We start from the raw sequence: 99,008 nt of genomic DNA, 5'->3' as shown, positions 1-99,008 counted from the left end.
GATAAGGAGCTTAGAATGATCCAAGACCGTTTAAACAACCGACCTAGAAAACGATTAGGATTTAAAACCCCCAATGAAGTATTTATGCAGTCCTTAAACCGTGTTGCACTTCGTGTTTGAATCTACGCCTTTTATTAATAACCCTCATCACCAAAAATAGGAAGCATCATGACTCCTCTAATCACAGCTAACCAGTTAGAAGAAATCATTAATAGTGGTGAAAATGTATTGCTCTGTGACTGTCGCTTTGATTTAGTCGACCCACTGATCGGCAAAAAATCCTACGAAGAAAGTCATATTCCTGGTGCCATTTATGTAGACCTCGATAAAGATCTCTCAGGAAACAAGACTGGCACGAACGGCAGACATCCCCTGCCCAGTCCAGAAGCCTGGGCTAAAACTAAAACGCGCTTGGGCATTAACCCCAATACCTTAGTAGTTACCTATGACAAACAAGGCTCAGTGTATGCCAGCCGTTTGTGGTGGATGCTTAAAGCCACAGGGCATGCCAATGTTCAAGTTCTGGATGGCGGCTTAGATTCTTGGAATGGTCCCATGGGTTCTATTCCAAGAGCGTCCACCCCTTGCACCGAAGCCATTGGAGTGATGCCTTATGCGGGACTGGTTTTAGTCGATGAAGTGGTGGCTAATCTAGAGACAAAGAAAAACAAAATCATCGATGCACGCACTGAAGATCGCTTTCATGGTCAAAATGAAACGCTTGATCCAGTTGGTGGCCATATTCCGGGAGCGATGAATCGCTTCTTTAAAAATAATCTCAATGCGACTGCATTCAAAACTCCTGAGCAATTATTCAAAGAATTTTCAGAATTCCTCGGGACCACTAAAGCCTCTGCAGTGATTCATCAATGTGGATCTGGCGTCACCGCTTGTCATAATCTTCTAGCGATGGAGCTTGCTGGCTTTAAAGGCTCGCGCCTGTATGCAGGTAGCTGGAGCGAATGGTGCGCAGACCCCAAAAGGCCTGTTGAGCTTTAAAGCTTGTTAGTGCAATAAGGACAATAGGATCACAAACCCTACACCACAAGCAATCAAGACCGTCTGACGTAAAGACTCGACCCAGTGAGGGCGACGGTGCATTTGCGGGATGAGATCACTCACTGCAATATAAATAAAACTACTAGAAGCAATCACCAATAAATATGGCATCGCTGCATGCGCTTTTTCTAAGAAGAAATAAGCCAATACGCCACCCACTACTGCTGATAAACCGCAGATAAGGTTGTACAACAAGGCTCGTGCACGGGAAAAGCCAGCATTTAACATGACAATGAAATCACCGATCTCTTGCGGGATTTCATGGGCAATGATCGCAATGGCCGTAAAAATGCCCACTTGATGGTCGGCCATAAAGGCTGCAGCAATCAAGATGCCATCTACGAAGTTATGAATACCATCGCCAACCAAAATCATCCAGCCACTACGCCCAGCATTTTCTGCATCATGGCCATGGTGATGGTGGTGCCCATCACCTTCGTGATGGTGGTCGTGTCGCAATAATGCGATCTTCTCAAGCAAGAAGAAACCCAATAACCCAGCAAGCAAAGTAGCAAATAAGAACTGAGGTTTTGCACCTTCCATGCTAAATGCTTCAGGCAAGGAGTGGAGTAAAGCGGTTGCTAGCAATATGCCGACCGATAGGCTCACCATATTGTTGACCATCTTGGAGAGCATGGCCAAAGAACAGCTTGCGGCCACCAAGACGCTAGCAGTTCCCGCTAACGCAGTCACCAGGAGAATACTTTGTAAAACAGTCATCGAGCTTATGCCACTCCGTTTTTCTGAAACCAGGCTAGGCACTTTTCCCAACCATCTTTCGCAGGACCTTCACGATAGCTTGCGCGGTAATCAGCATGGAATGCATGGGGGGTATCTGGATAAACTACAAATTCACAAGCCTTGGCGACAGGATTCTTGGGGGCGGCCTCTGCCAAAGCTGCGCGCATTTGATCAATACTCTCCAAAGAAATTCCGGTATCAGCGGCGCCATACAAGCCGAGCACTGGCGCCTTTAAATCAGCAGCAATATCTATAGGATGGCGAGGATTGCCCTCAGTCTTCTCGCCGATCAGACGACCGTACCAAGCTACACCGGCACGCACCTGCGGCAAGGTTGCGGACAACCAAGTAATACGACCACCCCAACAGAAGCCAGTAACACCGACGCGCTTTAAGTCACCGCCATTTTTGCCAGCCCACACTAAAGCAGCTTGTAGATCATTTAAAACCTGAGCATCAGGAGTCTTGGCCACAATATTAGTCATAATTTCAGCAATAGTGCCGTAAGTATTAGGGTCGCCTGCGCGCGTAAAAAACTCTGGGGCAATCGCAAGATATCCCAACTTTGCAAAACGTCTGGTGACATCAGCAATGTATTCGTGCACACCAAAAATCTCGCTCGCCACAATAATGATGGGCAAAGAGCCTTTCGCTTTTTCAGGTCGAGAGACATACGCTGGTAACTGAAAGCTACCAACGGGGATCATCTGCTCACCAGCTTTAATGCCTTTGAAATCCGTTTCAATAGCCGCAGCCATGACAGGCTCGGATGCCCCTACAAATCCAACCCCAATAGCAGTCACGCCAATTGCAGATGTTTTCATAAAATTGCGTCGACTATTTTGAATGTCTTTACTCATTACCTTATCTCCTGGCCTGCATTTCTCATTGAATACTTAGTGCGCCTCTTCCCAATTATCGCCAATCCCAATACTAACCACCAAAGGCACCTTTAACTGAGCGACATTGCACATCAAACCGGGTAATTTGGCCTGTACTACTTCAAGCTCATCAAAAGGCACATCTAGGACCAACTCATCATGAACCTGTAGTAGTAGCTTGGTTTTGAGCTGCTCTTTTTCGAGCCAATCCTCAACTGCGATCATGGCCAATTTGATTAAGTCAGCTGCGGTGCCTTGCATAGGGGCATTAATTGCTGCCCGCTCAGCACCTTGGCGTCGCGGACCATTGGAGCCCTTGATCTCTGGCAACCAAAGACGTCGCCCAAAGACCGTCTCTACATAACCATTCTCTCTTGCTTCGAGACGTGTACGCTCCATATATTGAGCCACCCCTGGATAACGATCGAAGTATTTGGCTATATAGTTTTGCGCAGCAGAACGCTCAATACCTAAGTTGCCAGCTAACCCAAAAGCGCTCATACCGTAAATCAGGCCAAAGTTAATTACCTTGGCGTAACGACGTTGCTCAGAGTTGACATCATCCAATGGAACACCAAAAATCTCTGCTGCAGTGGCTTGGTGAACGTCCTTACCCTCTTTAAATGCCGTTAAGAGATTTTCATCTTCGGCGATATGTGCCATGATGCGCAACTCAATTTGGGAATAATCTGCCGACAACAATTTACATCCGTCTGCTGGAACAAAGGCCTCACGAATACGACGCCCCTCTTCTGTTCGCACTGGAATATTTTGCAAGTTTGGATCGCTTGATGCTAGGCGACCTGTGACTGCAGTAGCTTGAGAAAAGTTCGTGTGAACGCGGCCCGTCTTGGGATCGGCCATGCGAGGAAGCTTCTCAATATAGGTAGACATTAGCTTCGCCAAACTGCGGTAATCCAAAATGCGCGCAGGCAAGGGATAGTCTTCCGCTAACTTCTGCAACACTTCCTCATCGGTAGAGGGTGCACCTGAAGGCGTCTTTTTAATTACCGGAAGCTCAAGTTGTCCAAATAAAATTTCTGCGATCTGCTTAGGTGACTGAATATTAAAAGGCTGACCTGCTAGCTTGTGAATTTCGCCTTCTAACTCAAGCAAACGTTTGCCCACCTGCTGGCCTTGTTTGGCCAATAATCCTGAATCAATCCGAATGCCGTTACGCTCCATGATGCCGAGCACACGCATAGCGGGCATTTCTACCTTTTCGTAGATATAGAGCAAGCCTGAGTTTTCTTGAATCTGTGGCCATAATTCCAAATGCAGACGCAAAGTAATGTCGGCATCTTCTGCCGCATAGTCTGTCGCAATTTGGAGGTCGACTTGGTCAAAGCCAATCTGGTGAACGCCTTTGCCGCAGACCTCTTCATAGCGAATGGTTTTCATGCCCAGATGGCGTTCGGCCAAGCTGTCCATATTGTGGGGCATGTGCGACTCGAGCACATATGACTCTAGCAAGGTATCGAATGCAACACCCTTTAAGGTAATGCCATAGTTTGCAAAAATATGGGCGTCGTACTTTAAATTTTGACCTACTTTTAAATTCGTTACGCTTTCCAACCAAGGCTTCATACGCGCAAGCACTAGGTCACGATCAAGTTGTACTTCACCGTTGCGGTGAGCAACTGGAATGTAACAAGCTTCACCCGGCTTTACTGATAAAGAAATTCCAACAAGTTCTGCCGCAAGCGCATCAAGACTAGTAGTTTCCGTATCAACTGCTGTTAATTCAGATGCCTCAATCTTCGTTAGCCACCTCTCTAAACTCGCTTCATCCACCACGCATTCGTAGTGACGCTCAACTGCATCTTGCGAGTCTCGAGTTGCTTGTGATAAATCCTTGGTCGGCGAGCTGGCAATCACGCGGGTCTTTTTTTCCTCATCAGTACCTGTGCCAGAAGAAGAAATTGGACTGCCTGCTAAATCAAATTCGGCCATCTCACCTTTATTCTCTGGGCTTGTAAGCTTCTTTTCAACGTCACGCAACCAAGTCTTAAATGCATAGCGCTCAAATAATTCACGTAATAAAGGCGCGTCTTCAGACTTGGCATGCAAGTCATCTAAGCTTGGTAAATGGGGCGATAAATCACAATCGGTTTTTACCGTAATGAGTTGACGAGCTTGCGGCAGCCAAGGAAGCGTAGCGCGCAAGTTTTCACCAACTACGCCTTTAACTTGATCGGCATTTGCCATCAAGTTATCGAGATTACCAAATTCCGCTAGCCATTTATTGGCCGTCTTTGGTCCCGCCTTCGGAACACCTGGCACGTTATCGACGGTATCGCCGATGATAGATAAATAATCCACAATCAATTCTGGTGGTACGCCAAACTTTTCTTTGACACCTTCGATATCTAGCTTTTCATTTGTCATCGTATTGATGAGGGTGACTGAAGGATTTACCAGTTGCGCCAAATCTTTATCGCCCGTGGAGATGATGGTTTCCCAACCCGCTTGCGTAGCTTGGCAAGCCAACGTCCCAATGACATCGTCCGCCTCAACACCGGAGACCATCAATACGGGCCATCCTAAAGCCTTCACCATGGCATGAATTGGCTCAATCTGTTTAACCAAATCCTCAGGCATGGGGGAGCGATGCGCCTTGTATTCTGAGTACATTTCGTCGCGGAAGGTCTTCCCTTTAGCATCAAAAACACAGGCAATATGGTCGGCCTTAAGCTCAGATCGGGCCCGGCGCATCATATTCACCATGCCATAAATAGCCCCAGTAGGCTCTCCAGCCCCATTTCTGAGGTCTGGCATGGCGTGGAAGGCGCGATAGAGGTAGCTAGAACCGTCTACCAACAAGAGTCTATGTTTAGTCATACCGCAATCGTACAATCTAGTTGTGAATTGCCTACAGGTCTGGTTAGGGAACCGACCGAGAGTAGGCTTGAAAAGGTGAAAAAATGCATTATTTAACGAACTTAATTAGCCGCTCAATGAGTCAAAGCCTAACCCTAATGAGTTTTTTGGTGGTTTTTGGACTTTTTGGCACCACTTCAGCCCACGCTCAGAATAACAGCCAGGCACTGAGCCCATCGGAATTAAACCGTATCAATAGTCAGCCACTCGCACCCGCTGTGAGCGCAAGTGGCGCGACATCCAACCCTGAGCAACGCAAGCCAAACTATCAATACCGAGACAAAAACGGCACCACTGTAACCGAATACAAAGATGTCAATTCTCCAACGCAGGTAGATGTAAAAACGCCCTATACCAGTTATGAAATGGCGCCGCCTACAACAGTAATGCCAGGACCCCCAAAAGATACTGATCTGATCAGCGTTCCTAGCGTCAGCATTCCCTTTTAACTTAAAAAGCATTTATTGATTTATGGCTGTATTTACCCCGATCGAGCTTGAGGATATTTCTCAATGGATTGCTCAAGACTTTGATATCGGCCAAGCCACTGAAATTCGTGGCATTCATGGTGGTATTGAAAACTCTAATTTTTTCTTAGATACCACTAAAGATGGCAAGAAGCAGGAATATGTTTTAACAATCTTTGAAAGATTATCTGCGGAACAACTTCCTTTCTACTTAGAGTTAATGCGCCACCTAGCAAACAAAGGTGTGCCTGTACCCAAGCCGATCGAGAATAAACAGGGCAACATTCTTTTTGCCCTCAAAGGCAAGCCGGCAGCCATTGTTACCAAGCTACCAGGCCTTTCCAGACTCCAACCAGAAGCCAATCATTGCGCTCTTGTTGGCGAGATGCTAGCGAAGATGCATTTGGCTGGAAAAGATTTTCCAAAGTCCCAAGAGAATCTTCGTAGCGTTGCTTGGTGGCAGAAAACAATACCTTCGGTATTACCAAACTTAAGCACGCCCCAGAAAGAGCTCATTACTCATGAGTTACAAACTCAAGAGGAATTTTTTGCCTCAGGCACCTATGATGGATTGCCGCAAGGGGCGAGTCATTGCGATCTCTTTCGCGACAATGTTTTATTTGATCCCAAAGGATCTGATATCTCTCAAGATCATTTGGGTGGCTTCTTTGATTTTTACTTTGCTGGCACTGATAAATGGCTATTTGATATCGCCGTCACTGCCAATGATTGGTGTCTTGCAGATAACAAGCAAGATTTAGATCCTGCTCGCTTAGACGCGTTCATGAAAGCCTATCAGTCAGTTCGCCCTCTCACCAAAGAAGAGCAAGCTAGCTGGCCACTCATGTTGCGTGCAGCAGCTTTACGCTTCTGGGTTTCAAGACTCTGGGACTTCTATTTGCCGCGTGATGCGCAGATGCTAACCCCGCATGACCCTACGCACTTTGAACGCATTCTTTTAAGTCGCCGCTCACTATGAAACTGAATTCCGTAGCACCCAAAGAAGGCTACACCTGGATTAGACAAGGCATTTGGCTCTTTAAACAAAATCCCTTGGGCTTTTTAATGCTGGTCTTTATGTACGTCTTTGCAGCGCAACTAGCAGTCGTCATTCCAGTGATTGGCGTCTTTGCAGTTCTTCTGCTCACGCCAACTCTTTCTGTTGGATTCATGACCGCTTGCCGCCAAGGCATTCAAAAGGAGCGCATTAGGCCGATGGTCTATTTGATCGCCCTGCGGTCAAGTCTTATTGTGCGAAAGAGAATTCTGCAATTAGGCCTGGTATATGCCGGCATGATTTTGTTGCTCAGTTTTATCTTGAGTCTCTTGGTTGACTTTGAATTACTCTTGCCATTAATGACTAGCGATAAACCCATCACACCCGAGGCTTTACGTCAGGTTTACTTGGTGCTTTTATTTGGCGCCATACTGTACATACCAGTAGCAATGTTGATGTGGTTTTCACCAGTCTTAGTTGCATGGGCCGATATGTCTGTGCCACAAGCACTCTTCTCTAGCGCATTAGCGTGCTGGGCCAATAAAGCCGCGTTCTTTCTGTATTTAGCTATTTGGAGCGCCATTCTGATTGCCATTCCGCTAACAGTGGGAATGATTTTTGATGCGCTTGATCTGGGGCAGGCAGCCTCGTTCATCATCGCCCCGATTTCTATGGCGGGCTTGACGATAATGCACTGCTCTTTTTATGCGACTTGGAAAGCTTGCTTCACAGAAGATGAAGTGGTGTTGCCTGTTTAATTGATTTATCAGTCAATCGCAGCAAGCTTTGCAATACTCAGCTGTAACCACTTGATGCCATGACGCTTGAAATTAACCTGCGCCCTTGCATCGGCATCCACACCCTCTAAACCAGTCACGCGTCCTTCACCGAACTTCGTATGAAACACATTCTGCCCAATGGTGAACGGGTAATTTCCGCGAGGCGGAGAGGCCAGTCTTTTCACTTCCATCGAAGCTGAACCAACTCGCTTCGCCGGTCTTTGACGTTCAGAGCCTGAATCAAAAAAATCATTCGACTCATATTCGCGTTGACGGGTATAGCCATCTTGCCACGTGGATCCCGATCTTGAGCTGCCACCACCCCAGCGAGCATCTCTTGCTTTAGGGGTGAGCCATTTCAATGAATCGGATGGAAGCTCTTCTAGGAAGCGGGAAGGCATGTTGTAGCGTACCTGGCCATGCAACATCCGTGATTGAGTGTGTGAGAGATACAGACGCTCCTTGGCACGTGTAATCGCCACATACATCAAACGTCGTTCTTCCTCCAAGCCGTTTTGCTCATTCACACTGTTCTCATGGGGAAATAAACCCTCTTCAAGACCGGTAATGAACACTGAAGTGAACTCTAAACCCTTGGCTGAGTGCACCGTCATTAACTGCACAGCATCTTGTCCGGCTTGGGCTTGATTATCGCCAGCCTCTAATGAGGCGTGGGATAGGAAAGCGGCCAAAGGTGAAACCTCGACAACGCCGGGAGCATTTTCCTCCGGCAACATTGCGGCGGCTGCATCTTGACCGTAACCTTCCTCAGCAATAAAGGCAGTGGCAGCGTTAATCAATTCCTGCAAGTTCTCGACGCGATCTTGTCCTTCACGCTCAGAGAGGTAGTGCTGAATCAAGCCACTATGCTGAATTACAAATTCGACTGTTTCTGGCAAAGTGTTGTGACGGGTGGCTTCACGCATGTGGTCTACTAAACGCACAAATCCACTTAGCGCAGCACCGGCTTTACCTTCTAAAGTAGAGGCAGCTAGGTATAAAGAACATTGTTGTGCCCTGGCAGCATCTTGCAAGGCTTCAATTGATCTCGCCCCAATTCCGCGGGTTGGAAAATTCACTACTCGAGAGAATGAAGTGTCGTCATTTGGATTCTCGAGCAAGCGTAAGTAGGCGAGCGCATGTTTAATTTCAGCGCGCTCGAAGAACCGCAAACCGCCGTACACACGATACGGAATACCCGCAGAAAATAATGCGTGCTCAATAATGCGTGACTGTGCATTGCTGCGATAGAGTAAAGCTACTTCAGTGCGCTTGATGCCACTATTGACTAAAGCCTTGATCTCGTCCACCAGCCAAGCTGCCTCGGCATGATCACTAGGCGCCTCATAAATACGGACTGGCTCGCCATGACCAGCATCGGTTCGCAGGTTTTTACCAAGGCGCTCGGAGTTATTCGCAATGAGGTGATTAGCTGTATCTAGAATATGGCCGTGTGAGCGATAGTTCTGCTCTAACTTCACCATCAATGGGTGGTATTGCTTTTCATAGAGACGCATGTTTTCAACGTCGGCGCCACGGAATGCATAAATACTTTGATCATCATCGCCCACCGCAAAAACGGAACTACTACCCATGCCACTGACATTGATGCGACTTACGTCATGACCAGACAATAATTTAAGCCATGCATACTGCAAGGCGTTGGTATCTTGAAACTCATCAATCAAAATATGACGGAAGCGCTCTTGATAGTGAGTCCGAATCGCTTCGCTATGTTTGAGTAATTCATAACTGCGTAATAAGAGTTCAGCAAAATCCACCACACCTTCGCGTTGGCATTGCTCATCGTAAGCCGCATACAGTTGCGCCATCTTGGCTTGGAAATCATCACCAAGCGCTAAATCTTTTGCGCGTTGACCGCGCTCCTTGGCGTGGGCAATAAAGTATTGCAACTGCTTTGCAGGATATTTTTCATCATCGACTTTTAAACCCTTTAAAAGGCGCTTAATTGCCGATAGTTGATCTTGGGTATCTAAGATTTGGAAAGTCGACGGTAAACCCGCTTCCTTGTGATGAGCGCGCAATAAACGATTACAAAGACCATGAAAGGTACCAATCCACATCCCCCGCGTATTGATTGGCAGCATGGCACTGAGACGAAGCATCATCTCTTTGGCAGCCTTATTGGTGAAGGTCACCGCTAGGACGCCAATAGGGGATACCTGGCCGGTCTGAATCAACCAGGCTATACGGGTGGTGAGGACGCGGGTCTTGCCGCTCCCTGCCCCAGCCAAAATCAAGGCTGATTGGGCTTGGCCATTTTCGTGGACGGGCGGGAGGGTCACTGCCTCGCGCTGTTCTGGATTGAGGTTCGCGAGCAAGTCTGAGTACATCAGCCCAATTATAATTTGCCTCTTATGCCAAATGCCTCAAATACCCCTAATTCACCAGCGGCTAGCTCAGCGGACGAGCTCGCTAAATCCTACGAACCCGCCCCGATAGAGGCCTACTGGGGTCCAGAGTGGGAACGCCGAGGTATCGCCGACTCCACCATGGATGAGGGCAAGGGGGACTTTTCTATTCAGCTGCCCCCACCTAATGTGACCGGCACTCTGCATATGGGTCACGCATTCAATCAAACCATCATGGATGGCCTGGTTCGTCATGCTCGTATGACAGGCAAAAATACTTTATGGGTACCGGGCACAGATCATGCCGGTATTGCGACTCAAATTGTTGTGGAGCGTCAACTCGATGCTCAAAAAGTTTCTCGTCATGATTTAGGTCGTGAAAAGTTTTTAGAAAAAGTTTGGGAGTGGAAAGAAACTTCCGGCAACACGATTACCCGTCAAATTCGTCGCCTAGGCGCTTCGATTGATTGGGGCAAAGAATATTTCACGATGGACAGCAAGATGTCCAAGGCAGTTGTCGAAGTCTTTGTTCGCCTACATGAACAAGGTTTGATTTACCGCGGCAAGCGCTTGGTGAACTGGGATCCTGTTTTAGGTACGGCAGTTTCTGATTTAGAAGTAGTGAGCGAAGAAGAAGATGGATCAATGTGGCATATCCGCTATCCATTGACCGATGGCTCTGGCCACCTCACTGTTGCCACTACCCGCCCAGAAACACTATTGGGTGACGTTGCCGTCATGGTGAACCCAGAAGACGAGCGCTATAAACATCTCATCGGCAAGTCAGTGGGTTTGCCTTTGTGCGATCGCCAAATCCCCGTGATTGCTGATGACTATGTGGATTTGAATTTTGGTACTGGCGTTGTAAAAGTCACTCCTGCGCATGACTTTAATGACTATGCAGTAGGTCAACGCCATCAGTTACCAATGATCAACATCCTCACTTTGGATGCCAAGATCAATGAGAATGCTCCGGCTGCGTATCAAGGTATGGAAAGATTCGCAGCACGCAAGCAAGTCGTTTCTGATTTAGAGGCTGCTGGCTTATTGGAAAAAGTTCAGCCCCATAAATTAATGGTGCCACGCGGTGATCGCACCCAAACCATTATTGAACCCATGCTCACTGACCAATGGTTTGTGGCGATGTCCAAACCTAGTCCCGATAACAAGTATCAACCCGGCTCCTCGATTGCTGGCGCCGCCTTAGATGCAGTAACCAAGGGCGATATCAAGCTGGTTCCAGAAAACTGGATTAACACCTATACCCAGTGGTTAGAGAATATTCAAGACTGGTGCATCTCCCGTCAACTCTGGTGGGGCCATCAAATCCCCGCTTGGTATGGCGATGATGGGCAAATTTTTGTGGGGCGCTCCGAGGAAGAGGCTAAAGCGAAAGCTGCTGCGGCTGGTTACACCGGCAAACTCAACCGTGACCCTGACGTTCTGGATACTTGGTTCAGCTCTGCGCTCGTACCATTTAGCTCTTTAGGTTGGCCAGAAGAAACGCCTGCCTTAAATCACTTCTTGCCTTCATCTGTTTTGGTGACTGGCTTTGACATCATCTTTTTCTGGGTAGCACGCATGGTCATGATGACCTGCCACTTCACCGGAAAAGTACCTTTTCATACCGTCTATGTTCATGGCCTGGTTCGGGATGCTGAGGGTCAGAAGATGAGCAAATCTAAAGGTAACACTTTGGATCCAATTGATTTGATTGACGGCATCAAGATTGAAGAACTAGTAGGCAAGAGAACTACTGGCCTCATGAATCCAAAACAAGCCGAGAGTATTAGCAAGAAAACAAAGAAAGAGTTTCCGGATGGTATTCCTGCGTTTGGCACTGATGCCCTGCGCTTTACTTTTGCCTCCCTAGCATCGCTTGGTCGCAATATTAACTTTGATCAAAAGCGTTGCGAAGGCTATCGCAATTTCTGTAACAAACTTTGGAATGCCACTCGCTTTGTGCTCATGAATTGCCCTGGTGACGATGAAGACAATGGCTTTGCGCCTTGTGACAACCAATGCGGTCCTGATGGCTATTTGGATTTTTCACCAGCCGATCGTTGGATCGTTTCTCAACTACAAAGGACTGAAGCCGAGGTAGCTAAAGGCTTTGAGGCTTATCGCTTTGACAATATTGCCAGCAGCATTTACCAATTTGTTTGGGATGAGTATTGCGATTGGTATCTAGAGCTTGCTAAAGTGCAATTGCAGACTGGTACACCAGCACAACAACGTGCAACCCGCCGCACCCTCTTGCGCGTTTTGGAAACTATTTTGCGCATGGCGCATCCTTTAATTCCATTTATTACCGAAACGCTTTGGCAAACTGTTGGCCCTAAATCTGGAAAAGTTTTAGCCCAGCAAGAAAAACAAACCATTGCGCTCCAACCTTATCCTGTTGCTCAGCCTGAAAAGATTGATGAGCAGAGTGAAGCCTGGGTTACGCAGATCAAAGCAATTGTGGATGCCTGCAGAAATCTTCGTGGCGAGATGCAGGTGCCTCCCGGTCAAAAAGTACCCCTCTGGATTTGTGGTCCAAAAGAGTTCCTCGAAAAAGCGACCCCTTATCTCATGGCGCTTGCTAAATTAACTGAGGTCAAAATCTACAGCGATGAATCTGTTTTAGAGAAAGATGCCCCGGGCGCCCCAATTGCTTTGGTGGGCAATATCAAGCTCCTCCTCAAGATTGAAGTAGATGTTGCTGCTGAGCGTATTCGTCTTGGCAAAGAAATTGAGCGTCTAGCTAATGAAATCAATAAAGCCAAGGGCAAATTAACCAACGAAAGCTTCGTGGCACGTGCGCCAGCCGAGGTTGTTGCCCAAGAAAAACAACGTCTAGCAGGCTTTGAGCAAAATCATGAGAAGCTTGTTGCACAATTAGAGCGTCTCAAATAAAAGCAGCTAAATAAAGCGATTGGAAGTTATATGCCATTAAAAACTAAAGCAGTCACCAAAGCAGTTTTTCCAGTCGCAGGCTTAGGCACACGCTTTTTGCCAGCTACGAAGGCGAGCCCAAAAGAGATGCTTAATGTGGTTGATAAACCACTCATTCAATATGCTGTTGAGGAGGCTATTGCTGCAGGCATCACTGAAATGATTTTTGTTACTGGTCGCAGCAAACGCGCTATTGAAGATCACTTTGATAAAGCGTATGAACTTGAAGCGGAGTTAGAGGCTAAAAATAAGCAAGCCCTGCTTGACATCGTTCGCAGCGTTAAACCCAGTCACGTGGATTGCATATATGTGCGTCAACCTGAAGCGCTTGGCTTAGGTCACGCAGTATTGTGCGCAGAAAAATTGGTACGCGATGAGCCATTCGCCGTGATCTTGGCTGATGACCTATTGGATGGAAAACCTCCAGTTCTTAAGCAAATGCTAAAGGTATTTGAGGAGCAAAATGGCTCTGTACTTGCGGTGGAAAAAATTGATCCCGCAAAGAGCAGCTCTTATGGAATTGTTTCTGGATCTGAAGTAATTAAAGGCATCTATCGCCTAGATGGCATAGTAGAAAAGCCTCAACCAAAAGATGCGCCATCTAATTTGGCGGTGGTTGGCCGTTACGTTCTCTCCTCAGACATCTTCACCCATATTCGCAATCTCAAACCAGGTGCGGGCGGAGAAATCCAACTCACCGATGCAATTGCCGCATTACTCAAAGAAGAGCCGGTATTCGCTTACGAATACGATGGCGTGCGCTATGACTGCGGTAGCAAATTGGGCTACCTCAAGGCCTCCGTGGAGTTTGCCCTGCGTCACCCAGAGGTTTCAGCAGACTTTGCCGCTTATCTAAAGAGCCGCTCTTTAATGTAATCGTTTTTGAGTTTGAATAAAAAAGGCAGAGATTTTTCTCTGCCTTTTTGTTTGATCCCTTACCAAGAGGTATGAGCGTCAGAATTTTTCTTATCTGCGCTTCATAAAGAAAACCAGTACATCACCTTCTGTAGTGCTTGCAAGCAACTCATTACCAGTTTGCTTGGCAAATGCAGGGAAGTCATGAGCGGCGCCCGCATCGGTTGCCTTAATCTTTAAGACTTCACCGGACTGCATCGTTGCCAAGGCTTTTTTAGTACGCAAGATAGGCAATGGGCAGTTCATACCAATTGCATCTACCTCTGCATTAAAAGCAATATTCACTGGTTCACTCATTTGCTTGCTATCCAGTCTTTAACGCCCTCTAAAGCAGCGCCCAGCTTACTAGGATCAGTTCCGCCGGCCATCGCCATTTCTGGTTTACCGCCGCCTTTACCGCCCACTTGTTGGGCAACAAAGTTCACGAGATCGCCTGCCTTTACTTTGCCAATCGAATCAGCCGTTACACCAGCAATCAAACTCACCTTATCGCCCTGAACCGAAGCCAACACAATAGCAGCGGTTTTGAGCTTAGCTTTGAGAGCATCCATCGTTTCACGAAGCACGCTAGCATCAGCACCATCAAGTCGAGCAGCAAGGACTTTAATGCCATTCACATCAATGGCTTGACCCGCCAACTCATCACCCTGGCTGGCAGCCAACTTAGAGTTCACTTTTTCTAAATCGCGCTCCGCTTGACGCAGGCTTTCTTGAAGTTGCGCAACGCGATTAACCAAATCACCAGGGTGGGTTTTGAGAATCGCCGCAGCTTCATTAATCTTGTCTTCTAAACCTTGCAAGAAATGCAGCGCGTTATTACCAGTAACAGCCTCAACACGGCGGATGCCGGCTGCAACACCGCCCTCCGAAACAATCTTCAAGCTGCCGATATCACCAGTACGTCCTACGTGAGTACCGCCACAAAGTTCTTTAGAAGAACCTATCTCCAGTACTCGCACTTCTTCGCCGTACTTCTCGCCAAACAACATCATGGCTCCAGTCTTTTGCGCATCATCCAAAGACATGACTTTGCCTGAAGTGGCTGTGTTTTCCAGAATCTCTTGATTAACAATATTTTCAATGCGACGAATTTGCTCAGCGGTAATCGGTGCGTTGTGAGTAAAGTCGAAACGGGTCTTAGTGGCATCTACCAATGACCCTTTTTGTTGCACATGATCGCCCAGCACTTCACGTAAGGCTTTGTGCAAGATATGAGTAGCGCTGTGGTTACGCATCGTGTCGGTTCTTTGCTGATTGTCTACTAACGCATTAATAGCATCACCCACCTTAAGCTCACCCTCAAGCACTTCACCTTGATGACCAAATACATCAGCTTGAATCTTGAAGGTATCTTCAACTGCAAAACGAATACTGTCGTTGCGCAGCTCGCCTTTGTCCCCTACTTGACCCCCAGATTCAGCATAAAAAGGGGTGTTATCCAAAACAATCACGGCAGCATCGCCCGCTTTAACAGAGGGGACGGCAGAACCATCTACATACAAGGCGGTTACTTTGGCGCCCTCATGCTTTAAGGTGTCATAACCATGAAATTGCGTAGGCTTGCCTTTGTAATCCAGACCCTGAGCTACCTTGAATTTGCCTGCGGCTCTTGCTTGATCACGTTGCTTCTGCATCGCTACTTCAAAACCATCTGCATCAACAGTAACGCCACGTTCGCGACAAACGTCAGCCGTTAAATCCAATGGGAAACCAAAAGTGTCATGCAAACGGAAAGCAGTTTCTCCATCGACTACTTTTGCGCCGCCAGCTAAAGCACCATCCAAAATTTCCATGCCATTGGCAATCGTTTGGAAGAAGCGCTCTTCTTCTTGCTTAATAACTTCGCTGACTTTATCTTGTGCGGCGCGCAACTCCGGATAGGCTTCGCCCATCTCTTTAACGAGCGCAGGAACCAACTGATAGAAGAATGGTTTACGTGCACCCAGCTTATAACCATGACGAATCGCGCGACGTGCAATGCGGCGTAATACATAACCACGACCAGCATTACCTGGAATGACACCATCAACGACAATAAAGCTACATGCGCGAATATGATCTGCAATCACTTTGAGTGATGGGCTTTGTGCGTCACAATTCTCGCCACCAGCAGCATCTACAGCCCCCTTGGAAGCTTTGAGGAGATTGACAAAGAGGTCAATTTCATAATTGGAGTGAACATGCTGCAAGACTGCTGCAATACGCTCAAGACCCATGCCTGTATCAACACTAGGCTTAGGTAGCGGATGCATTACACCGGCCTCGTCACGGTTGTACTGCATGAATACGTTATTCCAAATTTCGATGAAGCGGTCACCATCTTCATTAGGACTTCCAGGAGGACCTCCAGGAATATGTTCGCCGTGATCGTAGAATATTTCAGTGCAAGGTCCGCAAGGACCTGTATCACCCATCATCCAAAAATTATCCGATGCGTAACGCGCGCCCTTGTTATCTCCAATGCGAATAATGCGATCGGCGGGCACACCAATTTGCTTATTCCAAATGTCATAAGCCTCGTCATCTTCAGCATAGACAGTGACTAGGAGTTTTTCTTTTGGCAACTGGAAAACTTGGGTCAATAAATCCCAGGCAAATTGAATAGCGTCCTTCTTGAAATAATCTCCAAAAGAGAAATTACCCAACATTTCAAAAAAGGTATGGTGACGCGCGGTGTATCCGACGTTATCCAAGTCATTGTGCTTTCCACCGGCTCGGATGCACTTCTGAGCAGTCGTCGCGCGGTTATATGGGCGCTTATCGAAGCCCAAAAACACATCCTTAAATTGGTTCATGCCTGCATTAGTAAATAGCAGGGTTGGGTCATCCCCTGGCACTACTGGGCTGGAAGGGACGATTTGGTGACCTTTTTGGGCAAAGAAGTCCAGATAGGCCTGGCGAATTTGGGAGACTTTCATGGCAATAATTATCGCATTGGCACCTGTCTAGGGCAAACCCTAGACAAGATCCCCGTATCCTGCCTTACAATCGCTCAACATCAATAAATCGACAAATAAGTCGGTAATTAAGGAGCGCAACTTGGAAATCCGTAATCAAAAAGATTTTGGGGCCGGCCTAATGTATATGGTCATTGGTCTCTTTTTTACCTTCATGGCTACCCAGTACCCAATGGGAACTCCCGCCAAAATGGGGCCTGGATACTTCCCCTTCTGGCTTGGCCTAGTTATGACAGCCCTGGGCTTAATAATCCTAGTGAAGTCACTCAGTGCCAAAGCAGCGATTGAAAAAATCCCTCCTTTCAACTGGAAGGTCATTGGCCTCATTACTGGATCCGTCATTGCATACGGCGCCCTCCTACCAACGATGGGCTTTATCGTAGCGGTCTTCGTTTTGGTATTTATGTCAGCCAGCGCAAGTCATGAATTTCATTGGAAAGGCACTTTAATCAATGCCACATTTCTAATTGTTTTCACTTATTCGGTATTCGTTTTGGGTCTGAAATTGCAGTTCCCATTACTGCCTTTCTTTCTTCAATAACGTACCGGGATACTGAAAATGGACTTATTTGCTAATTTAGCTCTCGGTTTTGATACCGCGTTTACATTACAAAATCTTCTTTACTGTCTGATCGGCTGTGTATTGGGAACCCTGATTGGCGTGTTGCCAGGCTTGGGTCCAATCGCCACGATTGCCATGTTATTGCCAGCTACTTATGCCTTGCCTCCAATCGCTGCATTGATTATGTTGGCTGGTATTTACTACGGCTCACAGTACGGTGGCTCTACAACAGCGATTCTGTTGAACATCCCAGGAGAAACATCCTCGGTGGTGACGGCGATCGATGGCTACCAAATGGCCAGAAATGGTCGAGCTGGTGTTGCATTGTTCACTGCCGGCATGGGTTCATTCTTTGCGGGTTGCGTGGCAACTTTAGTGTTGGCCGCTTTTGCTGCACCCCTCTCACAGTTGGCATTTAAATTTGGGCCCGCTGAATATTTCTCTCTCATGGTCTTGGGTTTGATTGGTGCAGTGGTCTTAGCATCCGGCTCTCTGATCAAAGCGATCGGCATGATCGTCTTGGGTCTTCTAATGGGCTTGATCGGCACCGACGTTAACTCGGGTGTATCGCGTTATGCGTTTGATATTCCTGAATTAAGTGACGGTATTGGTTTCGTAGCTGTTGCTATGGGTGTATTCGGTTTCGCAGAAATCATGGGCAACCTTGAGAAGACCGATGAGGACGAAGGCTTCCTCAATAAGATGACCACCATGATTCCTACCAAGGAAGACGTCAAACGCATGATTCCGTCTATCTTGCGTGGTACTTTTATTGGCTCAATTTTAGGCATCCTGCCAGGCGGAGGAGCAGCCTTGGCATCTTTCGGCGCCTACTCTGTCGAGAAGAAATCCTCCAAATACAGCCATGAGTTTGGTAAAGGTGCGATTGAGGGTGTAGCTGGTCCAGAGTCAGCCAACAATGCTGCTGCTCAAACATCATTTATTCCTTTACTTACCTTAGGTATCCCACCAAACGCAGTGATGGCATTAATGGTTGGCGCGATGACTATTCATAATATTCAGCCTGGCCCACAAGTCATGACCAGCAACCCTGCTTTGTTCTGGGGTCTGATCGCTTCCATGTGGATTGGTAACGTGATGTTGATTCTCTTGAACTTGCCCTTGATTGGTATCTGGGTAAAGTTACTGAAGATTCCTTATCGCTTCATGTACCCAGCCATTCTGGTTTTCTGCTGTATCGGCGTCTATACCGTAAACAACACTGTGTTTGACGTATACGTGACCGCTGCCTTCGGCATCATTGGTTACCTCTTCTTCAAACTGGGTTGCGAACCGCCTCCTTTGCTTTTGGGCTTCGTACTTGGACCAATGATGGAAGAGAACTTCCGCCGCGCATTATTGTTATCCCGTGGCGATTTCACTACCTTCTTGACTCGTCCACTTTCCTTGGGATTACTGATTGCATCAGCACTCTTGGTGGTCATGGTTACCTTGCCGGCAGTCAAGAAGACTCGCGAAGAGGCGTTTGTCGAAGACTGATTGTCTTAGACCTACCGGAAACGAGCCCGCAGCTGTTTGCGGGCTTTTTCTTTATGGGCCGGGGTTTTCTCTACAATGTGGCTATGTCCCAAGATAGCAAACCCTCCAAAGCAAATGCCGGCGCTGTAGCCGAATCGTCTAATTTCTTGCGTCAGATCATCGATCATGATTTGGCAAGCGGGGCTTTTGCACAGCGCACCAATCTTGCTGGGGAATCTATCCCATCGATCATCACCCGCTTTCCACCAGAACCTAATGGCTACTTACATATTGGTCACGCTAAAAGCATTTGTCTGAACTTTGGATTAGCTGCTGATTACAACAATCAAGCTGGGGGTGCGCGCTGCAATATGCGTCTAGATGACACCAACCCAGTTAAAGAGGATGTGGAATACGCCGACAGCATTTTGGATGCAGTGAAGTGGCTAGGTTTTGATTGGGGAACCCATCTTTATCACGCAAGCGACTACTTTGACAAACTCTATGAGTTTGCTGAAATCTTGATTCAGAATGGCAAAGCGTATGTCGATAGCCAAAGTGCTGATGACATTCATACCAATCGAGGTAACTTTGGCCAAGCTGGAAAAAATAGTCCTTACCGCGATCGCAGCCCAGAAGAGAATCTCTCCTTGTTCCGCGAAATGCGTGATGGGAAGTTCAAGGATGGCGAGCATGTATTGCGCCTGAAAATTGACATGACGCATCCCAACATTGTGATGCGTGATCCCGTGGTTTACCGCATCCGCCATACCGATCACCACCGCACTGGCAGCAAATGGTGCATTTACCCTTTATATGACTTCACACATTGCATCTCTGACGCATTAGAGAATGTCTCCCACTCCATCTGCACACTAGAGTTCGAGAACAACCGCCCCTTGTACGATTGGATTGTGAATTCATTAAAAGAATTGGGTGTCTTTAAGGACCCGGTGCCACATCAATATGAGTTCGCACGCCTCAACCTGACTTACACCATCACCAGCAAACGTAAGTTACTGCAGCTTGTAGAAGAAAAGCATGTTGAGGGTTGGGATGATCCTCGAATGCCAACCATCGTAGGCATTCGTCGCCGTGGTTACACTCCTGAAAGTATTCGCTTATTTTGCGAGCGCATTGGTGTCTCTAAAGCTGATAGCTGGATTGATATGAGCACCCTTGATCAAGCATTACGCGATGATCTAGAAGTCAGGGCTCCACGCGCTACTGCGGTACTCAAACCACTCAAGCTCGTAGTGGAAAACTTTGATGCCTCAGTAAAAGAAGCATGCTCTGCTCCACGCCATCCGAATCAACCCGAGTGGGGCAATCGTGAATTTCATTTCACGCGCGAACTGTGGATTGAAGCAGACGACTTTATGAAGGAACCCATCAAGGGATTCTTCAGACTTTATCCACCGATTGGAGATCAGCCTGGTAGCCGTGTTCGCTTACGCCATGGCTTTGTAGTGGAATGCACTGGTTTTGAAACCGACGCACAAGGGAATGTCACCCAAGTCAACGTGACACACTTTCCCGATAGCAAGAGCGGCACCGCTGGCTCTAATAACTACAAGGTCAAGGGCAATATTCACTGGATTAGCGCGGCTGAAGCGATTCCTGCAGAAGTGCGTCTATACGATCACCTGTTTAGCGACCCCCACCCAGATAGTGGTGACAAGAATTTCTTAGAATCGATCAATCCAAATTCAAAGCAAACAATTGCCGCTTACTTAGAACCCTGCATGAAAGATGCCAAAGCAGAAGATCAATTCCAGTTCGAGCGTCACGGCTACTTTGTTGCAGACAAGAATGACTCCAAACCTGGCAAACCAGTATTCAACCGTTCGGTTGGCCTCAAGGATTCCTGGAAATAGTTTTTAGAAAATGTCCTACGCTGGGATAGCGTAGCGGTGTTTTTAATTCCGGTAGGCGCTGATTGGTAACCCTGCGTGACTCGCGCATAAAGGACCAAAGCATCGGACTAACAATTTTTTGCAACTCGCCGCCAGGCAATCTGGCTGGCCTTTCCAGACCAAAAGCATCCGCCACTTCATCAAAGTAATCACCCATTTTGGTCTCGCCACCATCACAGGCATTAATGATGCGCTGGGGTTTGCCGTGATAAACCGCTGCACACACTAACCTTGCCAAATCATCGCTGTGAATATGATTGGAATAAGCATCTTCCTCTGGCAGCAATGCGGGTGTTTGCGCCTGAAGCCTCTCAATCGGCAAGCGGTCTGCCGCATAAATTCCCGGGACGCGCAAAATAGTCAAAGTCACTCCATGGGCGGGCGCCCATAAACGGAGAATTCTCTCGGCATCCACCCTTCTTTGCGCACGCTCACTTTGGGGGCTTACTGGGGTAGCCTCACTCACCTTTCCACCCCTATGATCACCGTAAACACCCGTGGTGCTGATATAAATCAGGCGCCTGACGGCATTGGAGCCTTGGGCTAAAATTCGGAGAAGGTTGCGGGTTCGGCAATCACGATTTCCACCATTTTGCGGTGGCGCTAGATGAATGACGGTTTGAGCTAAACCGCTAAGGCGCCATAAAGACTCTGGATGATCCAGATTACCCAAAATAGGAATCGCGCCAACCGCCCTCAACTCCTGAAAGCGATTTTGTTGAGAAGTGAGCGCAAAGACACGGTGGCTTCGCGAAAGTTGTTTGGCTACCCGAAGACCGATGTCTCCGCAGCCAATAATCAGGATTGAAGGCTTACCAAAAGATTGCATAAGTGACATCGTAACGATTTATTGAAAGGAATGAGAGTGTCTTATCAGGTCACGCTCAAAACGAGCGGCAAACAATTTACTGTCAATTCAGATGAAAATCTTCTGGAGGCCGCTCTTCGTCAAGGTATCAACCTGCCCTATGGCTGCAAAAATGGTGCCTGTGGCTCTTGCAAAGGTAAAGTTTTAGAAGGTCAAGTCACTCATGGCCAGCATAGTGAAAGCGCTCTGAGCAAGGCCGATGAGACTGCGGGTGGCATTCTGTTTTGCTGCTCCCATCCCCAATCAGACCTGCTGATTGAAGCTCGTGAAGTCCAAGGAGCGGGCGATATTGCGATTCGTAAGGTGCCTTGCCGAGTCAACGCGATTACCAAACCTAGTGGTGATGTCGCCATTCTCAAGCTTCAATTACCTGCTGCAGAACGCTTTCAGTTCTTAGCTGGGCAGTATTTGGAGTTTCTCCTTAAGGATGGCCAACGCCGTGCTTACTCAATCGCCATCGCGCCTGAGCAAGAAGGTCCGCTTGAGTTGCATATTCGTCATTTGCCAGGCGGCCTCTTTACTGACTTTGTGTTTGGTGCCATCACGCCCGCATTAAAAGAAAAAGATATTCTTCGTTTTGAAGGTCCCTTGGGGAGCTTTTTCTTAAGAGAAGATTCTAAGAAACCAATTATTTTTGTTGCAGCTGGCACGGGCTTTGCCCCAATCAAATCCATCATCGAACAAATGCGGGCGAAAAAGATTCATCGACCCATTCATTTGTATTGGGGTGGCCGTCGCCCTAGTGATCTGTATTTAGATGATTTGTGCAAAGCCTGGGAAAAAGAAATTGCTGACTTTAAATACATCCCAGTGATTTCAGATGCCTTTGCAGAGGATGGCTGGCAAGGTCGCACTGGCTTTGTGCATCAAGCTGTGATGACTGACCATCCTGATATGAAGGGCTTCCAGGTCTATGCCTGTGGCGCCCCAGTCATGGTCAATGCCGCCAGAAATGACTTCTCATCCAAGTGTCAATTACCAGAGGAGGAGTTCTTTGCTGACTCCTTCACCAGCGCGGCTGATGTAGCCACCGCATAAGTCCTGCGCCATAAAACCCATTCGGTTAGATAATAGAAACTTCATTTCACCCTGTCACCCTCACCCCTTAAATCAGCATGAATAAGCCAACCCAGACGATCGATACCCACTCAGTCATGTTTATTACACCGCGCCCTGATGTGATCATGGTCGAAGGTAAGGGTTCATGGCTCACTGATAACAATGGGAAACGCTATTTGGATTTCTTGCAAGGCTGGGCCGTTAATTGCCTAGGTCACTGCAACCCAGGAATGATTGAGGCGCTCAATAAACAAGCGAAGACGCTCATTAATCCTAGTCCGGCATTCTTTAACGAACCGATGATTGGCTTATCGAATCTACTGACTCAGAACAGCTGCTTTGATAAAGTCTTCTTTGCCAATAGCGGAGCTGAAGCCAATGAAGGTGCAATCAAGTTAGCGCGCAAATGGGGTCAACTCAATAAATCTGGTGCCTTTGAAATTATTACCTTTGATCACAGCTTTCATGGTCGCACATTAGCCACAATGAGCGCTTCTGGAAAGCCAAACTGGGATACGATGTTTGCTCCGCAAGTAGCGGGCTTTCCGAAGGCGGATTTAAATGATTTGGAATCCGTTAAGAAACTCGTGACCGACAAAACCGTTGCAGTCATGCTTGAACCTGTGCAAGGCGAGGGTGGCGTGATTCCAACGACTCAAGAATTTATGCGTGAACTACGTAAGTTCACTAAAGAAAATAATATTCTGTTAATTGCCGATGAAGTACAGGCTGGTTGCGGCCGTACCGGTGCGCTCTTTGCTTACCAAAACTACGGCATCGAGCCAGACATCATGACTTTGGGCAAAGGTATTGGTGGAGGCGTTCCGCTAGCAGCCCTATTGGCAACAGATGCGGTAGCTTGCTTTGTACCTGGCGATCAAGGTGGAACCTATAACGGCAACCCCCTCATGACTGCTGTTGGAATTAGCGTCATTGAGCAACTGTTAGCCCCAGGTTTTTTAGATAGCGTCAAAGCTAAAGGTGAATTACTCAAGTCTGAATTACTCAAGCTTTGTGCAGAATTTAATCTTGAAGGCGAGCGTGGCGAAGGATTACTGCGCGCATTGATGCTTGGAAAAGATATTGGCCCAAAACTGGTTGATCTTGCCAGAGATCGTGGCCCAGAAGGTTTGTTGATTAATTCACCAAGACCAAACTTGTTACGCTTTATGCCTGCTTTAAATGTATCTGATGATGAAATTCGTCAGATGTGTAATATGCTGCGTGAGCTACTAAAGCAGGTCGACTAAACTCTACCCAACTAGGTTTTTGGGTAGAGAGAAAGTTACTTCCTCTATCACTCCATCAAGTGCCCGAACCTGTCTTGGGCCAAACTCCTGAATGCGACTCACAATCGATTGCGCCAAGCTCTCTGGCGCCGATGCGCCCGCAGTTAAACCAACCCGTTTTTTTCCAGCGAACCATTCTGACTTCAGCTGATCTGGTGAATCCACCATGTAAGACGGAACACCGAGCTTTTCAGAAAGCTCACGCAAGCGATTAGAGTTCGAGCTTGTCGCGCTCCCCACCACAATAACCACCTCAACCTGAGGCGCCATGAATTTCACAGCATCTTGGCGATTCTGGGTAGCGTAACAAATATCTTGCTTACGGGGCTGAACAATATTGGGAAACTTCATCGTTAGCGCATCGACAATTTCTTTTGTCTCATCTACTGAGAGTGTTGTCTGGGTAACAAATGCAATCTTTTCATCGGGCGGGAAAGGCAAAGAACCCACATCGCCAACTTTCTCAATTAAGAAAACACCTTCCTTAACTTGCCCCATCGTTCCTTCAACTTCAGGGTGACCCGCATGACCAATCATCAATACCGTGAAGCCATCTTTGCACATCTTGACAACCTCAAGGTGAACCTTGGTAACCAAGGGGCATGTAGCGTCATATACCTGCAAACCCCGCGCCTCAGCATCCTTGCGCACTTCCTGAGAAACGCCATGAGCACTAAATACAACAATGCCCCCTTTGGGAACCTCATGCAATTCTTCTACGAATACCGCGCCCTTCTCGCGCAACTCATTGACTACATAAGCGTTGTGCACAATTTCATGTCGCACATATATTGGTGCGCCAAAGCGAATGAGTGCCTCATTGACGATATTAATAGCACGATCTACACCCGCGCAAAACCCCCGCGGCTGAGCCATCAAAATTTCTGGGTTATTAAAGTCGCTCATGGTTTACAAAATCGCCACAATCTCTGCTTCAAAAGTCACCGGTCTGCCCGCCAGAGGATGATTGAAGTCAAACCAAGCTCCCTCTTCATTAATCGATTGCAGTACACCCGCGTATTGAGCGCCGCCTGGTGCATTGAACTCAATCACATCACCAGGATTAAATTCCACATCGTCATCGCGACCTTCTTTAAGCGCCTTCAAAGATACCCATTGCACTAAATCTTCTTTGCGCTCACCAAAACTTTCTTCCGGCGCAAGCAGCGCACTTTTTTTCTCGCCTACACCCAAGCCTAGCAATACATTCTCAAAGCAAGGAGCAAATTGTCCAGACCCCATCAAAACCGTCGCAGGACGATCGACAAAAGTGTTGATGTAATCCTCCCCACTGGGCAAAGTGAGCCGATAGTTGAGGGTCAGATAGGAATTAGGCAAAACAGTAAGCTTAGTCATAAGGTGATTGTATCTAGGCCTGCGCTGGCCGTGCATTCCCCCATTACGGGCTGGCCAAAAAATGAGCAGCCTCGAGAAAAACTGCGTTTAAATGGCGCAGCGGCACTTTCCGATGCAGAGCTACTTGCCATCTTTTTACGAGTTGGGGTTAAGGGAAAAAGTGCTGTCGCCTTAGCTAAGGATCTACTGCATCACTTTGGGAGTCTCCCCCGACTATTAGCCAGCACTCCCGAAGAATTCACGCGCCTCCATGGCATGGGGCTTTCTAAATGGTCTCAAATTCAGGCGGCATATGAGCTAGTTAAGCGAAGCCTAGAGGATGGCTTGACCCATGACCCTATCTTTTCATCGCCTAACCACGTCAGAGAGTTCTTGCAGGCCAAAATTGGCCACCTCCCCCATGAGGTCTTTCTGTGTCTCTACTTGGACTCCCGGCTTCACTTGATTGAGTGTGATGAGCTTTTTAGGGGGTCTATTGCCCAAACAGCCATCTACCCCCGTGAAATCCTAAAAGAGGCCCTTGCTAAAAATGCTAGCGCCCTCATCGTGGCCCACAACCACCCCAGCGGCAATCCATTACCGAGCGAAGCAGATCAAAAACTCACCAAAGTACTAGCAAATGCCTTGCAACTGGTAGATATTCAGCTCTTGGATCACTGTATTGTGAGTGGCAGCGGTTTTTTCTCTTTTTCTGACTCTGGGCTTATGGATATTGGTCTTAAATGATAGTAAATGCTAACTTGATAGGTAATTTTCTACCTAGATACCCCCTTTATGCTCAATTCCCCCTAAACAAAGCCATTTAGGGCTAGCCGAAAATAGGCTGAGACTGATACAATCTTCTTTTTTCGCAATTAATGGAGTTATGTCATGGCAAAAGTTTGCCAAGTCACTGGGAAGAAGCCGATGGTTGGCAACAATGTATCCCATGCAAACAATAAAACGAAGCGTCGCTTTTTGCCGAATTTGCAAAATCGTCGTTTCTGGGTTGAATCTGAAAACCGTTGGATTAGCTTGCGCTTAACCAATGCTGGTTTGCGCGTTATCGACAAGAACGGCATCGATGCTGTGTTGTCTGATCTTCGTGCACGTGGCGAAATTTAAGGAGCGCACAAATGGCTAAAGGCGGCAGAGAAAAAATCAAGTTAGAGTCATCAGCAGGTACTGGTCACTTCTACACAACTTCAAAAAACAAGCGTACAAAGCCTGAGAAAATGGAGATCATGAAGTTTGATCCAACCATTCGCAAGCACGTTGCTTACAAAGAAACAAAGCTGAAGTAATTACTTCTTTCAACAAATAAAAAACCCGCTACTTCAGCGGGTTTTTTATTGTCTAGAAATTCTTCCAAGCACTTGGCTTGAAATTTTTCCTTTAGGCGTAACGACGTAATCTCAACGAGAACTCACGTAGGCTTGTTAAGCCACTTTCTTCGGCGCGCTGACACCAAGAGTGCAACTGAGAGAGTAACTGCTCTTTAGTGGCATTAGAGCGACCCCAGATAGCCTGTAGATCACGACGCATCTCAATCATCTTGCGTAGCTGAGCATTACTCGCCATGAGCTCCTCAAGCTTTACTTTCTCTTGCTCAGTTAAACGAGTTTCATCTTTGGCCAGCCAAGTACGCGCATCAGTTAAATGCGTAGCTAAGACCTGCATATGCTGCACTTCATTACTAAAGAAGTTGCGCAATGTCTTGCTGTAGCGCGCCATAATTTCATAGCGGTTTGCAATGATGGCTTCTAAAGTGCTCTGGTCAGCAGGACGCAAATCACTCAGCACCGGCTTAGGTGGTGTCTTCTTCACAGTAGCCAAGCCAACTGCACTCATGATCTGGATATACATCCAACCAATATCAAACTCATACCATTTGTTTGACAGCTTTGCGCTCGTTGCAAAGGTGTGATGATTATTGTGTAACTCTTCACCACCAATCAAAATACCCCAAGGCACAATATTTCGGGAAGCATCTTCGTAATCAAAATTACGATAGCCCCAATAGTGGCCGATACCGTTAATAATGCCGGCCGCAGTAATCGGAATCCAGAGCATTTGTACTGCCCAAACTGTTAAGCCAATCGCGCCAAACAAAAATACATCGATGATGAGCATGATGGCAACGCCCTGCCAAGAAAACTTAGAGTAGATGTTGTGCTCGATCCAGTCATCTGGAGTGCCGTGACCAAACTTATCTAAGGTCTCTTGATTAGCCGCTTCTTTTTTATAGAGCTCAGCGCCACGAGAGAGTACTGTATTAATACCCAAAACCTGTGGGCTATGAGGATCATCAACAGTTTCACATTTAGCGTGATGTTTGCGATGGATGGCCGCCCACTCTTTGGTAACCATGCCGGTTGTTAGCCAAAGCCACAAACGGAAGAAGTGAGAAACAATGGGATGCAGATCCAAAGCCCGGTGGGCTTGGCAGCGGTGCAAGAAAATCGTTACCGCAGCAATCGTGATGTGCGTAACGATTAAGGTGAAAACAACTATCTTCCACCAAGACCAATCCAAATATCCATTAGCAAGCCAATGGAGGAACAAATCAAAACCTGAAGCTGTATTCAAAAGGGAATCCCTAAAGAGGTCTAAAACTTTATTTTAGTTCTTTAGGGGCCTTCTTGTTTTTGACCTTAGTCTCTTTTTGAGGGTCTTTTTCTGACTCGACAACTGGGGCAGCAGCTTTTTTCTGGAATACAGCCCCAAAAAAGCCATCGGTTCCATGAATATGGGGCCATAACTGCCACCAAGGATTATCCGAGCTACAACCTACTGGTAATTTATCCTTAGGAAACAACGGCTTAAGAACTTCAGCTGCCGGAACAGCCTCAAATTGAGGATGTTTTGCCAGAAAATCTTCGGCAATAGCTTGATTCTCCTGGGGTAACAGGCTGCAGGTGGCATAAACCAAGCGTCCGCCTGGTTTTAGCAAGCGCGCAGCTGAGGCCAAGATATTCATCTGCTTCTGATTGAGCTCCAAGACTCCAGCGGGGGTCTGGCGCCATTTCAGGTCGGGATTACGTCGTAAGGTACCCATGCCACTACAAGGGGCATCTACTAGGACACGATCAATCTTGCCGGCCAAGCGTTTGATCTTGGCGTCATTCTCACTATCAATCCACACTGGATGCACATTAGAAAGGCCACTACGTGCCTGCCTTGGCTTCAAATTCGCTAAACGACGCTCTGATGTATCTAAAGCATACAAACGCCCTGTAGAGCGCATGATCGCCCCAATGGCCAAAGTCTTGCCGCCAGCTCCAGCGCAAAAGTCAACAACCATCTCACCACGTTTAGGTGCGAGTAAGTAAGCCAAAAGCTGACTACCTTCATCTTGAACTTCAAACATGCCGGCTTTAAAACCAGCAGTATTTTGCAGAGCAGGTTTGCCCATAATGCGCACGCCATCAGGCGCATAAGGAGTTGGAATTGCTTGATAGCGACCACCCAATGCATTCATCTGCACAAGCAGTTCTTCACGATTGGTTTTCATGGTGTTCGCACGTAAATCTAACAGTGCTGGATGCATTAATGACTTAGCTAACTCTTCACGAGCTTCTTCACCAGGATATTTTCCAAATGCATCCCATAACCACTCTGGCAAATTGTTGCGCACGAGAGGATTTAATGCCGCAGGATCAACCGTTGCAAAACGTTGCAGCCACTCATATTCACCGGGCTTAAGAACGTGCGCCAAGTCGGCGATAGCGCTCTCTGCACGATTAGCAGAACCCAATCCACCTTCAGAAAGCGCGGACAGCAAACCCAATAGGGCTAAGCGTCTAGGCTGAGAGCCTTCGCCGCTCGAAGCAAATTGAGAGAACTCATTTTTACGACGCAAAATGGCGAACGCACTCTCAGCAATCAAAGCACGATCGCGATTTCCGAGTTGTTTTTCTTCTCTGAAATAACGACTAACCACTCGGTCAGCTGGCTGTTCAAAACTCAGCAATTCGGGAAGTAAACGCTCCAGATGAATTGCATGCTGCGGTAATGCTTTCGCATTGGAAAAATTCTTTTGGCCTTCTGGCGCAATTAAATTACCACTGGCATTACGACGCTCGGGACGACGCAATGGATCTTTCGATTTAGTCGCGTAACTTTTGTGTGGGGCTAGTCTGCTGCCAGATCTGCGGGGTGGACGTTCTGCACTCATAATTTAAAAAATTGCGACTCCGGGGGTTGTAACTTCACTTGATTACCTTCTATGCGCAATCGTCCATCAAGGAACCATTTTACGGCCCGCGGATAAATTTGATGCTCGGCAGCCAAAACACGGTCAGCCAAGGTGTCCGCGTCATCACTTTCCAGCACTGGAACGGAGGCCTGACAAATAATCGGACCCTCATCCACACCCTCATTCACGAAGTGCACGGTGGCACCATGCTCCTTCACACCAGCCTCCAGAGCCCGCTCGTGGGTATGTAAACCGGGGAAGGCGGGCAACAAGGCTGGATGGATATTGATCAAGCGACCCTCAAAATGGCGAATAAAGCCTGGAGTCAAAATTCTCATAAAGCCTGCAAGAACCACCAAATCAGCCCCTAAGGCATCAATCTGCGCAATTAAGGCAGCATCAAAGGATTCTCGGGTTACATGCTCTTTATGCTCAATGGTAAAGGCCGGAATACCCTGCGAGCGAGCAAAATCAAGGCCCTTAGCCGCCGAGTGATTCGCTATAACCCCAGCAAAAGTGACTGGCCATTGCTCTTTTTGAGCCATTTTGACGATGGCCTCGAAATTAGATCCGCGGCCGGAGATTAAGGTGACGATAGAAGGCATGCCCACAATATAATTGATGGCTACCCTGAAAGCGATTTTGTGAACGTATTCCGTGGCCCCACCCAGTTTTCTGCAGGACCTGCTTGTGCCCTAACCATCGGTAATTTCGATGGCGTGCACAGGGGTCATCGCGCCCTGCTCAAGGAGTTGGTTGATGGCGCCAAGGATCAAGGTCTGGTCAGTTGCGTAATGACCTTTGAGCCACATCCAAAAGAATTCTTTGCACCAGAACAAGCCCCGCCCCGCATTCTGAATTTGCGTGACAAATTAGCCGCACTTGCCGAGCTTGGAATGGATCGTGTTGTTGTAGAGCACTTCAACTCTGCTTTTGCCAAACTGTCGCCCGAAGAATTTGTTTCAGAAATTATTGTCAAACGACTGAACGCTAAATGGATTTTGATTGGAGATGATTTTTGCTATGGTGCAAAACGTGCAGGCAACTTTGCCAGCCTGAAAGCTGCCGGTGAAAAATATGGCTTTGAAGTATCTAGCATCCAAACCATTCAAGAAAATGGTGAGCGTATTTCTAGTTCTGCACTTCGTACTGCGCTAGCTTCTGGTGACATGCAGTTAGCTGAAAAATTATTAGGGCGTCCTTACGGAATATCTGGGCACGTGCTTCATGGTCAGAAACTAGGACGTCAACTTGGGTTCCCCACTTTGAATTTAGCAGTTGCCAATCATCTCCACCATCGCAAACCGGCAACAACCGGAATCTTTACTGCGCAGGTTTTAGGTCTAACAGATAAACCCCTTCCCGCAGTAGCTAGCTTGGGTGTTAGACCAACAGTAGAAGATGAAGGCAGAGTATTGCTAGAAACCCACATCTTTGATTACAACGCGGATGTTTACGGAAAAATTATTACCGTAGAGCTATTAGAAAAAATCCGTGATGAGGCGAAGTACCCAGACCTCGAAACCCTTACACAGGCGATTGCAGCAGATGCAACGCATGCCAGAAATTATTTCCAGAAAAAAGCTTATGTCTGAAAAAGAAAACACTTACCCCGTCAATCTACTAGACACTTCTTTCCCAATGCGAGGAGATCTAGCTAAGCGCGAACCACAATGGGTGGCTGGCTGGCAAAAAAACAAGCTCTACGAAAAGATTCGTGCGGCCCATGCCAATCAACCAAAATTCATTCTGCACGATGGCCCTCCTTATGCAAATGGCGATATTCATATCGGACACGCAGTAAACAAGATTTTGAAAGACATGATCGTCAAATCACGCTGGCTCATGGGCTTTGACTCTGTTTATGTACCCGGCTGGGATTGTCATGGCATGCCGATTGAAATTCAGATTGAAAAAGAATTTGGCAAGAATTTACCAACTGCCGAAGTGCAATCCAAAGCACGTGCCTATGCTCATGTTCAAGTGGAAAAACAGAAGAAAGATTTTGAACGCTTAGGTGTATTAGGCGATTGGAATAACCCCTACCTCACTATGAACTTCCGCAATGAGGCTGATGAAATTCGCGCCCTTGGGAAAATCTGGGAAAAAGGATATGTCTTCCGCGGATTGAAACCGGTGAACTGGTGCTTTGATTGTGGCTCCGCGCTAGCTGAAGCGGAAGTGGAATACCAAGATAAAACTGACCCAACGGTGGATGTTGGCTTTGCCTTTGATGATGCACAGCGCCCACAGCTAGCAAAAGCATTTGGACTTGCCGAGCTATCAAATAAACCAGGTCAAATTGTCATCTGGACAACAACCCCTTGGACCATTCCCGCCAACCAAGCAATGAATGTCCACCCAGAACTAACTTACGCTTTAGTAGATGTTGGAAACAAGTTATTAATTCTGGCAAAGGACCGAGTTGAGATTTGTTTGCAAGACTATGGCCTAGAGGGCGAAGTGATTGCCACTTGCCAGGGTGCTCAATTGGCAAACATTTCTTTTTGGCATCCGCTAGCACCGTTACACGAAGGCTATAAAAGACTCTCACCAATTTATCCCGCAGAGTACGTTACGCTCGATACGGGTACCGGCATTGTTCACTCAGCGCCCGCCTATGGTGAGGAAGACTTTAAATCCTGCAAAGCCAATAAGCTTGCCGATAAAGACATTCTCAATCCAGTGATGGGTAATGGGGTGTACGCATCATGGTTGCCACTCTTCGCTAATGAATACATCTGGAAAGCAAATCCCAAGATTGTTGAAGCGATGCGCGAAGCAGGTAGCTTGTTACGCGATAAAACTTACACTCACTCATACATGCATTGCTGGCGTCACAAGTCGCCTATTATTTATCGCGCAACCTCACAATGGTTTGCCAGCATGGACAAGAAACCATCCGATGGCAAAGCAAGCTTGCGTGAGACTGCATTAGCGGGCATCGATAACACTGAGTTCTTCCCGGCATGGGGCAAACAACGTCTTAACAGCATGATTGCCAATCGCCCTGACTGGACTTTGTCACGTCAGCGCCAATGGGGCGTGCCAATGGCGTTCTTTGTACATAAGGAAAGTGGTGAGCCACATCCACGTACTGTTGAACTACTCGAAGAAATCGCTAAGCGTGTAGAAAAAGAAGGTATTGAAGCCTGGCAAAAATTGGAAGTTGCCGAGCTACTGGGCGAAGAAGCTGCCCAGTATGAAAAGAACCGTGACACCTTGGATGTCTGGTTTGATTCTGGAACAACCCATTGGCATGTCATTCGTGGATCACACCGTAACGAACTACTCACTGCAGATGCAGAAACGCCCAATGGTCGCTTGGCCGATTTATATCTCGAGGGATCAGACCAGCACCGTGGTTGGTTCCACTCCTCATTGCTAACTGGCGCCATGCTCGATGGCAAGCCGCCATATAAGGCACTCCTTACGCATGGCTTTACCGTCGATGGTCAAGGCCGCAAGATGAGTAAATCTGTCGGCAATGTGATTGCGCCTCAACAAGTTGCCGACAAACTCGGTGCTGAGATCATTCGCCTCTGGGTTGCCTCTACCGACTACTCAGGTGAAATGACGATCTCAGACGAGATTCTCAAACGCGTTACTGAGAGCTATCGTCGTATTCGTAATACTTTGCGCTTCTTGCTAGCCAACCTATCAGATTTTGATCCTAGCAAGCACACGATGCCTGCTGAGCAGTGGCTTGAGATTGATCGCTACGCAGTTGCTCTTGCTAATCAATTGCAGAGTGATACTGAGGCGCATTACAAAGCATATGAATTCCAACCAGCAGTAGCTCGCATGCTGTCTTTCTGCTCCGAGGACTTGGGCGGCTTCTATTTGGATATTCTGAAGGATCGCCTCTACACGAGCGCACCCGACTCTCCTGACCGTCGCACTGCTCAGAACGCCCTATTCCATATCACCCGAAACCTCTTAAAGTGGCTATCGCCATTCCTCTCCTTCACCGCAGAGGAAGCCTGGAAAGACTTCCCCCATGGCTCAGGCAGCAAGCCTGCAGAATCGATCTTTATGGAAGAGTTCGGCAAGTTCCCTAAGATTGCTCATGCTGAGGAATTGCTGGCTAAATGGAATCGTATTCGTGAAATTCGTTCTGAAGTGACTAAAGCAATTGAGGTTGAGCGCGAAGCAGGTAACGTAGGCTCATCGCTGCAAGCTGAACTCACGATCAAAGTCGGTGATGTTGATTTCGCCATCCTCCACTCATTAGAAGATGATTTACGCTTTGTAACCATCACCTCTAGCGCCAATATTGAACTCAGTAATGAGGGGTTAGAAGTTTTGGTACGCGGCAGCCAATATAAAAAATGTGGTCGCTGCTGGCATCACACCAAAGATGTAGGAAGCAATGCCGACCATCCAGAATTATGTGGTCGCTGTATTAGCAACTTGTTTGGTGATGGTGACCATCGCCTCTTCGCTTGAGTAGCAGCCATATGAAAAGTCTTGCTCTACCTCGTTATCTAGCAATTGCTGTCGTCGTGTTATTGCTAGATCAACTTAGCAAGTGGTCGGCGCTCAGTAATTTGCAAATGGGTGTGCCTGAACCCGTTTTGCCTTTTATGAACTGGTTACTTCTCTTTAATCCTGGCGCAGCATTTTCATTTCTGGCGCAAGGCTCTGGTTGGCAGCGCTGGTTCTTCACCATTCTTGGGCTAGCGGCATCCGTTTACATTATTTGGATGCTATATAAAAACCAAAGCGATAAGCTACTCTGCACAGCCTTGAGCCTCATTCTAGGCGGCGCACTGGGCAACGTCTTGGATCGCGTGATGTATGGCGCTGTAGTTGACTTCGTTGACTTACATTACGGTCTTTGGCATTGGCCTGCCTTTAATGTGGCTGATAGCGCCATCTGCATTGGTGCCGCCCTTATTATTTGGGGTGAATTACGCAAGTCATTTGGCAAATCTGCCCAATCCCATTAAGCTGGCGCCATGCAATCACTTATTAATAAGAAGATCGTTCTCGGAATCTCTGGTGGGATAGCGGCCTATAAAGCCCCTGAGCTTGCACGTCAACTCATGCAAGAAGGCGCATCCGTACAAGTAGTGATGACCGAGGCTGCACAGCAATTTGTGACCCCTGTAACTATGCAAGCCCTCACTGGTAATCCGGTTTACTTGAGTCAATGGGATAGCACCATTCCAAACAATATGGCGCACATTGAGTTATCACGTTCTGCAGATGTGATTCTGATTGCGCCAGCAAGTGCAGATCTCATGGCCAAGCTTTCTCTGGGCTTAGCTGATGACTTACTGACTACCTTATGTCTTGCAAGAGATTGCCCTCTATTACTCACGCCGGCCATGAACAAGCAGATGTGGGAACATGCGGCTACCCAAAGAAGCGTTAAAAGACTTGCAGACGATGGCGTTACCCTTCTTGGGCCTGCCAGCGGCTTCCAAGCTTGTGGCGAAGTGGGCATGGGCAGAATGCTCGAGCCTGCTGAAATCACTGAGCAAGTCATTGCCTTCTTTCAGAAAAAAGTATTGGCCGGTAAAAAAGTATTAATTACTGCAGGCCCCACATTTGAAGCAATTGATCCAGTGCGCGGCATTACCAATCACAGCTCGGGCAAGATGGGTTTTGCAATCGCAAGAGCTGCGGTTGAGGCTGGCGCCCAAGTCCATTTAATTGCTGGGCCTTGCGATCTCAATACTCCGCTTGAAGCTACCGGAAAAATTACCCGCACCAATGTCGTTAGCGCCAAAGAAATGCATGCAGCAACCCTGAACGCAGCTGACTGCGATATTTTCTTTGCAGTCGCCGCCGTTGCTGACTGGGGTATTGCCAAGCCTGCCAAAGAGAAGATGAAACGCCAAGGTAACCAAGCACCTCATTTAGAGTTTTCAGCTAACCCAGACATTCTGCTTGATGTTGCTAAGACAGTGAAAACTAAAGGCGGTAAGCCGCACCCCTATTGCGTAGGCTTTGCAGCAGAGTCAACTGATCTAGAAAAACATACTGATGAGAAGCGTCAGCGCAAAGGCATTCCGATGATTGTTGGCAACATTGGTCCCGATACATTCGGCAGCGACCTCAATCAATTGCTCGTGATTGACACCAGCGGCAGCAAAAAAATTGCTAAAGCAGAAAAGCTTCAGCTTGCACGTCAACTCATTGCGCTAGTTGCTAAGAAAATTTAAATCCCCGTTTTAGGAACATCATGCAATCCCTCCAAGTCAAAATTCTCGATGAACGTATGCGCGATCAGTTGCCAAGCTATGGCACCCCTGGCAGCGCTGGATTAGATCTGCGTGCCTGTATTGACGAAGCGATTGAAATTGCCCCTGGTCAAACGGTGCTTGTGCCTACTGGATTGGCGATCTATGTTGAAGATCCAGGCTATGCGGCCTTTATTCTGCCGCGTTCTGGCCTAGGCCATAAGCACGGCATTGTGCTCGGTAACTTAGTTGGCTTAATTGACTCTGACTATCAAGGCCAGCTGATGGTGAGCACTTGGAATCGCGGCTCCACCACATTCAAGCTCGAGCCGATGGAGCGTTTGGCTCAGTTGGTTGTCATGCCGGTACAACAAGTAGAGCTCAAGGTAGTTGACGAGTTCACCGAGAGTAGTCGTGGCGCCGGTGGCTTTGGCAGCACAGGACGCGCCTAATTAAAATACTCTAACGAGTGGTAGCGAGCGCTCTTTTGCGACTAAACGCTAAGGGCAGAAAACCTAGAAGCAAACCTCCAACTCCCATCATGATGGTAAATGCATCAAAAGTGGGGATGCTGTAAATAGCAACGAATACCATGAATGCGCCTGAGAACCCAGGCCATATGACATATGCCATGGCTGATCCGAAGCCGGCATTGAGTTTTTTTCTGTAATGCCATGCACAAGCAAAGCCAGTCAAACTCATATAAAAACAAATCTGAAATCCAATTGCCAAAATGGAGCTGGTCAAGATTGCTTTCACTGAAGGCATAAAGGATGAGGAAAAAAGTAACACCACACCTAAAAACCAAATAACAAAAGTAGCCACCCAAGGGGTCTTATATTGGTCATGCACTTTTGCGTAGACGGGATGCAACATACCATCTCGCGCCATTGCAAACATGCTGCGACTGAACTGCAAAATTTGAGTCTCTATCGTTCCGACCGTGCTAAATATGGTGCAAAAGACTGCAAGATAACTCCAGGGTGCCGGGAATAATTTATTGGCAATTGCAAAAAGGACATTGGTACCAGAGTCGGCAATTTCACGATCAGTTAAGACCATTAAAACCACAACCATCATCAGCACAAAGAAAAGCATCATATTCAGTACTGACCAAAATGCCCCCTTGCCTGCAGCCCCACCTGCGTTTTTTTGCCCACCCTTACTCTCCTCGCTTAAGTTCATGGTGACATCCCAGCCCCAGAAGAAAAAGATGGCCGTAAGCGCACCCGTAGCAAATAGTTGCGGAGAAAATGAGAGCGGAGAAATCCATACAAAGGAAGGTGGGTGTGCCGGATTTGACCAGTAACTCATCAGTCCACCAGCAATCAGGATGAATAAAATAACAGACTCAAAAAGAGTGAGCGCGATTTGCATAAAACTGGAATGCTTTATGCCCCGCCCAACAATTAATGAAACCACCGTCAACCAGACGGCAGCTATTGCGGAAATGAGTTGGGTGTTTTCAGCTTGATCAGGAGCGATGAGCAGCAAGGTGGAACTAGCCGCAGGAATGGTTGCCGAAACCATGAAAAAAATAGAGGCAATCAATAAACCCCAGCCAGCAAAGAATCCCCAAGCAGGTCCAAAAACATGACCCACCCAAGCATAAGCAGCACCAGCGTTAGGCTGAATCTTGCTCAAATGAATGAAAGCTAAGGTGATCCCAAACATGATGAGACCACAATACAAAATGCTCCCTACAGATAAAACACCGACCGAGGCAACAATAGCGGCACTAGTTACGGCAACACTAAAGGCGGGTGCGGTCCCCGCAATACCCATAATGATTGACTCAAATACGCCTAGTGAATTTTTTGCCAAACCATCGGATGAGCTCATATATAGAAATATTGCTTAAATTGCCTAAAGAAGAGATTCTATTCTTAAATAACCTGAGCAACTAACTTCAGCACATTGCTTGCAACCAAGCAATAAAAAAGCCACCCAAAGGTGGCTCTTCTTAGATTACAAATTACTTACTTGCGAATATGGGCCTTACGAGCCGCATCTTGTGACATGCCTGCACCAGCGCCTTCACGAGATTCTTTTGCAGCAGTAATTTCTTTTCGGCGCTCTTTGCAAGAACCAGCAATCTCCTGCAAAGCCTTACGAGCGCGTGCTGCAGAAGCTTTAATACCTTTGCCTTGAAACTTTTCATTCTCAGCTTTGTAATTTTCAAAAGCTTCTAGTAATTTATCGTGATGAGACATATCTTCCTTTTTTGGGTGGTTTTTATTTAAAAAATGAGTGAATTAAATTTCTTCAGCAGGTGCTACATCAGCTTTAGAACGTTTTCCTGGCAATACTGGAGCATCAAAGTTCAATAGGACTTTGCCATCAGCATCAATATCAACATCCACATGACCGCCTTGAGCTAACTTACCAAACAGTAGCTCATCAGCAAGTGCTTTACGCACAGTGTCTTGAATGATGCGTTGCATCGGGCGAGCGCCCATTAAAGGATCGAAGCCATGCTTAGCCAAATGGGCTCGCAAGGCAGGACTAAACGTGGCATCCACTTTCTTCTCATGGAGTTGCTCCTCTAACTGCATCAAGAACTTATCAACCACGCGCATGATGATCGACTCATCAAGAGCTTTGAAGGAAACAATGGCATCCAAGCGATTGCGGAACTCTGGCGTAAAGAACTTCTTGATATCAGCCATCTCATCACCAGACTCACGGGCATTGGTAAAGCCAATGGTTGATTTCTGCATTGCCTCAGCACCGGCATTAGTAGTCATGATGATGATCACGTTACGGAAATCAGTCTTACGACCATTGTTATCCGTCAAAGTGCCATGATCCATCACCTGCAAGAGAATATTGAAAATATCCGGGTGGGCTTTTTCAATTTCATCAAGCAAAAGCACGCAATGCGGTTTCTTATTTACGGCCTCAGTGAGTAAACCGCCCTGATCAAATCCTACATAACCTGGAGGCGCACCAATCAAGCGACTCACTGCATGACGCTCCATGTACTCGGACATATCAAAACGGAGCAACTCAATACCCAGAATGTAGGCAAGCTGTTTAGCAACTTCAGTCTTACCAACACCAGTTGGTCCGGAGAACAAGAATGAACCGATTGGACGATCGATCTTGCCTAGACCAGCACGAGTCATTTTGATAGCGCTAGCCAAGGCCTCGATCGCAGGATCTTGACCGAAGACCACGCTCTTAATGTCGCGATCCAGTGTTTGCAACTTACTACGGTCATCGACTGTGACTGATTGTGGCGGTATGCGCGCAATCTTTGCCACAATTTCTTCAATCTCTGGGCGACCAATAGTTTTCTTCTGCTTGGACTTGGGCAAAATACGTTGAGCGGCACCGGCTTCATCGATGACGTCAATCGCCTTATCTGGCAAATGACGATCATTGATATAGCGAGCAGAAAGTTCTGCAGCAGCGACTAAAGCGCCAGCCGCATACTTCACACTGTGATGCTCTTCAAAGCGAGACTTTAAGCCACGTAAGATTTGCACTGTTTGATCTACGGTTGGCTCCACAACATCCACCTTCTGGAAACGACGTGATAAAGCTGCATCCTTTTCAAAGATGCCACGGTATTCCGTAAAGGTGGTTGCGCCAATACATTTCAGTTGGCCGTTAGACAAAGCAGGCTTCAATAAATTGCTTGCATCCAATGTGCCACCAGAAGCTGCGCCCGCTCCAATCAGCGTATGAATCTCATCAATAAATAAAACGCCATGAGTGTGATCTTTGAGTGACTTGAGAACACTCTTCAAGCGTTGCTCAAAATCACCGCGGTATTTAGTGCCCGCTAAAAGAGCACCCATGTCTAAAGAGTAAACAGTAGCGTTAGCCAAAATATCTGGCACATCGCCCTTCACAATTCTCCAAGCTAAGCCCTCAGCAATCGCTGTCTTACCTACCCCAGCCTCGCCCACCAATAACGGATTATTTTTGCGACGACGGCAGAGCACTTGAATCACCCGCTCTACCTCGCTCTCGCGCCCAATTAATGGGTCAATCTTGCCTTGACGGGCCATCACATTAAGGTTCTGGGTGTATTGCTCAAGAGGACTTTCTTTACCAGAAGAGGCAGATTCTTCAGCCTCCTGCGAAGGCTCAACGGGCTTTACATGCTCGGACTGATCTTTACGCACACCATGACTGATGAAGTTCACGACATCTAAGCGTGTTACACCCTGCTGCTGCAAGAAATAAACCGCATGCGAATCTTTTTCACCGAAGATGGCGACCAGCACATTTGCGCCTGTCACTTCTTTCTTGCCATTTGATGTTGACTGCACATGCATGATGGCGCGCTGAATCACACGCTGAAATCCCAGCGTGGGCTGCGTATCAACCTCATCATTCCCCGGTACAACAGGTGTGTTGTCATTAATAAAGTTTTTGAGTTGAGCGCGTAGCTCTGCGATATTGACTGCGCAAGCCTTTAAGACCTCTACCGCAGTAGCGTTGTCTAATAAGGCTGCGAGTAAATGCTCGACCGTAATGAACTCATGTCGCGATGCCCTTGCGTCAACAAACGCCATGTGCAAACTCACTTCTAATTCTTGGGCAATCATGCTTCCTCCATAGTGCACTGTAGTGGGTGACCCGCTTCACGGGAGAGTTCGATAACTTGATGCACTTTCGTAGCGGCAACATCGCGGGTAAATACTCCGCAAACACCCTTGCCAACTAAATGTACTTGCAACATGATGCGTGTAGCTGTTTCATGATCCTTATTAAAATACTCCTGAATCACCATCACCACAAATTCCATTGGCGTGTAATCGTCATTCATTAATAAAACTTTATACATCGAAGGCGCCTTAACTTGCTCGATTTGCTTTTCGAGCAGAAGGGTATCTTCAACGTACGGATTGCTGGGGTTGCCAGTGGTGGGATTTTTGGGAGCGCGACTCATGAGAAACATTCTAAACACAGATATCCAAACTTTAATTTACAGGGGTCATGTTGCGAAAAACACGCAAAAACCCCTCTTAAACCCATATTGGGGCATTTTTCGATAAAAAAAGGGGTAATTACTAGGGGGTAGGGGCATATAACTCCTTGACACCCCTCCAAAAAGGGCAAACAATCGGGGGGTAGGCTTCAAGAGAGGTTCTATTTAGGCGTGTTGTGGATTGAGACTGATTAAAAAGTATTTACCCTCATCACGGTTGTTTTAAGTTTATGTAATGGAGTTCGCATGGCGACCGGAATTGTTAAGTGGTTCAATGATGCAAAAGGTTTTGGCTTTATCAAACCTGATGATGGTGAAGAAGAGTTGTTCGCGCATTTCAGCGCAATTACTATGCCTGGGTTCAAAACCCTCAAGGAAAACCAAAAGGTAACGTTTGACATTACCCAAGGTCCTAAAGGCAAGCAAGCTACCAATATCCAAGCGGCTTAATAGTCCTTAGATCATTATTAAAAACCCAGGATTCGTTCCTGGGTTTTTTTTCGTCTGGAATTTCCCTCACTTAAAATACAAAGCATGTCTATATCAATCCCCAGCACCTCACAATTATTGCACCAAGTATTTTCTACTGCGCTCTTTATTTACTCCACCCTAACGCTCGCCCAAGTTAACGTCGGTCTACCCACTATTGAATTAAAGGCCGGCATCTACCGTATTCAGGCTGAGCTTGCCGATACACCTAAGGCTAGAGAGGTTGGTCTCATGAACCGCGCAAGCATGCCAAACAATTCTGGAATGTTATTTATATTCGAACAAAAAGCTGGTCACTGCTTTTGGATGAATAACACTAAGATTCCACTCTCGATTGCGTTCATTGCGGATGATGGCAAGATTGTGAACATTGAAGAGATGCAGGCTGAAACTACCAATAATCACTGCCCTAAAGCAGCTGTGCGCTATGCACTGGAAATGAACAAGCAGTGGTTCTCTGAGCGTGTAATCATCCCGGGGACAGTTGTTACGGGCTTGCCGAGAAATTAATTCAACATCATTCAAATTTATTGATGTTGAGTCGATAAAAAACGCAGGCCTCGGCCTGCGTTTTGTTTGAGCACCTTTGATTTATTCAAAGTGGCAAACGTAGTGCACTGGTTGCTCAGCACGAATAATGAAGTAACCACCCTTTTCCACTTCCCAGCTTTGACCGGCCTTGAACTCTTGCTCAGGGGCACCATTGATGCTGACGAAAGCATTGCCATCAACCACTTCCATAATCTCACTAGTGCTTAAGTCAAAACGCAAGGTGCTTGGCAGCACCACACCGACTGACTTACGCACGCCATTAGGCAATGTCACAGTATGAGAAACACACTTGCCATCAAAAAATACATTGGCTTTTTTACCTACGGAAACTTGATCAAATTGCATCTTGGTTCTTTCTAAACTAGTTGGTTTTGATTATTTCTTTGCGCGCTTACGTCTAGCAGTTTCAGCAATGCGCATGCGCAAAGCATTAAGCTTAATAAAGCCGCCAGCATCTGCTTGGTTGTATGCGCCACCATCATCATCAAAGGTTGCAATATTTTGATCAAACAAAGTATTTGCTGAATCACGTGAAATCACGGAGACGGAACCTTTGTAGAGCTTGAGGCGAACAACACCGTTAACAGCCTGCTGCGTATGGTCAATCAAGGTTTGGAGTGCGAGACGCTCTGGCGCCCACCACAAACCGTTGTAGATCAAGCTGGCATAACGAGGCATCAAATCATCCTTTAAGTGGGCTACTTCACGGTCCAAGGTGATACTTTCGATACCACGATGAGCCTTTAGAAGAATGGTGCCGCCTGGCGTTTCATAACAGCCACGGCTCTTCATGCCAACAAAGCGGTTTTCCACTAAGTCGAGACGGCCAATGCCATGTTTGCCGCCAAGACGATTTAATTCAGCCAATAACTCGTGTGGCTTATAGGCTTTTCCATCAATTGCTACTGGGTCGCCAGCCTTGAATTCGATTTCGATAATTTCTGGGGCATCTGGAGCCTTTTCAGGAGAAACGGTCCAACGCCACATAGACTCTTCTGCCTCTGCGTTTGGATTCTCGAGGTGACGACCTTCATAGCTAATGTGCAAGAGGTTCGCATCCATTGAGTACGGTGAACCACCTTGCTTATGCTTCATCTCAACCGGAATGCCATGCTTTTCTGCGTAAGCCATCAACTTCTCACGTGAGAGAAGGTCCCATTCACGCCAAGGAGCGATCACCTTGATACCTGGTTCAAGGGCGTAGTAACCTAATTCAAAGCGAACCTGGTCATTTCCTTTGCCGGTCGCGCCGTGCGATACAGAGTCAGCACCAGTTAAGCGAGCAATTTCAATTTGACGCTTAGCGATTAATGGGCGCGCAATAGAAGTGCCCAACAAATATTCACCCTCGTAAATCGTATTCGCACGGAACATCGGGAATACGAAGTCACGTACAAACTCTTCGCGCAAGTCATCAATAAAAATGTTTTCAGGCTTGATGCCAAATTGCAAAGCCTTGGCGCGCGCTGGTTCCAGCTCTTCGCCCTGACCTAAGTCAGCGGTGAAGGTCACGATCTCACAGCCATAAGTATCTTGAAGCCACTTCAAGATCACGCTGGTATCTAGACCGCCGGAATACGCCAAGACTGCTTTTTTAATATCGGACATGTTTTTCTTATTCAATCAAAATTAATGAAAACGAATTGCTTATTACTTACTGATTATTTTATTGCTGAAGTTTTATTACTTAATCCAAACGACCACAGAGTAAATACTCCATCAGGGCCTTTTGGACATGCAAACGATTTTCCGCCTCTTCCCAAACAATACTTTGTGGCCCGTCAATAACTTCTGCTGAAACTTCTTCACCACGGTGTGCCGGTAAGCAGTGCATAAATAGCGCATTAGGCTTAGCCAAAGCCATTAACTCTTCATCCACCATCCAATCTTGGAAAGCATTCATACGTAAGGTATTTTCATCCTCATAGCCCATGCTGGTCCAGACGTCGGTAGTCACTAGATCAGCACCTTTGCAAGCTTCTTTGGGGTCAGCGCAAATGGTTAAATGCTTGGCGGATTTTGGTGACAAACGCGTTGCATCTAACTGATAACCCTCTGGCGCTGAGAAGCGCAACTGAAAATCGAGGCATTCAGCAGCCTGCAACCAGGTATAGGCCATATTGTTGGCATCGCCTACCCAAGCTACCGTCTTTCCTTGAATCGGACCACGGGCCTCAACAAACGTAAAGATATCGGCCAATACTTGGCAAGGGTGGAATTCGTTTGTTAGGCCATTGATTACCGGCACCCGTGAATTAGCAGCAAAACGCTCAATAATGTCTTGGCCAAAGGTGCGAATCATGATGATGTCTGTCATCCTTGAAATCACCTGAGCAGCATCCTCTACAGGCTCGCCACGACCCAATTGGGTATCTCGGGTGTTCAGGTATACCGCATGACCACCAAGCTGATGGATGCCTGCCTCGAAGGAGAGGCGAGTACGAGTGGAGTGCTTCTCAAAAATCATGGCCAAAGTGCGGTCATGCAGTGGGTGCCAAGTTTCATAGCTCTTGAATTTGGCCTTAAGCCACGCCGAACGCTTGAGTAAATAGTCATACTCTTCACGAGTCAGATCAGAAAACTGCAGGTAGTGCTTTACCTTACCGGGCGCTTGAGGCTTTGCCAGCGATGTCATAGTTGAGCTTTCTACTAAAGTTTTGGCTTGCATTTTTTTCTTCAAACATTCGGCTGCACGAAAATAGACCCTAAAGCCATCTTACGGCCAACTTGGGCTGTTAAGCTAGAGGACTTAGTAATACTATTTCTTACAACCATCATTACGCGAACTTGAACCACAAAAAGCTTTTCATTCAAGGCATTACCACTTCTGGCAAACCATTTCGACCCAGCGATTGGGCGGAGCGTCTGTGCGGGGTGATGGCTACTTTTCGCCCTCCCGGTGATTCCGGGGACCCTCGCTTCACTTATTCGCCCTATGTCAGACCAGTGCTTATTGCAAAAGTGAAATGCGTTGTTATTGATACTCGACTGAGGGACCTAGATCCTCGAGCGCTAGACTTTGTCATGAACTTTGCCAAAGACAATAGCCTACCAATCGAAGAGGCGTGTGAGTTCAACCCAACAACCCCAGCCCAGCCTTAAAAACAAAAACCCGCTCTGATGAGGAGCGGGCTTAGGTCGAAACTACTTCGACCAGCCTAAAACTAAAACTGTATTACGCTGCCATCGCTTTGATAGCTGCAGACAAACGTGACTTCTGACGAGCTGCAGTGTTTTTGTGAGCAATCTTTTTGTCAGCAATCTTGTCGATTGTTGCTTGAGTTGCCGCGAAAACTTTCGCTGCAGAAGCTTTATCACCAGTTTCAATCGCTTTACGAACTGCCTTAATGGAAGTGCGGAGCTTTGAACGCAAACTGGAGTTATGTTCGTTTTGTTTTACTGCTTGGCGTGCACGCTTGCGCGCTTGTGCTGTATTGGCCATCTTTAAACCTTGCCTCTATAAAATGCAAAATGCGATTAGTTAAAAATCTTGCGGACTTGCCAGAATCATAAGCAAGCTCGCCAAAACCCAAGATTTTACCTTAAAGGGGCAAAAAAGCCCAGCCGACCGATAAATAGGTGAAAATCGCCTCATGAATCTGCTTTCTGCCGCTGCCAAGGTCAGCTCCCTAACCATGCTGTCCCGTATTACGGGCCTGCTCCGGGAGACCCTGATTGCCCGTAGTTTTGGGGCCTCCGAGTGGACAGATGCCTTTAATGTTGCTTTTAGGCTACCCAATTTGCTACGTCGGCTATTTGCCGAAGGAGCCTTTTCTCAAGCTTTTGTGCCGATTTTGGGCGAAATTGCCACAAACGAAGACCAAACTAAGGCCAAAATCCTCATAAATGCAGTCGCCACGCTCTTATTTTGGGCTTTGCTGCTCACGGTACTGCTAGGAGTCATTGGTGCCCCAGTACTCATTCTGGTGATTGCTACCGGGTTTAAAGGTGGTCCAGCCTATGACGCCAGCGTCGTTATGACCCAAATCATGTTCCCCTATATTGGACTGATTTCTATGGTCTCTCTCTCAGCAGGGATCTTGAACACTTATCACCGCTTTGCAATTCCGGCATTTACGCCTGTCTTGCTCAACCTTGCTTTAATCGGTAGCGCCATCTTTTTGGCTCCCCACTTAGAGCAGCCAATTTATGCCTTAAGCATTGGTGTTTTGCTTGGCGGAATACTCCAGCTTGCCCTTCAAGTTCCAACGCTTGCTCGACTCGGCCTATTGCCTCGTATTGGCTTGTTACCTGGCGCCATTAAATCAGCCGTCACCAACCCGGAAGCTAGGCGCGTCATGAAATTAATGGGCCCAGCAGTTTTTGCAGTCTCTGTTGCGCAAATCTCTCTGATCATTAATACGAATATTGCTTCGCGTCTGCAGGCAGGAAGTGTGTCATGGTTATCTTACGCAGATCGCTTGATGGAATTTCCAACAGCATTACTGGGTGTTGCCTTGGGAACCGTTCTTTTACCAAGTCTCAGTAAGGCCAACGCCAAAAATGATTTAGTACATGCTGGTGAGTTACTCATCTGGGGATTGCAGCTCACCTTCCTGCTAGCTGCACCTTGCGCAATTGCACTCTTTATCTTTGGCGAGCCTTTAGCGGCGGTCTTGTATCACTACGGCAAATTCAGTGCGCTTGATGTCTTGATGACGCAACGTGCATTAGCGGCTTATGGGGTTGGCCTCATTGGTTTGATTCTGGTGAAAATTTTGGCGCCTGGATTTTATTCACGTCAAGATATCCGCACACCCGTGAAGATTGGGCTACTCGTTTTAGTAGCCACTCAGTTAGCCAATCTAGTATTCGTACCTTGGCTTGGTCATGCTGGCCTTGCCCTTTCAGTTGGCACTGGTGCTTGTCTGAATGCCGCCTTGCTCTGGGTTGGACTGCATCGACGCGGAGCCCTGCCGAATTCAGGCTGGATCAAGTATCTCGGTCAGCTATTTCTAGCGCTCATCCCCTTCGCAGCAGTGCTTTTTTATGCTGCTGGCACACACAATTGGATTGCCCTGCAAGCTGAGCCATGGCTACGTATTGGCTTGGTAGGAGCATGGCTAGGTCTTGCGGCCATTGTTTACTTCGCATCACTGGGTTTAGTTGGAATTCGCTGGCAAAAATTCTTGCGTCATGCAAAATAGCCAGTATGCCAACACAACAACTCGACTATTTCACCTCCCTAGTTGCTGAAGACGAACATCTTCCTTTAACGGAGGCAGCAATCGCTGTCGCACAGCACGCTTATCCTGATTTAGATGTTCAAGGGGTTCTAGATCAAATTGATGAGATGGGCAACAAACTCAAAACTCGCATCACGCCGGATACCTCACCCGTTCAGCGCTTACAAATTTTGAAGCATTTCTTTTATACCGAGTTGGGTTTTGGCCCAAATCCAAATGATTTTTATGCTCCCGAGAATTCGTACTTGCATTACATTCTCGAAAATCGCAGAGGGATCCCCATCTCATTAGCGATTTTGATGATGGAATTAGGCAATCAAATTGGTTTGAAAATTCGGGGGGTTTCATTTCCAAATCACTTCATGATGCGCATCTCTTTGCAGCAGGGTGAAGTCATCATGGATCCCTTGACTGGTGAATCGTTATCAAAGACTCAGTTACAAGAAATGCTCGATCCCTACTTAGACGCTAAAGGCTATCGGGGTGACTTGAGCCTGCCGCTCAATATATTCCTGCGCGCCTCTAGCTCGAGAGAGATTCTGTCGCGCTTTCTAAGAAATCTCAAAATGATTTACTCGGAACATGAGCGCTGGGAGCGTTTACTAGGCATTCAAGAGCGCTTGGTGATCCTGTTACCAGACTCTATTGAAGAGATTCGGGACAGAGGTTTGATCTTTGCGCAACTAGAGTACTTGCGTCCCGCATTGGCGGATATGCATCGCTATCTCAGCGAAGTTCCAGAAGCTGAAGATGCCAGCGATATCCGTGAGCATATTGCTACGCTTGAAAGTCAAACCAAGCTGCACTAAAGCCGATTGGGCGTTAGTGTTAGTGCTTTGGTTTTTAAACTTCTGTTAGTTTTTATTGCGCTGAAAAATTTTATAGCCTGCTGCAAATAACACTGGCACAGCAGCTGCACCCACGCCAACCAGCACGATCACATTGAGGTTCTGACGGATAACGGGAATATTGCCAAAGAAATAGCCAGCAACTACCAACCCAAAGACCCACAACGCCGCACCAGTGATATTGAATAACTGGAAGCGTGAGAAGTTCATCTCGGATACGCCCGCAATAAAAGGTGCAAAGGTACGAATAATTGGCAAGAAGCGGGCAAGGATGATTGTTTTGCCACCATGCTTTTCATAAAACGCGTGGGTTTTTAATAAAGCGCCTTGATCAATCCAGCGCGATTGACTACTGAACACCCTTTTACCAATCCAACGACCAATGAAGTAGTTCACCGTATTACCCGCGACTGCAGCAATCAATAAACCCATACACAAGGTCCAGATATTGAAATGCTCGGTAGCGCAATAGGCACCTGCAATGAATAAGAGTGAGTCTCCAGGCAAGAAAGGTGCAACCACTAAGCCTGTTTCTGCAAAAACAATAGTAAATAGGAGGCCATAGGCCCAAGGACCGTATTGCTGAATCACCACATCTAGATGTTTATCAATATGCAGCAATAAATCACTGATTTGCAAAAGGGTATCCATCAACTCGCTCTCTAACTTATGGGTTGTTGCGGATATTAACAGGCTCTTATAATCAGGTATGCCAACTGAACCCTACATTCAGCCTATGCATGCTCCTGATGAAGTCTCAACGCTTTGTATTGTTGGGCCCACTGGAGCAGGCAAAACCCATCTCGCCATGTCTTTGGCTGCGTATGCTAAATCCATTGGCCTAACGATTGAACTTATCAGTATGGATTCTGCTTTGGTCTATCGGGGTCTAGATATCGGGAGTGCCAAACCAACTAAGTCAGAACAAGAAGCGGTTATTCATCATCTGATTGACATAATCGATCCTACTGAAGTGTATTCAGCGGCACGTTTTGCTAATGATGCAAAACGTCTTTGCACCGAGATTCGCGCGCGAGGCAATATTCCAGTGGTGGTTGGCGGAACGATGTTGTATTGGCGGGCGTGGGCGCATGGCCTCTCCTCGCTCCCTCCAGCAAATCCTGAAATTCGTGCTCGCTTGGATGAAGAGGGTAAAGCCATTGGCTGGCCAGCAATGCACGACAAGCTTGCCAAGATTGATCCTGAAACTGCAGCACGCTTAAAGCCAAATGATTCTCAGCGAGTGCAGCGCGCTCTAGAAGTTTATGAAATTACTGGCAAACCGATGTCCATATTACTGGCCGACTCACCCAGTGAAGATGGCAGAGAAGGCTCAGCGATTCCGTCATGGATTAAGTTAGTTTCACTTGAACCAAGCGATCGTAAGCGATTACATCTGAACTTAGAAAGGCGTTTTGATGAAATGCTTGCCGCTGGATTTATGGATGAAGTCAAAACTCTGCGTACCAATACTGGATTGCATGCGGATCTTCCAGCGATACGTTCGGTTGGTTATCGCCAAGCTTGGGAGTTTCTCAATGGTGAAATTGATGCTGAAGAAATGCGCTACAAAGCATTGGCAGCCACGCGCCAACTTGGTAAGCGTCAACTGACTTGGCTGCGTGCAATAGATGGAAGAAGCACATTTGACCCCTTCAACCCGGAAGAACTGAAGGCGGCATTAGATTACTGCAAAAGCAATCTCATCCAAAAATAAAAATAGATCGTTTAGATAACGATGGTTTGTGGCGCATCTTTTGGACGCTCCACCACCTCACCAACTGTCCAAGCCTTAAGACCTTGCGCAGTTAATGATTTGATTGCTGTATCTACTTGATCAGGCGCAACAATCACAACCATACCGATGCCGCAGTTAAATACGCGCACCATTTCTACATCAGCAACGCCGCCCTTCATTTGCAACCAGCGGAAAAGGTCTGGCATTTGCCAGCTATCGCGATGTAAAACAGCTTGAGTATTTTCTGGAAGTACACGTGGCACGTTATCCACCAAACCACCGCCAGTGATATGCGCCATTCCTTTTACATTAATTTCAGCAATCAATTTGAGAAGTGGCTTCACATAAATCTCAGTTGGCGCCATCACGACATCACCCAATGAACGACCACCTAAATCATCCGTTGGCTTTGCACCAGCACGCTCAATAATCTTACGGACTAATGAGTAGCCATTTGAATGCGCGCCACTAGAGCCAATTGCTAATACCGCATCACCAGGAACAATGGTTGCGCCAGTAATGATTTTGGATTTTTCAACTGCACCCACTGCAAATCCAGCTAAGTCATATTCACCTGGAGGGTACATGCCTGGCATTTCTGCAGTTTCGCCACCGATTAATGCGCAGCCAGATAATTCACAACCCTTGGCAATACCACCAACAACCGTAGCCGCTGTATCGACAGTCAACTTGCCGCACGCAAAGTAGTCCAAGAAGAAAAGGGGCTCTGCACCCTGAACTAGGATGTCATTAACGCTCATAGCCACTAAGTCTTGACCAATGGTTTCATGACGATTCCACTCAAAAGCAAGCCTTAGCTTGGTACCAACGCCATCGGTACCAGATACCAAAACTGGCTCTTTAAAGCGCTTAGGCACCTCAAAAAGGGCTCCAAAGCCACCAATTCCAGCCAAAACACCCTCGCGCATGGTTTTCTTGGCAAGCGGCTTAATGCGGTCAACCAAGGCATCCCCAGCATCAATATCGACACCAGCGTCACGGTAGGAAAGGCCTTTTGAGGAAGAATTAGTAGATGAGGTCATGTCAGCGCTGGAATATTAGTAAAAAATGCTACTAGGTCAGTAGAATCATTGAATTCTAGAGGATTACTCGTCATGGCTGAAATTTTTACCCCTTTTCTGGCTGCATTCATCCTTGCCTACATCCTGAGGCCTGCTTTTCTATGGCTGGAAAGAAGGCGCTTACCCGCATCTTTGGCTGCAGCTCTCACGGTAGTTCTAGGTCTGGCAGTCGTAATTGCCATTGTGAGCCTATTTGTTGGCCTTCTTAAAACAGAAATTCCCCTAATCAAAGCCCAGCTCCCAGGATGGATCTCAAACACGCAAGCATGGCTGGGCCCAAAATTAGCTGATTTTCATATTGATGTTGATTGGGGTAGCTTAAAAAGCACCGCCTCTCAAAAGATTTCGGAACACATTAGCGACAATGCTGACTCCCTGATGAGTACTACGATAGATACAGTACTCATGTCGGGTAGCTCAGTAATCACTGGCTTTGTAAATTCCGTATTAATTTTATTTGTGATGTTTTATTTATTGATCGATTGGAATCAATTTTTTCAGTACGTCAAAAATTTAGTGCCTAAGCGCGCCCAAGAAACCGTACATCATCTTGCAATGCATACAGATGGACTGCTCTCTCAGTATCTCAATGGCATGGTAATCGTTGTCTCCATCATGTCCGCTTTTTATAGTATTAGCTTAAGTTTAATCGGCATTAGAGGCGCCGTTGCCTTAGGTGTATTTACAGCATTAATGATTGTGATCCCCTATATTGGTATCACACTAGGATTCACGCTTGCTATCGTTTCCGCCCTTCTTCAATTTGGTCCGGGCTCAGAAATCATCGGTGTACTAGTCATCTATGGAATTGGACAATTCTTGGAAGGCTTCTTCTTGACGCCCCGCCTAGTGGGCGAGCGTATTGGCTTGCATCCCGTTGCCGTTCTGTTTGCCTTGCTTTTCTTTGGCAAGCTATTTGGCTTCTTTGGTGTATTACTCGCCCTGCCAATTAGTGCGGTCAGCTTAGTCTTAGTCCAGTACTTATGGTCTATTTATACGCAAAGCTCTTGGTATCAAAAATAAATTTGGTAGTAATGAATACACCCTCGCTTCCAAAACAATTTGCACTAGACATCAGTCACTCACCCATAGCTAGTTTAGAAAACTATCTTCCCGGGAAAGATCTCGCCTTAATTTCTGCTCTGCAAAATATTGAAAAATCTTGGGGCAAGGTCAGCGCTCAAAGCTCTGATAACCCACTCAATCAACGTTGGATTTACTGGTGGGGACCTGAGGGCTCTGGTCGCACTCACCTACTCAATGCCATCGAGAATGCAGCCAAGCATGCTGGCTTGCTACACATTGCCCTCTCCCCCCTCGAGCCTACTGCTTGGGTTCGCCTAGAAGAAAAGATGAATGCAATGACTGAAAGTGATGCGCCCTCAGTCATTACTGTTGATGATGTTGACCAGCTAGATGATCGTCTTGTTGGCTCCCTATTTCGGATTCTGAATGGCGTTCAAGCAAGCAAAGCGATTCATATTTTTATGGCCGGAAACGCTGCACCAGCCAATCTCAAGCTTCGAGAAGACCTGCGAACCCGTCTGGGCTGGGGTTTGATCTTTCAAACGCAGCTTTTGGATGATGATGAGAAAATACAAGCACTAGAGGAAGCAGCCAAAGAGCGAGGGCTTGTTTTATCCCCCGATGTGTTGCCTTGGCTGTTAAGTCGCTTTTATCGCGATATGCCCAGCCTGATGGCATTGATGGATGCTTTAGATGCTTACTCCCTTGAAACAAAACGTGCTGTAACCTTACCCCTTGTTCGCGAGCTCTTGCAGCCCAAATAATTTATTAAATATCAATTCGTGACTCAGCTAGCCCTTTTCGATTTAGACCACACCCTTTTGCCTTGCGATAGCGATTACGAATGGGGTCAATTTTTGGCTCGCATTGGTGTTGTAGACAGCGAATACTATGCACGACAAAACGAGCGCTTTTATCAAGACTACAAAGAAGGCAAGCTGGATATTCATGAGTTTCTGCGTTTTGCCCTGAAGCCACTCTCAGAACATTCACGCGCGCAACTCAAAGAGTGGCACGACGCGTTTATGAAAGAAGTCATTAACGGCCAACTCCGACAACAAGCAATCGATCTAGTAAAACGTCACCAAGATGCCGGTGATCTTTGCTGCGTGATTACTGCCACCAACAGCTTTGTGACACGCCCTATTGTTGAAAGCTTTGGCATTGAGCACCTGATTGCTACTGAGCCCGCCACTGCAGACAATCTCCCATTAGGCAACTACACTGGTGAAGTCAAAGGCATTCCCAATTTCCGCGAAGGTAAGATTCAAAATCTACACGACTGGTTAGCATCGCAAAAACTGTCTCTAGATGCTTTACCTTATAGTTATTTTTATTCTGACTCGATGAACGATCTTCCTTTACTCAAAAAAGTAAGTCATCCTGTTGCCACCAATCCAGATGATCGTCTTCGCAACGAAGCTAAGCAGCGCAACTGGCCCATTCTTGAATTGTTTGCATGATCACTAAATTTATTAAACGTATTTTGCGGCGTGACCCGATGGTCAAGCATACGCAGGCCAACAATACTGGCGCCCCAAAGCGCATCCCTAAAAAAGCACATCGAATTGATCCGCATTTGCTTTCTAAGAATGCAGTCAAGGTAACGCACACATTGCAGCAAGCAGGATTTGAGGCATTTATTGTCGGTGGCGCCGTTAGAGATCTTGCTCTTGGTATCAGTCCAAAAGATTTTGACGTGGCAACCAATGCAACACCAGATCAAGTGCAAAGACTCTTTCGCAAAGCGCGCCTAATTGGTCGCCGCTTTCAAATAGTGCACGTAACTTTTTTTGGTAAAGGTCATCCTGAAATCATCGAGGTATCAACCTTCAGAGCCTTATTAGATAACGCCGGAGATCACGTGGCTGAAAGCGGCCGGATCCTGCGCGATAACGTTTGGGGTTCACAAGGTGAGGATGCTGCAAGACGCGATTTCACAATTAATGCGATGTACTACGATCCTTCGTCGGAAACCGTACTCGACTATCACGGCGGTATGGCAGACATGCAAAAGAAAACTTTGCGCATGATTGGTGACCCAGCAAAGCGCTATCGCGAAGATCCGGTACGCATGCTTCGCGCAGTTCGCTTTGCAGCTAAGACTGGCTTTGAATTAGATGGTGCTACACGCGCGCCCATCGCAAAGCTAGGCAAATTATTAAACGACGTCCCCTCTGCGAGACTCTTTGATGAAATTTTGAAGCTCTTGATGTCTGGCTACTCTTGGGCAGCAATCCAAGGGCTCAAAGCTGCTGGATTGCATCATGGCCTTCTCCCGCTCCTAGACCACATTCTGGATACAGGCGCAGACTCCAAGGAGGCCAATGATTTTGTAAAGCTTGCCTTAGCCAATACTGACGACCGTATTCAATCTGGTAAAAGTGTTTCTGCTGGATTTTTATTTGCCACCCTTCTCTGGCCTGATCTACTAAAGAATTGGAAAGCCAACTCCGCTAAAGGGATGGCTAATATTCCTGCCCTGCATGATGCGATGGACGACACAATTGCAACCCAAAGTAGTGGTATGACCATTCAGCGTCGCTTCGAAAGCGATATGCGCGAAATTTGGTCTATGCAGCCCCGCTTTGAGAGACGCGTGGGGCGCTACCCCTATCGCCTCATCGAATCCCCACGTTTTAGAGCGGGTTATGACTTTATGTTGCTCCGCTGCGCCACCGGGGAATTAAACCCAGCAATCGGGCAATGGTGGACAGACTTCATTGCAACCGACGTCACAGGGCAAGATGAGCTGATGGCTAGCGTCAAAAATGAATCTGGTAACAGCCCAAGTCCTGCCAAAAGACGGCGTCGTAGAAAGCCAAAAGCGGCAGTGCCCCCAGAGAGTGCAGCAAGCTAAGCAGACTTAGAGAAATTTCAGTAAAGTAGTTTCATCTCTAGTTTGGAAACCTATGGCACGGGCATATATCGGATTTGGCGGCAACATCGGCGACACGCGTCAGCTTATTACTGATGCCATTGTTTGCTTGGCATTGCGGTCCGAACTGCAAATCTTGGCAAAAAGCTGTTTTTATCAAAGCGCGCCTGTTGAGGCTACAGGCGGTGACTACATTAATGCCGTCATTGAAGTCGAAACCGAGTTAAGCCCCTACGGCCTATTACATGTTTGCCAAACCATTGAACAAGAGTTTGGTCGTGAGCGCCCATATGCAAATGCCCCTCGCACTCTCGACCTAGACATCCTTTCGTTTGAAGGGGTTACTCAAAGCGAAACCGATTTGATGCTGCCGCACCCTAGAATTATCGAGCGCTCATTTGTGCTCCTACCCCTGCTGGAAATCGCACCCGATATCTTTTTGCCCAACTGGGGCGAACTCAAGGCCTACCTACCGAACGTGGCACACCAAAGAATTGAAAAACTCCCCTGCAGGAACTGTAATTGCGGGGAAAAAGACGTTTATAGCCAAACAGCGCATTAATTCATTAAACTCTCGCCATGGGTTACTTACAAGGCGACAAGCCAATCACAATTACTAAGCTCCTCGCAATGCATGCTGAGGGTGAAAAAATTGCCATGCTCACGGCATACGACTCAACTATGTCAGCGCTTCTCAATCGCTGCGCTGTTGAAACGATCTTGATTGGTGACTCCCTTGGGAATGTGATCCAAGGACACTCCAGCACTACGCCAGTGACCATTGAACAAATGGCGTATCACACTGAATGTGTAGCCCGTGCTAATACCCATGCATTTCTCATCGCTGACCTCCCATTTGCAAGCTACGGAGATCCAGTGCAAGCCTTAGAGTCCTCTGCTCAATTGATGCGCGCTGGTGCAGACATGGTCAAGCTTGAAGGTGGTGGCGACTGGCAGATTGATGTCATTAGTCATTTAGTGGAGCGCAGTGTTCCTGTTTGCGCTCACTTAGGATTGCTACCTCAATCAGTTCATGTCTTGGGCGGCTACAAAGTGCAGGGCAAATCTAAAGACGCAGCAAGCGTCATGCTTGAGCAAGCGCTTGCCTGCCAAGAAGCTGGAGCCCAAATGGTAGTGTTGGAAGCAATCCCCTCTTCATTGGGTGAAAAGATTACTGCCGAACTTCATATTCCCACTATCGGAATTGGTGCTGGTCCAGATTGCTCTGGTCAAGTATTGGTTCTGCAGGATATGTTGGGCATCAGCCCCGGTAAGCCGCCGAAGTTTGTCAAAAACTTTATGGATGGCCATCACTCCGTTGAAGCCGCCATCAAGACTTATGTGCGCGAAGTGAAGTCCGGGAAATTCCCCGGACCCGAGCATGGCTTTGCTGGCTAATTAGCAGCTTGGCTGCCAATTAGTTACTAGCTAAAGAAACTCTTTACACCATCAAACCAACCCTTTTGTTGAGGGCTGTGTTTGTCGCCAGCAGATTTCAGACTATCGTCAAACTGCTGCAGTAATTTCTTTTGCTCTTCTGTAAGCTTAATCGGAGTTTCTACCAGAACGTGGACAAAGAGATCGCCCACTATGGTTGAGCGCAATCCTTTGATGCCTTTATTTCGCAAGCGGAAAGTCTTACCCGTCTGAGTTCCCTCAGGAATTGGAAACTCCACGCGACCAGAGAGTGTTGGCACTTCGATTTCACCACCGATAGTAGCTGTCGCAAAAGAGATTGGCATTTGTACATGCAAATCACTACCATCACGCTCAAAGACTTTATGCGGCTTAACACGCACCTCTACATAAAGATCGCCGGATGGTCCACCATTGACACCTGGTTCACCGTTACCCACTGAGCGGACACGCATTCCATCATCAATGCCTGCCGGTATTTTGATCTCAAGTGTTTTTTGTTCTTTGTGTTTTCCACTGCCGTGGCAAGTTTTACATGGCTTAGGAATGTACTCGCCAGTGCCGCGGCACTTAGGGCAAGTTTGCTGCATGGAGAAGAAGCCTTGCTGCACACGCACTTGACCATGACCATTACAGGTTGTGCATGTCTCAGCCTTAGATCCTGGCTCTGCGCCGGTACCATGACAAGGCTTGCAATTACTCCAGCTAGGTACACGAATTTGGGTTGTATAGCCTTCAGCCGCTTGCTCAAGCGTAATATCCATGTTGTAGCGTAAATCTGCGCCTTTATAGACTTGAGGGCCAGAATGACGGCCGCCGCCTTGTCCGAAGATATCCCCAAAGATATCCCCAAACGCATCAGAAAATCCACCACCACCGAAACCGCCGCCGCCAAATCCGCCACCCATAGATGGGTCCACGCCAGCATGACCATATTGGTCGTAAGCCGCGCGCTTATTGGGGTCGGTTAAGGTTTCGTAAGCTTCTTTAACTTCTTTAAATTGAGCTTCAGCCGTTTTGCTATCGGGATTGCGATCAGGGTGATGTTTCATCGCCATCTTGCGATAAGCCTTTTTTAGCTCATCGTCACTGGCACCTTTTGCTACACCAAGCACTTCATAAAAATCGCGTTTACTTTTAGGCACGGCCTATTCCTCTCAACAACCTGAATGACACAAGTCGGCACGAGGCCGACTTGTTATTTAAGTACATCAAAACTACGTTAATGAATGTCTAATTGCAGAATTACTTCTTGTCATCAACCTCTTTAAAGTCAGCGTCAACAACATCCGCATCAGGGGCAGCGCCAGGGGCTGCACCACCAGGAGCTGCACCAGGTGCGGCACCGCCAGCTTTAGCTTGTTCAGCCGCCATGACTTTTTCGCCCAGCTTCTGACTTGCTTTACCCAAAGCTTCTGTTTTAGCTTCAATGGCTTCCTTGTCGCTACCTTTAATGGCTTCGTCCAAGTCTTTCAAGGCTGCTTCAATCGCTTCTTTTTCGGAAGCCTCTAAGCTAGCACCATGCTCTTCCAAAGCCTTCTTGGTTGAGTGAGCCAAGGCATCTGCAGTATTGCGAGCAGTTACCAACTCAAGCGCTTTCTTATCTTCAGCAGCATTGGCTTCAGCATCCTTCACCATGCGTTGAATTTCTTCTTCCGTCAAACCAGAGTTTGCCTTGATGGTGATCTTGTTCTCTTTACCAGTGGTCTTGTCTTTTGCTGTTACATGCAAAATACCGTTGGCATCGATGTCAAAAGTCACTTCAATTTGTGGCATACCGCGTTGCGCAGGAGCAATACCTTCGAGGTTAAATTCACCCAGTAACTTGTTTGCAGCAGCCATCTCGCGCTCACCTTGGAAGCACTTAATGGTTACAGCAGGCTGGTTATCTTCCGCAGTGGAGTAAACCTGTGAATGCTTGGTAGGGATCGTGGTGTTCTTAGGAATCATCTTGGTCATAACGCCACCAAGAGTTTCGATACCCAATGACAATGGGGTAACGTCCAAGAGCAATACATCCTTACGATCGCCAGACAATACAGAACCCTGAATTGCGGCACCAACAGCAACGGCTTCATCTGGGTTAACGTCTTTGCGTGGTTCTTTACCAAAGATTTCTTTTACTTTGTCTTGAACAGCAGGCATACGGGTTTGACCGCCAACCAAAATTACATCGTCGATGTCCGCTACGTTTACACCAGCGTCTTTAATGGCAGTTAAGCAAGGACCAGCGGTACGGCTAATCAGTTCCTCAACCAAAGACTCTAGCTTGGCACGGGTCAACTTTAAGTTCAAATGCTTAGGACCGCTAGCGTCAGCTGTTACGTATGGCAAATTGATTTCAGTTTGCTGTGCAGATGACAATTCAATCTTGGCTTTTTCAGCAGCATCTTTCAAACGCTGCAACGCCAATACGTCTTTGCTCAAATCAACGCCTTGTTCTTTCTTGAACTCAGCAATGATCCAATCAATGATGCGTTGGTCAAAGTCTTCGCCACCCAAGAAGGTGTCACCGTTGGTAGAAAGCACTTCAAACTGCTTCTCACCGTCAACGTTAGCAATCTCAATGATGGATACGTCGAATGTACCGCCGCCCAAGTCATACACAGCGATCTTGCGATCCACTTTGTCTTGCTTGTCCAAGCCAAACGCTAATGCAGCAGCAGTTGGCTCGTTAATGATGCGCTTCACATCTAAACCAGCAATACGGCCAGCATCCTTAGTTGCCTGACGTTGACTGTCATTAAAGTAAGCAGGAACAGTAATCACTGCTTCTGTCACTTCTTCGCCGAGATAATCTTCGGCAGTTTTCTTCATCTTACGTAAGATTTCAGCGGACACTTGCTGTGGCGCCATTTTCTTGTCGCGTGCCGATACCCAAGCATCACCATTATCCGCAGCAATAATTGAATAAGGCATCAAGCTGATGTCTTTTTGCACTTCAGGATCAGTAAATTTACGACCCATCAAACGCTTCACTGCGTAGATAGTATTTTTAGGATTGGTTACTGACTGACGCTTTGCAGGCGCACCAACCAATACTTCGCCATCTTCAACGTAAGCGATGATGGATGGAGTTGTACGACCGCCTTCGGCGTTCTCGACAACTTTAGGCGCATTGTTTTCAACGACTGAAACGCATGAATTCGTGGTTCCTAAGTCGATTCCGATAATCTTTCCCATAATTGCTCCAAAAAATTAAATTGTTTGTTGTACTGATAAATATTTCGATACCCAGTAAATGGGGTCTAAAAAGGGGATTTCAAGGGGGTAGAGAGCAAAAAAGGCAGAAATCTGCCTTTTTTAACTTTTTTATGCCTTTTTTAGGGTTTTAGCCCTTATTTAGCTTATTTTGGGGCGCTGACCGTCACCAAAGCAGGTCTTAAAACCCTATCAGCCACGGTATAACCCCGCTGCAATACAGAAACCACTGTGTTGGACTCTTGCTCGGAAGGTACGGAAGCAATAGCCTGATGGTGGTGCGGGTCAAACTTATCCCCAACCGCAGGGTTAATTTCTGTCATGCGGCCTTTTTCAAAAGCAGACAGTAGCTGCTTAAGGGTAATTTCCAGGCCTTCCTTAAAGGCCTTAGCATCACCTGCATCAGTACTCAACGCAGCATAAAGACTGTCCGTCACAGGCACCAAATGCTCTGCAAAACTTTCAATCGCAAATTTATGCGCTTTCGCAATATCCTCCACGGCACGGCGACGAATATTTTCTCCTTCCGCCTTAGCGCGCAAGAAGTTATCTTGCAACTCACCAATCTTTTGATTGAGTTCGGCAATTTCCTGTTCAGGCGTTTTTACAGCCGGAGTTTCTACTGCGGCTTCATTGACTGGCTCTGCAGAAGGATTCTCTTGCTCTGGGGATGGGTTTTGGTTTTCTTGTGTCATGGACGCTATTTTACTTTTCTATAAAGATGGCTATTACCTTGCAATATGGGGCTGATTGTTGCAGTTTCAAGACTTCATTCTTTCAGCCAGCTCAGCCCTTTCATTGCGCTTCGCTAATTCAGCGTCAGACTCCACACCTAAAGACCAGCCTTGAAGATGATGATGGGCAATATCGCTCAGAGCCTCTATCCACTTGGGGCTGCTGTTTAGACAGGGAATATAGCGATAGTCTTTACCGCCATGCTCTAGGAAGATTTCGCGGGCCTCCATGGCAATCTCTTCTAAGGTCTCCAAGCAATCGGCCGGAAATCCAGGGCAAAAAATATCGATGCGCTGACAACCCTCTTTGGCTAACTTTTCAATTGTTGGAGCTGTATAGGGCTTTAACCATTCCGCCTTACCAAAGCGGGACTGGAAGGTCACAATATATTGTCCAGGCTCTAAACCCAGAGACTCACCCAGCAAGCGACCTGTTTTCAGACACTCACAATGATAGGGGTCACCCTTCATTAAATTACGCTTTGGTAAGCCATGGAAAGACATGACAAAGCGATCGCCTTTTGCAAAATCAGGGCGCCCATCTTTATCCCAGCTCGATAACACCTGATCACGCAATGCGGAAATGTATGCGGAGTTATCGTGATAGTGTTTGACCAAACGCAACTCTGGTTGGTCGCGCCATGTACTGAGAACGCGAAAGACTTCATCGAAGCTAGACGCCGTAGTTGTGGCGGAGTATTGAGGGTACAAAGGCAATAACAATAAACACTCCATGCCTTGTGCCTTTAGGCTCTCCAGGACGACCTGTGTAGAGGGCTGGCCATAGCGCATTGCCAAATCCACTAAAACTGTATGCCCCTCATTGGCAAATTTCTCGCCCAATTCTTTCGCCTGCAAGCGTGAGTAGTGCATTAAGGGAGAGCCTAACTTTGGCAACCAAATAGAGGCATATTTTTTCGCAGAAGCACTACTACGAATTGGCAAAATAATGCCATTCAAAATGCACCACCAAATAATGCGCGGAATTTCTACTACACGCGGATCCGAAAGAAATTCTTTTAAATAGGCGCGTACCGCTTTAGATGTTGGAGCGGATGGTGTCCCCAAGTTCAAAAGCAACACTGCCGTTTTGGAAGCACGTAGATGCGGATTCGGATTCAAAATGTTCTGTCTCTGGTAATGAGTTTTAAATATAAAAAGTTAGATCTGTACTCAGGAGCTTAAGGCGCCCGATAGTAATTTTGAGGTGATATCCACAATCGGAATCACTCGGTCATATGCCATCCGTGTTGGCCCAATCACCCCAAGCGTTCCCACTATTTGACCGTCTACGCTATATGGGGCGCTGATTACAGCGAGGTCCTCATAAGGCAATAGATCACTTTCACCGCCAATAAATATTTGAATGCCGTCTGCATGACTTGATACGTCGAGCAATTGCATAAGTACTGATTTTTGCTCTAACATATCAAACATCTTGCGTAATTTATCGAGGTTGGAGCTTAAATCTCCAACATTCAGTAAGCGACGCTCACCAGACAAAACCATGTCGCCTCGCCCCATGTCGTAATCAGCAACACCGGTTTGCAAGGCCAAAGCCATTAACCCAGCGATATCTGTGCGCAAATTATCTAAGTCGGATTTCAGATGCATACGCACTTGATCAAAACTTTTTCCAGCAAACTGGGCATTGATAAAGTTACCCGCTTCAATGAGTTGACTTGGTGTGTAATCCTGAGTCGTTGGCAATATACGATTTTGCACATCACCCTCTGGGGTAACCATGATGAGCAATATCTTGCCTTCGCCCAAGCGCAAGAACTCAATATGTTTAAAAACCTGGGCTCGTTTGGGCGTCATGACAACACCAGCAAAATGGGTCAAGTTGGACAAAATCTGCGCCGCCGAGTTCAGGACCCTTTGAGGAGAATCCGGTAGAAGGCCTTTTTCAACCTCTCTAGCAGCCATCGCCTCCAATGGGCGCACCGTCACCATGGTGTCCACAAACAGGCGATAACCCCGGGGGGTTGGAATGCGGCCAGCTGAAGTATGGGGGCTGGTAACAAGCCCCATCTCCTCTAAATCCGCCATCACGTTACGTATAGTGGCTGCGGAGAGGTCCAAACCCGAGAATCTAGACAGTGTGCGCGAGCCAATAGGCTGACCCTCCTCGATATAGCGCTCGATGAGAGTTTTTAGTAAGGCGCAGGAACGTTCATCCATGGTGGAAGGGATTTTATGCCTATGGTTTAATCGTTATATGTTAAGCCCATCCCCAAATTCCAGCAAAAAGGCATTTAGCCGGGTTGCGCTTGTCGGCAAATTTCATGCTGATGGCATTGAGGAGCACCTAAAAGACCTAGCCAAAGTAGTCTCAGGATTGGGTTGTGAGGTCTTTATTGAGTCTGAGACAGCCACTCACCTTGGTTTGAACACCTACCCCACAAAAACTGCGAAAGACTTTGCTGGAGCAATTGACCTTGTTGTTGTTTTGGGAGGCGATGGCACCATGCTGGGCATTGCACGTCAATTAGCAGGCAGCAATGTTCCGCTCGTTGGAATCAATATGGGTCGCCTTGGTTATATGACTGATATTCCAATTCAGTCGGTTCAGACAACGCTACCCAAAATTATTTCCGGGGAATACGAAGCCGATACACGCACATTGCTCGATGCTGTAGTTCTTCGTAATGGCAAAGAAATTAATCGCGCATTAGCGCTTAATGATGTTGTCGTGAATCGCTCTGGCATTTCAGGAATGGTCGAGTTGGCAGTGCACGTCAATGGTTCATTTATGTATAACCAACGATCCGATGGTTTGATTGTGTCCACCCCTACCGGCTCAACTGCTTATGCACTCTCTGCAGGCGGACCTATTTTGCATCCACATGTGGCAGGTATATTGCTTGTCCCGATTGCGCCACACTCACTTTCCAATCGGCCAATTGTTTTGCCGGAGGATAGTGTCACGGTGATTGAGGTGGTCAATGGACTTGAAGTGATTGTCAATTTCGACATGCAATCACAAACGAATTTACAAAGCGGTGACAAGATTGAAGTGCGTCAGTCTGATAAAACTATTGATCTATTACACCCCAGCAATCACAGTGACTACAAGACTTTGCGTGAGAAATTGCACTGGAATGAATATCCATCGACTTTCTGATGTCGAGTTTTTTGCTACGCTAATACATGCTTCAAACCATCTCACTTCGTGACTTTGTCATTGTTGATCAGCTAGAGCTAGATTTCTCAGGCGGGTTTACTGTGCTCACCGGCGAGACCGGTGCAGGCAAATCAATTCTGCTAGACGCCCTTGGTTTAGTGCTGGGTGAGCGTGCTGATAGCAGCCAAATACGTGAGGGCAGTAACCGCGCAGAAATTTCATCACTCTTTCGGATTGAGCCAGAGCTAGTGCAATCGTTTAGTCAGTGGCTTGATGAGCAAGGATTCCCCCTTGAGGATGAGGGCCAAAGCTTATTACTCAAAAGAACCGTAGAAAGTAATGGCCGCAGTCGTGCCTTTATTAATGGCAGCGTTGCGACGCTAGCGCAATTACGTGAAGCTGGTGATCAGCTAGTGGACATTCACGGACAACATGCTCACCAACTCTTATTAAAGGGTGACGCTCAACGCGAACTTCTCGATCGTCACGCTGGCTTACTGCCACTCTCTGCAGAGGTAGCCCAAAGCTTCAAAACACTAGCTAATTCTCGTCGCCGTCTTGAGCAAGCAGAAAATGCAGGTCAAGACGTTGAACGTGAGCGTGAGCGCCTTGAGTGGCAACTGGAAGAACTCACCGAGCTCTCCCCACAAGAAGGTGAATGGGTCAATATTCAAAGTGAGCACGCCCGCTTAGCAAATGGTGCAAAGTTAATTGGTGGTTGCCAAGAAGCAATTGAAATATTGAGCGATGCCGATAATTCTCTGGAATCTACCTTGTCGAAGGTATGCGCCAATGTAGGCGCCCTAGCGGAGCATGACCCAGCCTTAGGCGAGATTAATCAAGCACTAGAGTCTGCCAGCATTCAGTTAGATGAAGCCATTCATGGGCTCAATCGTTACCTACAAAAGATTGACTTGGATCCCGCTCGACTTTCCGAAGTTGAAGAGCGGATGCAAGCATTGCATAGCACTGCTCGCAAATACCGCGCAGAAGTTGACGAACTACCAACACTTCTTTTGGAGACATCAGAGCGCCTGGATGCTTTAACCGCATCCCAAAATATTGAAGCACTCCGAGATCAAGTCAAAGAAGAAGAGGCTGTTTACTTAAAGCTCGCAAAACAGCTTTCACAAAAACGCAGTAAGGCTGCCAAAGAGCTAGGCGATTTAGTGACTAATGCCATGCAAGATTTATCCATGGCAGGTGGGCGTCTAGAGATTGCTTTGGCACCCCTTAGCGAAGGCGGATCCCATGGTCTTGAGCAAATTGAATTTTTAGTAGCCGGTCATGCTGGTAGCACTCCCCGCTCACTTGCTAAGGTAGCCTCAGGTGGAGAGCTGGCACGTATTAGCCTTGCAATTAGCGTTATTACAAGCAAAGCCTCATTCACTCCTACACTTATCTTTGATGAAGTGGATGCGGGGATTGGTGGCGCAGTTGCAGAAACAGTAGGCAAACTATTGCATCAATTGGGTCAATCTCACCAGATCTTATGTGTAACCCATTTGCCACAGGTAGCGGCTCAAGGCAATCATCACCTCAAAGTGAGCAAATCTCAAAACGGTGAGAAGACGGTATCGCAAGTACAGATTTTGGGTAGGGCTGAACGGGTGGAAGAAGTGGCCCGCATGCTTGGTGGCGCTAACATTACCGACACCACTCGTCGTCATGCCCGTGAGTTGCTAGAGCAAAACTAAAGCTGCATTACTTCTAGCCAATGCTTGAAGGTGCTTTAAAAATCTCCAGCCAAAGCGCTTGAACTGCGTCTCTTGCCGCAATGAGCTCAAGCTCATTTTCTAGATTAATTTGGGTCTTTTCGACCCCATCCAAACGCAAGCGATGTTGACGAGCCCTCAACAGTCGATACGCGTTGCCAACAGTGAGTGCAGCCTCTTGGGTAATTAAGCCCACATCACCAGCAATTCGCAATAAAGCAATGTTACCTAGATTACCAATGAGTTGAGCATGCTGATGGGCATAAGCCAAGACCAAGAACTGCACAATAAATTCAATATCGACCATACCGCCAGAATCATGCTTTAAGTCAAAATCAGTCTTGGTATTGGGATGACCTGCATGCACCTTACGGCGCATTTCTAAAATTTCTGTCCTGAGCTGACCAATATTTCGTTTCTGACTTAACACCTCGGAACGAACTAAGTCAAAGAATTTGCCCACGCCCCGATTACCGGCCGAGCAACGAGCTCGCGTAAGGGCCTGATGCTCCCAGACCCAAGCCGCATTATCACCTTCTCGCAGTTGATATTTTTTAAAGGCGTCAGCATTCGTTACCAAGAACCCAGCAGAGCCATTAGGACGAAGACGCGTATCGATCTCAAATAAGCTACCAGTAGAGGTAAATGCAGTTAACCAATTAATCATGCGCTTTGCTAGTAAGGCATAAACTTCTTGAGCCGCATAGTCCGAGTCTTCCGCTTGATACAAAAAGATAATGTCTAAATCAGAGGCATAGCCTAATTCTTTGCCGCCCAATTTGCCATAAGAAATAATTGCAAATGGAGGGCTAGCCTCGAGAAGTAACCCAAACTTTTGAGCCACACTAGGCCAAACCCGCTCAAATGTCGTCTGCAAAATTAAATCCGCTAAAGCAGACAGATGGTCGCTTACCCGCTCTACCGGCAGTGCTTGTTGCACGCCAATACCTAGATCAGTCAATAGCGTGATAAAGGTTTCGTTGTGATGGGTGACTCGTAGGATATCCATCGCCTGCTCAGAGCCATCACTATCGGCCATAACATCATCGAGCCGCATATTGAGATTGGCTCGCACCTCGGTCCAATATCTTGATGGATCCTCGATTAGAGTTCTCTCGGTTTGAGAGTTCAATAAGTGATCCAGTAAATGTGGATGACGCGTAAGATATTGCGCACCCCATTGAGACGCCTTGAGTAAGTCAAGCACATTAGATAATGCTCTGGGATACTCGGCCAAAATGGAAAGATAGGCACTACGCCTCGCAATTGCCTCAAGCAAATCAAACAAACGCAACAGTGTTTGGTCAGCATGTGCCGAGGTAGCAGCTTCAATCTGCAAACTCTCTGCCGCCTTGCACATCAAGTTATCGAAAATTAAACGACTTTTTTCCGGCAACAATTTTTGTTTTGGGCTATCAATCCACGACTGCCAACGAATATAGGAGTCAGGGAAAAATATTGGGTCAGGCGCCCAGTCCTGAGCTAAGGGCGCAATCTCAAGACGTGAGCCATCGTCCAGTAAAAATGCTTTTTCAAAAAGCTGAGCAACCTTATTTTGATGCCGCTCTAGTTCGGTCATAAAAGCGTTTACTTGTGCTTCTTGGCCTTGCATCGAAATCGCCAACCGTGACCGTACTTCAGCATCATCAGGCAGATAGTGGGTTTGCTGGTCATCCCATACCTGAAGACGATGCTCCAAGCGTCTTAAGAAAGCATAGGCCTCCTGTAACGCATCTACCTCATCAGCGGGGAGGATGCCACATTGTTTAATGAGATCCAAGACCTCCAAGCTTGGGCGGACTCTAAAGCGAGGATCTGTACCGCCACGCATGAGTTGAAACATTTGTGCCAAAAACTCAATCTCTCGAATACCGCCGCGCCCCAACTTAATATCGCGTGAACGCCCTTGATGACCCGAAGAGCGCTTTTCTGCTTCTGCCTGAATTTGTGCATGCAAATCCCGAATGGAGGCAATCACACCGTAATCCAAATGTCGACGATATACAAAGGGCCGAATCAGCTGGTCAAGCTCTCTTTGGCAGCGAGAGAAATCAGGGGTTCCTGGTAGAGGCGCAATTAACCTACCTTTAATCCAGGCGTAGCGCTCCCACTCTCGCCCCTGAACCAATAGATATTCTTCTAACATATCCAAACTACACACCAGAGGTCCTGAGTCTCCATTGGGACGAAGACGCATGTCTACCCTAAAAACAAACCCATTAGCGTCGTGCTCAGCAAGCAGCTTAATTAAGCGTTTGCCCAATCTCGTGAACCATTCCTGGTTGGATAAATTCTTAGGCCCACCAGTAGTTTCACCCTCATGCTCATAGAGAAAAATCAAATCGATATCTGATGACAGATTGAGTTCAAGGCCGCCCAATTTACCCATGCCGACAACCATGAGCGGCATCTCTGATTGCGTTGCATTGCTCCAAGGCAAGCCGAAACGGGCTTTGAGGTCCTCCCTAATAAAGGCAATCGATGCGGAAACTGCTAATTCAGCAAAATGGCTCAGCGCCTGAGTCACCTCTTGCAAGGCGGCCATGCCATTTAAATCTCGAAATGCAACCCAGAGCATCAAACGCTGCCTGGCCAAGCGCAAATTGGTCATCCATAGGGCCTCGTCTTGCGCATCAGCCCGCTCATCGACACCACAGTCTTTTAGCAAGGCCTTGATGCCCTGTATATCGACTTTTTTCTGCCCTTGAATACGGAGCCACTCAAGCCATTCAGGGTGAGCAGTTAGCCAACGTCGCGCATAAGTCGAGTGTTGCTCTAAAAAATCGATTTGCCGGGAAAAATCATCCATTCCCCCATCTTAATCCGACCCCAAGGCCCAAGCCAGAAGCTTGTCGATCAGGCTGGGGCTGAAGGATAATGGATCTCATGCTGCAAAACATCATCCCGCCTCGCCTCAAGAGCGTGCTTGCTAAACGTCCTCAAGGTTCGAACGGGGCTTGGCGTAAGCGTGCCCTCATCTTAACGGGCGTTGTTTTGGCTCTTTGTGTACTGGTGCATGTGGGCGTGCGGTTTGTTCTGTGGCCGCAAATTGAGAAATCTAAAGCCTCGGTTGAGAGGCTCATTAGCGCTCGCATTGGTGCAGATGTATCTATGGACTCTCTACAAGTTTCATGGACGGGCATGAGACCTAATTTTGAAATTGAAGGTTTGCGCTTCAACGCGCCCGATAAAGCGAAACCGCTCTTATTCATTCAGAAAATTGATGGGCAACTCAGTTGGGCAACTTTTTATCACCTAGCCCCATTCTTTCATGAGCTCAATATCGAGGGCGCTGAAATTTATGGGCAACGTAATGGCAAAGGCGTAATTACAGTTGCCGGCATCCCCATAGACGGAAAATCCAATGATTACTCCGCTGAGAATTGGCTCTTTGCTCAAAATGAGATTCGTGTCAGCGATGTCAAATTATTTTGGGATGATCAACTCAAAAAGAAAGCCATTACTTCAATAGATATTCAAAACCTTTCTCTTGGCAATGGCATTCGTAGCCATCAAGGCTCGCTGAGCGTCATTACCCCCTGGACCAAAGGACCAGTCTCGCTTGATATTGATCTTGTGCACCATATCGGTGGCCAAGCGGGCAATTGGCGCGATTGGATCGGGACTATCTCTTGGAATTTAAATGAACTCCAGCTCACTCAAATAGCAAATGAATTTGCCCTCCCTCTAAATACGCTTGAGGGAGTGGTGAACTCCAATGGAAAATTAAAAATTGACAACGGCAAACCTGATGGTGGAGAAATTTATCTTGCCGCCGATCGTTTAACTATTCAACTATCTAAAGGTGAAGATGCCATTGCTCTTGGAAGGCTAGAAACCAACCTGGTTCAAGAAACTGATAATGGCTTGATATCCGTTACTACCAAGACATTTTCCTGGCGAGATATTGAGAGTCCAGCATCTACCCCCCTCGAGAATTTAAGCCCAATGACTTTCCGCTGGAGACCACCAGCGGGAGATGGAGAAATTAAAGAATTTGGTTTTTCATCGCCAAAGATTTCGGTTGAGGATGTTGCCTTATTTGCCCTCAACCTGCCTTTATCTAAAAAAGTTCATCAGTGGATTAAAGCCTCACAAGCTGATGGTGAGTTACAAGATCTCGATATCAATTGGTCTGAAAGTAAATCACCCTTATCTGCCCTCAATATTCCCGGCGGATGGTTCAAATCGAACAAAGTAGACTTTACTGTAAGCGGAAAACTCATCGACCTCAGCTTTGTTGGCATCAATAAAGCAATGCCTTCAGTATCCAAACTGTCTGGCTTCCTTTCTGCCGACCAAAACAAGGGCAGCTTCTCGATTAAATCAAGTGATCTAGAGCTCGAGGTTAACGACCTATTGGTGGATCCAAAAATTAAGCTTGATCAAGCCAATGGTCAAATTTCTTGGGCAAAACAAAAAGGAAATTGGGTCGTTAATGCAAAGCAGTTAGCGCTTAGTAATTCTGAGATTTCGACCACTCTCAATCTTAATTACATCATTGGTGAAGGCAAAAATCCTGACTTCATGAACCTGGATATGAATTTTGCTCAGGCTGATCTCAAAACCGCTTATCGTTATTTGCCCGTTGGCATGGGCAGTGATGCCAAATCCTATTTAAGTAAAGCCTTTGATGCAGGCATCATTAAAAATGGTAGCTTGCATATTAAAGGTGATCCCAATGAAGTGCCCTTCCCCAAAGTAGGCTCAGGAGAATTCACACTCAAGCTACCGATTAATGGCGCTACCTTCAGCCCAGTACCAAGCTCATCTACCGCACAAGGTGTTTGGCCCGCATTCAATAAAGTAAACGGTATGATCAATATGCAGAATGCTAACTTTACGGTAGATATCGATCAAGCAAGCTACAAACAAGTTGCACTAAGCAAATTTCATGCAGAAATTCCTAGTGTGAGCGCAAAGCAATTACTTCTGACGGTGAATGGTGAGGCTCAAGGAGGCGCGCCACAACTGCTTGAATATCTATTTGCCTCACCTGTTGGTCAAAAGCAGATTGCGCTTGAGCGCAATCTAAAGGTTATAGGACCTACCAATCTCAATTTGGCTCTTAGCATTCCCCTATCTGGTAACGGAGACACTAAAACTGATATTCAATTAAGTTTTCCTGGCAACAGAGTCCAGTGGGATGACTTGCCGCCTCTGGATAACCTCAAAGGAAAGATTCGTATAACCGAGATCAATCCTGAATTCGAAGATATCACCGCTAATTTCCTTGGTGGCGATATCAAGATTTCAAGTGGAACGCCAAATCAAGCCAGCCAGAGCTACAACATCTCAGGTGATATTAGCGCCAGCTTTATTAAAGACTACTTCGCAAAAGATGCATCGGTTCAGGTGGCACCGATTTTGCAAGCAATGAGCGGCGTAGCAAAATATGAGGGTGCCATTCATTTCAATAAAGGCAATAGCGAAACCAATCTCAAGATTGATATGCGTAATTGGGCTAGTTCAGCACCAGCCCCCGCGAAAAAGCAGATGGGGACACCCATGTCAGGCCAATTAACCCTGAAATCCTTTGCGAAATCACCCTCCGCCTCCAGTCGATTTACATGGGATGGAAAAATTGGTGACACCTACTTTATTCAAGGTGAACTTGGCAGTGATGACACTCTTCGTCATGCAGTAGGAATCGGCACGAGCGCAGTACCCCCGGGCCAAGGCTTTCAGCTTAATCTTGCAACTTCAGAGCTCAATCTCGATGTATGGCAAGATTTTTTAGAAAACCAAAGTAAAAAAGGTGCTTCTAAAGCGGAAGAAAAAAATCCAAGCAATATTCAAATTGCTGCCCAAGTAAAAAAAGTGGTTTTGTTTGAGCGCAATTGGCAAGATCTGAATTTTTCAGCAAGCAATAAAAATGCTGCCTGGCAAATGCGCATTAATTCACCCTCCTTCGCCGGTCAACTGCAATATACAGAACCCAATAAGTCACAACCAAGCGGTTTAATTAGTGGGCGCTTAGCGCGACTCAAGTTTCCCGAGAAAGTCAGCGCTCCAATTGAGGTCAAAAAGCCAGCCTCAAAAAATCTTCCTATCAAAACTGCGATTAATCCTGACTCCATTCCTAGCATTGACTTAGCAATTGATGACTTCAACTGGGGCAAGGCTCAACTTGGTCAGGTGAAAATTAAAACCAGGACAAATAACAACGTCCTCAATATGGATTCCATCCAATTCAATAATCCCCAAGGCAGCTCTGTTTTGACTGGGCGCTGGGTTGGTGCCACCCAGAATCAAGCTGAACACACAACGGTGAATGTTGATTTAGACATTAAGGATGCTGGCCAAATTATTGAGCATTGGACCAGCCAAAAATCAGTGGAAGGCGGCCAAGGCAAATTGACCAGTAACGTGGAGTGGGATGGCACTCCTTTCGCACCTCAATTCGACACCCTAGCCGGTAAGGTAACTTTGAATCTTGAAAAAGGTCGATTGTTAGAGGTGAATACCAGCGGCGCCAAGCTACTCGATGTTCTCAGCCTACAAAGTTTATTTAGATTTGCTACTCTGGACCTCCAGGGAAGCTTGGGCAATATTGTGACCAAGGGAACGCCATTTAATTCCATCGATGCTTCTTTTGATATTAGCTCCGGAGTTGCTCAAACAAAGCAATTCACAATGGGTTTAGACCAAGCACGGGTTGCCATGAATGGGCAAATCAATATCCCCAAACAAACGCAAGATTTGCGTGTCACCATATTCCCAACAATTGATGCAACAGCTGGCTCATTAGCTGCATTTGCCATTAATCCTATCGTAGGTCTGGGCGCATTGGTTGGGCAGTACTTAATTACGAGTCAAATCAATCGTAATCTCCAATCAGACTATCTGGTCCAAGGCTCTTGGGATGATCCAGAAGTGATTCCTCTTGATCAAAAAGGTCAGCCAATTGACTCGAAAACTTTAGACACCATTCGCAGTAAAGACTTGTTAAAAGAGCAAAGTAAACCAAACAGCAATAACTCTGGACCACAAAGTAACCCAAGTAATTCAGGCAACTCCAACAAAATTTCTAACTAAATCATCATGAGCCTATCAGTAAGCAGTGCCGATCTCAAGATTGCCTCCATTCAGATGGTTTCCACGCCTGATTTGCATGAGAACTTATCTACAGCAAGTAGACTCATCGCTGCAGCTGCAACTGAAGGCGCACAACTAGCCGTCTTGCCAGAGTATTTTTGCTTAATGGGTCTTAAGGACACCGATAAAGTACGGGCCCGCGAAAGTATTGGTAGCGGCCCTATCCAGGAGCAGCTTTCGGATATTGCACAACAAAACAATATTTACCTAGTGGCAGGCACTATTCCACTGGAAGCAAAAGATTCTAATAAAGTACTTAATACAACCCTTGTCTTTAATCCTGCCGGCGAGCAAATTTCTCGTTACGACAAAATTCATTTATTTGGTTTTCAAACAGCAACTGAGCGTTATCAAGAATCCGAAACAATTGAGGCTGGCAATGAGCCGGGCCTCTTAAAAATTTCAATTAATGGAAATGATTGGACCTTTGGCTTGAGTATTTGTTATGACCTGCGCTTTCCAGAGCTCTATCGCGCCCTTGGACAGGTAGACTGCCATATCATCCCAGCCGCCTTTACATATACAACTGGCAAGGATCATTGGGAAATCCTCTTACGTGCTCGCGCTATCGAAAACCAATGTTACGTATTGGCATCTGCCCAAGGCGGCATTCATCAAAATCAACGTCGCACTTGGGGTAACAGCATGCTGATTGATCCTTGGGGCAGTATCTTGGCTAACCTCCCCGAGGGGGAAGGCTTTATTTCTGGGGTTTTGTGCAAAGATAAATTAAACGAGGTACGCTCTAAGTTACCCGCACTTGCGCATCGCAAGCTTTAAAGAAAGATTTGCTGAATCACATGAATGCACCAGAAGCACTATTCCCCGCCAATTGGACCAAAGCTAAAAAGCAAGCAGACCTCATCAAACTAGCCAAATCTATTTTGCTCGAACCAACCGGCTTATCCGAGCAAGATTTGCACGGCACCTTTGGCAACTTATTTGCCCATCGCCTTGATGATGCAGATCTCTACTTCCAACATACTAGGAGTGAAAGCTGGAGTCTTGAAGAAGGCATTGTTAAGTCCGGCAGCTTTAATATTGATCAAGGTGTTGGTGTGCGCGCTATCTATGGCGATAAGACGGCTTTCGCTTATTCAGATGAGATTAATTTAGAAGCTTTAAATAAAGCAGCCAAAGCTACTCGAGTAATAGGGCCCGAGGGTGGCAAGCAAGCGGTTGCAAGCAAATTATTTAACCCCGTATCCAATAAGCTCTACTCGGATGTCAATCCTTTAGATTCTCTTCAACCCAAAGAAAAAATCGCACTTCTGGAAAGCATAGAACGTCGCGCTAAAGCACGTGACCCACGGATCATCCAGGTTATGGCCAGTCTGGCCGGGGAATTTGATGTCGTATTGGTAGTGCGAGCAGATGGTTTGTTGGCGGCAGATGTACGCCCACTAGTACGCGTTTCAGTACATGTCATTGCAGAACAGAATGGTCGACGTGAATCAGGCTCCTCTGGCGGTGGCGCACGTCATGACTATCTCTACTTCAATACTGATTTGATTAATCGCTATGTTGATGAAGCTGTTGACGGAGCCCTAGTAAATCTGGAATCGCGCCCAGCACCTGCTGGTCCAATGACAGTAGTAATGGGACCAGGCTGGCCAGGCGTTCTATTGCATGAGGCAGTTGGTCATGGTCTCGAGGGCGACTTTAATCGCAAAGGATCCTCTGCTTTTGCTGGTCGCATTGGACAGCGCGTTGCGGCTAAGGGTGTCACCGTTGTGGATGATGGAACTTTATCTGGACGTAGAGGCTCTCTGAATATCGATGACGAAGGTACTCCCACTCAATGCACCACCTTAATTGAAGACGGCATATTGAAAGGTTACATTCAAGATAGTCTAAATGCGCGACTCATGAATATGCCCCTCACTGGCAATGGTCGGCGTGAAAGTTTTGCTTCACTACCAATGCCACGGATGACCAATACCTATATGTTGGCCGGCAAAGATGATCCTCAAGAAATTGTCGCCAGCATCAAGCGCGGTTTATACGCAGTGAACTTTGGTGGTGGTCAGGTTGATATCACCAGTGGCAAATTTGTGTTTTCTGCTTCAGAGGCCTACTGGGTTGAGAACGGCAAAATTCAATATCCCGTCAAAGGCGCGACCATTATTGGTAGCGGGCCAGAATCCCTAAAACAGGTTTCCATGATCGGAAATGACCTAAAACTAGACGGTGGGGTTGGGGTTTGTGGCAAGGAAGGGCAAAGTGTTCCAGTCGGGGTTGGGCAGCCTACCCTGAGGATTGATAGCCTGACTGTGGGTGGGACTGCCTAATATTGGCTAATTACGGCTTAAAATAGCCAGATGAGCCAACAAAATACGAATCCCGCTAATTGGTACTCTGCTGTCGACAAGACCTCAGATACTGACGATCAACGCATTGACAACATTTCTGTTCTGCCTCCGCCAGAGCATTTAATTCGCTTCTTTCCGATTTCTGGAACGCCTACTGAAGCTTTGATCAGCAACACTCGCAAAAAGATCCGCGACATTATTCATGGCAAGGATGACCGCTTACTCGTGATCATCGGACCATGCTCCATTCATGACCCAAAAGCAGCGTTGGAATATTGCCAACGCCTCTTAGTTGAGCGCGAGCGTTTTGCTGGTGAATTAGAAATTGTGATGCGCGTATATTTTGAAAAGCCACGCACTACTGTTGGCTGGAAGGGTTTGATTAACGACCCGTATCTGGATGAAAGCTATCGCATCGAAGAAGGTCTACGCCTTGCGCGCCAAGTACTGATGGAAATCAATCGCCTTGGCATGCCAGCTGGTAGCGAATTCTTGGATGTGATTTCTCCGCAATATATTGCGGATCTGATTTCATGGGGTGCTATTGGTGCGCGTACTACTGAAAGCCAAGTTCACCGCGAACTTGCATCTGGCTTGTCTGCACCTATCGGATTTAAGAACGGTACTGATGGCAACATCAAAATTGCTACCGATGCGATTCAAGCAGCAGGTCGCCCACATCATTTCTTATCCGTTCATAAAAATGGTCAAGTATCGGTTGTGGAAACTAAAGGCAATAAAGATTGCCATGTGATTTTGCGTGGCGGCAAAGAGCCAAATTACGAGGCTCAATTTGTGCAAGCAGCCTGCTCTGAGCTTGAAGCGGCCAAGCTTCCAGCCAGTTTGATGGTTGATTTATCCCATGCCAATTCAAGCAAAAAGCATGAGCGTCAGATTGTGGTTGCCGACGATGTAGCTCAGCAAATTGAGTCTGGCTCACACCAGATTTTTGGCGTGATGGTTGAGAGTCATTTAAATGATGGCGCCCAGAAATTTACACCCGGAAAAGATGACCCAAGTAAATTGGAATACGGCAAGAGTATTACTGATGCCTGCATCAACTGGGATGACTCTGTGAAGGTACTAGAGCGTCTAGCTACAGCCGTTAAGAAACGCAGAAGCAAGAAGAAGTAATACTGCAGTATTTTTTAAGCGCTGGTGATAAAAGAGACTAATTTATTTAGTCTCTTTTTTTTCATGCTTCCACAATACATCTGCGCCACCAGCCGCACGATTCAAAATACGCGCAAGCACAAAGAGTAAATCAGATAGGCGGTTGACATATTGACGAGGGGAGTCATATAAAGGCTCTTCCCAACCCAAGCGAACAATCGAACGTTCGGCCCTGCGACATACAGTGCGACAAACATGGGCTTGCGCAGCAGCGCGAGTACCACCCGGCAAAATGAATTCAGTCAAAGGGGGTAATTGTTTGTTGTATTTTTCGAGCCAAACATCTAGCTGGGCTACATGCTCAGGATTGAGCAGTTTGTAATTAGGGATGCAAAGTTCACCCCCTAAATCGAATAAATCATGCTGCACCTGCAGAAAAAGCTCCTGTAATTCAGCAGAAATGCTCTCTGGGATCTCCTCGGTCATTAAAACCCCGATTTCTGAGTTCAGCTCATCGATATCGCCCATGGCGCAGACCCGTAGGTGATCCTTCTCTACGCGACTTCCGTCACCCAAGCCCGTCATTCCTGCGTCACCGGTTCTAGTGGCGATTTTTGATAGTCGATTTCCCATAAGCTTAATTATAGGTAAATGGCTAAAATGATTCTTATGAATATGGTGACCCCACCCCCCGAATTAGCCGCTATTAGCGCCCTTCAGTCCAAATTGGTTGCGGCCTTACGCCCAATCCTCCCGGAACATGCCCTTCTATGGGAGCCAGAAGACACCATTCCCTATGAATGTGATGGTCTAGCCGCCTACCGTCGGATGCCTTTGGCAGTAGCTCTGCCAGAAACAGAAGAGCAAGTTGCCCAAATTCTGAAGATTTGCTACGCGATGCAAATCCCCGTAGTGCCTCGCGGATCAGGAACCGGCCTCTCGGGTGGCGCAATGCCTCTTTCTCAGGGATTGGTGCTGTCACTAGCAAAGCTCAAGAAAATTATTAGCATCGATCCATTTACCCGCACTGCAGTCGTTCAGCCTGGTGTTCGCAATCTTGCTATTTCTGAAGCAGTTGCCCACCTCGGTTTGTATTACGCTCCGGACCCCTCCTCTCAGATTGCCTGTTCGATTGGCGGCAACGTCAACGAAAACTCTGGTGGCGTGCACTGTCTTAAATACGGCCTCACTCTGCACAACGTTCTGCGTGTGCGCGGAATACTCATGAATGGTGAGATCATTGAATTTGGCGGCTTAGCACCAGATGCACCTGGACTCGATCTTCTCGCCATCATGATGGGTAGCGAAGGCATGCTCGCAGTGGTTACTGAAGTTACGGTCAAGTTAGTAGCGAAACCAAAATTGGCTCGCGTCATCATGGCAAGTTTTGATGACATCGAAAAGGGTGGTAACGCAGTTGCTGCCATCATTGCAGCCGGCATCATTCCTGCTGGCTTGGAGATGATGGACAAAGCTACCACTCGCGCCGTAGAAGAATTTGTGCATGCAGGTTATGACTTAGAAGCTGCAGCTATTTTGCTCTGCGAGTCTGATGGCACTCCAGAAGAAGTTGCCGAAGAAATTGAGCGCATGACCAAAGTACTTGAAGAGGCTGGTGCAAGCGGTATTCAGATTTCTAAAGATGAAGGTGAACGCTTAAAGTTTTGGAGTGGTCGTAAGAACGCTTTCCCAGCCGCAGGTCGCTTGGCCCCAGACTACTATTGCATGGATGGCACCATTCCTCGTCGCCATATTGCTACGCTCCTCAAGCGCATTCAGGGCATGGAAGAAAAGTATGGCCTTGGATGTTTAAACGTATTCCATGCGGGTGACGGCAATATGCATCCCCTGATTTTGTTTAATGGTGCTGACCAAGAAGAATGGCATCGTGCAGAAGAATTCGGCACTGAAATATTAGAAGCCTGTGTAGAACTCGGTGGCACGATCACTGGGGAGCATGGTGTTGGTATCGAAAAAATTAATTCGATGTGTGTGCAGTTTGGTGAAGGTGAGCGCGAATCTTTCTGGGGTGTGAAGAGCGCCTTTGATCCAGAAAAATTACTCAATCCAGATAAAGCAATCCCAACCTTAAATCGCTGCGCTGAATATGGTCGTATGCGTATTAGCGGCGGCCAATTGCCTCACCCAGACTTGGAGCGCTTCTGATGAGTCATTCCCATCCACAAATTAATGCATTCCAAAAGCAAATTCTCAATGCAGCTAAGAATAAAACCCCGCTCTCGATTGAAGGCGGTGGCACTAAATCTTGGTATGGCAACCCGAATAGCTACACCAAACTAGATACACGTACTTACTCCGGTATTTTGGAGTACCAGCCAGAAGAATTAGTCATCACCGCCTGTGCAGGCACTCCGCTAAAAGAAATTGAAGCGGCTCTCAAAGAAAAGAATCAGGTGCTTGCTTTTGAACCACCACACTTTGGTGAGAACGCAACCTTTGGCGGCGCTATTGCTGCTGGGCTTGCTGGTCCAGGACGTATTACTGTTGGTAACTTTCGTGACTTTGTATTAGGTGCCCGCATTATCGATGGCAAAGGCCAAGATCTTTCCTTCGGCGGTAAGGTGATGAAGAACGTAGCGGGATATGACGTCTCTCGTTTGCTGCCCGGCTCTTTGGGAACGCTTGCTCTTTTGTTAGAAGCCTCAGTCAAGGTCTTACCTAAACCTGCGGCGACCACAACCTTACGTTGCCAGATCTCCCAAGAAAAAGCCCTCAAGATATTGAATGAATGGGCTGGACAGCCCCTACCTTTATCTGCAAGCTGCTGGATTGGTTCATCTAAAGGTGGGGATGGAGAGTTAACTTTCCGCCTTGCTGGTGCGGCAGCAGCAGTTAAAGCCGCAATTCCTCTCATGAGTTCTTTAGTTATGGCCACTGAGCTTAAGCCTGAAACTGCAGAACATTTCTGGAATGATTTACGTGAGCAAAAACTTTCTGCATTTGCCAATCTAGGTGCCGATCAAACGCTTTATCGCTTAGCACTCCCTGCAGCCAGTGGGCCAATTACTATCAGTGGTGCCTCAGATGGGATTGTTCTGGAGTGGCATGGTCAACAACGTTGGATTACAGCGCCTGGTAATGAGGCTACCTTTAAAGCTATCAAGGTCATTGCTAATTCCCATGGCGGACATGCAACTCGCTTTAGACAAGGTGCCAATGTAGACCCTAGCAATCAGCGCTTTACCTTGCTATCCGAGCAAGCTCACTCCTTTGCCCTTGAGGCAGTGCAAGAACGCCTGAGATCAGCTTTTGATCCTTCAGGTGTATTCGCCACTAAACGTCTTCCATAAGCCTTTCTATGCAAACTCAACTCGCTCCTCAATTTGCCAACACGCCGGAAGGTATCGAGGCAGCCCGCATTCTGGGCAAATGTGTTCACTGTGGTTTTTGTACGGCTACCTGCCCTACCTATCAAATACTGGGCGATGAGTTAGATGGGCCTCGCGGACGCATCTATCTGATTAAGCAGATCGCAGAAGGGCAGGCACCCACTGAAAAGACTCGTCTGCATTTAGATCGCTGTTTAACCTGTCGCAATTGCGAGAGCACCTGCCCTAGTGGTGTTCAATACGGCAACTTAATAGACATTGGTCGCAAGTGGGCAGAAGAAAATACGCCTGAGCGCCCAATCGGCCAACGCTTGACCCGTTGGGCCCTAAAAGAAGGTTTAACTAAGCCCGCTTTATTTAATACAGCAATGACTCTAGGTCGTTTAGTGCGCCCATTGATGCCAAGCGGTATCAAACGCAAGATCCCACTGACTGTAAATAAAGCATTGGCTAATTCCACTGATGCTTATGCAAGACCTACTGCAGCCCATCAGCGCAAAATGGTTTTGCTAGAGGGTTGTGTTCAGCCTGGCATGCTGCCGAATATCAATTCAGCAACAGCGCGCGTGCTTAACGCGTTAAAGATTCAAATGATTAGTGCGCCCAATGCCACTTGCTGCGGAGCACTACGCTATCACCTCAATGATCAAGCTGGCGGTTTAGATAATGCCAAGCAAAATATTGATGCATGGTGGCCTTTGGTTGAAAGTGGTGTTGAAGCCATTGTCATGACTGCATCTGGTTGTGGTGTGATGGTGAAGGACTATGGACATCTATTTGCAAATGATCCCATTTACGCAGCCAAAGCGAAAAAGATTTCAGATCTGACCAAAGATATTTCTGAAATACTACCTTCCCTACAAAATGAGCTGGTGCAGCTGGTAGGTACAGATCCAAAAGCAGGCGTCGTATATCACCCGCCTTGCACCTTGCAACACGGCCAACAAATTCGCGGCAAGGTTGAGGGATTACTTTCTAGTATCGGTATTGGCGTGCGTTTATGCGCTGACAGCCATCTTTGCTGCGGATCTGCAGGCACTTACTCCGTTACTCAACCAGAGCTCTCTGAGCAACTTCGTAAAAACAAGTTAACTCACTTAAACGCTGCCTGCGAGGAATCTGGTGCAGAGGTTATTGTTTCTGGAAACATTGGCTGCATCACCCATCTGCAGCAAGAAGATACCCCAGTTGTGCATTGGATTGAAATCGTAGATCAATTACTTAGCAAATCTTCTAAGGCCTCATGAATTCCATTGTTGTTAATCTGATGCAAGTCAGAGCGAGGATTGAACTTGCTGCCCTTGCAGCAAAGCGTGAGCCGGAAGATATTGAACTTTTAGCCGTTAGCAAAACCTTTCCAGCTTCTGCAGTTGAAGAAGCTATGCATGCTGGTCAATCAGCCTTTGGTGAAAACTATGTGCAAGAGGCCGTTGAAAAAATTGAGAAGCTAGCCAAATTACGCCCTTGGTTGAACTGGCATTTCATTGGGCCTTTGCAGAGCAATAAAACCAGAGAAGTAGCCCAACACTTTGATTGGGTTCATAGTGTGGACCGCCTCAAAATAGCAGAACGCCTTTCCGCCCAACGCGGCGAGTTTCCAGATTTACCGCCATTGATGGTTTGCGTACAAATCAATGTTAGCGAGGAAGAGAGCAAAAGCGGCATTTCCCTGGTTGAAGTTGAAGAGCTCTGTAACGCTATTACCTCCCTGCCAAACGTAGTTCTGCGGGGCTTGATGGCTATTCCCGCACCTAATCCAGACCCCGTCTTGCAACGCCAGGCTTTTGCAGCCGTACAAGATTGTTTCAAGCGCATACAGGCCAGCCATTTCACTGAACTTGGTTACCAGTTCTTTGACACCCTTTCGATGGGTATGTCCGATGATTTAGAGGCCGCTATCGCTGAAGGCAGCACTGTAGTTCGCGTTGGTACAGCCATTTTCGGGAAGCGCGATAAGATTAACAAATGAGCACAAACAAAATCGCACAAAACAATAGCAATGCACACATCACCTTTATTGGTGGTGGTAATATGGGGCGCGCCCTCATTAGCGGCCTTCTTGCTAATGGATTCGAATCCAATCAAATCTCTGTTGTAGAAGCAAATGCCACAACCGCCCTCAAGCTACACGAAGATTTTGGCGCTCAAGGCATTAGTGCTTTAGAACATATCGCTTTTGACTTCTCTAAAAATAATGTGCTTGTGATGGCGATCAAACCCCAAGACTTCAATGTCGTTGCCAAAGGTTTGGCAACTAAACTTAAGCATGCTAGCGCTCCCGGCCCACTTATTCTGAGCATCGCGGCCGGCATTCGCCTAAAAGATATGAGTCGCTGGCTTGATCACACACGCTGTGTGCGCGCTATGCCAAATACTCCAGCCTTAATTGGCAAAGGGATTACCGGTCTTTTTGCAGATGCCGCTGTAGATCAATCTGATCGTGCCTTAGCTGAAACCATTTGTAATGCGGTAGGTCAAACCGTTTGGGTAAATGAAGAAAAATTGATGGATGCAGTAACTGCTGTTTCTGGTAGTGGCCCAGCCTATGTCTTTGCATTTTTAGAAGCAATGCAATCTGCTGGAGAGAAGCTCGGTCTTGACTCAGAGACAGCGCGCAAGCTGGCTTATGCCACTCTTGAAGGTGCTACACAGCTCGCCCATAACTCTGATGAGCACGCTGGTGTTCTCCGCGAGAGAGTCACTTCCAAAGGTGGAACCACTGCTGCTGCTCTAGATGTCATGAAACAACAAGGTTGGTATGAAATTTTAGAAAAAGCGATTGATGCAGCCAGTCAGCGCGGTAAAACGATGGGCGATGAACTCGGCCAGAGTTAGTTAATACCTAAACCCAGCACAATTCCCAGAAATAAAAATCCGCCTAACCAGTTGTTATGGCGGAATGCTTTAAAGCAATTGTCTCTATTGCGAGTTGCAACTAACTTCAAGTGATAAATCGCACAAGCCAATGCTGCGAACCAACCCACTAAAAAATAATTGCTTAAGTTAGCCAATTGCGCCACCCATAACTGACTCAGAAAAAGCATCCCGTAGCTTATTGCTATAGCGACGACATCATACTGACCAAAAGTAATGGCCGATGTTCTCAACCCTAGGCGCAGATCATCGTCGCGATCAACCATGGCATAAGCGGTGTCATAAGCAATTGCCCAAAAGATGTTCCCAATAAATAAGAACCAAGCCTCTAGGGGAATGAAATCCAAAATAGCCGCATACGCCATCGGAATACCAAAGCCAAAGGCAATACCCAAGACAGCTTGGGGTATGGCAAAAAAGCGTTTTGTAAAGGGATAGACGAAGGCTACTAGCAAAGCAAGCACGGATAGTTGCTTTGTAAATACATTCAGGGGCTGAATGAGTAAAAACGCAATCAAGGCCAATACTCCAGCCACAGCTACAGCCTCTTTACCCGAGATTTTTCCACTCGTGACTGGGCGGCCTTGGGTCCGTTTAACATGCCGATCAAAATCACGATCAGCATAGTCGTTGATTGCGCAGCCCGCACTGCGCATCAAAAATGTGCCAACAGTAAAGATCAGCAAAATAGATAAATCAGGCACGCCACTGCTTGCCAACCAAAGAGCCCAGAGCGTAGGCCATAACAGTAATAGCGTGCCAATCGGCTTATCTAGCCTGATTAGGTACCCGTAAGAAATAAAACGATCTTTTAAATTCATAAAGTAATTATCAAGCTTTCAGAAATTCTGCTCGAGATCCGAGCCAGCGTTCTAAATGACGCTCTACCAAATCCGCATGCTCAGCGAGTAAGCGCTCAGCCGCCTGTTGAGCCAACTCAATTAACCAGGCATCGCGTTGCAAATCAACAAAGCGCAACATCGCATCCCCAGATTGCTTCGCACCCAATAATTCGCCCGGACCACGCAGAGATAAATCTCGCTCAGCAATCACAAAACCATCTGAGGTCTCACGCAGTGTTTGCAAACGCTCCTTAGCAGCCATTGAGAGCGGCTCGGCATACATCAAAATACAAACAGAATCTGCAGACCCCCTGCCTACGCGCCCACGCAATTGATGAATCTGGGCATAACCAAAACGCTCAGCATGCTCAATCACCATTAACGCCGCATTAGGTACGTCTACCCCAACCTCAATTACCGTAGTAGCCACTAAAAGCTGAATCTCATTTGCCTTGAAGGCAGCCATGACTGCCGCTTTTTCTTCTGCTTTTAATCTGCCATGCACTAAGCCAACCTTAAAGTCAGGTAAAGCCTGAGTCAGTTGCTCGAAGCTCTCAACTGCTGTTTGCAATTGCAGTACTTCAGATTCTTCAATCAGAGGGCAAACCCAGTACGCTTGCAAGTCCTTGGATAACCAACTTTGCAAACCACCGATCACCTCATCACGGCGGCCGGCTTTAACTACCTTGGTAGCAATCGGTTTTCGACCAGGAGGCAATTCATCGATGACAGAGACATCTAAGTCAGCATAGTAGGTCATCGCTAAAGTGCGTGGTATTGGTGTCGCAGACATCATTAATTGATGGCAGTAAAACAATTCCGACCCAACGCGCTGCTGAATCTCTAAACGCTGCCTCACTCCGAAGCGATGTTGCTCATCAATCACTGCGAGGCCAAGTTTGGCAAAGCTCACGTTTTCTTGAATAAGAGCATGCGTACCAATAATGAGTTGGGCTTGCCCATTTTCGATTACCTCTTGTGCCAATCTTTTTTCTTTGGCTTTCAGACTCCCTGACAGCCAAGCGATTCGTACCCCTAAAGGCTCAAACCATTCCTTCATTTTGAGATAGTGTTGCTCAGCCAATATTTCCGTAGGCGCCATGATGGCAGCTTGATAGCCATGATCCATTGCCCGCGCTGCAGCCAAGGCCGCTACTACAGTCTTGCCGCTACCTACGTCCCCTTGTAAAAGGCGATTCATCGGGAATGATTGAGAAAGGTCATGACTCATTTCAGACCAAACACGATCTTGAGCATTAGTTAATTTAAAAGGCAATACTTTCAGCAAGCCCGCTTCAAAGCTTTGCCGCTCTTTCTTGCCCTTACTCTCATCTTTATTTTTTACAAAACTAGGTGCATGCCGCTCCCGACGAATCGCATGCGCACGCTTTAACGAAATTTGCTGAGCAAGGAGTTCCTCAAACTGCACTCGACGCCAAGCAGGATGAGTACGCTCTAGCAATGCCTGAGTATTGGCATCGGCAGGCGGTTGATGTAAATAGATAATCGCCTCTTGCAAGTTTGGCCAATCATGACTAGGCAGTAGCTCTGCCATCAGCTCTTTGGGCAAGAACTCAGCCAGACTATCTTGCAGGCTTGGGTCACGTAAGGCTTGTGACACTGCTTTACGAATAATGGTTTGCGAGACTCCAACACTTGCTGGATAAACTGGAGTCAAACTAGCAGGTAAAGGTGTATCTGGAGCGACAGCTCTCACCGTAGGGTGCACCATCTCTGGACCCTGAAAACCTTCACGCACTTCACCGCGGACTCGAATATTGACCCCGACAGCCATTTGTTTTTGCTGGCTAGGGTAGAAGTTCAGGAAGCGTAGATTTAAGGTTTCAGTCTCATCCTCGATGGTCACCACCATCTGCCTTCTGGGCCTAAATAAGACCTGATTGCGAATAACTACACCCTGGGTCTGGGCTGAGTTAAATCTACCCTGATGTATGGCCTCCTCGATCGTGAGCAGCTCGGTCTCATCCTCATAACGGGATGGCAAGTGCAAAGCAAGGGCCATAGGGCTGTCTAAACCCATCTTTTGGAGTGTACTTGGCGCTTGTTTAGTAGTCATCGTTAAAATCTAATACCTGATGGTAATGCTATGCAACTCTCCGACTTTAATTACGAACTCCCACCCGAACTAATCGCCCAACATCCTTTGGCGAATAGAACCGATAGCCGCCTCTTAGAGGTCAAGGCTGATGGGCCAAATCACGTCCAATTGGTAGATCGACAGTTTAAGGACATTCTGAGCATTGTTCAGCCCGGGGACTTATTAGTCTTTAATGACACCAAGGTTATTCCTGCGCGCTTACACGGCAAAAAGGAGACTGGCGGGAACGTGGAGCTGCTCATTGAACGCATTAGCGGCGAAAAGCAGGCCTGGGTTCAAATTAGAGCCTCCAAGGTACCTAAGACTGGAACCACTGTTCATATTCACAATCAGGCTGGCGAAACCTTTCCTGTAGAGATGATTGGGTATGACGGACGTTTTTATGAGGTTCGCTTTCCGGAAAATGTATTTTCCTTGCTTGAACGTTTTGGTGAGCTCCCATTACCGCCCTACATTGAGCATCAACCTGATGGAGAAGACGCGCAGCGTTATCAAACAGTCGTCGCCAAAAATCCAGGGGCGGTAGCTGCCCCAACAGCAGGCCTACATTTTGATGAATCTATCTTGCAAGAACTTAAGAAATTAGGCATTCAACAAGCAGCTGTCACACTACATGTGGGGGCAGGAACATTTACGCCCGTGCGCGAAGAAGATCTTTCAAAACATAAGATGCACTACGAATGGTTCTCCATTCCCAATGAGACATTAGAAGCTATTGAGGCCACCAAGAAAAATGGTGGCAGAGTTGTTGCGGTAGGCACTACCAGTCTGCGCGCACTCGAGAGCCAGGCTGCTAGCGGGCAAAGTAGCGGCGAGACCAATCTCTTTATTACCCCAGGCTACCAATTTAAAACTGTAGATTGTTTGCTTACCAACTTTCATCTGCCAAAATCTACCTTATTAATGTTGGTCAGTGCTTTTGCGGGAATGGAAAACATTCGCGCCGCTTATCAACATTCCATTCATCAGAAGTATCGTTTCTTCAGCTATGGAGATGCGATGTTTCTTTGTCGACTCGAGAATCCACAGTTATGACCAAACCTGTTCACTTCAACATATTGGCGCGCGACTCGCAAAGCCCAGCTCGTCTTGGTCAACTCGACCTTCCGCATGGTAGCGTGCAAACGCCCATCTTTATGCCTGTGGGAACGTATGGCACCGTCAAAGCAATGACGCCGCGTGACTTGAATGAGGCCAAAGCCCAAATTATTTTAGGTAACACTTTTCATCTCTGGTTAAGGCCAGGATTAGATGTCATTAAAAAACATGGTGGCTTGCATCGTTTTATGGGTTGGGACAAACCGATCCTCACTGACTCTGGCGGCTTTCAGGTATTTAGTTTGGGCGCGCTGCGCAAGATCTCTGAAGAGGGCGTGACCTTTGCATCTCCAATCAATGGCGACAAATTATTTATGTCTCCAGAAGTGTCAATGGAAATTCAGGCGGTGCTCAATAGCGATATCGCGATGCAGTTTGATGAATGCACTCCTTATGAAATCAAAGGTCAACCTACCTCGGAAAAAACAGCCCGTGCATCGCTAGAAATGTCTTTGCGCTGGGGTGATCGCTCCATTAAGCGTTTTCGCGAACTAAATACAGGCAACGGACTCTTTGGCATCGTTCAAGGCGGCATGTTCGAGAATCTTCGTGAATTTTCTTTGGATGCCGTAAGTCAGCAAGGTTTTGATGGGATTGCTATTGGCGGCTTATCAGTGGGAGAGCCTAAACCCGAGTTTGAGCGGATTCTGAATTTCACTGCCCCTAAATTGCCAGAACATATGCCTCATTACCTAATGGGCGTTGGTACTCCAGAAGATCTAATGTTGGGCGTTAGCCTAGGTATTGATATGTTTGATTGCGTGATGCCAACCCGTAACGCCCGCAATGGCTGGCTTTTCACTCGCTTTGGCGACCTTAAACTACGAAATTCTGGGTATAAGGACGATGATCGCCCAGTAGACCCAACCTGTGCCTGCTATACCTGCCAAAACTTCACTAGATCCTACTTAAATCACCTTCAAAAGGCGAATGAGATCCTAGGGTCTCAGCTAAACACCATCCATAACCTGTCCTACTACCTCCAGCTGATGACAGAGGTCCGTGAGGCTCTCAGCAAAGACCGCTTTAGCGCATATCGTGAGGAATTTCATAGCAATCGCCAGCGTGGTGTTGAGCCTGGACAGGACTAATAGCCCTACAGGGGGCAAAACCCCCTGTAAATCACCTCCAAAGCCCCACACAGTTTAGAATTGCGGGTTACGGCCACCGGTTTAAAGGTCGAAAAATATCGCAGTTTTTAATTGGTAATTAACGGAGGTTTTGTATGTGGATTAGTAACGCTTTTGCCCAAGCTCCTGCAGCGGGCGCAGATTCCAGTGGCTTGATGAGCTTTCTCCCTTTAATTTTGATGTTTGCAGTTTTGTACTTCATCATGATTCGCCCACAAATGAAGCGTCAAAAAGAAACTAAGGCAATGCTCGAGTCATTAGGCGTTGGTGATGAGGTTGTTACTGTTGGCGGCATCATGGGCAAAGTAACAGCATTGAAAGACCAAGTGGTTACCGTTGAAATTTCTGCTGGCACTGAAGTGCACATGCAAAAAGGTGCCATCACTACAGTATTGCCAAAAGGCACTCTGAAGTCTGCTTAATTTATTTGTTTAAAAGTATCTCAATATGAATCGCTACCCTCTCTGGAAATATCTAGTCATTGCCGCTGCATTACTGATCGGCGGACTATATTCATTACCCAATTTCTATGGTGAGGCTCCAGCGGTTCAAGTCTCGTCTGCCAAGCCAACCATCAAGGTTGATTTGGCAACGCAGGCTCGTGTCGAAAAAATTCTGACGGAAGCCAACATTAGTAACACCGGTCTCTTCTTCGAAGTCGCTGGCAATGTAGGCTCTATCAAAGTTCGCTTCAATAACACTGACATTCAGTTGCGCGCACGTGATCTCTTGCAACAGAAATTAAATGTTGATCAAAATGATCCCAACTACACCGTTGCCTTAAACCTGCTATCCAATACACCGGGCTGGTTAAGTGCAATCAACGCATTACCAATGCCACTAGGTCTTGATTTGCGTGGCGGCGTCTATTTCCTCTTGCAAGTGGATATGAAGGGCGCAGTCCAGAAAAAAGTGACTTCCTTGGCAGGCGATATTCGCAGTCAATTACGTGACAAGAGCATTCGCCATCAAGGTATTGAGCGTGGCGCTGATTCCATATCGATCAATTTCGCCAATGTCGAAGATGCTGAACAGGCACGCTCATTGCTAACAACGGCACAACCTGAACTAATTTGGCTTATTAAATCAAATGGCTCGTTACCTAAGCTAGTAGGTGAATTTAAACCATCCGCCCTTAAAGCCATTCAAGATAACGCCGTTAAGCAAAATATCATTACCCTGAATAAGCGTGTGAACGAATTGGCGGTTAAAGAACCAGTGATTCAACAACAAGGTGCTGAGCGCATTGTGGTGCAGTTACCTGGCGTACAGGATACTGCTCGTGCCAAAGACATCATCGGTCGTACAGCAACTCTAGAGTCTCGCTTAGCTGACCCCTTGGCGTCTACCATCGGCTTAGGCGAAACTCCTCCTCCAGGCATGGATACTTTCCGCTTTGGTGAAAATCGCTTGGGTGTATTTAAAAAATCAGTGATCTTCAGTGGAGATCGTATTACGGATGCTAGCGCTGGCTTTGACCAAAACCAACGTCCTGCTGTAAACATCTCCCTAGATGCTGCTGGTGGTCGCGTTATGCAGGAAGTGACTCGCGAAAATATCGGTAAGCCGATGGGCATGATCTTGTTTGAAAAAGGTAAAGGTGAAGTACTCACAATCGCTACCATTCAAAGTGAGTTTGGCTCTAAGTTCCAAATCACTGGTCAACCAACTACCGAGAGCGCTAATGACTTAGCGCTGCTCTTGCGCGCTGGATCATTAGCAGCACCAATGGAAATCATTGAAGAACGTACTATTGGACCAAGCCTTGGAGCAGAAAATATTGAGAAGGGCTTTAAGTCGCTCTTGATCGGGTTTACTGCGATCGCGATTTTTATGATGGTCTACTACTTGCTGTTTGGCACTTTCTCCGTTGTCGCTTTAGCGGTGAACTTGTTCTTACTCATCTCAGTGCTATCGATGCTGCAAGCCACACTCACTTTGCCGGGCATCGCTGCAATGGCCTTAGCTCTGGGTATGGCGATTGACTCCAACGTGTTAATTAACGAGCGTATTCGTGAAGAATTACGTAACGGAGCTTCACCACAAACAGCCATTTCTGTCGGCTTCGACAAAGCCTGGGCAACGATTCTGGACTCTAACGTAACGACTTTGATTGCTGGTCTAGCCTTATTGGCATTTGGATCAGGCCCCATCAAAGGCTTCGCAGTAGTTCACTGTTTAGGTATTCTGACTTCAATGTTCTCGGCTGTCTTCTTCTCACGTGGCCTTGTTAACCTCTGGTACGGCAGACATAAGAAGATTCAAAAACTCGCTATCGGCCAAGTTTGGCGTCCACAGGAGAAATAAGTCATGGAATTTTTCCGGATCAAAAAAGATATTCCCTTTATGCGCCATGCATTGGTGCTTAATGCGATTTCTTTAGTTACTTTTTTAGCTGCAGTCTTTTTCCTCTGGCATAACGGCCTGCATCTCTCCATCGAATTTACTGGTGGAACGGTGATGGAAGTCAGCTATCCACAAACTGCACCCTTGGACTCTATTCGTACCAAGGTTGATAAGTTGGGCTATGCAGATACTCAGATTCAGAACTTTGGTAGCTCACGCGATGTCATGATTCGCCTACCATTGCAAAAAGATGCTGAAGGTAAATTGATTTCTTCTGCTGATCAGAGCACGGCAGTAATGCAAGCGCTTGAACCAGCAACGACTGGCGTGAAATTGCAACGTGTTGAGTTTGTTGGTCCACAGGTGGGTCAAGAGTTGGCCATTGACGGCTTAAAAGCACTCATCTTTGTAATCATTGGCATCGTGGTGTATCTATCCTTCCGCTTTGAGTGGAAGTTTGCGCTTGCCGGCATCATTGCGAATTTACATGACGTTGTCATCATCCTGGGCTTCTTTGCCTTCTTCCAATGGGAGTTCTCCCTCTCAGTATTGGCAGCCGTTCTTGCGGTTCTGGGCTATTCAGTAAATGAATCTGTGGTGATCTTTGACCGTATTCGTGAGAACTTCCGTAAATATCGCAAGATGAATACCCGTGAAATCATTGATAACGCAATTACAAGCACTATCAGCCGTACCGTAATCACTCACGGCAGTACTGAGATGATGGTCCTGGCAATGTTAGTCTTTGGAGGCCCAACACTCTTCTACTTTGCACTAGCACTGACCATTGGTATTTTGTTTGGTATCTACTCTTCAGTCTTCGTTGCTGCGGCATTGGCCATGTGGCTTGGTGTTACACGCGAAGATTTAGTGAAGGGCGATAAAAAGCCGGATGATGATGCCCGCAAAGATGATCCCAACTACGGGGCACGGGTCTAACTTAGACTTTTTAGTTCAGCGTTAGTTTTGTTGATTAAGGGCAGCTAAGATTCTGTTAGTTGCACCTTGATGCTCTGTTGAATAAGACTTAGCGGCCGCACTCATCTTTGCTAACTCATTAGCATTTAGAAGCAACTCTTTCAAAGCTTCCATTAAGGCTATTGGCTCCGTTAAAAGCAATTCGCCATGAATGCGTTTAGCAGCACCACTATTAATCGCATCTAAGGCAGCCTGTTGAAAGTTATAGGTATGCTCACCCAAAAGAACAGGACAGCCAGCTGCACAAGCCTCAATCAAGTTTTGACCTCCAAAGGGCAGCAAGCTTCCGCCCATTAGCACTAAGTCAGAAGCGCTGTAATACATCGGCATCTCACCCATGGAGTCACCTAGAACAACATCCAATCCAGCGCACTCACTTGGAGTACCAGACCACTCGCTACGACGGCGAAACTTGAAACTAGCATTGTTAATTTGATCTGCTACTTCTGCGAAGCGCTCGGGATGGCGCGGGACAAAACAAAGTAATGGAGGAGTTGCAAATGCATTGCTTAAGAGCAAATCTTTCCAAGCCTTCAGAATGATGGCCTCCTCTCCATCGCGCGTGCTCGCTGCACAAACCATCAAGCGATTTCCAGCATGTAGCTCCCTCTGCCATTCTTTACCCTCAGCAAGCAATTTCGGATCGAGTGGAACATCAAATTTCAGATTGCCGGTAATAACAATATTTTTAACGCCTAGGCTACGGTAACGCCCAGCATCAAACTCAGTCTGTGCCAGGATTCCTGTAAAGGCCTGAAATAATGCGCGCCCCGCTTCACCAAATCGATTAACACGTCGGGCACTTCTCTCGGAAAGGCGAGCATTCATTAGAAATAGGGGTAAGCCAATTTCTTTGCAACGAAAGACCACAGTCGGCCACGCCTCGGTTTCCATGAAAAGGCCCAGCTTTGGTTTAAAGGTCTGCAAGAAATGCTCCACAGCCCAACATATGTCATAAGGCAAATAGACTTGTCGAATTTGCCCAGCAGCAATCTCTTTAGCAAATAACTGCTTGCCAGTACGGCGGCCATTCAAAGTCATGTGGGTGAGCAAAATAGATTCGCCCTTAGCTAAATAAGCCTCAATCAAAGGTTGTGCAGCGCGCGTCTCACCAACTGATACCGCATGAATCCAAATAGAGCCTTGAGAAATAGGCTTGCTGTAGCCAAAGCCCAATCGCTCAGGAATGTGATGAAGATAGGAGAAGGCATGACGTGCACGCCAAGCTAGACGTATAAATGCTAATGGCAATAAGAGGTGCCATAGCAATTGATAAGCAGCAAACCAGATCCGGGGACGCGCCCCGTATTCTGAATTGGGAGTCAAGCTCACTTTTTGAGACGTTCGGTCAACTCGACCGCCTTACCTAAGTAAGAAGATGGTGTCATCTCCAACAAGCGTACTTTTGCATCCTCAGGAATCTTCAAACCACGAATAAAGGTTTGCAGATCTGCTTGATTAATCCCTTTGCCACGAGTCAATTCTTTTAACTGCTCATAGGGATTCTCGATACCATAACGGCGCATCACAGTTTGTACCGGCTCAGCCAATACTTCCCAACATGCGTCTAAATCAGCAGCGATTGCAGCATGATTTACCTCTAACTTACCAAGGCCGCGCAAGGCGCTGTCATAAGCCAATACGCTATGGCCAAATGCAGGACCTAGATTGCGCAAGACAGTAGAGTCAGTCAAGTCACGTTGCCAACGAGAGATTGGTAATTTTTCTGCAAGGTGACGCAGCAATGCGTTGGCAACACCCAAGTTACCTTCAGAGTTTTCAAAATCAATCGGGTTCACTTTATGCGGCATCGTAGATGAACCGATCTCACCTGCTTTAGTGCGCTGCTTAAAGTAGCCAACCGAGATGTAAGCCCAGAAGTCGCGATCCATATCCAAAAGAATCGTATTAGCACGAGCGATCGCATCAAAGAGCTGAGCCATACCATCGTGTGGCTCAATTTGAATGGTGTAAGGATTGAACGTTAAACCTAGACGCTTCTCAACCACACTCTTGGAAAAATTTTCCCAATCAAAATCAGGATAGGCTGACATGTGAGCATTGTAATTACCCACTGCGCCATTCATCTTGCCCAGCAAAGGAGCGGCAGCGATAGACTCGATCGCGCGCTCTAAACGCTTGGCAATATTGGCAATCTCTTTACCCAAAGTGCTTGGTGAAGCTGGCTGGCCATGAGTGCGAGAGAGCAAAGGCACTTTAGCGTTCTCAATCGCGAGATCAGTCAGTACTGAGAGTACTTTTCTGAGTTGAGGCAATAGAACCTCATCACGTGCACCGCGCAACATTAAACCGTGAGAAGTATTGTTAATATCTTCTGATGTACAGGCAAAGTGAATAAACTCACTTGCTTTCAACAAATCTGGTCGTCCAGCAACCTTTTCTTTTAAGAAATATTCAACTGCTTTTACGTCGTGGTTCGTTACCGCTTCGATATCTTTAATACGCTGAGCATCTGCATCTGAAAAGTTTTCTGGGAGCGAAAGCAAAAAAGCTTCGTCAGCAGCATTAATTTTTGGAACATCAGGCAAGCCGGCAGCAGCCAAAGCTAAGAGCCAATGAATTTCCACAAAAACACGCTGACGCATAAAAGCGGCTTCGGAAAGCCAGGGGCGTAAGGCATCCAGTTTTCCGGCATAACGGCCATCTAGGGGTGAAAGGGCATTGAGGGTTGAAAGCGGCTGACTCACGAATATTGCCTTTGCATTGAATATGTCAATAAAAGCTGATTTTAATGCGTTCCGGCGTACAGCAAAGCCCAAATAGGATGGCTATACTTGAGCCCATGAAACTTATCGGATCCCTTACTAGCCCCTATGTGCGTAAAGTACGCATTGTTTTTAACGAGAAAAAGGTTGATGTTGACCTCGAATTAGAGAATGTATGGGCTGCAGACACCAAAATAGCCCTTAACAACCCCCTAGGGAAGGTTCCTTGCCTTATGGCTGACGATGGAGAGGCCATTTACGACTCCCGCGTCATTGCCGAATATGCCGACGGCCTCAGCCCAGTAAGCAAGCTCATTCCTGCCGATAACCGTGAGCGTGCCGCAGTAAAAACCTGGGAAGCACTAGCAGACGGAATTGTCGATGCGAGTATTTTGGCTCGTCTAGAACTCACATGGCGCCCAACCGAACAACAGAGCCAGGCATGGGTAGATCGTCAAATGAGCAAAATTGATGTGGGGCTGCGTCACATGTCCGAGCAACTGGGTGGAAATGCCTGGTGTCATGGCAATCAACTTACATTGGCAGATATCGCCGTAGGTTGCGCAATCGGATATTTATTATTTCGCTTTCCGGAAGTGAAATGGCAAACCCAGTATCCAAATTTAGATCGCCTGTATCAAAAATTATTACAGCGACCTTCCTTTATTGAAACTGAACCACCGGCCGCCTAATTCACTTACCGCTTAATTAAAAAATGCCAATCAAAACTGATTGGCATTTTTGTATCCGCTGCTTGCTGATTAAAATTATGAAGAAATAATTCCACCACCTAAACAAACGTCTCCGTCATAAAGAACAGCGGATTGTCCAGGTGTAACAGCCCACTGCGCTTCTGGAAAACTCAAGTCAAAACTCAGCGCTTCATTACCAGAACTCAATATACAAGCAGAATCTGCTTGCCGATAACGAGTCTTAGCAGAATAACTTCCAGGTGTTGGTACCACACCAGAAACCCAACTGGCATCCATGGCAGAAAGCTGATTAGCCAATAGCCACGGGTGTTCGTGGCCTTGGGCTACATACAGGGTGTTATTAGGAATATCCTTGCGCGCTACATACCAAGCGTCACCATTGCCATCTTGACTACCACCCAAACCAATACCTTTGCGCTGACCTAAGGTGAAGAAGGCTAAGCCCATATGCTCGCCAACTGTTTTACCTTCTGGGGTTTTTATCGGGCCAGGTACGCGCGGTAAATAACGATTTAAGAATTCTCTAAAAGGACGTTCACCAATAAAGCAAATACCGGTGGAGTCTTTCTTTTTAGCATTGTGCAAACCAATTTTCTCTGCAATTTTTCTGACTTCCGTTTTTGGAATTTCTCCAAGCGGGAACATCACGTTTGCCAATTGTTGCTGCGTTAAGCGATGTAAGAAATAACTTTGGTCCTTACTGGCATCGACAGCTTTCAACAACTGTACTCTGCCACCTTCATGACGCACGCGCGCATAGTGCCCTGTTGCAATCGCATCCGCACCGAAACTCATGGCGTGATCTAAGAAAGCTTTGAACTTAATTTCGGCATTACATAAAACATCAGGATTGGGTGTTCGCCCTGCAGCGTACTCGCGCAAGAAATCAGCAAATACGCGCTCACGGTATTCAGCAGCAAAATTGACTGCTTCGACGTCTATTCCGATCAAATCGGCGACTGAAACCACATCGAGCCAGTCTTGACGAGCAGAACAGTACTCGTCGTTATCGTCATCCTCCCAATTTTTCATAAAAAGGCCAATAACTTCAAAGCCTTGCTCTTTGAGCATCCAGGCAGCCACCGACGAATCTACCCCACCAGACATGCCAATAACGACTTTCTTGGGCTGGGAGGATGGGATTGAGGAAGAATTGAGCGGGATCATCAAAAAATGCGAGAATTCAATATAAGCTTACAGACCATATTGTAGAAGTCTTAGCCTGATTTCACAGAATTTCGGGCAAAAACCAAGCAAAAGGACTTAGGGGTAAGTAAATAGGCGCAATTAGCCCTATTTAACTAAAATAGATTTTTTATAAATTTTTGCTTTTGGAGACATGCCATGCGCATAGGAGTGCCACTGGAAACAAGGCCCGGGGAAACTCGAGTAGCCGCCACACCAGAAACCGTTAAAAAATTAATTGGTCAAGGTCATACCGTCGTTATTCAAAAAGACGCCGGGGTAAAAGCCAGTCAACCTGACTCTGCATTCGAGGCTGTCGGCGCAACCATTGGCAGCGCTGCAGATGCATTCGGTGCTGAGATTGTGCTCAAAGTACGTGCGCCTGAGGCGGCTGAACTCAAGCAAATTAAATCCGGTGCCGTGCTCTTAGGCATGCTCGATCCGTTTGATAACGACATGATTGCAGCCATGGCTGCGCAAGGCGTTACTGCATTCTCTTTAGAGGCTGCACCACGCACAACGCGCGCACAAAGCATGGACGTTTTATCTTCACAGGCAAATATTGCTGGTTATAAAGCAGTATTGGTTGCCGCAAATGAATACCAACGCTTCATGCCAATGCTGATGACTGCTGCAGGAACTGTTAAAGCAGCTCGCATACTAATCTTGGGCGCTGGTGTTGCAGGCTTACAAGCAATCGCTACAGCAAAACGTCTTGGCGCTGTGATTGAAGCATCTGATGTTCGTCCAGCCGCTAAAGAACAAATTGAATCATTGGGCGCCAAGTTTGTTGACGTTCCTTACGAAACTGATGAAGAGCGTGAGATTGCAAAAGGCGTTGGTGGCTATGCCCGCCCAATGCCTGAGGCCTGGATGAAGCGTCAAGCGGCCTTGGTTGCAGAGCGTGCGCAACAAGCTGACATCGTGATCACAACCGCATTGATTCCTGGACGTAAACCTCCAGTCCTATTACATAGCGACACTGTTGCCAATATGAAGCCAGGCTCGATCGTGATTGATTTGGCCGCTGGCAAAGGTGATAACGGTTCAGGTAACTGCCCGTTAACGCAAGCAGACAAAGTAATTGATGTAAATGGCGTGAAAATTGTTGGCTACACCAACTTAGCTAGCATGGTTGCCGCAGATGCTTCTGCACTGTACTCACGTAACTTACTCGATTTCATGAAACTCATTGTGGATAAAGAAGCCAATTTAGTTATCCCAAGTGATGATGACATCGTTACTGCTTGCTTAATGTGTCGTGATGGCCAAGCCGTCCGCAAAAACTAATAGTAAAAAATACTAAGGAAATACTATGGATCTCGCTGCCTTTCAAAGCATCCTCACCGTTCAAAACATTACCGTGTTTGTATTGGCCATCTTTGTTGGCTATCACGTCGTTTGGAATGTTACGCCAGCATTGCATACGCCTTTAATGGCGGTGACCAATGCCATCTCCGGCATCATCATTGTTGGCGCATTGCTCCAAACTGAAGTTATCGGTGGCGATGAAATCACCCTCACCAGCATTATTGGTGCAGTAGCGGTATTCCTCGCGTCTATCAATATTTTTGGTGGCTTTATGGTCACCCGTCGCATGCTTGAAATGTTCAAGAAAAAAGCTCCCAAAGCTGATGCGGCTGGAACCAAATAAACCTAGAACAAGACCTATATAGAGACCAAAACTATGTCAAACATAACCGCTATTTCTTATCTCATTTCATCGGTGTTGTTCATCCTCGCTTTGCGTGGCTTGTCTTCACCAACCACTTCACGTCAAGGCAACACCTTCGGCATGATTGGTATGTTGTTAGCAGTCATCACCACTTTCTTCATTCCTGATTTCAAACCAGTCATCTCTTTGATCGGCGTTGCCATTGTTGGTGGCGCGATTATTGGAACCATTGCCGCTAAGCGCGTGCAAATGACTAAGATGCCTGAGTTGGTTGCTTTGATGCACTCCTTCGTAGGTTTGTCAGCTGTGTTAATTGCGATCGCTGCTGTATTTAATCCAGCGCATGACCATACTGGTGCACAGAAGATTGAGCTCTTCATCGGCGCATTCATTGGTGCTATTACCTTCACTGCATCCGTGATTGCATTCGGCAAGCTATCTGGCAAGGTCAGTGGTAAGCCAGTGACTTTTGCTGGTCAACATTTGCTGAACTTGATTTTGGCTATTTCGATGGTTGGTGCCGGCGTTGCTTATTACATGGGTGACAGCCACGCAGCCTTCTTGGCAATGTGTGCCATTGCCTTGATATTGGGCGTAACCTTAATCATCCCTATCGGCGGTGCTGATATGCCGGTGGTTGTATCCATGCTGAACAGCTATTCAGGTTGGGCAGCGGCCGGTATTGGCTTCACCTTAAACAACCCAGTATTGATTATTGCGGGTGCTTGCGTAGGCTCATCTGGTGCGATTCTGTCTTACATCATGTGTAAGGCGATGAACCGCTCCATCCTGGCTGTATTGCTTGGCGGCTTTGGTGCTGAAGCTGCTGCAGGCGGTGGCGATGATGGCGGCCCTAAGAACTACAAAACAGGATCGCCTGAAGATGCGGCTTTCCTCATGGAAAATGCTGACACTGTGATCATTGTTCCAGGTTATGGCTTGGCAGTGGCTCGCGCTCAACATGCATTGAAAGAATTGACTGAAAAGTTGACTCATCATGGTGTGACAGTGAAGTATGCGATTCACCCAGTAGCAGGTCGTATGCCCGGTCATATGAATGTACTCTTGGCCGAAGCTGAAGTTCCATACGACCAAGTATTTGAGATGGAAGATATCAATAGCGACTTTGGTCAGGCTGATGTTGTATTGGTGCTTGGTGCAAATGACGTGGTAAACCCTGCTGCACGTACGCCAGGTAGCCCAATTTTTGGTATGCCAATCTTGGAAGCATTTAAAGCTAAAACCATCATCGTGAACAAACGTTCGATGGCGGCTGGATATGCCGGCCTAGATAATGAACTCTTCTACATGGATAAAACCATGATGGTCTTCGGTGATGCGAAGAAGGTAGTTGAAGAGATGGTTAAGGCTGTTGAGTAAGTCAACCCTTCAGGTCATTAAATAATTAACCGCCTTCGGGCGGTTTTTTATTACACTAAACAAACTTATCAATATAGCCACACCACCTTACGAGAGCTTGGTATGAATTATTTTCTTGGGAATCACCTCGGCATTGTTAAATATGTGCCCCTCATATTTTTTTCATCCATCCTGACATTCTTATTGATAGGTTGGCTATATGGCAGATATCGGGCTCGCACTTCCGAACATGTTGTTGTCCGCGATTCATTGGCAACAGCAATTTTTGGGCTTTCAGCGCTAGTGCTTGGCTTTACTTTCTCAAATGCTGCCGATCACTTTGATACTCGAATGCGTGTCATACGTGATCAGGCAAATAGTGCGAAGCAAGTCTACCAATCTAGCAGTTACCTAAACCCTAAAGATCAGGCTATTGTTAAAGATACATTACAGCAAATGATTACCTTGAGAATTTCTGTATACGAAGACATCAAAACATTTGATGATCTCGACGGCAAGCTCGATGCCATGGGAAAACTATTAAACAAGTTAAATAAAGAAATTAATGAGTCAATACCTCGCGCACCAGCTAGTACCAAGGATTTAGCCAATACCGTTTTAAGACCCCAGCTCACTCACCTTTTAGACATTTACCAAGAGGGGATACTCAATGCAAAACACCATCCCCCTGCAATTATTGAACGCTTTTTATTTGCTCTACTCTCAATAGGGGCCTTGCTAAGCGGCTACTCGATGGCAGTTAAGAAAGAGGAGGACTGGTTCCTGACGGCCCTGTACTTAGGTTTGATGGGATTTGCACTGTACGTGATTTTTTCTTTGGAATTTCCACATCAACTACAGAGCTCGGAATACATTAATGCCGACTTTTTGAGACTTCAAAAGGCTTGGCAGTAACATCACAACACTACCTTCTCTGGTAGCTATTGGATAAATTGTCCTGCAGTACATAGGCAATGCCATTGGCTACCAAAGAAAGCTCTTGATCGAGTACTCGGCTGCGGTAAGTCCAACCAGCAGGTAATTTCAACTGCTCGCCCAATACTGGAAGATCTTTCATATTGAGAGCAGGATTAACGATTTGTGAATAAGATTGCATCACATACACGTCACCTCCAGGGGAGGTGAGTTCATATACAGCGCTACCAACTCTATAAATGAAATTAGTAGTACGAGAAATTTCATTGGGGGTGTATTGTTTGCTACCCATCAATTGCTTGAGCAAGCTCAACTGGATAGTTGCCCGTAAATTC

General features: G+C 47.0%; 87 protein-coding genes and 1 pseudogene (1 of these 88 cut by a window edge). 53 read left to right on the top strand and 35 right to left on the bottom strand.

Annotated features, from left to right (window positions below):
* Positions 1-120 (top strand): annotated as a pseudogene (locus VC188_RS01650) (IS30 family transposase); the annotation flags it as partial.
* A gap of 48 nt (positions 121-168) precedes the next feature.
* Positions 169-999 carry a sulfurtransferase gene (locus tag VC188_RS01645; RefSeq protein WP_323482821.1) on the top strand — a complete coding sequence of 277 codons (831 nt, stop codon included), beginning with the start codon at positions 169-171 and terminating at the stop codon, positions 997-999.
* Positions 1,000-1,005: 6 nt separating this feature from the next.
* Here the strand turns inward: VC188_RS01645 and VC188_RS01640 are convergent, their stop codons facing one another.
* The 3 genes from VC188_RS01640 to polA are packed head-to-tail and all read right to left on the bottom strand — an operon-like array spanning position 1,006 to position 5,522.
* Entirely contained in the window at positions 1,006-1,788 is a 783-nt protein-coding gene (locus VC188_RS01640; protein ID WP_370624667.1) for a ZIP family metal transporter, read from the bottom strand.
* Complete coding sequence (locus VC188_RS01635; RefSeq protein WP_216192119.1) at positions 1,785-2,660, bottom strand: dienelactone hydrolase family protein; 876 nt, start codon at positions 2,658-2,660, stop codon at positions 1,785-1,787. The genes VC188_RS01640 and VC188_RS01635 overlap by 4 nt, the downstream gene beginning before the upstream one ends.
* A gap of 36 nt (positions 2,661-2,696) precedes the next feature.
* Positions 2,697-5,522: a DNA polymerase I gene (gene polA, locus VC188_RS01630; protein WP_323482820.1), complete on the bottom strand. Its 2,826-nt coding sequence runs from the start codon at positions 5,520-5,522 to the stop codon at positions 2,697-2,699.
* Positions 5,523-5,638: 116 nt separating this feature from the next.
* Here polA and VC188_RS01625 point away from each other — a divergent pair, with 116 nt between their 5' ends.
* The 3 genes from VC188_RS01625 to VC188_RS01615 are packed head-to-tail and all read left to right on the top strand — an operon-like array spanning position 5,639 to position 7,783.
* Positions 5,639-6,010 carry a hypothetical protein gene (locus VC188_RS01625; protein WP_323482819.1) on the top strand — a complete coding sequence of 124 codons (372 nt, stop codon included), beginning with the start codon at positions 5,639-5,641 and terminating at the stop codon, positions 6,008-6,010.
* Positions 6,011-6,032: 22 nt separating this feature from the next.
* Positions 6,033-7,007, top strand: a complete 975-nt coding sequence (locus VC188_RS01620; RefSeq protein ID WP_323482818.1) for a homoserine kinase — start codon at positions 6,033-6,035, stop codon at positions 7,005-7,007.
* A complete protein-coding gene (locus VC188_RS01615; RefSeq protein WP_215320845.1) occupies positions 7,004-7,783 on the top strand; it encodes a BPSS1780 family membrane protein in 780 nt (259 codons plus the stop codon). Before VC188_RS01620 ends, VC188_RS01615 begins: the two co-directional genes overlap by 4 nt.
* Before the next feature lie 8 nt (positions 7,784-7,791).
* Here VC188_RS01615 and VC188_RS01610 read toward each other — a convergent pair whose 3' ends face one another.
* Positions 7,792-10,158 (bottom strand): UvrD-helicase domain-containing protein, encoded by a 2,367-nt coding sequence (locus VC188_RS01610; RefSeq protein ID WP_323482817.1) that lies wholly within the window; start codon positions 10,156-10,158, stop codon positions 7,792-7,794.
* Positions 10,159-10,182: 24 nt separating this feature from the next.
* Between VC188_RS01610 and VC188_RS01605 the strand changes: the two genes are divergently transcribed.
* Both VC188_RS01605 and galU read left to right on the top strand, forming a co-directional pair.
* Entirely contained in the window at positions 10,183-13,074 is a 2,892-nt protein-coding gene (locus VC188_RS01605) for a valine--tRNA ligase (protein WP_323482816.1), read from the top strand.
* A 30-nt stretch (positions 13,075-13,104) separates the two neighbouring features.
* On the top strand, positions 13,105-13,989 hold the full coding sequence (gene galU, locus VC188_RS01600) for a UTP--glucose-1-phosphate uridylyltransferase GalU (protein ID WP_323482815.1): 885 nt from the start codon (positions 13,105-13,107) through the stop codon (positions 13,987-13,989).
* A gap of 90 nt (positions 13,990-14,079) precedes the next feature.
* Here the strand turns inward: galU and VC188_RS01595 are convergent, their stop codons facing one another.
* Together VC188_RS01595 and alaS are read right to left on the bottom strand one after the other, a co-directional pair.
* A complete protein-coding gene (locus VC188_RS01595; RefSeq protein ID WP_216860890.1) occupies positions 14,080-14,325 on the bottom strand; it encodes a sulfurtransferase TusA family protein in 246 nt (81 codons plus the stop codon).
* Positions 14,322-16,946, bottom strand: a complete 2,625-nt coding sequence (gene alaS, locus VC188_RS01590; protein WP_323482814.1) for an alanine--tRNA ligase — start codon at positions 16,944-16,946, stop codon at positions 14,322-14,324. The genes VC188_RS01595 and alaS overlap by 4 nt, the downstream gene beginning before the upstream one ends.
* A gap of 121 nt (positions 16,947-17,067) precedes the next feature.
* Between alaS and VC188_RS01585 the strand changes: the two genes are divergently transcribed.
* The 3 genes from VC188_RS01585 to VC188_RS01575 all read left to right on the top strand — a co-directional run bounded on the left by VC188_RS01585 (position 17,068) and on the right by VC188_RS01575 (position 20,903).
* Positions 17,068-17,526 carry a tripartite tricarboxylate transporter TctB family protein gene (locus tag VC188_RS01585; RefSeq protein ID WP_072582849.1) on the top strand — a complete coding sequence of 153 codons (459 nt, stop codon included), beginning with the start codon at positions 17,068-17,070 and terminating at the stop codon, positions 17,524-17,526.
* Between the two features lie 18 nt (positions 17,527-17,544).
* Positions 17,545-19,047, top strand: coding sequence for a tripartite tricarboxylate transporter permease (locus tag VC188_RS01580; RefSeq protein ID WP_072582848.1), 1,503 nt, complete (start codon positions 17,545-17,547; stop codon positions 19,045-19,047).
* Between the two features lie 83 nt (positions 19,048-19,130).
* Positions 19,131-20,903, top strand: coding sequence for a glutamine--tRNA ligase/YqeY domain fusion protein (locus VC188_RS01575; protein WP_323482813.1), 1,773 nt, complete (start codon positions 19,131-19,133; stop codon positions 20,901-20,903).
* Here the strand turns inward: VC188_RS01575 and VC188_RS01570 are convergent.
* Positions 20,884-21,780 (bottom strand): SDR family oxidoreductase, encoded by an 897-nt coding sequence (locus VC188_RS01570; RefSeq protein ID WP_323482812.1) that lies wholly within the window; start codon positions 21,778-21,780, stop codon positions 20,884-20,886. The two genes, VC188_RS01575 and VC188_RS01570, sit on opposite strands and share 20 nt — an antisense overlap.
* A 27-nt stretch (positions 21,781-21,807) precedes the next feature.
* Between VC188_RS01570 and VC188_RS01565 the strand changes: the two genes are divergently transcribed.
* The gene (locus VC188_RS01565) at positions 21,808-22,848 is read left to right on the top strand and encodes a CDP-6-deoxy-delta-3,4-glucoseen reductase (RefSeq protein WP_216242593.1); all 1,041 of its coding nucleotides are present in this window, start codon (positions 21,808-21,810) and stop codon (positions 22,846-22,848) included.
* A 77-nt stretch (positions 22,849-22,925) separates the two neighbouring features.
* On the top strand, positions 22,926-24,119 hold the full coding sequence (locus VC188_RS01560; protein ID WP_323482811.1) for an acetylornithine transaminase: 1,194 nt from the start codon (positions 22,926-22,928) through the stop codon (positions 24,117-24,119).
* Positions 24,120-24,122: 3 nt separating this feature from the next.
* Here the strand turns inward: VC188_RS01560 and ispH are convergent, their stop codons facing one another.
* Complete coding sequence (gene ispH, locus VC188_RS01555; RefSeq protein WP_323482810.1) at positions 24,123-25,064, bottom strand: 4-hydroxy-3-methylbut-2-enyl diphosphate reductase; 942 nt, start codon at positions 25,062-25,064, stop codon at positions 24,123-24,125.
* A gap of 3 nt (positions 25,065-25,067) precedes the next feature.
* Positions 25,068-25,514, bottom strand: a complete 447-nt coding sequence (locus VC188_RS01550) for an FKBP-type peptidyl-prolyl cis-trans isomerase (RefSeq protein ID WP_072582845.1) — start codon at positions 25,512-25,514, stop codon at positions 25,068-25,070.
* 30 nt (positions 25,515-25,544) lie between these two features.
* Here VC188_RS01550 and radC point away from each other — a divergent pair, with 30 nt between their 5' ends.
* From radC to rpmG, 3 genes are all read left to right on the top strand, one after another.
* Positions 25,545-26,240, top strand: coding sequence for a RadC family protein (gene radC, locus VC188_RS01545; protein ID WP_323482809.1), 696 nt, complete (start codon positions 25,545-25,547; stop codon positions 26,238-26,240).
* Between the two features lie 144 nt (positions 26,241-26,384).
* On the top strand, positions 26,385-26,618 hold the full coding sequence (rpmB, locus tag VC188_RS01540; RefSeq protein ID WP_011903570.1) for a 50S ribosomal protein L28: 234 nt from the start codon (positions 26,385-26,387) through the stop codon (positions 26,616-26,618).
* 11 nt (positions 26,619-26,629) lie between these two features.
* Positions 26,630-26,797: a 50S ribosomal protein L33 gene (gene rpmG / locus VC188_RS01535; protein WP_015421876.1), complete on the top strand. Its 168-nt coding sequence runs from the start codon at positions 26,630-26,632 to the stop codon at positions 26,795-26,797.
* A gap of 91 nt (positions 26,798-26,888) precedes the next feature.
* Here the strand turns inward: rpmG and VC188_RS01530 are convergent, their stop codons facing one another.
* From VC188_RS01530 to purN, 3 genes are read right to left on the bottom strand one after another with little or no spacing between them, the layout of a single operon-like run.
* Positions 26,889-28,082 (bottom strand): acyl-CoA desaturase, encoded by a 1,194-nt coding sequence (locus tag VC188_RS01530; RefSeq protein WP_323482808.1) that lies wholly within the window; start codon positions 28,080-28,082, stop codon positions 26,889-26,891.
* 28 nt (positions 28,083-28,110) lie between these two features.
* On the bottom strand, positions 28,111-29,670 hold the full coding sequence (locus tag VC188_RS01525; RefSeq protein ID WP_323482807.1) for an RsmB/NOP family class I SAM-dependent RNA methyltransferase: 1,560 nt from the start codon (positions 29,668-29,670) through the stop codon (positions 28,111-28,113).
* Positions 29,667-30,296, bottom strand: a complete 630-nt coding sequence (gene purN, locus VC188_RS01520) for a phosphoribosylglycinamide formyltransferase (protein WP_323482806.1) — start codon at positions 30,294-30,296, stop codon at positions 29,667-29,669. The genes VC188_RS01525 and purN overlap by 4 nt, the downstream gene beginning before the upstream one ends.
* Positions 30,297-30,335: 39 nt before the next feature.
* Here purN and VC188_RS01515 point away from each other — a divergent pair, with 39 nt between their 5' ends.
* The 5 genes from VC188_RS01515 to dut are packed head-to-tail and all read left to right on the top strand — an operon-like array spanning position 30,336 to position 36,334.
* A complete protein-coding gene (locus VC188_RS01515) occupies positions 30,336-31,286 on the top strand; it encodes a bifunctional riboflavin kinase/FAD synthetase (RefSeq protein WP_323482805.1) in 951 nt (316 codons plus the stop codon).
* Entirely contained in the window at positions 31,261-34,140 is a 2,880-nt protein-coding gene (gene ileS / locus VC188_RS01510) for an isoleucine--tRNA ligase (RefSeq protein ID WP_416350479.1), read from the top strand. Before VC188_RS01515 ends, ileS begins: the two co-directional genes overlap by 26 nt.
* Positions 34,141-34,151: 11 nt before the next feature.
* Positions 34,152-34,643: a signal peptidase II gene (lspA, locus tag VC188_RS01505; RefSeq protein ID WP_323482803.1), complete on the top strand. Its 492-nt coding sequence runs from the start codon at positions 34,152-34,154 to the stop codon at positions 34,641-34,643.
* A 9-nt stretch (positions 34,644-34,652) separates the two neighbouring features.
* Positions 34,653-35,864 (top strand): bifunctional phosphopantothenoylcysteine decarboxylase/phosphopantothenate--cysteine ligase CoaBC, encoded by a 1,212-nt coding sequence (gene coaBC, locus VC188_RS01500; RefSeq protein ID WP_323482802.1) that lies wholly within the window; start codon positions 34,653-34,655, stop codon positions 35,862-35,864.
* 20 nt (positions 35,865-35,884) lie between these two features.
* Positions 35,885-36,334, top strand: a complete 450-nt coding sequence (gene dut / locus VC188_RS01495) for a dUTP diphosphatase (RefSeq protein ID WP_323482801.1) — start codon at positions 35,885-35,887, stop codon at positions 36,332-36,334.
* A gap of 10 nt (positions 36,335-36,344) precedes the next feature.
* On the opposite strand, the gene VC188_RS01490 is transcribed toward dut, so the two are convergent.
* From VC188_RS01490 to clpS, 4 genes are all read right to left on the bottom strand, one after another.
* Positions 36,345-37,724: an APC family permease gene (locus VC188_RS01490; RefSeq protein WP_323482800.1), complete on the bottom strand. Its 1,380-nt coding sequence runs from the start codon at positions 37,722-37,724 to the stop codon at positions 36,345-36,347.
* Between the two features lie 137 nt (positions 37,725-37,861).
* A complete protein-coding gene (locus VC188_RS01485) occupies positions 37,862-38,095 on the bottom strand; it encodes a hypothetical protein (protein ID WP_323482799.1) in 234 nt (77 codons plus the stop codon).
* A 42-nt stretch (positions 38,096-38,137) separates the two neighbouring features.
* Positions 38,138-40,444 carry an ATP-dependent Clp protease ATP-binding subunit ClpA gene (gene clpA, locus VC188_RS01480; RefSeq protein ID WP_216243749.1) on the bottom strand — a complete coding sequence of 769 codons (2,307 nt, stop codon included), beginning with the start codon at positions 40,442-40,444 and terminating at the stop codon, positions 38,138-38,140.
* Entirely contained in the window at positions 40,441-40,797 is a 357-nt protein-coding gene (gene clpS / locus VC188_RS01475; RefSeq protein ID WP_072582834.1) for an ATP-dependent Clp protease adapter ClpS, read from the bottom strand. Before clpS ends, clpA begins: the two co-directional genes overlap by 4 nt.
* Before the next feature lie 276 nt (positions 40,798-41,073).
* On the opposite strand from clpS, the gene VC188_RS01470 reads away from it, so the two are divergent.
* Both VC188_RS01470 and VC188_RS01465 read left to right on the top strand, forming a co-directional pair.
* Positions 41,074-41,277: a cold-shock protein gene (locus VC188_RS01470; RefSeq protein WP_011903586.1), complete on the top strand. Its 204-nt coding sequence runs from the start codon at positions 41,074-41,076 to the stop codon at positions 41,275-41,277.
* 84 nt (positions 41,278-41,361) lie between these two features.
* Positions 41,362-41,826, top strand: a complete 465-nt coding sequence (locus VC188_RS01465; protein ID WP_323482798.1) for a DUF192 domain-containing protein — start codon at positions 41,362-41,364, stop codon at positions 41,824-41,826.
* Between the two features lie 81 nt (positions 41,827-41,907).
* Here the strand turns inward: VC188_RS01465 and VC188_RS01460 are convergent, their stop codons facing one another.
* The 3 genes from VC188_RS01460 to argF form a co-directional block, all read right to left on the bottom strand.
* Positions 41,908-42,213, bottom strand: coding sequence for a pyrimidine/purine nucleoside phosphorylase (locus VC188_RS01460; RefSeq protein ID WP_215358532.1), 306 nt, complete (start codon positions 42,211-42,213; stop codon positions 41,908-41,910).
* A 30-nt stretch (positions 42,214-42,243) separates the two neighbouring features.
* Positions 42,244-43,476, bottom strand: coding sequence for an argininosuccinate synthase (locus tag VC188_RS01455; protein WP_216262700.1), 1,233 nt, complete (start codon positions 43,474-43,476; stop codon positions 42,244-42,246).
* Between the two features lie 79 nt (positions 43,477-43,555).
* The gene (gene argF, locus VC188_RS01450; protein ID WP_323482831.1) at positions 43,556-44,503 is read right to left on the bottom strand and encodes an ornithine carbamoyltransferase; all 948 of its coding nucleotides are present in this window, start codon (positions 44,501-44,503) and stop codon (positions 43,556-43,558) included.
* 152 nt (positions 44,504-44,655) lie between these two features.
* Here argF and VC188_RS01445 point away from each other — a divergent pair, with 152 nt between their 5' ends.
* The gene (locus VC188_RS01445) at positions 44,656-44,970 is read left to right on the top strand and encodes a DUF3579 domain-containing protein (protein WP_083564229.1); all 315 of its coding nucleotides are present in this window, start codon (positions 44,656-44,658) and stop codon (positions 44,968-44,970) included.
* A 73-nt stretch (positions 44,971-45,043) separates the two neighbouring features.
* Here the strand turns inward: VC188_RS01445 and rpsT are convergent, their stop codons facing one another.
* Positions 45,044-45,310, bottom strand: a complete 267-nt coding sequence (gene rpsT / locus VC188_RS01440; protein ID WP_071466054.1) for a 30S ribosomal protein S20 — start codon at positions 45,308-45,310, stop codon at positions 45,044-45,046.
* A gap of 151 nt (positions 45,311-45,461) precedes the next feature.
* On the opposite strand from rpsT, the gene murJ reads away from it, so the two are divergent.
* Both murJ and VC188_RS01430 read left to right on the top strand, forming a co-directional pair.
* Positions 45,462-47,015, top strand: coding sequence for a murein biosynthesis integral membrane protein MurJ (gene murJ / locus VC188_RS01435; RefSeq protein ID WP_323482797.1), 1,554 nt, complete (start codon positions 45,462-45,464; stop codon positions 47,013-47,015).
* Positions 47,016-47,020: 5 nt separating this feature from the next.
* Positions 47,021-47,863 carry a SirB1 family protein gene (locus VC188_RS01430; RefSeq protein WP_216192094.1) on the top strand — a complete coding sequence of 281 codons (843 nt, stop codon included), beginning with the start codon at positions 47,021-47,023 and terminating at the stop codon, positions 47,861-47,863.
* Positions 47,864-47,908: 45 nt separating this feature from the next.
* On the opposite strand, the gene VC188_RS01425 is transcribed toward VC188_RS01430, so the two are convergent.
* Positions 47,909-48,553 carry a VTT domain-containing protein gene (locus VC188_RS01425; RefSeq protein ID WP_216192180.1) on the bottom strand — a complete coding sequence of 215 codons (645 nt, stop codon included), beginning with the start codon at positions 48,551-48,553 and terminating at the stop codon, positions 47,909-47,911.
* 58 nt (positions 48,554-48,611) lie between these two features.
* On the opposite strand from VC188_RS01425, the gene miaA reads away from it, so the two are divergent.
* The gene (miaA, locus tag VC188_RS01420) at positions 48,612-49,619 is read left to right on the top strand and encodes a tRNA (adenosine(37)-N6)-dimethylallyltransferase MiaA (protein ID WP_323482796.1); all 1,008 of its coding nucleotides are present in this window, start codon (positions 48,612-48,614) and stop codon (positions 49,617-49,619) included.
* Positions 49,620-49,630: 11 nt separating this feature from the next.
* On the opposite strand, the gene purM is transcribed toward miaA, so the two are convergent.
* On the bottom strand, positions 49,631-50,683 hold the full coding sequence (gene purM / locus VC188_RS01415) for a phosphoribosylformylglycinamidine cyclo-ligase (protein WP_216155121.1): 1,053 nt from the start codon (positions 50,681-50,683) through the stop codon (positions 49,631-49,633).
* Positions 50,684-50,755: 72 nt separating this feature from the next.
* Here purM and VC188_RS01410 point away from each other — a divergent pair, with 72 nt between their 5' ends.
* Genes VC188_RS01410 through panB form a run of 6 tightly spaced genes read left to right on the top strand, consistent with a single transcriptional unit; the run spans position 50,756 to position 56,024 of the window.
* The gene (locus VC188_RS01410; protein WP_323482795.1) at positions 50,756-51,745 is read left to right on the top strand and encodes an AI-2E family transporter; all 990 of its coding nucleotides are present in this window, start codon (positions 50,756-50,758) and stop codon (positions 51,743-51,745) included.
* Positions 51,746-51,756: 11 nt separating this feature from the next.
* Positions 51,757-52,512 (top strand): DnaA regulatory inactivator Hda, encoded by a 756-nt coding sequence (hda, locus tag VC188_RS01405; protein WP_323482794.1) that lies wholly within the window; start codon positions 51,757-51,759, stop codon positions 52,510-52,512.
* Between the two features lie 18 nt (positions 52,513-52,530).
* Positions 52,531-53,211, top strand: coding sequence for an HAD family hydrolase (locus tag VC188_RS01400; RefSeq protein ID WP_323482793.1), 681 nt, complete (start codon positions 52,531-52,533; stop codon positions 53,209-53,211).
* A complete protein-coding gene (gene pcnB / locus VC188_RS01395) occupies positions 53,208-54,608 on the top strand; it encodes a polynucleotide adenylyltransferase PcnB (RefSeq protein WP_323482792.1) in 1,401 nt (466 codons plus the stop codon). Before VC188_RS01400 ends, pcnB begins: the two co-directional genes overlap by 4 nt.
* Positions 54,609-54,660: 52 nt before the next feature.
* A complete protein-coding gene (gene folK / locus VC188_RS01390; protein ID WP_323482791.1) occupies positions 54,661-55,188 on the top strand; it encodes a 2-amino-4-hydroxy-6-hydroxymethyldihydropteridine diphosphokinase in 528 nt (175 codons plus the stop codon).
* 17 nt (positions 55,189-55,205) lie between these two features.
* Positions 55,206-56,024 (top strand): 3-methyl-2-oxobutanoate hydroxymethyltransferase, encoded by an 819-nt coding sequence (gene panB, locus VC188_RS01385; protein ID WP_323482790.1) that lies wholly within the window; start codon positions 55,206-55,208, stop codon positions 56,022-56,024.
* 26 nt (positions 56,025-56,050) lie between these two features.
* Here panB and dnaJ read toward each other — a convergent pair whose 3' ends face one another.
* The 5 genes from dnaJ to hrcA form a co-directional block, all read right to left on the bottom strand.
* Positions 56,051-57,187: a molecular chaperone DnaJ gene (gene dnaJ / locus VC188_RS01380; protein ID WP_323482789.1), complete on the bottom strand. Its 1,137-nt coding sequence runs from the start codon at positions 57,185-57,187 to the stop codon at positions 56,051-56,053.
* A gap of 100 nt (positions 57,188-57,287) precedes the next feature.
* Positions 57,288-59,225: a molecular chaperone DnaK gene (gene dnaK, locus VC188_RS01375; protein WP_216262713.1), complete on the bottom strand. Its 1,938-nt coding sequence runs from the start codon at positions 59,223-59,225 to the stop codon at positions 57,288-57,290.
* 164 nt (positions 59,226-59,389) lie between these two features.
* Positions 59,390-59,938 (bottom strand): nucleotide exchange factor GrpE, encoded by a 549-nt coding sequence (grpE, locus tag VC188_RS01370; RefSeq protein WP_323482788.1) that lies wholly within the window; start codon positions 59,936-59,938, stop codon positions 59,390-59,392.
* A 66-nt stretch (positions 59,939-60,004) separates the two neighbouring features.
* On the bottom strand, positions 60,005-61,099 hold the full coding sequence (hemH, locus tag VC188_RS01365) for a ferrochelatase (RefSeq protein WP_323482787.1): 1,095 nt from the start codon (positions 61,097-61,099) through the stop codon (positions 60,005-60,007).
* Between the two features lie 51 nt (positions 61,100-61,150).
* Positions 61,151-62,161, bottom strand: a complete 1,011-nt coding sequence (gene hrcA / locus VC188_RS01360) for a heat-inducible transcriptional repressor HrcA (RefSeq protein ID WP_323482786.1) — start codon at positions 62,159-62,161, stop codon at positions 61,151-61,153.
* A gap of 37 nt (positions 62,162-62,198) precedes the next feature.
* Between hrcA and VC188_RS01355 the strand changes: the two genes are divergently transcribed.
* Positions 62,199-63,104 (top strand): NAD kinase, encoded by a 906-nt coding sequence (locus VC188_RS01355; protein ID WP_072582913.1) that lies wholly within the window; start codon positions 62,199-62,201, stop codon positions 63,102-63,104.
* Between the two features lie 26 nt (positions 63,105-63,130).
* Positions 63,131-64,801 carry a DNA repair protein RecN gene (recN, locus tag VC188_RS01350; RefSeq protein ID WP_323482785.1) on the top strand — a complete coding sequence of 557 codons (1,671 nt, stop codon included), beginning with the start codon at positions 63,131-63,133 and terminating at the stop codon, positions 64,799-64,801.
* A gap of 13 nt (positions 64,802-64,814) precedes the next feature.
* On the opposite strand, the gene glnE is transcribed toward recN, so the two are convergent.
* Entirely contained in the window at positions 64,815-67,628 is a 2,814-nt protein-coding gene (gene glnE, locus VC188_RS01345; RefSeq protein ID WP_323482784.1) for a bifunctional [glutamate--ammonia ligase]-adenylyl-L-tyrosine phosphorylase/[glutamate--ammonia-ligase] adenylyltransferase, read from the bottom strand.
* 77 nt (positions 67,629-67,705) lie between these two features.
* Here glnE and VC188_RS01340 point away from each other — a divergent pair, with 77 nt between their 5' ends.
* Genes VC188_RS01340 through VC188_RS01325 form a run of 4 tightly spaced genes read left to right on the top strand, consistent with a single transcriptional unit; the run spans position 67,706 to position 75,363 of the window.
* Positions 67,706-71,857, top strand: a complete 4,152-nt coding sequence (locus VC188_RS01340) for a YhdP family protein (protein ID WP_323482783.1) — start codon at positions 67,706-67,708, stop codon at positions 71,855-71,857.
* Between the two features lie 6 nt (positions 71,858-71,863).
* Positions 71,864-72,697 (top strand): carbon-nitrogen hydrolase family protein, encoded by an 834-nt coding sequence (locus tag VC188_RS01335; protein WP_323482782.1) that lies wholly within the window; start codon positions 71,864-71,866, stop codon positions 72,695-72,697.
* Positions 72,698-72,717: 20 nt separating this feature from the next.
* Positions 72,718-74,208, top strand: coding sequence for a metalloprotease TldD (gene tldD / locus VC188_RS01330; RefSeq protein ID WP_323482781.1), 1,491 nt, complete (start codon positions 72,718-72,720; stop codon positions 74,206-74,208).
* Between the two features lie 30 nt (positions 74,209-74,238).
* On the top strand, positions 74,239-75,363 hold the full coding sequence (locus tag VC188_RS01325; protein ID WP_216155146.1) for a 3-deoxy-7-phosphoheptulonate synthase: 1,125 nt from the start codon (positions 74,239-74,241) through the stop codon (positions 75,361-75,363).
* A gap of 42 nt (positions 75,364-75,405) precedes the next feature.
* Here VC188_RS01325 and VC188_RS01320 read toward each other — a convergent pair whose 3' ends face one another.
* A complete protein-coding gene (locus tag VC188_RS01320; RefSeq protein ID WP_323482780.1) occupies positions 75,406-75,975 on the bottom strand; it encodes a cob(I)yrinic acid a,c-diamide adenosyltransferase in 570 nt (189 codons plus the stop codon).
* Positions 75,976-76,017: 42 nt separating this feature from the next.
* Between VC188_RS01320 and VC188_RS01315 the strand changes: the two genes are divergently transcribed.
* Genes VC188_RS01315 through proC form a run of 5 tightly spaced genes read left to right on the top strand, consistent with a single transcriptional unit; the run spans position 76,018 to position 81,527 of the window.
* Positions 76,018-77,508 carry an FAD-linked oxidase C-terminal domain-containing protein gene (locus tag VC188_RS01315; RefSeq protein WP_416350478.1) on the top strand — a complete coding sequence of 497 codons (1,491 nt, stop codon included), beginning with the start codon at positions 76,018-76,020 and terminating at the stop codon, positions 77,506-77,508.
* On the top strand, positions 77,508-78,653 hold the full coding sequence (gene glcE, locus VC188_RS01310; protein ID WP_323482779.1) for a glycolate oxidase subunit GlcE: 1,146 nt from the start codon (positions 77,508-77,510) through the stop codon (positions 78,651-78,653). The genes VC188_RS01315 and glcE overlap by 1 nt, the downstream gene beginning before the upstream one ends.
* 8 nt (positions 78,654-78,661) lie before the next feature.
* Positions 78,662-79,939, top strand: a complete 1,278-nt coding sequence (gene glcF, locus VC188_RS01305) for a glycolate oxidase subunit GlcF (RefSeq protein WP_323482778.1) — start codon at positions 78,662-78,664, stop codon at positions 79,937-79,939.
* The gene (locus tag VC188_RS01300) at positions 79,936-80,661 is read left to right on the top strand and encodes a YggS family pyridoxal phosphate-dependent enzyme (RefSeq protein ID WP_323482777.1); all 726 of its coding nucleotides are present in this window, start codon (positions 79,936-79,938) and stop codon (positions 80,659-80,661) included. Before glcF ends, VC188_RS01300 begins: the two co-directional genes overlap by 4 nt.
* Entirely contained in the window at positions 80,658-81,527 is an 870-nt protein-coding gene (proC, locus tag VC188_RS01295) for a pyrroline-5-carboxylate reductase (protein ID WP_323482776.1), read from the top strand. Before VC188_RS01300 ends, proC begins: the two co-directional genes overlap by 4 nt.
* Here proC and ubiA read toward each other — a convergent pair.
* Together ubiA and recG are read right to left on the bottom strand one after the other, a co-directional pair.
* Positions 81,524-82,387, bottom strand: a complete 864-nt coding sequence (ubiA, locus tag VC188_RS01290) for a 4-hydroxybenzoate octaprenyltransferase (protein WP_323482775.1) — start codon at positions 82,385-82,387, stop codon at positions 81,524-81,526. The two genes, proC and ubiA, sit on opposite strands and share 4 nt — an antisense overlap.
* Before the next feature lie 10 nt (positions 82,388-82,397).
* Complete coding sequence (recG, locus tag VC188_RS01285; protein WP_323482774.1) at positions 82,398-84,485, bottom strand: ATP-dependent DNA helicase RecG; 2,088 nt, start codon at positions 84,483-84,485, stop codon at positions 82,398-82,400.
* 30 nt (positions 84,486-84,515) lie between these two features.
* On the opposite strand from recG, the gene queA reads away from it, so the two are divergent.
* From queA to secF, 5 genes are all read left to right on the top strand, one after another.
* Positions 84,516-85,562: a tRNA preQ1(34) S-adenosylmethionine ribosyltransferase-isomerase QueA gene (gene queA, locus VC188_RS01280; protein WP_323482773.1), complete on the top strand. Its 1,047-nt coding sequence runs from the start codon at positions 84,516-84,518 to the stop codon at positions 85,560-85,562.
* A complete protein-coding gene (tgt, locus tag VC188_RS01275; RefSeq protein WP_215320953.1) occupies positions 85,559-86,716 on the top strand; it encodes a tRNA guanosine(34) transglycosylase Tgt in 1,158 nt (385 codons plus the stop codon). The genes queA and tgt overlap by 4 nt, the downstream gene beginning before the upstream one ends.
* 134 nt (positions 86,717-86,850) lie before the next feature.
* Positions 86,851-87,177 (top strand): preprotein translocase subunit YajC, encoded by a 327-nt coding sequence (gene yajC / locus VC188_RS01270; protein ID WP_215320955.1) that lies wholly within the window; start codon positions 86,851-86,853, stop codon positions 87,175-87,177.
* Between the two features lie 25 nt (positions 87,178-87,202).
* Positions 87,203-89,062: a protein translocase subunit SecD gene (gene secD / locus VC188_RS01265; protein WP_323482772.1), complete on the top strand. Its 1,860-nt coding sequence runs from the start codon at positions 87,203-87,205 to the stop codon at positions 89,060-89,062.
* Between the two features lie 3 nt (positions 89,063-89,065).
* Complete coding sequence (gene secF, locus VC188_RS01260; RefSeq protein WP_323482771.1) at positions 89,066-90,040, top strand: protein translocase subunit SecF; 975 nt, start codon at positions 89,066-89,068, stop codon at positions 90,038-90,040.
* A 21-nt stretch (positions 90,041-90,061) separates the two neighbouring features.
* Here the strand turns inward: secF and VC188_RS01255 are convergent, their stop codons facing one another.
* Together VC188_RS01255 and purB are read right to left on the bottom strand one after the other, a co-directional pair.
* The gene (locus VC188_RS01255; RefSeq protein WP_323482770.1) at positions 90,062-91,411 is read right to left on the bottom strand and encodes a 3-deoxy-D-manno-octulosonic acid transferase; all 1,350 of its coding nucleotides are present in this window, start codon (positions 91,409-91,411) and stop codon (positions 90,062-90,064) included.
* The gene (purB, locus tag VC188_RS01250) at positions 91,408-92,787 is read right to left on the bottom strand and encodes an adenylosuccinate lyase (protein ID WP_216120359.1); all 1,380 of its coding nucleotides are present in this window, start codon (positions 92,785-92,787) and stop codon (positions 91,408-91,410) included. The genes VC188_RS01255 and purB overlap by 4 nt, the downstream gene beginning before the upstream one ends.
* Before the next feature lie 95 nt (positions 92,788-92,882).
* Here purB and VC188_RS01245 point away from each other — a divergent pair, with 95 nt between their 5' ends.
* Complete coding sequence (locus tag VC188_RS01245; RefSeq protein WP_323482769.1) at positions 92,883-93,497, top strand: glutathione S-transferase N-terminal domain-containing protein; 615 nt, start codon at positions 92,883-92,885, stop codon at positions 93,495-93,497.
* A 75-nt stretch (positions 93,498-93,572) separates the two neighbouring features.
* Here the strand turns inward: VC188_RS01245 and mnmA are convergent, their stop codons facing one another.
* On the bottom strand, positions 93,573-94,685 hold the full coding sequence (mnmA, locus tag VC188_RS01240) for a tRNA 2-thiouridine(34) synthase MnmA (RefSeq protein ID WP_323482768.1): 1,113 nt from the start codon (positions 94,683-94,685) through the stop codon (positions 93,573-93,575).
* A 177-nt stretch (positions 94,686-94,862) separates the two neighbouring features.
* On the opposite strand from mnmA, the gene VC188_RS01235 reads away from it, so the two are divergent.
* From VC188_RS01235 to VC188_RS01220, 4 genes are all read left to right on the top strand, one after another.
* Complete coding sequence (locus tag VC188_RS01235) at positions 94,863-95,993, top strand: Re/Si-specific NAD(P)(+) transhydrogenase subunit alpha (protein WP_215320967.1); 1,131 nt, start codon at positions 94,863-94,865, stop codon at positions 95,991-95,993.
* Positions 95,994-96,018: 25 nt separating this feature from the next.
* The gene (locus tag VC188_RS01230; RefSeq protein ID WP_011903634.1) at positions 96,019-96,357 is read left to right on the top strand and encodes a proton-translocating transhydrogenase family protein; all 339 of its coding nucleotides are present in this window, start codon (positions 96,019-96,021) and stop codon (positions 96,355-96,357) included.
* A 33-nt stretch (positions 96,358-96,390) separates the two neighbouring features.
* Positions 96,391-97,758 carry an NAD(P)(+) transhydrogenase (Re/Si-specific) subunit beta gene (locus VC188_RS01225; protein ID WP_215320968.1) on the top strand — a complete coding sequence of 456 codons (1,368 nt, stop codon included), beginning with the start codon at positions 96,391-96,393 and terminating at the stop codon, positions 97,756-97,758.
* Between the two features lie 102 nt (positions 97,759-97,860).
* Positions 97,861-98,652 (top strand): hypothetical protein, encoded by a 792-nt coding sequence (locus VC188_RS01220; RefSeq protein ID WP_323482767.1) that lies wholly within the window; start codon positions 97,861-97,863, stop codon positions 98,650-98,652.
* 10 nt (positions 98,653-98,662) lie between these two features.
* On the opposite strand, the gene VC188_RS01215 is transcribed toward VC188_RS01220, so the two are convergent.
* Positions 98,663-99,008, bottom strand: partial view of a hypothetical protein gene (locus VC188_RS01215; protein ID WP_323482766.1) — the 3' portion only. The gene runs 422 nt beyond the window's last position; 346 of the gene's 768 nt are visible here — the last part of the coding sequence; its start codon lies beyond the right edge, outside the window — the gene reads right to left on this strand; its stop codon occupies positions 98,663-98,665.

This window comes from Polynucleobacter sp. MG-28-Ekke-A2, from assembly GCF_035012985.1.
Lineage (GTDB): Bacteria > Pseudomonadota > Gammaproteobacteria > Burkholderiales > Burkholderiaceae > Polynucleobacter.
Note: the sequence above shows the minus strand (reverse complement) of the source record. Positions and strands in the feature narration are given on the sequence as shown.

Excerpts from the sequence above, each read along its gene's own strand:
- VC188_RS01430 (WP_216192094.1), top strand. The coding sequence starts at position 47,021 with ATGCCAACACAACAACTCGACTATTTCACCTCCCTAGTTGCTGAAGAC.
- VC188_RS01325 (WP_216155146.1), top strand. The coding sequence starts at position 74,239 with ATGAGCCAACAAAATACGAATCCCGCTAATTGGTACTCTGCTGTCGAC.
- hrcA (WP_323482786.1), bottom strand. The coding sequence starts at position 62,161 with ATGGATGAACGTTCCTGCGCCTTACTAAAAACTCTCATCGAGCGCTAT.
- clpS (WP_072582834.1), bottom strand. The coding sequence starts at position 40,797 with ATGTTTCTCATGAGTCGCGCTCCCAAAAATCCCACCACTGGCAACCCC.
- VC188_RS01425 (WP_216192180.1), bottom strand. The coding sequence starts at position 48,553 with ATGGATACCCTTTTGCAAATCAGTGATTTATTGCTGCATATTGATAAA.
- VC188_RS01625 (WP_323482819.1), top strand. The coding sequence starts at position 5,639 with ATGAGTCAAAGCCTAACCCTAATGAGTTTTTTGGTGGTTTTTGGACTT.
- VC188_RS01230 (WP_011903634.1), top strand. The coding sequence starts at position 96,019 with ATGGATCTCGCTGCCTTTCAAAGCATCCTCACCGTTCAAAACATTACC.
- glcE (WP_323482779.1), top strand. The coding sequence starts at position 77,508 with ATGAGTCATTCCCATCCACAAATTAATGCATTCCAAAAGCAAATTCTC.
- VC188_RS01320 (WP_323482780.1), bottom strand. The coding sequence starts at position 75,975 with ATGGGAAATCGACTATCAAAAATCGCCACTAGAACCGGTGACGCAGGA.
- purM (WP_216155121.1), bottom strand. The coding sequence starts at position 50,683 with ATGACCTCATCTACTAATTCTTCCTCAAAAGGCCTTTCCTACCGTGAC.
- clpA (WP_216243749.1), bottom strand. The coding sequence starts at position 40,444 with ATGATTGCCCAAGAATTAGAAGTGAGTTTGCACATGGCGTTTGTTGAC.
- VC188_RS01220 (WP_323482767.1), top strand. The coding sequence starts at position 97,861 with ATGAATTATTTTCTTGGGAATCACCTCGGCATTGTTAAATATGTGCCC.
- VC188_RS01635 (WP_216192119.1), bottom strand. The coding sequence starts at position 2,660 with ATGAGTAAAGACATTCAAAATAGTCGACGCAATTTTATGAAAACATCT.
- VC188_RS01560 (WP_323482811.1), top strand. The coding sequence starts at position 22,926 with ATGAATAAGCCAACCCAGACGATCGATACCCACTCAGTCATGTTTATT.
- murJ (WP_323482797.1), top strand. The coding sequence starts at position 45,462 with ATGAATCTGCTTTCTGCCGCTGCCAAGGTCAGCTCCCTAACCATGCTG.
- VC188_RS01610 (WP_323482817.1), bottom strand. The coding sequence starts at position 10,158 with ATGTACTCAGACTTGCTCGCGAACCTCAATCCAGAACAGCGCGAGGCA.
- VC188_RS01340 (WP_323482783.1), top strand. The coding sequence starts at position 67,706 with ATGCTGCAAAACATCATCCCGCCTCGCCTCAAGAGCGTGCTTGCTAAA.
- recG (WP_323482774.1), bottom strand. The coding sequence starts at position 84,485 with ATGACTACTAAACAAGCGCCAAGTACACTCCAAAAGATGGGTTTAGAC.
- glnE (WP_323482784.1), bottom strand. The coding sequence starts at position 67,628 with ATGGATGATTTTTCCCGGCAAATCGATTTTTTAGAGCAACACTCGACT.
- rpsT (WP_071466054.1), bottom strand. The coding sequence starts at position 45,310 with ATGGCCAATACAGCACAAGCGCGCAAGCGTGCACGCCAAGCAGTAAAA.
- tldD (WP_323482781.1), top strand. The coding sequence starts at position 72,718 with ATGAATGCACCAGAAGCACTATTCCCCGCCAATTGGACCAAAGCTAAA.
- VC188_RS01225 (WP_215320968.1), top strand. The coding sequence starts at position 96,391 with ATGTCAAACATAACCGCTATTTCTTATCTCATTTCATCGGTGTTGTTC.
- proC (WP_323482776.1), top strand. The coding sequence starts at position 80,658 with ATGAGCACAAACAAAATCGCACAAAACAATAGCAATGCACACATCACC.
- lspA (WP_323482803.1), top strand. The coding sequence starts at position 34,152 with ATGAAAAGTCTTGCTCTACCTCGTTATCTAGCAATTGCTGTCGTCGTG.
- VC188_RS01315 (WP_416350478.1), top strand. The coding sequence starts at position 76,018 with ATGGTGACCCCACCCCCCGAATTAGCCGCTATTAGCGCCCTTCAGTCC.
- VC188_RS01645 (WP_323482821.1), top strand. The coding sequence starts at position 169 with ATGACTCCTCTAATCACAGCTAACCAGTTAGAAGAAATCATTAATAGT.
- VC188_RS01605 (WP_323482816.1), top strand. The coding sequence starts at position 10,183 with ATGCCAAATGCCTCAAATACCCCTAATTCACCAGCGGCTAGCTCAGCG.
- mnmA (WP_323482768.1), bottom strand. The coding sequence starts at position 94,685 with ATGATCCCGCTCAATTCTTCCTCAATCCCATCCTCCCAGCCCAAGAAA.
- VC188_RS01355 (WP_072582913.1), top strand. The coding sequence starts at position 62,199 with ATGTTAAGCCCATCCCCAAATTCCAGCAAAAAGGCATTTAGCCGGGTT.
- VC188_RS01525 (WP_323482807.1), bottom strand. The coding sequence starts at position 29,670 with ATGAGTGCAGAACGTCCACCCCGCAGATCTGGCAGCAGACTAGCCCCA.
- recN (WP_323482785.1), top strand. The coding sequence starts at position 63,131 with ATGCTTCAAACCATCTCACTTCGTGACTTTGTCATTGTTGATCAGCTA.
- argF (WP_323482831.1), bottom strand. The coding sequence starts at position 44,503 with ATGACATCGCTGGCAAAGCCTCAAGCGCCCGGTAAGGTAAAGCACTAC.
- pcnB (WP_323482792.1), top strand. The coding sequence starts at position 53,208 with ATGATCACTAAATTTATTAAACGTATTTTGCGGCGTGACCCGATGGTC.
- VC188_RS01490 (WP_323482800.1), bottom strand. The coding sequence starts at position 37,724 with ATGAGCTCATCCGATGGTTTGGCAAAAAATTCACTAGGCGTATTTGAG.
- alaS (WP_323482814.1), bottom strand. The coding sequence starts at position 16,946 with ATGAAAGTCTCCCAAATTCGCCAGGCCTATCTGGACTTCTTTGCCCAA.
- ubiA (WP_323482775.1), bottom strand. The coding sequence starts at position 82,387 with ATGAATTTAAAAGATCGTTTTATTTCTTACGGGTACCTAATCAGGCTA.
- polA (WP_323482820.1), bottom strand. The coding sequence starts at position 5,522 with ATGACTAAACATAGACTCTTGTTGGTAGACGGTTCTAGCTACCTCTAT.
- VC188_RS01335 (WP_323482782.1), top strand. The coding sequence starts at position 71,864 with ATGAGCCTATCAGTAAGCAGTGCCGATCTCAAGATTGCCTCCATTCAG.
- panB (WP_323482790.1), top strand. The coding sequence starts at position 55,206 with ATGGGTTACTTACAAGGCGACAAGCCAATCACAATTACTAAGCTCCTC.
- ispH (WP_323482810.1), bottom strand. The coding sequence starts at position 25,064 with ATGAGCGACTTTAATAACCCAGAAATTTTGATGGCTCAGCCGCGGGGG.
- VC188_RS01465 (WP_323482798.1), top strand. The coding sequence starts at position 41,362 with ATGTCTATATCAATCCCCAGCACCTCACAATTATTGCACCAAGTATTT.
- glcF (WP_323482778.1), top strand. The coding sequence starts at position 78,662 with ATGCAAACTCAACTCGCTCCTCAATTTGCCAACACGCCGGAAGGTATC.
- purN (WP_323482806.1), bottom strand. The coding sequence starts at position 30,296 with ATGCCTTCTATCGTCACCTTAATCTCCGGCCGCGGATCTAATTTCGAG.
- VC188_RS01570 (WP_323482812.1), bottom strand. The coding sequence starts at position 21,780 with ATGTCACTTATGCAATCTTTTGGTAAGCCTTCAATCCTGATTATTGGC.
- tgt (WP_215320953.1), top strand. The coding sequence starts at position 85,559 with ATGACCAAACCTGTTCACTTCAACATATTGGCGCGCGACTCGCAAAGC.
- VC188_RS01485 (WP_323482799.1), bottom strand. The coding sequence starts at position 38,095 with ATGTCTCATCACGATAAATTACTAGAAGCTTTTGAAAATTACAAAGCT.
- coaBC (WP_323482802.1), top strand. The coding sequence starts at position 34,653 with ATGCAATCACTTATTAATAAGAAGATCGTTCTCGGAATCTCTGGTGGG.
- dut (WP_323482801.1), top strand. The coding sequence starts at position 35,885 with ATGCAATCCCTCCAAGTCAAAATTCTCGATGAACGTATGCGCGATCAG.
- VC188_RS01550 (WP_072582845.1), bottom strand. The coding sequence starts at position 25,514 with ATGACTAAGCTTACTGTTTTGCCTAATTCCTATCTGACCCTCAACTAT.
- VC188_RS01460 (WP_215358532.1), bottom strand. The coding sequence starts at position 42,213 with ATGCAATTTGATCAAGTTTCCGTAGGTAAAAAAGCCAATGTATTTTTT.
- secF (WP_323482771.1), top strand. The coding sequence starts at position 89,066 with ATGGAATTTTTCCGGATCAAAAAAGATATTCCCTTTATGCGCCATGCA.
- miaA (WP_323482796.1), top strand. The coding sequence starts at position 48,612 with ATGCCAACTGAACCCTACATTCAGCCTATGCATGCTCCTGATGAAGTC.
- VC188_RS01615 (WP_215320845.1), top strand. The coding sequence starts at position 7,004 with ATGAAACTGAATTCCGTAGCACCCAAAGAAGGCTACACCTGGATTAGA.
- secD (WP_323482772.1), top strand. The coding sequence starts at position 87,203 with ATGAATCGCTACCCTCTCTGGAAATATCTAGTCATTGCCGCTGCATTA.
- VC188_RS01620 (WP_323482818.1), top strand. The coding sequence starts at position 6,033 with ATGGCTGTATTTACCCCGATCGAGCTTGAGGATATTTCTCAATGGATT.
- queA (WP_323482773.1), top strand. The coding sequence starts at position 84,516 with ATGCAACTCTCCGACTTTAATTACGAACTCCCACCCGAACTAATCGCC.
- rpmG (WP_015421876.1), top strand. The coding sequence starts at position 26,630 with ATGGCTAAAGGCGGCAGAGAAAAAATCAAGTTAGAGTCATCAGCAGGT.
- grpE (WP_323482788.1), bottom strand. The coding sequence starts at position 59,938 with ATGACACAAGAAAACCAAAACCCATCCCCAGAGCAAGAGAATCCTTCT.
- VC188_RS01410 (WP_323482795.1), top strand. The coding sequence starts at position 50,756 with ATGGCTGAAATTTTTACCCCTTTTCTGGCTGCATTCATCCTTGCCTAC.
- rpmB (WP_011903570.1), top strand. The coding sequence starts at position 26,385 with ATGGCAAAAGTTTGCCAAGTCACTGGGAAGAAGCCGATGGTTGGCAAC.
- VC188_RS01245 (WP_323482769.1), top strand. The coding sequence starts at position 92,883 with ATGAAACTTATCGGATCCCTTACTAGCCCCTATGTGCGTAAAGTACGC.
- VC188_RS01455 (WP_216262700.1), bottom strand. The coding sequence starts at position 43,476 with ATGTCCGATATTAAAAAAGCAGTCTTGGCGTATTCCGGCGGTCTAGAT.
- VC188_RS01300 (WP_323482777.1), top strand. The coding sequence starts at position 79,936 with ATGAATTCCATTGTTGTTAATCTGATGCAAGTCAGAGCGAGGATTGAA.
- VC188_RS01575 (WP_323482813.1), top strand. The coding sequence starts at position 19,131 with ATGTCCCAAGATAGCAAACCCTCCAAAGCAAATGCCGGCGCTGTAGCC.
- VC188_RS01595 (WP_216860890.1), bottom strand. The coding sequence starts at position 14,325 with ATGAGTGAACCAGTGAATATTGCTTTTAATGCAGAGGTAGATGCAATT.
- folK (WP_323482791.1), top strand. The coding sequence starts at position 54,661 with ATGGCACGGGCATATATCGGATTTGGCGGCAACATCGGCGACACGCGT.
- VC188_RS01580 (WP_072582848.1), top strand. The coding sequence starts at position 17,545 with ATGGACTTATTTGCTAATTTAGCTCTCGGTTTTGATACCGCGTTTACA.
- yajC (WP_215320955.1), top strand. The coding sequence starts at position 86,851 with ATGTGGATTAGTAACGCTTTTGCCCAAGCTCCTGCAGCGGGCGCAGAT.
- galU (WP_323482815.1), top strand. The coding sequence starts at position 13,105 with ATGCCATTAAAAACTAAAGCAGTCACCAAAGCAGTTTTTCCAGTCGCA.
- dnaK (WP_216262713.1), bottom strand. The coding sequence starts at position 59,225 with ATGGGAAAGATTATCGGAATCGACTTAGGAACCACGAATTCATGCGTT.
- hda (WP_323482794.1), top strand. The coding sequence starts at position 51,757 with ATGAATACACCCTCGCTTCCAAAACAATTTGCACTAGACATCAGTCAC.
- VC188_RS01470 (WP_011903586.1), top strand. The coding sequence starts at position 41,074 with ATGGCGACCGGAATTGTTAAGTGGTTCAATGATGCAAAAGGTTTTGGC.
- VC188_RS01235 (WP_215320967.1), top strand. The coding sequence starts at position 94,863 with ATGCGCATAGGAGTGCCACTGGAAACAAGGCCCGGGGAAACTCGAGTA.